Origin of the sequence: Isoptericola sp. NPDC057653 (genome assembly GCF_042799955.1) — a bacterium.
Taxonomy (GTDB): Bacteria; Actinomycetota; Actinomycetes; order Actinomycetales; family Cellulomonadaceae; genus Isoptericola.
In genome coordinates this window covers 228,900-340,896 of record NZ_JBHVHP010000002.1, presented here as the reverse complement: position 1 = coordinate 340,896, position 111,997 = coordinate 228,900, and the positions used below count along the sequence as shown (strand labels likewise).

Genomic DNA, 111,997 nt, shown 5'->3' with positions numbered 1-111,997 from the left:
CACGCCGGCCATGTTCAGGCCCACGAGGAACACGGGCGAGACGAACGCGATGCCGAACGCCAGCACCAGCCGCATGACGAAGCTGAGGTATCCCTGCGCGTCCGTGAAGTTGGTCGCCCCGTCGGGGACGAACCCCGCGAGGATGTCCACGGCGTGCGGCAGCACCCACCACGCGAGGGCGGCGCCGCCGAGGAACAGGGGGACGGCCGCGCCCAGGAAGCCGTACGCGTACCCCTTCTCCTTGCGGGTCAGCCCCGGGGTGATGAACGCCCACAGCTGGTAGAGCCACCACGGGCACGACACGATCACGCCGAGGAACAGCGCGACCTTGATCTTCATGTCGAGCGCGGACGCCATACCCGTGAAGTTGAGCGCGATCGTCTTGCCCTGCTCCTGCGCCGCGACGGCCAGCGGGGCCTGCAACGCGGACAGCAGCGGTTCGTACAGGACCCATCCGGCCGCGGCACCCACGACGAGCCCGCAGGCGGCGAGGAAGAGCCGCTTGCGCAGCTCCAGCAGGTGCTCGCGCAGGGGCATGCGCCCCTCGGGGTCCCGGGTGTCTCCGGGCACGGACTACCCCCGCGGGTGGTTCGGGTCGATGAGACCCGGGATCTGCTCCTGGCCGGCGCCCGTACCCGGGTTCGCCTGCGTCGGAGGGGTGGTGCTGCCGGCGACCGGCGACGACGGCGTCTGTGCCGTCGTGTCGGGCTTCGGCTCGTTCGAGTCGTTGAGCTTGCCGTCGTCCGTGAGGTCCTTGACCTCCGACTTGAAGATCTTCAGCGACTGCCCGACGCTGCGCGCCAGGTCAGGGAGCCTGCGCGCCCCGAACAGCAGCAGGATCACGATCACCAGCACGATGATGTGCCAGGGCTTGAGCATGCCCATGAGAATGGCTCCTCGTTCTCGTCCGCCCGTGGGCGGGGTCTGTCGGGATCAACCCTAGTGGGTCCTGGGAGTGCTGGGTGTCGCGCGTCACAGGTTCGCCGTCCGGCGGGGGCGTCCGCCGGCCCGGGCCGCCTTCTCCGCGGTGCGGCGGTCGAGCCAGCTCTGCGTGCCCCAGCCGCTCCACGTCGCCTCCTGCCGGGCGCGGCGCACGGTGGCCCGCTCGGCACGCAGACGGCGCTGGTCGGCCACGCGCTCGCGCAGCACGACCGGGTCGTCGAACATCGTGGGGGACGTGTCGGCCCGGTGCGCCTCGGCCTCCGCGACGGCGGCGGCCATCCGGTCCGACGCCGACCCGAGCGCCTCGCCGGCGCGCGAGGCCTCCCGCAGCGCGCGCATCCCCGCGCGCCACAGGTGACGGCCCACGAAGAACGCTCCGACGAGCGTGCCCACGACCAGCCCGGCCCAGATCCAGCCCCACATGGCGGTCAGCCTACGGGCCCGGGCGCGGTCCCCGTGGCAGGGACCCCGCCGGGCCGCGCGGCGGACCCGCCGCCCGGCCCCGTGGCGGGCCCCGTGGCCGCGTAGGCGTCGAGGGCGCCGCGGGCCGCCTGCGCGACGTCGCGGGCGACGTCCGGCGGGTCCACGGCCACGACGTCGGGGGCGTTGGCGAGCAGCAGGCGGCGTAGCCAGGCCGGGTTCGTCACCCGCAGCCGCACCTCGACGGTGCCGTCGGGCAGGTCGCGCACCGACTCCGCCGGCACCTCCTCCGCGACCCACCGGGCCGCGGACGCGAGCGTCAGGGTCGCCACCGGCGCGCCGCGGTGCGCGACGGACGCCCACACGTCGGCGCCCAGGTCGCCCGCGACCGTCACGTCGTGCTCCGCGACCGGCTCCTGGAGCACGTCGGCCGCGAGGATCCGGTCCACGCGGAACGTGCGCCGGCCCGACGCCCGCAGGCACCAGCCCACGAGGTACATCGCGCCGTCCTGGGTGAGCAGGCGCAGCGGGTCGACGTCGCGCTCGGTGGTCACGTCCGCCGCGTTCACGTACCGCAGGTGCAGCCGGCGGCCCTCGGCGAGCGCGCTCGTCACGGCGGCCACGACCTGCGGGTCGCCCTCGCCCTCGAGCTGCACGTCCACCGCGCCCGCCGCCTCGCCCGTCGCGGCCGTCAGCTTGTCCAGCGCGGACGCCACGACCGCGGCGCGCCGGCGGTCCGCCTGCACCGCCGGCGACGCGTGCATGGCCCGCAGCGCCGCCACCAGGGCCACGGCCTCCCGCGTGCCGAGCCGCAGCGGGCGCGTCATGCCGCGCGCCTGCGTCAGGGACACGACGCCGTCCTCCAGGGAGTAGGCGTCGAAGTCGATGAGGTCGTCCGGCATGTACCCGGGCGTGCCCGACACCCACAGGGCGTCCACGTCCTCGCGCACCTGCCGGGGCGTCACGCCGAACCGGTCCGCGAGCTCCTCCACCCGCACCGGCCCCGCGCCGTCGAGGAACGCCACCAGGCCCAGCAGCCGCACCAGCCGGTCGTCCGCCCGCTCAGCCATCCGCCCGCTCCTCGGTCCCCGTCGTCCCCGCCCCCGATGTCGTCCCCGCCGCGCTCGCGGGACCCGGCGGGTCGTCGAGCGTCGCCGCCGCCGTCAGCCGCCGCAGCACGTCCGCCCGCAGCTGCGCCGGCTCCAGCACCACGACCGCGGGCCCGTACCCGGCCACCTCGTCCGCCAGCGCCGACAGGCTCCGGAACTCCACCTCGACGACGTCCCGCCCGTCGGCCCGGGCGCCACCACCCGCGCCACCACCGGCGCCACCGTCCGTGGGGGCCGGCAGGGCGCGGGCCCGCAGCGCCTGCGCCCGCTCCGGCACGACCGCCAGCAGCGCGCGCTGCAGCACCCCGACCCGCTCCCCCAGCATCGCGTCCACGTCGACCTCGTCGGGCACGTCGAACGCGTCCGCCTGCGACCCGACGCGCACCCGCCCCGCGATCCGCGACAGCCGGAACACCCGGGCCGCGGCCCGCGCCCGGTCGAAGCCCACCAGGTACCAGCCGCTGCCCCGCGCCGCGATCCGCCACGGCTCGACGTGCCGCGTCAGCTCCTGCCCGGTGCTCGCCGCCCGGTACCGGAACGACACGTCGCGCCGCTCCGAGACCGCCTCCAGCAGCGGCACGTACGCGTCGCCCGCCGCCCGCACGCGCGGCGCCAGGCCGGCCACCGCGTCCGCGGCGACCTCCCCCGCGCCCGCCGCGCGCAGCTTCGTCATCGCGCGCGACATGTCCGTGCGCAGCGTCTTGTCCGACCACAGCTGCGCGGCCAGCGCGACCACGCCCAGCTCCGCCGGCGTGAGGTCCACCGCGCCCAGCGCGTACGCGTCGTTGTCGATCCGGTAGCCGACCTCGTCGCTGTGCCCGCCCGCGTCCACCGTGACGATCGGGATGCCCAGCGCCCGCAGCGTGTCCTTGTCCCGCTCGAACATCCGCTCGAACGCCTCCGTCGACGGCGCGTCGCCGTACCCCGCCACCCCCGCGCGCACCTGCTGCTTCGTCATCGACGCGCTCGTGTTCACGAGGGCGATGACGAGGTTCAGGAGGCGCTCGGCGGGCGGCGTGCCCCGCGACGACGACACAGGGGCGGAAGGCGCGGCAGGAGCCGGGTCCACGGGGTTCGCAGGCATCGGGACCAACCTAGTCGCCGGTAGCCTTCCACGGGTGACGACAGCGCCGAACCAGCCCCAGCCCGCCGCCCCCCGCGACACGCCCGCCGGGCACGTCACGTGGCGCACCGGCACCGTCACCGCCCGCGGCAACGCCTGGACCGGGGCCCGCGAGGTCACCGTCCGCCTCGACGCCCCGCTGCCCGCCCGCGACCTCACCACCGCGCCCGGCGAGGTCCGCGGCCTCGCGTACACCACCCTCGTCGGCGACCCCGACGTCGGCGACCGGCTCCTGCTCAACGTCTCCGCCCTCGCCCGCGGCCTCGGCACCGGCGGGTACGCCCTCGTCGTCGGCCCCGCCGGCAGCACCCCCGCAGCCCTGCCCGCCGACCCCCCGCCCGGCCCCGGCCACCTCGTCAAGGCCCGCTACACCCCCCTGCAGGCCATGGTGCTCGGCGTCGACGAGCAGGAGTCCGACCACCACGACACCCTCCGCGACGCCGACGACCTCGCCGGCCTCCCCGTCGTCGTCGCCGACCTCCACTCCGCCCTGCCCGCCGTCGTCGCCGGCGCCCGCCACGCCGCCGAGCTCGCCGGGCGCCCCCACCCGCGCGTCGCCTACGTCATGACCGACGGCGGCGCCCTGCCCGCCGCCTTCTCCCGCACCGTCGCCACCCTTCGCGACACCGGGTGGCTCGCCGCCACCGTCACCGTCGGCCAGGCCTTCGGCGGCGACCTCGAGGCCGTCACTGTGCACACCGGCCTCCTCGCCGCCCGCCACGTCGCCGGCGCCGACCTCGTCGTCGTCGCCCAAGGACCCGGCAACCTCGGCACCGGCACCCGGTGGGGCTTCTCCGGCGTCGCCGCCGGCGAAGCCGTCAACGCGGCCGCCACCCTCGCCGGCCGCCCCGTCGCCTCCCTGCGCGTCTCCGGCGCCGACCCCCGCGACCGGCACCGCGGCGTCTCCCACCACAGCCTCACCGCCTACGGCCGCGTGGCGCTCGCGGCCGCCGACGTCCCCGTGCCGACCCCCACCGACGACCTCGAGGCCCTGCCCGCCTGGGGCGCCGAGCTCACCGGGGAGGTGCGCGAGCAGGCCGCCGCCCTCGCGCCCCGCCACCACCTCGTCGACGTCCCCGCCGACGCCGCCCTCCTCGAGGCGCTCCGCGGCTCCCCCGCCCGCCTGTCCACCATGGGCCGCACCCTCGACGGCGACCCCGCCGCCTTCGTCACCGCCGCGGTCGCCGGGGTCCACGCCGCCCGCCTCGCCCAGGGCGACCCCGCGGCACCCTGACGGCCCCACGGCCGAACCACCCACCGGGGAGACACCCCTGCACCCGCTCCACGGCACCCGCTACGGTCGTCGCATGGCAGCCCCGCCGACGAGGCCACCCCGCCGACCCGCACGCGCGGCCGTCGCGCCGCTCGCGGCCGCGCTCCTCGCCACCCTCGTCGTCCTCGGCGCCGCCACCGCCACCCCCTGGCGCGTCCGCGTACCCGACCTCGTCCTGCCCGCGCCCACCGCCAGCGACCCCGTCAGCGACCGACGGCCCGGCGACCTCGTCCCCACCGACCGGCCCGACACCTCCTTCGACCTGATCACCTGGATCGTCGTCGCCCTCAGCATCGCCGGCGCCCTCTTCCTCCTCTACCTCGTCGTGCTCCTCGCCCGCCGGGTCCTGCGCGCCCTCGCCACCGCCGAGGACGACGACGAGCCCGACCCCCTCGCCCCCGGCGCCGCCACCACCGGCACCCCCGCCGCGCTCGCCCTGCCCCAGCTCCAGGACGCCGTCGACACCGCCCTCGCCCGCGTCGACGCCGCAGCCACCCCCCACGACGCCGTCGTGGCGGCCTGGGTCGCCCTCGAGGACGCCGCCGCCGAGCACGGCACCACCCGCGCACCAGCCCAGACCGCCACCGAGTTCACCGCGCTCCTCCTCACCGCCCAGCGCCATGACGGCCGCACCGTCCCCACCGCGGACGTCGACACCCTCCGCCGCCTCTACCAGCGCGCCCGCTTCACCGACCGGCCCGTCGGCGCCGACGCCGTGCGAGACGCCCGCAGCGCCCTGTCCCACATCGCGCGAGCCCTCGGCCCCACCCGCGGCACCGAGCCCGACGCATGACCCGCCCCCGGCTTCCCCGCGCCCTGCTCACCGTCGCCCTGCCGGCGCTCGCGGCCGTCGCGGTCCTCGCCCTCACGGGGGCGCTCGACCTGCTCCACGCGGCGCTGCTCGTCGTGGTCGCGGCCACGGCCGTGGTGCTGTGGCGGCGGCTCGACGACGGCGACGAGGTGCCGTGGCCCGACCCGCCCGTGGACCGGCGCGAGGGCGCCCGGAACGACGTGAGCGAGCTCGGCTGGGCCACGTTCACCCGCAGCGGCGCCGTCGGGGACCGCGTGCTGCGCCGAGTCCGGGAGCTCGCGGCGGCGCGGCTGGCCGCCGACGGCGTCGACCTCGCCACCCCCGCCGGCCGCGACGCCGCCGAGCGCCTGCTCGGGGCCGACGTCGTCGCCGGGCTCACCGCCCGCCGCCAGGTCGCGCGGGTCGAGGTGCACCGCTGGCTGGACGCGATCGAGGCGCTGGACGCGCCCGCGTCCGGGCCCGCCGCGCCTCGCCCGGCCACCACCCCAGCACCGTCCGTCAGCCCCGCAGGAAGGCCCCGCCCATGACCGTCGAGCCGCCCGTCACCCCCGCCGCCCACCCCCTGCCCGTCGCCGAGGTGGCCGCCCTCGGGCGCCGCGTCCTCGACGAGGTCGGCACCGCCGTCGTCGGGATGCGGGACACGCTCGAGCTCGCCCTCGCGACCGTGCTCGCCGGCGGGCACGTGCTCTTCGAGGACGTGCCCGGGCTCGGCAAGACCCTCGCCGCCCGATCGCTGGCCACGGCCCTCGGCCTCGACTTCGCCCGCCTGCAGTGCACCCCCGACCTGCTGCCCAGCGACATCACCGGGTCGTCGGTGTTCGACCCGTCCTCGCGGGAGTTCGTCTTCCGCCCCGGCCCCGTGTTCACCGGCCTGTTCCTCGCCGACGAGATCAACCGCACCCCGCCCAAGACGCAGTCGGCGCTCCTCGAGGCGATGGCCGAGCGACAGGTCTCCGTCGACGGCGCGAGCCGGCCCCTCCCGCAGCCGTTCCACGTCATGGCCACGTCCAACCCCGTCGAGTACGAGGGCACCTACCCGCTCCCCGAGGCGCAGCTCGACCGGTTCATGGTCCGCCTCGCGGTCGGCTACCCCGACCGCGACCAGGAGCAGGACGTGCTGCTGCGCCGCGTGGCCCGCCGCCAGGAGGCCGCGACCGTGCGCCCGGTCGTCGACGCCGCCACGGTCCTCGCCATGCAGGCCGGGGTCGAGACCACCGAGGTCGACGCCGACGTCGCCGGCTACTGCGTCGACCTCGCGGCGGCCACCCGCCGGCACGGCGCGCTCGAGGTGGGGGCGTCCCCGCGCGGGTCCCAGAACCTGCTCCTGCTCGCCCGAGCGGTCGCCGTCCTCGACGGCCGCGACTTCGTGCTGCCCGAGGACGTCAAGCGCGTCGCGGTCCCCGTGCTGGCCCACCGCCTCACCCTCACGCCCACCGCGTGGGCGTCCGCGGTGCGCGCCGAGGACGTCGTCGCCGAGATGCTGGCGTCGGTGCCGGGCCCCGCCACCGTCGGCCGGGAGCGGTGACACCCGCCGTGTGGAGGCGCAGCCCGCAGGCGGCGGCCGGGGTCGGTGCCGGGGTGCTCGTCCTCGGGCTGGGCCTGCTCGCCGGTCGCGCCGACGTGGCCCTCCTGGGCGTCGCCCCGCTGCTCGGCGCGCTCTGGGCGGGGCGGCCCGGCGCCTGGCGCGCCACCACCCCCCGGCGCGGCACCGCCCTGACGATCGAGCCCGACGGCGGCCCCGCCGCCCCGGGCGAGCTGCGCGCGACCCTCCGGATCGACCCGCCCGACGGCGCCGAGCTCGTGCACGCGCGCGTCTTCGCGCCCGGGCACCGCACCACCGGCGTGGTGGTCGCCGCGGACGCGCGCGAGCTCCCCCTCACCCTCAGCACCGTCCGGACCGGGCCCCAGCGCACGTTCCAGGTCGACGCGCGCGGCCACGGCGCGGGCGGGACCGCCGCCGAGGACCCCGTGGGCGCCACCGCGCCCGACCGCCTCGTACTGCCCACGGCCATGCCCCTCGGCCGGGTCCCCGTCCCCCGCCGGCTGCGCGGCCTCACCGGCCCGCACACCTCCCGCCGCCTCGGCGACGGGAACGAGCTGCGCGACGTGCACCCGTTCACGCCCGGCGACCGGCTGCGGCGGATCGACTGGCGCACCACCGCCCGACGGTCCCCGGACCTGGAGACCCTCTACGTGCGGCGCACGTACGCCGCCGCCGAGGCGACGGCCGTCCTCGTCGTCGACTCCCGCGACGACGTCGGCCCCGACCTGCGCACCTGGCGCGGCACCGGCCCCCAGCGCGTCGACGAGCCCACGTCCCTCGACCTCGCCCGGCACGCCGCAGCGTCCGTGGCCGCCGCCCTCGTCACCGCCGGCGACCGCGTCGGCGTCGACGACCTGGGCCGCCACCGGCGCCCCCTGCCGCCCGCCGCCGGCCGGCGACACCTGCGCCGGGTGCTGCACGCCCTCGCGCTCAGCAGCCCCAGCGGCACCCCCGAACGCCGGCTGCGCGCCCCGCAGGTCCCCGCCGACGCGATCGTCTACCTGTTCAGCACCGTCCTCGACGACGAGCCGGTCGAGCTGCTGCGCGCCTGGCGCGCCGTCGGGCATCCCGTCGTCCTCGTCGACACCCTGCCCGACGTCCGCGGCGCCCGGGAGGAGCACATGCGCCTCGCCTGGCGCGTGACCCGCGCCGAGCGCGACGACCGCCTGCGCCGCGCCGCCGCCGAGGGCGTCCCCGTCGTGCGCTGGGCCGGCGAGGCACGCCACGACGCACCGCTCCGGCTCGAGGCCCTGGTCCGCGCCGCCGAGCGCCACCACGCGGGGGCGGGCGCCCGATGACCGGCCTGCGCGCCCGCGTCCGCGCCTGGTGGCGGGCCCGCCGCGCCACGGGCCGCCCGCTGCCCGCGGTGGGCGTCGAGACCGGCCGCCGCCTCCCGGGCTGGACGCTGCGCGCCGCGTTCCCCGTCGCCGTCCTCGTGCTCGTCGCCGCCGCCGGTGCCCGCACCACCGTCCTCACCGAGCTCTACGCCGTCCTCGCCGTCGTGCTGGCCGTCTGGGCCGCCGTCCGCCCCGGCCCCGCGCCCGCTCACGTCGCCCTCGTCGCCGCCGCGCTCCTGCTCCTCGGGTCCGTCGAGGCACCCTTCGACCCCGCGACGCTGTGGCTCGCACCCCTCGGGTACGTCGTGACCCGGCTCGGCTGGTGGGCGCACCACCTGTCAGCGGTCGACCAGGTGGAGCTCGCCGCCCTGCGTCGCACCCTCGCGCGCGACGGCCTGCTGGTGGGAGCCGCGCTCGTCCTCGGCGCCGCCGCCTGGGCGCTCGCCGGCCACCCGGTCGCCTGGCTCGTGGCCCTCGGCGTGGTGGCCCTGGCAGCGCTCGCGTGGACCGTCGTCCGGGCCGAGGATGGCGGGGCGCGCTGACCGCACCCGCGCGCCGACGCACCGACACCGGAGGTCCCCGATGCCCGAGCTCCCCCGCTACACCGTCCCCTCGCTCACGCCGGAGGAGGGCGCCCGCGTCGCCGCGATCCTGCAGGAGCGGCTCGTCGCCCTCACCGACCTGCACCTCACGCTGAAGCACGTGCACTGGAACGTGGTGGGGCCGCACTTCATCGCCGTCCACGAGATGATCGATCCCCAGGTCGACGCCGTGCGCGCGATGACCGACGCGATCGCGGAGCGGATCGCCACCCTCGGCGTCGCGCCCGTCGGGACCCCCGGCGCGATCGTCGCCGCGCGCACGTGGGACGACTACGCGCTCGGCCGGGCCACGACCACCGAGCACCTGCACGCGCTGGACCACGTCTACCAGGGCGTGATCTCCTCGCACCGCAAGGCGGCCACCGAGACGGCCGGGCTCGACGACGTCACGAACGACCTGCTCATCGGGCACCTGCACGACCTGGAGCTGTTCCACTGGTTCGTGCGGGCCCACCTGGAGAGCGCCGGCGGCGCCGTCTCCGAGGGCTGACCGCGCGGAAGGTCGAGCAGGCACTGCGGGCGGGTCGTCGGCACCGGCCGACGGCCCCCCCGCAGCGTGCCCTCGAGGAACCCCGTGCCGCACCGCCCCCGGTCGCGGCATGATGTGCCCGTGATCCGCCGCTACCGCCCCACCGACCGGGCCGCCGTCGCCGAGGTGTGCGTCCGTACCGCCGCGGGCGGCGGCGACGCCCGCGGCCTGTACTCCGACGACCTCCTCATGCCCGAGGTCTTCGCCCTGCCCTACGTCGACCACTCGCCCGACCTCGCGTTCGTCGTCGTCCGCCCCGACGACGAGCTCGGCCGCGACCTCCACGGCGAGAGCCCCGCCGACCCGGCCGACGACGTGCTGCGCGTCGAGGACGGCCGCCTGACGGGCTACGTCATCGGCGTCGCCGACACGCGCGAGTTCGCCTCCTGGTGGGGGCAGGCCTGGGGACCCGGGTTCGCCGCGCGGCACCCGGAGCCGGGCACGTCGCCCACGGGCCGCGAGCCGGGCTTCCCCGAGGCCGCGCTCCTCGACGCCGGGAAGGACGGCGGCCGCATGGTGCGGGGCCTCACCGCCGGCGAGCTCGACGGGTACCCGGCGCACCTGCACATCGACCTGCTGCCCGAGAACCAGGGGCAGGGCCTGGGCCGCACGCTGCTGGACACGCTGCGCTCGGCGCTGGCCGCGCGCGGGGTGCCCGGCGTCCATCTCGGCATGGACCCCGCCAACACCCGCGCCCGCGCCTTCTACGACCGCTACGGCTTCCACGAGCTGCCGTCGCACTCCCCCGACGCCCCGCTGCTCGGCATCGCCACCGCCTGACGCCACGGCCCGAGGCGCCCGGGTCTCCCGTGCCGGGTGGTCAGGTGCCCGCCCGGGCCGCCCTGCTGTTTCAGAGCGCTTGGCACACTATTTTATCGAACGGAGTCCTCGTCGGAGGGCGTGAGCTCCCGACCGAGGTCGGGCACGCCCGCGTCGACCCACGCCCGACGCACCTGCTCGAACCGCGTGGGCAGCGGAGGCCGCACCGCCCCGTACCGCGCGTTCGTCCGGTGCACGAAGCGCCGCCACGACAGCACCAGCCCCTGCCGGGTGATCGGCAGCCCGCTCGCGACCGTGGTGCCGTGGTCGTGCGTGTGGTGCACGGTGAGCAGCAGCGCCCGCGGCACGGACCCCTCCAGCTCGGCGGCGAGCTCCGTCCGCACCACCATCCAGTGCCGCAGCAGCAGCACCACCTCCGGCGGCAGGCGATGCTCCCGGACGGTGCGGTGCTTGCCGTGCCGCAGGACGACCCTCCCCTCCCCCGGCTCGCGGGCGCCGCCCACGCGCCCACGCCGGCTCGCCGCCGCCGGGTCCGGCCCGAGGTCGAGATCCTCGGCGCGCACGCGCAGCAGGTCCCCGTACCGCGCACCGGTCGCCCGGGTCAGGCCCGCGATCACCGCCAGGCGCACGACCTCCGGCTTCCCCCCGGGACGCAGCGCCTCCACCGACAGCTCCCGCCACACCCAGTCCGCCTCGTCCAGCGAGACGGTGGGGCGCGGGTACCGGCCCGCGGCGGGCGCGGCCGCTCCCGCCGGGTCGGCTGCGGCGACGGAACCGTCGGTGGGCACGGGCGCGGGGGGCTCCCCCGGGTGCGGCGTCATGGGCCCATCCTGGCGCTTGGCACACTTTTTATCGGGAGGCCGTCGGCGTGTCGCCCGACGACGTAGCCTCGTCCGGGTGAGCAGCCCCGCCAGCCCCGCCCCCGCGCCGCTCCCCGGGACCCTCGCCGCCCCCGTCGACCACGAGCTCGTGATCAAGAGGTCGCGCTTCCTGGCGCACCTGGCCCCCGCCCGGAGCGTCGAGGAGGCCGATGCCGTCGTCGCGCGGGTGCGCAAGGAGCTCTGGGACGCGCGGCACCACTGCGTGGCCCTCGTCGTCGGCACCCGGGCCGACCAGCAGCGCTCCTCCGACGACGGTGAGCCGTCCGGCACCGCGGGCGTGCCCATGCTCGAGGTGCTGCGCCGCCGGCAGGTGACGGACGTCGTCGCGGTCGTGACCCGCTACTTCGGCGGGGTGCTGCTGGGCGCGGGCGGGCTGGTCCGCGCCTACTCCGGCGCGGTCGCCGAGGCCCTCGACGTCGCCGCGTCCGACGGGCTCCTGCGACGGCGGGAGGTGCTCACCGAGGTCACCGTCGACGTGCCGCACGCCGACGCCGGCCGGGTGGACCACCTGCTCCGCGACTGGGCGTCGACCCACGACGCCGTCCTCGAGGAGCCCACGTACGCCGCCGTCGCCCGCCTCGCGCTGCTCGTGCCGCCCGCAGCGCTCCCCCGGCTGCGCGACGACCTCGCCGCCGCGTCCGCCGGCGCCCTCGTGCCCGTCACGGGCGCCGACCGCGTGGTCGACCTGCCCGCGTAGCGTCGCGCGCGACGGTCAGGGGGCGACGCCGTCCGCGGTGACGGTGGCGCCGTCCGGCACGGTCGCGCGCCGGCCCTCGTCGGGCAGGGCGGCGTCGCCCTCGGCGCGGACGCCCGCGCCGAAGGTCCAGTCGCCCTCGACGGTGAGCGACGACGCGGCGCGCAGCGAGGGCGCGCCCGCGGCGAAGCGCTCGTCGAAGCGGGAGATCGTCTTGTACGTCTTGGACAGCTTCACCAGCGGCGCGGCGACCTGGGCGACGAGCCGGTAGCCGTCGGTGAGCTCGTAGACGTCCGAGCGCATCAGCAGGAGGTCGCTGGTGGTCTTCACCGGCAGGAACCGCTCCCGGCCCACCTCGATCGCCGTGGCGCCCTCGAAGACGGCCACGGCCGCGCCCATCGCGGACTCGATCTGCACGACCGCCGGGGACGACGCGTCCGTGGGGTCCACGGTCTTCTCGTTCCGGATCAGCGGCAGCTCGAGGACGCCGCCGGTGCGGTCGAGCTCGGCGGCCAGCGCCTCGAGGTCGAACCAGAGGTTGTTCGTGTGGAAGTACGGGTGCACGGACGGGTCCAGGGACACGTCGACGTCGTCCGGGTGGGTCTGCGCCGTCTCGCGCTGCACGATGCGCCCGTCGCTCTTGCGGACCACGAGCTGCCCGCCCTTGACGTCCGCCGGCGACTTCAGGCACATCTCGGCGGCGTACGGGGCGCCCGAGGCGGCGAACCAGGCGGCGATGGCGCCGTCGGGGGCCGCGCCGAGGTTGTCCGAGTTGGAGACGCTCGCGTAGCGGAAGCCCGCGTCCAGGAGCGTCCGCACGACGCCCGACGCGTGCAGCGCCGGGTACAGGTCGCCGTGCCCCGGCGGGCACCACTCGAGGGTCGGGTCGGCCGGCCAGTCGACGGGCTCCAGGTCGTCCGCGCGCAGCTTGGGCTCGCGGTTCTGCAGGAAGTCCAGCGGCAGCCCGTCGACGGCGAGGTCGGCGTACGGCGCGAGCGCGGCGAGCGTGTCGTCCCGGGTGCGGAAGGAGTTCATCAGCACCAGCGGCAGCCGGGCACCGGTGGCCTCCCGGGCCGCGCGCACCTGGCGGACGATGACGTCGAGGAAGGTGAGGGCGCCCCCGTCGGCGCCCGGCGCGTCGTCGCGCACCGTGAGCAGCGACTTGGCCTTGTCCATCCCCATCGACGTGCCGAGCCCGCCGTTGAGCTTGATGATCGCGGTCCGGGCCAGCGCGGCCTGGGCGTCGGCGGCCGGGACGTCGAGGTCCGCGTGCCGCGGCAGGTCGACCAGGGGGTCGACGTCGGCCTCGCGCACCAGGCCCGTCTCGCCGGACTCGAGGAGGCGGTAGAAGCGGGTGAAGGTCTCGATCGCGGCGGGGGCGACGCCCTCCGCCGACATCTTCTCTCGGGCCAGGGCAAGTCCGCGGTCGCTCATGAGCAGCACCCTAGCCGGGGCGGCGGCCCCGCCGGCCGGGCGTCCGCGGCCTGGCTGCCTACTCGAAGCGCGCCGGGTCCCCCGCGCCCACGCGCACGACCTCGGGGTACCCCTCCGACCAGTCGACGACGGTCGTGGGCTCGGCCACCACCTCGCCGCCGTCGACGACGGCGTCGACCACGTGGTCGAGCTCCTCCTTGACCTGCCAGCCGTCCGTGAGGGGCTGCTCCTGGCCGGGCAGGATCAGCGTCGAGGACAGCAGCGGCTCGCCGAGCTCGCGCAGCAGCGCCTGCACCACCCGGGACGCGGGGATGCGCACGCCGATGGTCTTCTTCTTGGGGTGCGCCAGGCGCCGCGGCACCTCCGCCGTGGCCGGGAGGATGAACGTGTAGGGCCCGGGCGTGGCCGCCTTGATTGCACGGAACGCGGTGTTGTCCAGGCGCACGAGCTGCCCCAGCTGCGCGAAGTCGGCGCACACGAGCGTGAAGTGGTGGCCCGCGTCGAGGTGCCGGATCTGGCGGATCCGCTCGGTGCCGTCGTGCTGGCCGACCCGGCAGCCCAGGGCGTAGCCGGAGTCCGTGGGATACGCGATGAGCGCCCCCTCGCCCAGCATCGCGACCACCTGCCCGATCGCCCGGGGCTGCGGGTCGACCGGGTGGACGTCGAAGTAGCGGGCCATGCCCGGCAGCGTATCCCCGGGCGCCCCTCCCCCACCCGAGATGGGGCGGCGAGCCCGCGCGCGGCGCGCGTCCGCGGCGCCGCCCGCTCGGACGCTCAGGCGCCCAGGGCCCGGCGGAGCTCGGTCTCGCTCGCGTTGCCGCCGGAACAGACGACGCCCACGCGGCGCCCGGCGAACTGCGCCGGATGCGTGAGGACCGCGGCCAGCGCGGCGGCGCCCGCGCCCTCCGCGACGGTGCGCGCGCCCGTGAGGTAGGCGCGCTGGGCGGCGGCGATCGCGTCGTCGTCCACCAGGAGGAAGTCGGCGAGCCGCTCGCGCAGCACGGCCTGGGTGAGCGCGAAGCCGCATCCGACGGCGAGCCCCTCGGCGCGGGTCGTGTTCGCCGCGGTGCGCAGCTCGCCGGCGCGCCACGAGTCGTGCGCGGCCGGGGAGGCGGCGGCCTGCACCGCGACCACCCGCAGCCCCGGCGCCAGCGCACCCGCGACGAGGCACGCGGCGGCGGCGCCGGAGCCGCCCCCGACGGGCACCACCAGGACGTCGAGGTCCGGCGCCTGCTCCAGCAGCTCCAGGGTGGCGGTCGCGACCCCGGCCACGAGGACGGGCTCGTTGGCGGCGCCGACGAGCCGCGCGCCGGTCGCCGCGGCGATCCGGCCGGCCTCCTCGCGGGCGTCGTCGAAGGTCTCGCCGTGCAGCACGACGTCGGCGCCGAGGTCGCGCACCGCGCGCTCCTTCAGCGGGTTCGGGTGGTGCGGCATGACGATCGTGCACCCGGTCCCGGTATGCCGGGCGGCGAACGCGAGGGCCTGGGCGTGGTTGCCCGTCGAGTAGGCGACGATGCCGCGGCGGCGCGCGTCGTCGTCGAACCCGAGCAGCAGGTTGAGGGCGCCGCGGACCTTGAACGCCCCGGTGTGCTGGAGGTTCTCGTGCTTGACGACGAGGTCCGCCCCCGCCGCGCCCGCGTCGGCGACCGCGCGGGCGAGCTCCGGGTGACGCAGCGCGGGCGTGCGGACGACGAGCCCGTCGATCCGGCGGGCAGCGGACAGCACGTCGCGCATCGTCGGGGGTGCCGGCACGTCGGCCGACGGGGCGGGCGTCGGGAGCGGGGTCGTCATCACAGCAGGATCGCCCGCGGCCGACTGATAGGTCCAATGCCTGTTCTGACTGCACGTCATAGACCCCGTCGATGGATCGTCGTAGGCTGGCCGCCGTGTCCGTCGAACCCGCTCCCCCGCCCCACCTCGACCTCACGCGGCTGCGCGTGCTCGCCGCCGTCGCGCGCACCGGGTCGGTGACCGCCGCGGCCCGTGAGCTGCACTACGCGCAGCCCTCCGTCAGCCACCACCTCGCGCGCCTCGAGGCCGAGGCCGGCCTCCCCCTGCTGCAGCGGGCGGGCCGAGGAGTCCGCCTCACCGAGGCGGGGCGGCTCCTCGCCGCGCGGGCCGAGGAGATCCTGGGCCGTGTCGAGGGCGCGCGCCGCGAGCTCGACGCCCTCGCCGGCCTCCGGGCCGGTCGTGCCCGCCTCGCCGCCTTCCCGTCCGCCCTGGCGACGCTCGTGCCCGCCGCGGTGGCCGGGCTCCGCGCGGAGCACCCGGGGCTCGGCGTCGGGCTGGTCGAGGCCGAGCCGCCCGAGGCCGTGGCCGCGCTGCAGGCCGGGGACGTCGACGTGGCCCTCGTCTTCCGGCACACGGACGTGGGGCACGCGCGCCCGGTGATGGACCTCTCACGGTTCGAGGCGACCGTGGTGCACGAGGAGCCCATCGCGCTGGTCCGCCGTGCCGACGACCCCCGCGCCGCGGCGGCCGGCGCCGCCGGCCCGCCCCCGCTCACCGAGCTGCGCGACGCCGCGTGGATCGCCGGCTGCGAGCGCTGCCGGGCCGACCTCGTGGCCCGCTGCGCGACGGCCGGGTTCGCGCCCCGCATCGCGTTCGAGACCGACGACTACGTGGCCGTGCAGGCTCTCGTCGCCTCCGGCGCGGGCGTGAGCCTGCTGCCCTCCCTGGCGCTGCGCGCGCACCGCAACCCCGACGTCGTCACGGAGCACCTGCCCGGCGCCACCCGGCAGGTCCTCGCCCTCACGGTGGGTGCCCCGACACCGGCGGCGCACGCGCTCGTCGAGCGCCTGGTCGAGGCGGGGGACGCCGCCCGCGACTAGCGTGGAGGCGTGCCTGCGCAGCCCCTGGCCGGGCTGCCCGCCGAGCTCCCCGCCGCGCTGCCGCCGGGGCTCGCGACATGGCTCGACGGGTGGTGGGCCGGCACGGACTACGACGTCGCCCGCGAGATCCTCCAGCGGGGCGTCGCGGCCCTGCTGTGCCTGGCCTTCGTCCAGGCGCTCGCGCAGTTCCGCCCCCTGCTCGGCGAGCGGGGGCTGCTGCCCGTGCGGGCGTTCACCGCGCGCGTCCGGTTCCGCGCCGCGCCCTCGCTCTTCCACGTGCGCTACTCCGACCGGCTGCTGGTGGTCGTCGCGGGGCTCGGCGCGGCCGGCGCCGCCGCGGTCGTGGTCGGGCTGCCGCAGACCGGCCCGTGGTGGGTCACGACGCTCGTGCTGCTGGCGCTCTGGGCCGCGTACCTGTCGATCGTCTCCGTGGGTCAGCGGTTCTACGCGTTCGGCTGGGAGACGCTCCTGTGCGAGCTCGCGTTCCTCGCGGCGTGGTTCGGGTCGCCGGCGGTGCCCGCCCCGTTCCTGCTGGTGCTGGCCGCGCGCTGGCTGCTGTTCCGGCTCGAGCTCGGGGCCGGGCTCATCAAGTGGCGCGGCGACCCGGCCTGGCGTGACCTCACGGCCCTGGACTACCACCACGAGACCCAGCCGATGCCCGGCCCGTTCAGCTGGCACGCCCACCACCTGCCGCGCTGGTGGCACCGCACGGAGGTGGTCGGCAACCACGTGACGCAGCTCCTGGTGCCGTGGCTGCTGTGGCTGCCGCAGCCGCTGCCGAGCGTCGCGGGCGGCGTCGTCGTCCTCACCCAGGGCTGGCTGGTGCTGACCGGGAACTTCGCCTGGCTGAACTGGGCGGCGATCGTGCTCGGCGCCGCCATGGTGTCCGACGGCGTCTGGCGCACCCTGCTCGGCGCCCTGCCCGGCGACGTCGGCGGCCCGGTCGGCACGACGGCCACCGACGTGCCCCTCGGCTACCTGGTCACGGCCTCCCTCGTCGCCCTGCTCCTCGCGGTCCTGTCGGTGCGGCCGGCGCTGAACCTCGCGTCGCGCCACCAGAAGATGAACGCGAGCTTCGAGCCGCTGCGCCTCGTCAACGCCTACGGCGCGTTCGGCAGCGTGACGCGGCGGCGCGACGAGGTGGTCGTCGAGGGCACCCTCGCGAGGCGCCCCGGCCCGGACGACTGGCGCGAGTACGCCTTCCGCGGCAAGCCCGGCGAGGTGGACCGGCGCCCTCCGCAGGTCGCGCCCTACCACCTGCGGCTGGACTGGGTGCTGTGGTTCGTGCCGCTCGGCGCCTCCGGCCCCTGGATCGGGCGGCTGTGCGTGCGCCTGCTGGAGGCGGACCCGGCCACGCTGCGCCTGCTGCGGCGCGACCCGTTCGACGGCGACCGCCCGCGCTGGGTGCGGATGCGGCTGTTCCGCTACCGGTACACGACGCGCGACGAGCACCGGCGCACGGGCGACTGGTGGGTGCGGTACGAGCTCGAGACGATCGTCGACCCGGTGGACCTGGACCTGCTGTCCAGCCTGCGGGGCCCTTGATGGCCCCGCCCCCGCGCACGACGACGCCCCGCCCCCGGGGACGGGGGCGGGGCGTCGTCGGCGGGCCGCCGGGCGAGGCGTCAGAGGCGAGGCGTCAGACGAGCGAGTCCTGCCAGGCCGCGTTGAGGGCGGCGTAGTGCCCGTCGCCCGCGGCCAGCTCGTCGGGCGTCCCGTCCTCGATCACGCGCCCGTGCTCCATGACGAGCACACGGTCGGCGATCGCGACGGTCGACAGCCGGTGGGCGATGATGATCGCCGTCCGGTCGGCCAGCAGCGTCTGCAGGCCGTGCTGCACCAGACGCTCGCCGGGGATGTCCAGCGAGGACGTGGCCTCGTCCAGGACCAGCACCGCCGGGTCCGCGAGGAACGCGCGCGCGAAGGAGAGCAGCTGTCGCTGCCCCGCGGACACGCGCCCGCCGCGCTTGTTCACGTCGGTGTCGTACCCGTCGGGCATGTCCATGATGAACTCGTGCGCCCCGACCGCACGGGCGGCGGCCTCGATGTCCGCCTGGGGCGCGCCGGGCCGCCCGAGGGCGATGTTCTCCCGCACGGACCCGCTGAACAGGTACGCCTCCTGCGTCACCATGACGACGGCGCGCCGCAGGTCGGTGGTCGACAGGTCGCGCACGTCGACGCCGTCCAGCAGCACGCGGCCCTCGCTGGCGTCGTAGAACCGCGTGACGAGCTTCGCCAGGGTGGACTTGCCGGCGCCGGTCGTGCCGACGAGCGCGACCGTCTGCCCCGCCGGGATGGCGAGGTCGAGGTCCGGCAGCACCACGGGCCCGTCGCCGTAGCGGAACGTGACGTCCTGCAGCCGCAGCCCGCCGCGCGCGTGCGGCAACGACACGGGCCGCCGCGGCTCCACGACGGTGGGCTCCTCGGCCAGCAGACCGGACACCTTCTCCAGCGCCGCCGTGGCGGACTGGAACGAGTTGTAGAACATGCCGAGCTGCTGGATCGGCTGGAAGAACCGCTTCACGTACAGCAGGGAGGCCACCAGGACGCCGACGTCGAGCGAGCCCTGCACCACCCGCCACCCGCCGACCGCGAGCGCCGCCGCGACCGCGACGTTGCCGATGAGGACGAGGCCGGGCTGGTAGCGGCCGTTGACGCTGAAGATCCGCAGGTTGGCGTCGCGGTACTCCTCGCCGATCCGGTCGTACTCCGCCTCGGTGGTGGACTCCCGGCGGAACGCCTGCACGGCCCGCATGCCCGTCATCGTCTCGACGAACTTCACGATGAGCCGCGCGGAGGCGGTGCGCTGCTCGCGGTAGAAGACCTGGGAGTGCTTCTGGAACCAGCGGGTCAGCAGCCAGGCGGGGACGAGGGCGACGGCGAGCACCAGTCCGGAGCGCCAGTCGAGCAGGAACAGGCCCAGCCCCGTGAAGATCATGAGCATGAGCGAGGACACGACGCCGGTGAGACCGCCGTCGAGCAGCTCGCGCAGGGCCTCGAGGTCGGACGTCTGGCGGCTGATGATCCGGCCCGACGTGTACGACTCGTGGAACTCCAGGCTCAGCAGCTGGGTGTGCCGGAAGACGCGCCGGCGCAGGTCCAGGAGCACCCCCTGGGCGATCCTGGCCGCCTGCCGCACGTAGGCGCCGGCGCAGAGTCCGCCGACGACGGCGGCGACCAGATAGGCCGAGCCCACGATGACAAGCGTGCTGACGTCCCCGCCCATGAGGTCGGGCACCGCCGAGTCGATGGAGAGGGACACGAGCCACGGGCCCGCGACCTGGCCGAGGGTCGAGAGCACGACCAGGACGCCGGCGAGGCCGAGGGCCCCGAGGCGCGGCCGGAGCATCTCGCCCAGCAGGCGCATCGAGCGGGACCGGACGGCGCGCGACGTCTCCTTGTCGAGACGGGTGGCGTCGTCCGCGCTCGCGTCGGTGGGGCGACGTCGCCCCTGGTCCCCGGCGGGGGCGGGGGTGCTGGGGCGGCTCACCGCTGGACCTCCTCGGTCTGGGCCTGCTCGGCATGGTCCTGCTCGGTGCGGTCCTGCTCGGCCCGGGCGCGGTCGGGCTCTTCCCGGCCCGAGTGCTCGGCGCTCTCCTCCCAGTCCTGCTCGAGGCTGGAGATGACGTGCCGGTAGTGGGCGTCCGTGGCGAGCAGCTCGCTGTGCGTGCCCACGGCCGTGATCCGCCCGTCCTGCAGCACGGCGACCCGGTCCGCGAGCGCCACGGTCGACGGGCGGTGCGCGATGACGAGGCTGGTGGTGCCGTCGAGCACGGACCGCAGGCGGGTGGTGACGGCCTCCTCGGTCGCGACGTCGAGCGCGGACAGGGGGTCGTCGAGGACGAGCACCGCCGGCCGGGCGGCGATGGCGCGGGCGAGGGCGAGGCGCTGGCGCTGCCCGCCGGACAGGGACAGCCCCTCCTCCCCGATCCGCGTCTCGACGCCCTGGGGCAGGTCGGCGACGAAGCCGGCCTGGGCCACCTCGATCGCCTCGTGCAGCCGGCGCTCCCGCTCGGCCTCGGGGACGGCGTCGGGGCCGGCCTCCGGGACGCCGAGGAGCACGTTGTCGCGCACGGACGCGGAGAACAGCGTGGGGTCCTCGAAGGCGACCGCCACGGCGCGCCGCACGTCGTGGCGCCGCATGCGGCGCACGTCCACGCCGTCGAGCAGCACCTCGCCGCCCGTGACGTCGAAGATGCGCGGGACGACCATGGCGAGGGTGGACTTGCCGGACCCGGTGAGGCCCACGAGCGCCGTGGTGGTGCCGACCGGCAGCTCGAGGTCGACGTGCTCGAGCACGGGGCGCGCGGAGTCCTCGTACCGGAAGGTCACGTCGCGCAGCTCGAGCTGCCCGCGGGAGGCTCCCACCTCGACCGGGTCCGCCGGGTCGGCGAGCGGGTTCGGGGTCTCCATGACCTCGAAGAAGCGGTCGACGGCGGTGCGGGCGTTGAGCGTCATCGAGAGCGTCATGCCGAGGTCGACCACGGGGCCGTTGATCACGGCGGCCGTGAGGAAGAACGCGACGAGGCTGCCGACGGTGATCTGCCCCTGGGCGGCCAGGACCGTGCCGAGCACGAGGCACACCGCGAGGGTGACCTCGGGGATGAGCTGCAGCGCGGTGGTGACGGTGGCCTGGTTGCCGGCCTTGCGGATCTCCGTCTGGCGCAGCTCCTCGGCCTGGTCGGTGAACGAGTCGAGGGCGTCGCGGCCGCGGCCGAAGGCCTTGAGCACGCGGATGCCGTGCACGGACTCCTCGACGGTGGTGGCGAGGTCGCCCGACTGGTCCTGCGAGAGGCGCGCGATGACGCGGTAGCGCCGCGAGAAGCGGAACGCGATGACCGTCACGGGGATCGCGCCCGCGAGGTAGACGAGGCCGAGCCAGCCGGCGGTGGCCAGGAGGATCCCGACGCCGACGACGATCGTCACGGCGCTGACCACGAGCTGCAGGAGGCCGAAGATCAGCCACCGGCGGAGCAGGCCGAGGTCGCCCATGATGCGGCTGAGCAGCTGGCCGCCGGGCCACCGGTCGTGGAACGCGACCGGGAGGTCCTGCAGGTGGCGGAACAGCGACATGCGCATCTCCGCCTCGATCCGCGTGCCGGGGTACATCACGAGGTTGCGCCGCAGCAGGACGAAGCCGGCCTCGGCGACGCCGAGCACGAGGACCAGGACGACCGGCACGACGAGCGCGCCCAGGTCGTGGGCGGCCGCCCCCTCGGCGAGCGGACCCTCGACCAGGGTCTGCAGCACGCGCGGGATCGCGAGGGCGGCGAGGCTGGCGCCCAGCGCGGAGAACAGGCCGCCGATGAGGCGGGGCACGGCCGGGCGCACGTACGGGTACAGCCGCCGCACCGACGCGATCGTGGAGAGCTCGGAGCCCGCGGGGGCGGCCGTGGCCTGCGGGCCGGCGGGACCGGGCGGCCCCGACGACCGGCCGGGCGGGGTGCCGGGCGCGGCGGGTCGGCGCGCGGCGGAGGAGGCGGAGCTCCTCCTCGGACTGTCGGAGGGATCGGCGCCTGCGGCGCCTCTGCTGCTGCTGCGCGGTGCGCGCGTTGTGTCGGGCATCACCACCATTCTGACACCCGCCACCGACACGCTTGCCCCGGTCACCCCTCCTTGGCAAGCGTTTGCCCGGCACGCGGTGAAGGCGCGGCGAAGGCATGGCGCCGGGCTGACCCGGCGGGTGACCCGAGGCGCCCCGGCGCGGCGGACCTCACCCCGCCGCGGCCCCGGCGAGCGCGACCGCACGGGGCTCGGCGGCCTGGTCGAAGAACGCGAGCTCGTGCTCGCACGCCCGCTGGAAGGCCGCCGCCATCCGCGCCCGCGTGGCGGGCCCGGCGTCCCCGGCGGCGCGGCGCAGGACGGCGACCGCCCGGCGGGTCGAGGCGGCGAACTCCTCGTCGGCGTAGGTGCCCAGCCAGGCGGAGTACGGGTGGTCGGGGCGGTTCAGCGCGGCCAGCCGCTCCCCCACGTCCTGGTAGATCCAGTAGCAGGGCAGGACGGCGGCGACGAGCGTCGCGTAGTCGTCGCCCGCGCCGCGCAGGTGCTCGAGGTACGCCGCCGTCGTCCGGCTGGCCGGCACGTCGGTCGGCTCGCCGCCGAGCCAGCTCGTGTGCAGGTCGAGCTCCGTGACGAGCGCGCCGTGCGCCCCGCCGGCCCAGAAGGTCTGCTCGGCGCGCGTGGGGGCGAGCTGGCTCGCGCGGGCCAGGCAGCGGGAGTACTCGCGCAGGTAGATCGCGTCCTGCTCGAGGTAGGTGCGGAACCGGTCGGCGGCGAGCGACCCGTCGCCGAGCGCGCGCACGAACGGCAGCCCGTCGATCGCGGCGCGCACCGGGGCGGCGGCGTCCCACCACCGGTCGACGGCGGCCCGGCCGGCCGCGGCGGCGGCACCGTCCTGCGCACCCGGCCGCTCCCGCTCCACCGCGCCCGACGGGGTGCTCCCCGCGAGATGGTCGACGGGCCCGTGCCCGCCGCCGACGCGCAGCGCCTCCCCCGCCCGGATCGCGGCCGCGAGCCACGCCTTCGTGTCGCGCAGCGCCTCGGCCCAGTCGCCGGTGCGGGCGTACCGGGCCGCCAGCCCGCTCGACAGGGAGCAGCCGGTGCCGTGCGTCGCCGTCGTACGCACCCGCTCGCCGGCCAGCTCCAGCAGCACGCCGTCGGCACCGACGAGGGCGTCCGGGGCGCCGGCGCCGTCGTCGCCGGTCAGGTGGCCGCCCTTGGCCACCACGAGCACGTCGTGGCGCGCGGCGAGCCGGCGCGCCTGGTCGAGCGCCGCGGCCCAGGAGGCGGCCGGCGGCTCCTCGACGAGCACCGCGAGCTCCGGCAGGTTGGGCGTGACCACGTCGACCCTCGCGAGCAGGTCCCGCACGGCGCGCTCGGCCGTCGGGTCGAGCAGGCGGTCGCCGCTGGTGGCCACCATCACCGGGTCGAGCACGACGGCCGGGCGGGGCGACGTCGCCCCGCGCGGCAGCCCGTCCAGCCACGCCCCGACGGCCCGCGCGACGGGCGCGGCCGCGAGCATCCCGATCTTCACCGCGTCGATCGCGACGTCGTCCGCGAGCGCGTCGAGCTGGGCCGTGAGGAACTCCGCGGGCGGCACGTGCACCCCCCGCACGCCGCGGGTGTTCTGCGCCGTCAGGGCGGTCAGCGCCGCCATCCCGTACCCGCCCGCGGCCACGACCGCCTTGAGGTCCGCCTGGACCCCGGCGCCGCCCGAGGGGTCGGAGCCCGCGATCGCGAGGACGCGGGGCCGGCTGGGCGGGGCCGCGCGGTCGGTGGTGCCGTGCTCGGTGGTGCCCTGGCCCGTGGTGCCACGGTCGGTGGTGCCCTGGTGGGCGGAGCTGTCGTGACGTGCGCGCACGCTCATGCCGACATCCCTTCGCTAGTGCGAGCTAGATCAGGTTCGACGGGTGTGATCTCAGCGTCCAGGCGCCGGCCGGGGCCGACGGCGGGAGGCACCCCGTGTCGTTCGGCGCCACCGTAGCCCACCGCCCGCGAGGGGCGTCCGCGCGTCCCACCAGGCGCGTCGCCCGCCGGGATAGGGTGCGGGGGTGTCCGTGGTCGTCCGTCGTGTGCGCGAGCTCCTCGTCGCCGGCACGACGCTCAGCATCGCGGCCGCCGCCCACCTCCTGGCCGGCGGCTCGCTGCCCGGTGCACCCCTCGCGTGGCTGGTCGTGCTGGCGCTCTCGGCGCCCGTCGCCGTCTGGACGGCGCGACGCCGCCTGACGCTCCGTCGCCTGCTTCCCGCGATGGTCGCGCTGCAGCTCGTGCAGCACTCCGCCCTGTCGGTGCTGGGCGCCGCCCCCGCCGGTGACGCCGGGACGACGGCCACCGCCCTCGCCGGGCACGCCGGCCACGACCTCGGGCCCGGCTCATTGCCTCCCGCGGCCGGCGTCGCCACGCACCTGGAGCACGCCGCGGACGGCGGCACCACCACGTGGATGCTCGCCGCGCACGCCGTCGCGGTCGTCCTGACGGCGCTGCTGCTCGCCGCCGGCGACCGGGCCGCGGCGAACGTCGCCTCGCACCTGGCGCACGTCGCCCTGCTGGTGCAGGGCCCCCCGGCGCTGCCCGTGGTGCGGCGCGGCCCGGTCGTCGCCGGGCCCGCCTGGCGCCCGCTGCCCTGGGACGCCCGCCGCCGCCCCGCGCCGCGCGGACCGCCGTCGTGGCGCGGCGCGCTCGTGCGCGCCGCCTGAGCCTGCCCCGGTCCGAGGTCGGACGGGGCGGGCCCCGCCGTCCCACGACCCCCTCGAACCACCGGAGCAGACAGCCATGTCCTCGACCACCCTTGCCCGCACCAGCCCCCGCCGCGCCGCCGTCGCCGTGCGCACCCGCCGGCTCGCCGGCGCGGCCGCCCTCGCCGTCCCGGCCCTCGTGCTCGGCGCCGCCGCCGCGTCCGCGCACGTGACGGTGACGCCGGACTCGGCCGAGTCCGGCGCCTACGCCACCCTGACCTTCAAGGTCCCCAACGAGTCCCCCGAGGCCTCGACGACCGCCGTGACGGTCGCCCTGCCGACCGACACCCCGTTCACCAGCGTGTCCGTCGAGCCCGTCCCCGGGTGGAGCGCGAAGGTGACCCGGGCCGCGCTGCCCGAGCCCGTCGACGTCCAGGGCACCACCCTCACCGAGGCGCCCGCGAGCGTCGAGTGGACCGCCGACGACCCGGACGCCGGCATCGCGCCCGGAGAGTTCCTCCGCTTCTCGGTCTCGGCCGGCGCCGTGCCCGACGGCGTCGACACGATCACGCTGCCGACCACGCAGACGTACTCCGACGGCGAGGTCGTCGAGTGGGACCAGCCCGCGACGGGCGACGACGAGCCCGAGCACCCCGCCCCCGTGCTGCAGGTCGTCCCCGCGACCGGGGGCGACGCGCACGGCGCCGCGTCCGACACGGCGGCGCAGGCGTCGGACGGGGCGGGCGCCGACGGCGGCTCCGGCGACACCCTGCCCCTCGCGCTCGGCGCGGCCGGCCTCGGGCTGGGCCTCGTGGGCGCGGTGACGGGCGTCGCCGCCCTCGCCCGCACGCGCGCCCGGACGGGGCAGCAGTGACCCGCCGCCGGCGCGGCACGGCCCGCCGCGCGCTCCTGGCCGGCGCGGGCGCCGTCGGGCTCGCCCTCGCGGGCGCGGTCGGGCTGGCCGGGCCGGCGAGCGCGCACAACGTCGTCGTCGGGACGACGCCGGCCACGGGCTCGACCGTGACCGAGGCGCCCGAGTCCGTCGAGGTGACCTTCGACGAGGCGGTCCTCAACCTCGCCGCGGACGGGTCGAGCACCGTGATCTCCGTGACCGACGCGGACGGCACCGAGCACGCGACCGGGTGCCCCACCACCCAGGACCGCACGGCGTCCGTGCCGGTGACGCTCGGCCCGGCGGGCGAGTACACCGTGGACTGGCGCATCGTGTCCGCCGACGGGCACCCGACCAGCGGGCAGTTCGCGTTCACCTACGACCCGCCCGCCGGGACCACCGCGGCCACCCCGGGCGCCGCCGCCACGCCGTGCGGCTCCCCCGCCGCCGGCGCCGACGAGGCCCGGCCCGCGAGCGGCACCGGCACCACGGACGCCGGCGGCTCCTCCGAGCTGGTCGTCGTGCTGGGCATCGCGGGGGGCGTCGTCGTGCTCGCGGGCGCGGCCGTCCTCGTGGCGCTCCGCGTCGCGCGGCGCCGCGACTGAGGCACGACACCCGCCCACGACCGGTCAGGGCCAGGACCACGCGTGCGTGGCCCTGGCCCTGACCGGTCTCGGGGAGGCGCCGCGGCCGGGCGTCCCCGCACCTGCCGCGCGCCGCCTACGATGCCGACCATGGATGCGGGGCAGATCGTCGGGATCGTGACGGGCCTGGTTGTGGTGGTCGTGCTGGTCACGGCGGTGGCCGTCTGGGCGGCGCGGCGCAGGAACGCCGCCCGGGCGCGCGCGGCCGAGCTCGAGGCGGAGCTGCAGCGGCTCGGCGTCGAGGCCGGCTCCGCGCTGGTGCGCACGGACGAGCGGGCCCGCCTCGCGGAGGACGAGCTGGCCTTCGCGGTGGCCGAGCTCGGCGAGCGGGAGACCCGCGAGCTCGCGCCCACGCTGCGACGCGCGCGCGAGCGCCTGGCCGAGGCGTTCCACCTCAACCAGCGGCTGCACGACGAGGTGCCGGACACGGACGCCGAGCGGCGCGAGTGGTCGGCGCGGATCGTCGACCTGTGCCGGTCCGCCGGCGGCTCCCTGGACGACATCGACCGCGGCCTCGCCGGGTTGCGGCAGACCGTCCGCGCGACCCCGGACGTCGTCGCCCGGGTGGACGGCGAGCTCGCCCGGGTGCGCGAGGCCGTGCCGGCCGCGCGTGCGGACCTCGAGCGGCTGCGCGGCCAGTACGCCGAGCGCGCCCTGCTGCCCGTCGCGGACAACCCCGACCAGGCGGAGCGCCTCCTCGAGTTCGCCGGGCGCAGCACCGCCGCCGCCCGCAAGCGTCTGACGACGCAGCAGGTGGCGGAGGCCGGCGCCGCCGCCCGCGCGGCGGAGGAGGCCGTGCGCCGCGCCGAGGGGCTGCTGCGCGCCGTCGACGACTACGAGGCGGAGGCCCTGCGCGCCGAGGCCGCGCTCGGCGCGATCGTCGCCGAGTCGCGCGCCGAGCTCGCCCAGGCCCGCGCCCTGCCGGCCGCCGTGCGCGCGGGCCGGATCGACGGCGCCGTCGACGCCCTCGAGGCCGCGCTCGCGTCGCTGCCCGCGCCGGGCGAGCCGGGCGACCCCCTCGACGCCCTCACGCGCGTGCGGGAGGCCAACACCGCGCTCGACGACGCCGTGGCCGAGCGGGCGGAGCGCGACGAGCGCAGCCGGAAGGCCGCGGCGCGCCTCGGGCCCGCGCTCGACGACGCCGAGCGGCAGCTCACGGCCGCGCGCTCCGTCGTGGACGACTACCGCGCCCCCGTGGGGCCGGACGCGCGGACGCGGCTCGCGGAGGCGGAGCGCGAGGTGGCGCAGGCGCGGACGGCGGCGGACCCGGAGCGGGCGTTCGCCGCGGCCCGCCGCGGCGCGGCCCTCGCGGCGGAGGCCGCCACGCTGGCGCACCGCGACATCGCGCGCGCCGGCAGCGGCCAGCGGTGGGACGGCGGCTACAACGGCGGCGACCGGGGGTACGGCGGCTGGGAGGGCGGCCGCCGCCCGGCGGGCCGCAGCGGCTCGGACGTCTTCGGCGCCGTGCTGGGCGGGATGGTGCTGGGCGGGATCCTCGACGACATCGGGGACATCGGGGACATGTTCGACTGACGGACGGAGGGCCGGATGACCACCACGGTGCGGCGGCGCGTGCGGGTGCACGGCCGCGTCCAGGGCGTCGGGTTCCGCTGGGCGACGCGCCGGGCCGCGGCCGACGCGGGCGTGGTCGGCCTCGTGCGCAACCTGCCCGACGGCACCGTCGAGGCCGAGGTCGAGGGCGCCCCCGACGCCGTGGCGGCGATGCTCGCCTTCCTGCGCGAGGGCCCGACCGCGGCCGTCGTCACCCGCGTCGAGGTCGAGGACGTGCCGCCGCGCGGCGACGGCGCGTTCGTCGTCAGCGGCTGACCGGTCCCGACCACCCCGCCGGGAGGCGCGCGGCCACGACCTCGATGACCCCCGCCCGGGTCCGCTCGTGCTCCTCCACGACGAGCCCCTGCTCCTGGACCCACCGCGCGGGGCGGCGGCCGAAGTGCTCGCCGGCCAGCGGCACGCTCACCAGGTCGGCGGCCGCCTGCAGCGCGCGCAGCGGCCAGACGCTCGAGGCGACGTGGTCCGCGAGCAGCAGCAGGCCACCGGGCCGCAGCACGCGCGTCATCTCCGCGAGGGCCGCCCGGTCGGAGCCGATGGCGCACAGCGAGAACGTGCACACGACGGTGTCGAACGCGGCGTCGGGCAGGTCGAGGGCCTGCGCGTCGCCGAGCCGCAGGTCGACGTCGTCCAGGCCCAGCCCCGCCGCACGGCGGCGGGCCAGCTCCAGCATCGCGGGGCTCCACTCGACCCCCGTGTACGCGCCCGCGGTCACGGCCCGGGGGTAGTGCGCCAGGTTGAGCCCCGTGCCCGCCGCCACCTCGAGGGTGCGGCCCTGGGCCCGCGCGCACAGCCGCCCGCGCACGTCGGGGAACATCCGCCGCTCAGCGGCCGCGAAGGCCCGGTCGTAGCCCGCCGCCTCGCGGTCCCACCGGCGCCGCAGCCGTGCCGCGCGCCGTCCCGTCGCGGTCTCGTCGTCGCTGGTCACCGGTCCAGGCTCCCATGCGCCGACCACGCGCGACAGGCCCCCCCGGGCCGGGCCGGCGCCCCGCCCCGGCGAGCCCGGCCGCCCGCCGTCCGCAGGTCACCGCCGCGCCGCGACAGGCCCCGCGACCACGTACGATCGCGCACGTGACGAGTCCCACCCACGCCCGACCTCCCCGCCGCCGCTCCGCCGGCAGCGCCGTGGTCGGCGGCGTCGGCGAGCTGCTCATCACGCTCGGCGTGATCCTCGGGCTCTTCGTCGTCTGGCAGCTGTGGTGGACGTCCGTCGAGGCGAACGCGCAGGCGCAGGAGGTGGTGCAGGAGTTCCGCGCCACCCTGCCGCCGGCCAACCCGGCGGTGGCCGAGCTGCGCACCGACGACCCGCCCGTGCCGGACCCCGTCGGGTACGGCGAGACGATCGGGACCCTCATCGTGCCGCGCTGGTACGGCCTGACCAACAACGCGATGCCGATCGCCGAGGGCACGGGCATGGACGTGCTGGACAAGGCGATGGCGGGCCACTACGAGGCGTCGCAGCAGGTGGGCGACATCGGCAACTTCGCCCTCGCCGGGCACCGGCGCACGCACGGCAACTCGTTCCGCCACGTCGACGAGCTGAAGAAGGGCGACCAGGTCATCGTCGAGACGGCGAAGACCTGGTACGTGTACGAGGTCACCGACCACGAGATCGTCACCCCCGACCAGGTGGACGTCGTGGCACCGGTGCCCCACCACCCGGACCAGAAGCCGACCGAGCGCCTGCTGACGCTCACCACCTGCCACTCGCTCACGCTCGGCGAGTACGGCAACGACCACCGCTGGATCACCTACGCGACCTTCGTCGGCTGGATGGACCGCGCCGACGGCACCCCCGACCAGGTCCGCTGAGGCAGGAGACGACATGTACGCGTGGATCTTCCGTCACCTGCCGGGCAACGTGTTCTGGCGGGTGCTGCAGTCGCTGGTGCTCGTGGCCGCCGCGGTGGCCGTCCTGTTCCTGTGGGTCTTCCCGGCGATCGCGCCGTACATGACGCTGCTCGAGGGCGACCCGGCCGTCGGCTGACGCGAGCCCACCCGCCCGGCCGCTCAGGCGCTCTGGCGCACCACGAGCTCCGGGTCGAGGAGGACCTCCTCGCGCGGCGCGGCGGCGTGGTCGATCTCGCGCAGCAGGATCTCCGCGGCGGCGGTGCCGATCGCGCGGGCCGGCTGGCGCACGGTGGTCAGCGGCACGGCGCCGGTCGTGGCGAACGGGATGTCGTCGTACCCGACGACGGCCACGTCCTCGGGCACCCGGACGCCGCCGTCGAGCAGCGCGCGCACGAGGCCCAGCGCGTGCGTGTCGTTGCCGGCGAGCACGGCGTCGGGCCGCGCGCCCGGGGCCGCGGCGGCGATGCGGCGACCCACCGCGGCGCCCTCCTCGAGCCCGAGGTCGTCCGCGTGGTCGACGCGCAGCGTGGCACCGGGCGTCGCCCCGACCACGTCCCGGACCCCCTGCAGCCGGCGGCGCGTCTGCTGGACGCGGGCGGTGCCGGTCGCGACGAGCAGCCGGCGCCGGCCGCCGTCGACCAGGTGCTGGGCCGCGAGCCGCCCGCCCTCGCGGTGCCGCAGCGACACGGTCGACAGCCGCCGCGCCGGGTCCTGCTGGTCCACGACCACCACCGGGTGGCCGCGCTCCTTGCGCGCGACCAGCGCCGCCATCTGCGCGTCGGACGGCGCCACGACCGTCCCGTCGAACCGCAGCTGCTCGAACAGCGCCACGAGCCGCTCCTGCTGGTCCGGGGACTCGTGGGTGCTGCCCGTGACGAGCGTCAGGCCGGCCCGCGCCACCACCCGCTCCACCGCGGTGACGACGTCGGCGAAGAACGGGTTGGACGCGTTGATCACGGACACCCCGACGATGCCGGACCGCTGCCAGCGCAGCTGGCGGGCGGACAGGCTCGGCACGAACCCGAGCTGCTCGACCGCGGCGCGGATGCGGGCCGTCGTCGCGGGCGCCACCTTCTCGGGCCGGTTGAGGTAGTTGGAGACGGTCGCCGCGGACACGCCCACGTGCCGGGCGACGTCGTGGATGGTCACCATGCGCGCCCCCGCGCCAGGATGGGCCCATGACGTCGGGACAGCCGCTCCGCTTCGGGATCAAGCTCACGCAGGACGCGCCGGTGGCCACCTTCCGGCAGGTCTGGCGCACCGCCGACGAGGCGGCCTTCGACCACGTGTGGGTGATGGACCACCTGGCCTCGCTCGGCGCGGACGACGACCGCCCCATCTTCGACGCGTGGGCCATGCAGGCGGCGATGGCCGTGGCCACCTCGCGCGTGCGGATCGGCTGCATGGTGTCCGGCAACTCCTACCGGCACCCGGTGATGCTGGCCAAGCTCGCCACCACGGTCGACCACCTCTCCGGCGGGCGCCTGGAGCTGGGCGTCGGCGCCGGCTGGAACGAGCACGAGCACACCATGTACGGGCTGGATCTCGGCACCGTGCGCGAGCGGATGGACCGGCTCGAGGAGTCGCTGCAGATCCTCACGTCGCTCTGGACGCGGCCGCGCACCACGTTCGACGGCGCGCACTACCGGCTCGCGGACGCGGTCGCGGAGCCCAAGCCCGTGCAGCGCCCGCACCCGCCCATCTGGGTGGGCGGCTCCGGGCCGCGGCGCACGCTGCGGCTCGTGGCGCGGTACGCCGACGCGTGGAACGACACGTCCAGCACGCCGGAGCAGGTGGCGGAGCTCGGCGAGGTGCTCGAGCGGCACTGCGCCGATGTCGGTCGCGACCCCGCGCAGATCCGCCGCACCGTGCAGCTGCGGCTGCGCGAGCACGGCCTCGGGGACCTCCCCGGCCTGGTCGGGCGGTACGCCGCGGCGGGGGTCTCGGAGTTCGTGGTGGTGCTGTCCTCCGGCGAGAGCGCGCTGCGCGAGCTCGACGACGTCGCCGCCGCGCTCCCCACCCTGCGCGCGGCCGCCTGAGCCCTCCGCGCCTCCGCCGGCGCCCGGCCCGCGCGACGCCGCCCCGAGCCTCACGCCGCCCCCGCCTGCGCGGCGTGCAGGGCGGCGTACCGGGCGCCGCGGCGCATCAGCTCGTCGTGGCTGCCGACCTCCACGACCCGGCCGCGCTCCAGCACGACGATGCGGTCGGCCGCGCGCACGGTGGACAGCCGGTGCGCGACCACGAGCGTCGTGCGGTCCCGCATCAGGCGGTCGAGGGCGTCGCGCACCGTGGCCTCGGCCTCCGGGTCGAGCGCGCTGGTCGCCTCGTCGAGGAACAGGATGCGGGGGTCGCGCACCAGGGCCCGCGCGATCGCGAGGCGCTGCCGCTGGCCGCCGGAGAGCCGCGCGCCCCGCTGCCCGACGACGGTGCCCCAGCCGTCGGGGAGCGCGTCGACGAACTCGAGCGCGTTGGCGTCGCGCAGGGCGGCGCGGACCCGCTCGTCGGTCGCGGCCTCCTCGTCCAGCCCGTAGGCGACGTTCTCGCGGATCGTGCCCTCGAAGAGCACCGACTCCTGCGGCACCACCGAGACCGAGCGCCGCACCGTGCGCAGGTCGAGGCCCGCCATGTCCGCGCCGTCGAGCAGCAGCCGCCCCGAGGTGGGGCGCACGAAGCCGAGGACGAGGTTGAGCAGCGTCGACTTGCCCGACCCCGACGGCCCGACGAACGCCACGGTCTCGCCCTCGCGGACCTCGAGGTCGACGTCGTGCAGGGCGTCGTCGGACGCGTCGGCGTAGCGGTGCGAGACGTGCTCGAGTCGCAGGCGCCCGCGCACCGCGTCCACGTGCCGGCGCCCCTCGTTCTGCTCGAGGTCGGGCTCCGCGAGGACCTCCGCGATCGAGCGCACCGACTCCACGCCCCGCGCGGTGACCGGCACGAGGTTGAGCACCTGCGTCAGCCCCTGCGTGAGGAGGCCGAAGTACGTGGACAGCAGCACCACCTCGCCGGGCGTCACGGCGATGAAGCCCGTGAGCGCCACGACCGCCGCGAGCACCAGGCAGCCGACGCCGAGCAGCTGCATCGCGACCCACGACACGGACGCCACCCGCCCGTTGAGCAGGTCGAGGCGCAGCGCCGCGCGGCGCACCTCGTCGGCGCCGTCGGCCACGCGGGACACGGCGGTGCGCTCCAGGCCGTGCGCGCGCGTCACCGGGATGAGGGACGCCATCTCGCCCACCTGGGCGGAGAAGCCCTCGATCTCGCGGCGGAACTCCTCGTTGCGGACCTGCGACCGCCGCGACATCGTGCGGCGGATGACCAGCGCCGTCGGGATGGCGAGGGCGTACACGGGCAGGAACTCGGGCACCTTGATCGCGGTCATCGTGACCGCGCCGATCATCACCATCGTCGCCGAGAGCAGCGGGTGGGTGACCTGCTGCAGCATGAGCTCGACGTTCTCGACGTCCCGGACCACCTTGCTCTGCACGACCGCGGAGCTGGCCCGGGAGTAGTAGCCGATCGACAGCGCCTGCAGCCGCTCCACGAGGGCGTTGCGCAGCGCGGCGCCCGTGCCGCGCACGACGGTCATGAAGTTGCGGGTGTAGACGATGTGGTTCGGGTAGTTCTGCGCGAGGAGCACCACCGCGAGCGCGAACCACAGCAGCACGGACCGCACGGACCCGTCGCCCGCGACGATGTCGATGATGGCGCCGGTGATCACCGGCAGGAACCACAGCGGCGTCTCCTTGACCGCGAAGGCCGCCAGGGCGACGGCCATCCGGCGCGGCTGCGTGCCGAGCAGGCGCAGCAGCGACCGCACCGGCCGCTGGCCGTCGAGGAGGGGTTGGTCGGACGAGCTGGCAAGGGCTTTCCGGCGCACGAATCGATTCTAGACAGAGGGACGGTGGACGGCCGTCCCGGGCGTGGGTCGCGGGTGCTTGAATCGCGGGATGGACGCACCCGGCATCACCGCAGCACCGCAGGCTCCCGCGTGGGTCCCCGACGCCGTCGAGGCGGCGGGCGCGCGGCTGGTCCCGCTCGGGGCCGAGACGGAAGGCCTGCTCTGGTTCGGCGGGTACGACGCCGCGGGCCTCCAGGACTCGGGGCTCGGCGGGGCCCTGGCCTCGGCGCCGGGGGTCCGCTGGGGCCAGCTGCCGTCGTCGGGCGTCGACGGCTTCGCGTCGGCCGGGCTGCTCCGCGAGACGGTCACCTGGACGTCCGCCAAGGGGGCGTTCGCGCGCCCCGTGGCCGAGCACGCGCTCGCCCTCACCCTCGCGTCGCTGCGACACCTGCCCGAGCGGGCGCGCGCCCGCTCGTGGGGCCGGCCCGCCGGCGCCACCCTCTTCGGAGCCCGCGTGCTCGTCCTCGGGGCCGGGGGCATCGCGCGGACCTACCTCGACCTGCTCACCCCGTTCGGGACCCACGACGTCGTGGTCCGCCGCCGCCCCGAGCCGGTCCCGGGCGCCGCGCGCACGGTGACCTCCGACCACCTGCTCGCCGAGCTCGCCGAGGCGGACGTCGTCATGGTCGCCGCGGCGCTCACCGCCGAGACCCGCGCGATCCTCGGCGCCGCCGAGCTGGCCGCGATGAAGCCCGGCGCCGTCCTCGTCAACATCGCGCGCGGCGGGCTGGTCGACACCGACGCCCTCCTGGACGCGCTGGCGTCCGGCCACCTGGGCGCCGCCGCCCTCGACGTGACCGACCCGGAACCGCTGCCCGACGGCCACCCGCTGTGGGACGCCCCGCGGGTGCTGATCACCCCCCACACGGCCGACACGGCCGAGATGATCGCGCCGCTCCTGCGCGGGCGCGTCGAGGAGAACCTGCGACGCTTCGTCTCCGGCCGGGAGCTGGTGGGCGTCGTCGACACCGCGGCGGGGTACTGACACCGACGACCCGTCGGCGGTGCGGTGCTCGCCACAGTCGCCCCCGGACGGTCCGATCGGCCCCGGGACGCGACTAACCTGATGCCGTGGCTACCTTCTCGAGCGTGACGCGCCAGCACATCCTCCGGGCGATCGAGGAGTACGACGACCGCGGCCGCGACGCCTTCGTCGGCGTCTACGGGTTCACGCCCACGCCGAGCCACACCTTCGTGCACGACGAGCGCACCTACGACTCCAAGGCCGTGCTCGGCGTCGCGCACAAGTACGCGACCGGCGTCCCCGCCCGCGCCGAGGACCTCGTCGACGCCAAGTGCGACGACGCGACCATCCTCCGCAAGCACGGCTTCGTGGCCTCCGCCCCCGCGTCGGCGGCCGCTGCCGCGGCTCCCGCCCGCAAGGCCGCCGCGCCGCGCCGCAAGGCCCCGGCCGCCCCGCGCAAGCCCGTGGTGCCGGAGCCGGAGCTCGCGATCTGCCCCACCTGCTTCACCGCGCTGCCCGCCACCGGCATCTGCGACGAGTGCGGATGAGCACCACCCTCGCCTGGTGACCCGCTCCCCCAGGGGCGCGTGCGCGGTGCCGCCGTGCTGGACTCGTGCTGGACTGGTCGCGTGACCAAGTACGCCCGCATGTACCGCCTCGGCATGACGCCCTGGGAGGGCTACGCCGAGGCAGCGGCACCGACCGTCGCCGCCGTGCTCGACCGCGAGGAGTCGTCCCGGACCCCTCCCCTGGGCCGCGCGCTCGACCTCGGCTGCGGGCGCGGGCAGTACACCCCCGAGCTCGCGCGGCGCGGCTGGGAGGCCGTCGGCATCGACCTCGTGCCGCGGGCCGTCGAGGAGGCCCGGCGCCGGGACCCGGGCGGCACCTACGTCGTCGGCGACGTCACCGACCTGCCGTCGGCCGGGCTCGGCACGTTCGACCTCTTCCTCGACGTCGGGTGCTTCCAGGGCCTCGACCCCGCGCGGCGAGCTGCCGAGGCGCGCGGCGTGACGTCCCTGGCGCGCCCCGGTGCGACGGTGCTCATGCTCCAGTTCGGCCCGTCGCGGTGGCAGCGCCTGACCGAGGGCGTCTCCGAGGCGGAGATCACCGGCGCGTTCGACGCCTGGGACCTGCTCGACGTCCGTGACGCCGACACCGCGGGGCTCGGGTTCCCGATGAACCGGACGAGGCCGCGCTGGTACCGCCTCGGCCTGCGGCCCGCCGCGTAGGGCTCAGCCGGCCTCCTGCCGCACCCGCGCCGCCTGCCGGGTGAGGTGGGCCCGCTCGGCGGTGCTGGTCGCGGCGTCGGCGGCGGCCGCGTACAGGCGGGCGGCGTCGTCGTGGTTCCCCGCCTGCTCGTGCAGGTACGCGGCGGCGGCGTCGCGGCGCGGCAGGTCGTCCGGCAGGCCCTCCACGAGCCGGAGGCCGGCGAGCGGCCCGTCGACGTGCCCGACGGCGACGGCGCGGTTGAGCGCCACCACCGGGTTGCGGGGCTCGAGACGGACCAGCTCGTCGTACCACTCGAGGATCTGCGTCCAGTCCGTCTCGTCGGCGGTCGCGGCGTCGTCGTGCAGGGCCGCGACCGCCGCCTGCACCTGGTAGGGCCCGAGCCGGTCGCGCGCGAGCGCGCCCTGCAGGAGGGCCACGCCCTCGGCGATCGTCGCGGTGTCCCACCGGGAACGGTCCTGCCGGTCGAGGGGCACCAGCTCCCCCGCGGCCGAGGTGCGGGCGGCGCGGCGCGCGTGGTGCAGCAGCAGGAGCGCGAGCAGCCCCGCGGCCTCCGCGTCGTCGGGCACGGCGGCCACCAGCTGGCGGGTCAGGCGGATCGCCTCGGCGGCGAGGTCGACGCCCTCGGCCGGGCTGCCCGTGAAGCCCTCGTTGAAGATCAGGTAGAGCACGCGCAGCACGGCTCGCACGTCGCCGGGCTCGGAGAACCGCTCGCCCGTCACCGTCTTCTTCGCGCGCGAGATGCGCTGCGCCATCGTGGCCTCCGGCACGAGGAACGCCCGGGCGATCTGCGCCGTCGTCAGCCCGCCCACGGCCCGCAGCGTGAGGGCGACCGACGACGCGGGCGTGAGCACCGGGTGGCAGCACCGGCTGAGCAGCAGCAGCGTGTCGTCGGCCTGCTCGGTGGGTCCGGCGGGCGGCTCGAGGGTCACACGGATCTCCCGCTGGGCGCGGGCGGACGCCGAACGGCGCGCGTCGACGAACTTGCGCCAGGCGACGGTGACGAGCCAGCCCTTGGGGTCCGACGGCGCGCCGTCCGGGGCGTCCCAGCGGCGCACCGCCTCCAGCAGCGCCTCCTGGACGGCGTCCTCGGCGGTCGCGAAGTCGGCGCCCCGCCGGACGAGCACGCCGAGGACCTGGGGTCCCAGGTCTCTCAGCGTCTCGTCCCGGTCGGTCGGCGTCATCCGGTGACCTCGGCGTTGTCGGTGAGGAAGGGCCGCACCTCGATCCACTCGTGCAGCGGACGACCCCCGGGGCCAGGGGCCGAGGACAGGTACGCCGCGGCCTCGTACGCCCGGTCCTGGGACTCGACGTCGATCGCCATCCACCCGGCGATGAGGTCCTTGGTCTCCGCGAACGGCCCGTCCGTGACCGGCGGCCGCCCCTCGCCGTCGTACCGCACGAAGTCCCCGCGCGGGGAGAGCGCCTGGGCGTCCACGAACTCGCCGCGCTCCTTGAGGTCCTCGATCATCCGGCCCATGAACTCCATGTGGGCGGTGACCTCGTCGGGCGTCCACCGGTCCATCGGCACGTCCGTGCCGGGCACCGGCTCCGGGATCCCGCGGTAGTGCTTGAGCAGCAGGTACTTGGCCATGGTTCCATCCTGTCGTCGTGGGCGGTGCCTGTCACCGCCGACACCCCAGGGACGGAGCCGGCACGACGTCCTCGACATCGGGCGGCGACCAGGCGGTCCGCCCGACGAGCGGCGGCGGGCGGTCGTAGCGTGACGGTCGTGACGACCGCGCCGAGGATCGAACCGTTCGCCCCTCCCGCCGACCCCGGGCAGCTCGCCGACCTGCGCGCCCGCCTGCGCGCGACGCGGTGGCCCGACGCCCCCGACGGCGCGGGCTGGTCGCTCGGGACGGACGCGGACTACCTGCGCGGGCTCGTGCGGTACTGGGCGGAGGAGTTCGACTGGGCGGCCGACCTCGCGGAGCAGGCGCGCCTGCCGCGCTTCACGGCGCGCGTCGGCGGCCGGGACGTGCGCTTCGTGCACGTGCGGGCGGCGGGGGGCTCCCGCGGGGCGCTGCCGCTGCTGCTGGCGCACGGCTGGCCCGACTCCTCCTGGCGCTACCGCAAGGTGGTGCCCCTGCTGACCGACCCGGGTGCGCACGGCGGCGACCCGGCGGACGCGTTCGACGTCGTCGTCCCCGACATGCCCGGCTTCGGGTGGTCGCCCGCGCCGCTCGACCGCCTCCTCAGCTCGATCGACGTCGCCGCGCTGTGGGCCGAGCTCATGGGCGCCCTGGGGTACGACCGGTTCGCCACGGCCGGCGGCGACATCGGCAGCCACGTGAGCCGCTACCTCGCCCTCGACCTCCCCGACCGCGTGGCCGCCGTGCACCGCACCGACGGCGGCGTCCCGGTGTGGTCCGGGGACCTGGCCGAGCTCACCCCCGAGGAGCGCGCATGGTTCGCCGAGGCCGCGGCGTGGGGCGCGACGGAGGGCGCGTACGGGGCGATGCACCGCACCCGCCCGCAGACGGCCGCGTTCGGGCTCGCGGACTCCCCCGTCGGCCTGGCCGCGTGGATCGTCGAGAAGCTGCGGGCGTGGAGCGACTGCGGCGGCGACGTCGAGCGGTCGTACACCCGGGACGAGATCCTCGCGCTGGTCACGGAGTACTGGGTCACCGGCACGATCGGCTCGTCGATGCGGATGTACCACGCCAACGGGTCGATCGACCCGGCGCAGCTCGCCCGCCGGGTCGAGGTGCCGTCGGGGTTCGCGCTGTTCCCCGGCGACCTGCTGCGACCGCCCCGCGCCTGGCTCGAGCGGACCACGAACCTCGTCCGCGTCAGCGAGCCGCCGCGGGGCGGGCACTTCGCCGCGTTCGAGGAGCCGGAGCTGTACGCGGCGGAGCTCCGCGAGTTCTTCCGGCCGTACCGGCAGGCGGTGTGAGCCCTATCGCAGGGACGACCTCGGGGTCGGCACCAGCCGCAACCGCTGCGGCGGCGGACCGCCGAGCGCCTCGAGGGGAGCCAGCACCTCCTCGCGCCAGCGCGCGGACTCCTCCACGGCCGAGAGCCGGTCCGCGCCCCCGTCCGCGTCCAGGCGCGCCAGCCACACGAGCACCTCCTCGCCCGTGCGCACCGGCAGGGCGGGGAACGTGTTGACGGCGTGCTCCGAGCGCAGCAGGGCCAGCGGCTCGACGCCGGACTCGGCGAGGAGCCGCGGCACGGCCTGCTGCACGCGCCCCGCCACGGCGCCGTCGAACGGCGTGCTGCCGCAGAACACGGTCGCCACCACGGTCGAGCGCGTCCGGGCGGGCGCGCCCGGCGCGGGACGCGGGGCCGGCGCCGGGAACCCGCCGGCGGGCGAGACCGGGCGCAGCAGGAGGACGTCGTCGGAGTCGACCATGGTGGCGTTGGCGCGGTCGCGGTGCGCCCGCCAGACCGGCCCGCCGTAGAAGGCCGCCAGGGCCTCGGCCCGACGGTCCATGTCGTCGAAGCCCCGCAGCCAGACGAACCGGTCCGGGTCGTCGAGGTCCAGGAACTGGCCCAGGAGGGTCATGCCCGCCGCCTCCTGGGGCTCGACGAGCTCGCGCTCGAACAGCTCCACGAGCTCGTCGCGCCGCCCGGGGCGCAGCGTGTACTGCCGAAGCTCGACGACGGGGCAGCGGAGGTCGGTCACCGGGCAGGCTCCTCGCGTCTCGCAGGGGTGACCGGCGGCGCGGTCGGCTGCCCGGCAGTCTTCCCGGCGCCCCGTCCCGGGGTCAAGGGACCCCGCGCCCCGCCGTCGACCGCGCGGCTCAGCGCCCGAAGAGGCGCGCCAGGAAGCCGCCGCCGGAGCTGCCCCCGGAGGCCGGCTCGTCGTCGTGCCCGGGGCACCACTGCCCGGCGGGGACGGCGCGACGCACGTCGTCGACGTGCTGGCCGCAGCCCTTCCAGGTCGTCTTGCCGCACTGCTTGCAGGTCACGGGGTAGCACACGGGGGGTTCTCCTGATCGACGGTGTGGGTCGTGGGTCGGTTCTGGCTCAGGCGAGCGTGAGGAAGAGCTTCTCCAGCTCCTCGGTGGTGAGGCCGTCCTCGCCGGGGGTGTCCGGGTCGGCGAGGCACTCCTTCATCGCCGTGGAGATCACGGCGAAGCCGGCGCGGTCGAGCGCCGCCGAGACGGCCGCGAGCTGCGTGACGACGTCGCGGCAGGAGCGGCCCTCCTCGACGGCGTCGATGACGGCGTTGAGCTGACCGCGCGCACGGCGCAGGCGGTTGAGGATGCGGCGCTGGGCGTCGCTGTCGGTGGTGAGCATCGGGGTCCCTCTCGTCGGGCCGGTGGTGTCGGGCGGGGTCGGGTGGGTGTCACGCGGGGACGGGCTCGGGCGTGACGAGCAGGTCGCCCGCCCGGTCGCCGAGGACGGCGCGCAGCGTGATCGTCCCGCCCGACAGCGACGCGGAGTCGAACCCGGCCTGGGTCAGGACGCGGTGGGCGATCGCCGAGCGCACCCCGGAGGCGCACATGACGCGCACGGGGCGGCCCGCGGCGGCCTCCCGCACCTCGTCGAGGCGGTCGCGCAGCTCGGTGTGCGGCACGTGGAGCGCGCCCGGCAGCAGGCCGGAGGCGATCTCGCCCGCGCTGCGGACGTCGAGCACGAGCGCGGTGTCGAGGACGTCGTCGACGTCCTGGGCGTACCAGAGCCGCAGGGTGCCGTCGAGCACGTTGGCGCCGACCATCCCCGCGAGGTTCACCGCGTCCTTCGCCTGGCCGTAGGGCGGCGCGTAGGCGAGGTCGAGGTCGATCAGGTCGGGCACGGTCATGCCGGCGCGCAGCGCCGTCGCGAGCACGTCGATCCGCTTGTCGACGCCGTCGTGACCGACGGCCTGGGCGCCGAGCAGCAGCCCGTCGTCGGCGCGCACGTGCAGCACGAGGTGCAGCTGGCTCGCGCCGGGGAAGTAGCCGGCGTGCTGGTTCGGGTGCAGGTGCAGGGTGCGGTGGGCGACCCCGGCGGCGTCGAGCGCGGCACGGTTCGCGCCCGTGGTGGCCGCGGTCAGCTCGCCGACGCGCACGACGGCGGTGCCGAGCGGCGCGGGCAGCGGGCGCGCGCTCCCGGGGCGCACGATGTCGTCGGCCACGAGGCGGCCGGCGCGGTTGGCCGGGCCGGCCAGCGCGACCGGGCGTCGGGCACCCGTGACGGCGTCGGCCTGGACGACGGCGTCGCCGACCGCCCACACTCCCGGGGCGGACGTGCGGCCGTGGGCGTCGACCACGATCGCGCCGCGCTCGCACTCGATCCCCGCGGCCTCGAAGACCTCGGTGTCGGGGCGCACGCCCACCGACAGGACCACCAGGTCCGCGGGGACCGACGTCCCGTCGTCCAGGACGACGAGGTCGTGCGTGCCGTCCTCGGCCGCGCGGAGGGCGCGGGCGCCGACGCCCGCGCGGACGGTCACGCCGAGGCGGCGCAGCTCCGCGGTCACCGGCTGGGCCACCTCGTCCTCGAGCGGCGGCAGCACGTGCGCGCCGAGCTCCACGAGGGTGACGTCCAGGCCCGCGAGCGCCAGGGCCTCGGCCGCCTCCACGCCGATGAACCCGGCGCCGAGCACGACGGCACGGCCGGCCCCGGCCTCCACCTGGGCGCGCAGGGCGCGCGCGTCGTCCACGGTGCGCAGCGTCCGCACCCGCGGCGAGCCGAGGCCCTCGACCGGCGGGCGGACGGCCCGCGCGCCCGGGGAGAGCACGAGCGCGTCGTAGGACAGCTCGACGTCGCCCTCGGCGGTGCGCGCCACCACGACGCGGCGGCCGGTGTCCACGGCGGTGACGTCGTGCCCGGTGCGCACGTCCAGGTCGAGCGACGCGCGCAGGGACGCGGGCGTCTGCACCAGGAGCTCGTCGGCGTCGGGGATCTCGCCGCCCACGTGGTAGGGCAGGCCGCAGTTGGCGAACGAGACGTGCGCGCCGCGCTCCAGCACGACGATCTCGGCCTGTTCGTCGAGGCGTCGCGCGCGGGCGGCACAGCTCATGCCGCCCGCCACTCCCCCGACGACGACGATGCGCCGCGCGCGGGTGGGCGAGGTCGAGGGGGCGGGTGCGCTGCTGTCGATCATGGCTCGACGATACCCCGGGGGGTATTCGCTCTCCCAATCCGCTGGTCAGCGAAGCGCGGCCGCGCGCGCCGGCCTGCTCAGCCCTCCCCGTCGCGCTCCGCGTCCTGCGCCGACAGCGGCGTCGCCACGTCCTCGAGGGACTTCTGCTCGGCGCCGACCCCCAGGAACATCGCCACGACCCCGCCGGCGACCATGAGGGCCGCGCCGATGTAGTACCCGACGGCGATCCCGGAGATGTCCTGGGCCTCGCCCGCCGACTCGATCAACCGCCCGAACAGCAGCGGCCCGGTGATCCCGCCGACGGCGGTGCCGACCGCGTAGAAGAACGCGATGCACAGCGCCCTGGTCTCCATCGGGAAGACCTCGCTCGCGGTGAGGTAGGCCGAGCTCGCCCCCGCCGACGCCACGAAGAAGATCCCCATCCCGAAGAGGGTCAGGGTCCAGGCCGTCAGCCCGCCGAGCATGAGCCCGGCGACCGCCAGCAGCACCCCGGAGACGATGTACGTCGCGGAGATCATCCGCACCCGGCCGACCTTGTCGAACAGCGGGCCGAGCATGAGCGCCCCGAGGAAGTTGCTCACGGCGAACAGGGCGATGTAGGCGCCGGTCTGCCCGACGCCCAGGAACGTCTGGAGCGTGTCGCCGAAGGTGAAGAAGAACGCGTTGTACAGGAACGCCTGCCCGACGAACAGCGCGAGGCACAGCACCGTGCGCCGCGGGTAGTCGGCGAACACCGTCCGCGCGATGCGCCCGAGGCCGACGGTGTGCCGCTGGCGCACGGTCAGGGTGCCCTCGGGCTCCGGGAGGTCGACGCCGTCCTGCTCGCGCACGCGCGCCTCGATGTCCGCGACGATCCGCTCGCTGTCCTTCTCCCGGCCGTGGATGAACAGCCACCGCGGGCTCTCGGGGACGTTGCGCCGCACGAACAGCACGCACAGGCCGAGCACCGCGCCCAGCGCGAAGCACAGCCGCCAGCCCAGCCACGCCGGGACCAGCTCGGGGTTCAGCAGCGGGATGGTGAGCAGCGCGCCACCCGCCGCTCCCACCCAGTACGAGCCGTTGATGGCGATGTCGATCCGGCCGCGGAACGTCGCGGGGATCAGCTCGTCGACGGCCGAGTTCACCGCCGCGTACTCGCCCCCGATGCCCAGGCCGGTGACGAACCGCATCGCGAAGTAGTACAGCGGGTTCATCGAGAACGCCGTCAGCACGGTGCCCACGAGGTACACGAGCAGCGTGAGGATGAAGAGCCGCTTGCGCCCGAACCGGTCGGTGAGCTGGCCGAAGACCAGCGCGCCCAGGCACGAGCCCGTGACGTACACCGCGCCCGCGAGACCGATGTCCGCGCTGGTCAGACCGAGGCCGGTGTCCCCCTTGAGCGCGTCGGACAGGTTGCCGACGATCGTCACCTCGAGCCCGTCGAGGATCCACACCGTCCCCAGCCCGATCACGATCATCCAGTGCCACCGCGCCCACGGCAGCCGGTCCAGGCGGGCCGGCACGTCCGTGGTGATCGTCCGCAGCGTCGTCGTGCCGCTCTCCGTCGAAGGCATCCTCCGTGGTACGCCCGCCCCGAGATGCACGCACGGCGGCGGCTTGTACGTTCGTTCACATGGTTGCTCACCCGAACGGTCCACAGGATCCCCGCGCCCGGCGCCGCCGTGCGCTCCGCACCGCGAGCGCCGCGGCCCTGGCCGCGCCCCTCGCGCTGACCGCCGCGGCCGCCGACGGGACGGAGGCACGCCCCGCCTCCGGGCTCGCTCCCCCGGCCGCCGTCGCCGCCGAAGGGACCTCCGACCCCGCCGGCGGCGTCGACGGCGACGCGATGCGCCACCGGCTCCAGCACGAGGCGTCGGAGGGCGGACGGACCTCCTCCCTCCGGGCCGACGACGCCACCCGGGTGCAGGAGGAGGACGCCGGCGACACCGTCGGCGACGGCGGCGCGACCGCGCAGCGCCTCCCCGGGAGGACCGCCGCACGGTCCGTCGCCGGCTGGGAGGTGCGGGTCGACGGCGGGCTGAGCACCGAGGCGGTCGAGCCCGAGGAGGTCGCGCCGAGCGCGGAGGACGACGGATCGCTCGGCCTGGCCCGCGACCTCGGCCTCGGCGCGGAGCGCCGCGGGATCACGACCGACGGGGTCGTCGGGGACGGGCCGCACGGCTCGGCGGGGTCCGCGACCGGCGACTTCGACTTCTACCGCGTGGACGCGGCGCGGGGCGAGACCCTCACGGTCGACCTCGCCCCGGAGGACGGGCTCGCCCCGAACGCGCTGCTGTACGACGCCGACGGGGAGCTCCTGGTCGGCGCGCAGGACATGACCGGCGACGGCGCCGTGCACCTGGCGCAGCGCCTGGAGACCGGCGGCACCTACTACGTGGCCGTCGGCGCCTACCTCCCGGGCGACCCCACCGACCCCGCCTCCGGGCCGGGCGCCATCTCCGAGGGGCCGTACTCGATCGACGTCACCCTGCACGCGCGCGGCGCGGCGGACACCGACGTGTACGCGGTGCCGTTGCGGCGCGGCGACGTCGTCGGCGCGTCCGTCTCGGGGGGAGCCCGCCAGGTGGCGATCCACGAGCTGGACGGCGACCTCGTGCAGTCCTCGGCGAGCGACCCCGGGCCGATCTACCCGGACTCGTCCCCGCTGCCCCGGGGCGGGAACGCCACCACCAACCACGTCGTCGACCGCACCGGGGTCTACCTCGTCGCGGTGTCCGACGGCTCCGGCGACTACGAGCTCACCGTGGGCGCGCACCGGGCACCGGCGGCGCGCGGCGCGCAGCCGCAGACCGTGCTGCTCGACTTCGGCGGGCCGTCGTTCGACAACCGCGTCTTCGGGGCCGCGGTCACCGATCCCGGGGTGCGCGACGTCAGCCCGATGCGCGACTTCCTGCCCCGCTGGGGGCTCACCGCGGCCGACGAGCGCGCCGTGGTGGACGCCACGACCGAGCTCGTGCGCCAGGTGCTGCGCGACGAGATCCCCGGCTCCCGGGTGCGGGTGACCAACGACCTCGAGGACCCGGACCTGTGGGGCGAGCCGGGCGTGAGCCGCGTGATCGTCGGCGGCACGGTCGCCGAGGCGGGCATCCTGCCGGCGTTCGGGCTCTCCGAGTCCGTGGACCCCGGGAACTTCGCGCGCGAGGAGACGGCGATCGTCATGCCGGAGCCGATGAGCGGCGACCACCCCGCCTCGCTCGACCAGTTCCTCACCGCGGACAGCGACCGCGTGCAGGCCGTCTCGCAGGCGCTCGGCTACACCGCCGCGCACGAGATCGGGCACTTCGTCGGCAGCTTCCACACCGACGACCACGACGTCGGCACGAGCGTGATGAACACCGGCAACCTGCTGCACATGTTCGCGGTCGGGCCCGACGGCGTCGCGGGCACCGCCGACGACGACCACGTCGCGATGCGCACCGCCCGCTACGACCGCCTGCAGGGCATCTCGGGCGTCGAGGACACGGCGAGCCGGACCGCCGTCGCCCTGCGCTGAGGCCCTCTCGCCTCGCCGACGTCGGCCTCGGCCTCCGGCACCCGGACGACCGCGGCGGCCGGCGCGACCCCGAGGGTCCCGCCGGCCGCCGCGCCCGTGCCCGGCGCCGCGTCGTCAGCCCTTGACGCAGAGCAGCGTGCGGAGCCGGGCGACCACCTCGACGAGGTCGGACTGCGCGGCGATCACCGCGTCGAGGTCCTTGTAGGCCCCGGGGATCTCGTCGAGCACCCCGGCGTCCTTGCGGCACTCGATGCCCGCCGTCTGGGCGGCCAGGTCGTCGAGGGTGAAGGTCTTCTTCGCCCTCGTCCGCGACATCCGCCGTCCGGCGCCGTGCGACGCCGACCAGTACGACTCCGGGTTGCCGAGCCCCCGCACGATGTACGAGCCGGTGCCCATCGAGCCCGGGATGAGGCCGAGGTCGCCCCGGCCCGCCCGGATCGCGCCCTTGCGGGTCACGACCAGCTCCTGGCCGTCGACCTGCTCGACCGCCACGTAGTTGTGGTGCACGTTCACGGCCTCGTCGAACCGGATCTCCCGGCCCGGGAACGACGCCCGCACGGCGTCGACGACGAGGGTCATCATCACCGCGCGCGACCGCGCCGCGTACTCCTGCGCCCACCACAGGTCGGCGAGGTAGGCGTCCATCTCGGGAGTGCCGCCGAGGAACACCGCGAGCTCGCGGTCCACCAGGCCCTGGTTGTGCTCCAGCCGCTTCGCGACGGCCACGTGCTGCTCGGCGAGCGTCTTGCCGATGTTCCGCGACCCCGAGTGGAGCTGGAGCCAGATCGAACCGGACATATCGGCACATAGCTCCACAAAATGGTTCCCGCCACCTAGCGTCCCGAGCTGCCGCCGCGCCCGACCCTCGATGTCCGACACCCTCCCGTGCAGCGCGCCGAACCGCTCCCAGAACGCGTCGGCGCCGCGAGCGGCCTCGGCCGGGCCGTTCCCGGCGATGGAGCGCAGCCGGTGCGGGTCGACGGGCTCGGCGTGGGCGTGGAACCCGACCGGGATGGCGGACTCGATGCGCGACCGGACCGGGCCGAGGTCGTCGGGCAGGTCCTCCAGGGTCAGCGAGGTCCGCACGCCGATCATGCCGCAGCCGATGTCGACGCCGACGGCGTTCGGCGAGACGGCGTCGCGCATGGCGATCACGGAGCCCACGGTCGCGCCCTTGCCGAGGTGGACGTCCGGCATGACGCGCACGCCCTCGACCCACGGGAGCGCGGCGATGTTGCGCAGCTGGGCGAGGGCCGCGGGCTCGACCTCGTGCTCGTGGGCCCACATCAGCGTGTCGGCACGCGCCCCGCTCAGCGGGACGGGGAAGGCGTGGGTCGTGGTCGTGGTCGTGTTCTCGGTCATGATGGGCACCCCCTCCAGGTGGGCGCGTGGTGCGGTTCTTCGCGACGGCGCGCAGGCGGCGCGCCGTGGTGGGAGCCCTGCCCGCAGGACGACGAGAGCCGCCCTCGGGACGTGGTCCCAGGGGCGGCTCGGGTGGCCTGAGTCAGGTGTCGCTCAGGTCGTGCTCCCGCCCTCGGGACGCTGCTTCTCGTATCGCGGCGCCTCGGGCCGCAGGGGCGCGGGCACGGCGAGACGCAGGCCGGCATCGGCCTGACGACGACTCGTCGAACGGGTCACGGTCCCCTCCGGGGTGGGCGGTGGTCGCAGGGCTGTCCTGCGGACGGCGCCGAACGTAGCACCGGCATCGGCCCTCGCCCCACGGAATATCGGTAGGTTGGCCCGGTGAGCGATGCGGGGGGTGTGACGGGCGACGACGCGGCACCCCGCCGCGGGTACGCGAAGGGCGCGGCCCGCCGCGCGCAGATCCTGGAGCAGGTGCTCCGGATGGTCGCGGAGCACGGGGTCGACGCGTCGTCGCTCCGGTCGGTCGCCGAGGCGGTCGGCGTCTCGCACGCCACGCTGCGGCACTACTTCCCGTCCCGCGACGACCTCCTGGTGGCGGTCTACCGCGCGCACGAGGGGCAGCGCGACGAGAGCGGCGCGCCCCCGCCGTCGGCCGTCGGACGGATGCGCGAGAGCGCCGTGCTCAACCGCGACGTGCCCGGGCTCGTGCAGCTCTACACGACCCTCGCGGGCGACGCCGCGGGCGAGGGGCACCCGGTGACGCGGGAGTTCTTCCGGGAGCGCTTCGCGCGCATCCGCGGCGAGCTCGCGGAGAGCGTGCGCGCGGACCAGGCGGCCGGGCGCATCGACCCCGCCGTCGACGCCGCGGACCTCGCCGCGCTCGCGATCGCCGCGTCCGACGGCATCCAGGTGCAGTGGCTCCTCGACCCCGACGCCGTCGACGGCGCCCGCGTGCTCGAGCTGCTCGAGCGGTTGGTGCCGCCTCCGGCGGACGCGCCGCGGCCGTCCGACGAGCGGCCCGCCACGACCGGCGGCTGACCCGGCCGGGCCCTGCGACACGTGATCCCTCGCGCCGTCGGTCTCGATGGCGCGAGGGATCGCGAGTCGCAGGGCGGGTGGCGACGGGTCAGAAGGTCGCCGACGCCGGGTCGAAGTCCTCCGGCAGGGGCGGGGGCGCGTCGACCGTGGAGGCGACCTCCACCGCCGTGCCCGACTCCGCGGCGTCCCGGACCGCCAGCAGCACGTCGAGCACGTGCAGCGCGACGGCGCCCGAGGCCCGCTCGGGCCGGCCCTCGCGGATCGCGCGCGCCAGCTCGACGACGCCGGTCCCCCGGCCCCAGGTGGAGCCGGTGGCCGGGATCGTCTCGGGCTCGTCCTGCCCGTACCGCCACAGCGTGGACTCGCCGTCGAAGTTGTTCGGGTCCGGCAGCGAGATCGTGCCGAGCGTGCCGTTGATCTCGACGAAGCCCGCGCGCGGCAGCGCGTGCTGGAACGAGAAGGTCGACTGCGCCGACTGCCCGCCGCGGAACTCGATGAGCGCCGCGTGGTGCGTGGGCACCTCGACGGGGAACGACTCCCCCGCCCGCGGGCCGGACGCGATCGTGCGCTTCTCGAGCGACTTCGACGACACCGCCTGCACCCGCGCGGCGGCGCCGAGCGCGTGCACCAGGGTCGTGACGTAGTACGGGCCCATGTCGAACAGCGGCCCCGCGCCCGTGGCGTAGAGGAAGTCGGGGTCCGGGTGCCAGGCCTCGGGGCCCGGCACGTGGAACATCGTCGTGGCGGTGAGCGGCTCGCCGATGTCCCCGCGGGCGATGGCGCGCAGGCCGGACTGGACGCCCGCGCCGAGCACCGTGTCCGGCGCGCACGCGACGCGCAGCCCCTTCGCCTCCGCCTCGGCCAGCAGCGCCGCGGCGGACGCGTGGTCGGTCGCGATCGGCTTCTCGCTCCACACGTGCTTGCCGGCCGCCACGATCTGGTGGTCCACCTCGGCGTGCACGGCGGGGGTCGTCAGGTTGAGGACGATCTCGATGTCGTCGCGCGCCAGCAGCTCGTCGTCGGTCCCCCACGCCGCGACGCCGTACGCCTCGGCCTGGGCCTGAGCCCGGTCGAGCCGCAGGTCGGCGACCATGCGGACCTCGACGTCGGCGAACTGCGTGAGGTTCTCGAGGTACTGCGTCGAGATGTTCCCGGCACCGATGATGCCGACGCCCACGCGGGTCACCGGTCGTTCTCCTGCAGCCACGCGAGCGAGGCGGCGATGCCCTCGAAGACGTCGCCGGCGTAGGAGTCGAACTCGACCACGCGGATGGCCTGCGGCGCGGCGGAGAGGATCGCCGCCACGTCGACGTCGCCCTGGCCCGCGGGCACCTGGTTCTCGTAGGCGGCCTTGAGCGCGGGCGGCACGTCGAGCGCGCTCTCGCTGGACGGCAGCACGGTGGCGATGTCGCCCGACACCTCGCCGTCCTTGACGTGGATCGCCACGACCTGGTCGCCGAGGGCCTTGAGGACGGCCGGGGCGTCGGCGCCGCCGACGGTGGCCCAGAACGTGTCCACCTCGAGGACGGCCGCGGGGTCGAGCTGCTCGGCGAAGACCTCGAAGACGGCGCGGCCGTCGACCTTGTTCGTGAACTCCCACTGGTGGTTGTGGTAGCCGAACCGCAGGCCGTGGCCGGCGGCGCGGACCGTCAGCTCGTTGACGCGCTCGGCGAGCCGCTTCGCGTCGTCGGCGGTCTGCCAGCGCTCGGTCGGGACGAACGGGTCGATGACGATGCCGATGCCGAGGCGCGCGGCGGCGTCGAACACGACGTCGGGGTCGGCGGCGTCGATGACCGCGGCGTGACCGGACGGCGCGGCGAGGCCCGTCGCGGCGAAGGCGCGCTCGAAGTCGGCGGCGCGCTCGACGAACGCGTACGGCTCGACCTGCTCGTACCCGATCTCGCGGACGCGGGCGACGGCGGCGTCGAGGTCGGCGGCGATGGCATCCCGCAGCGAGTACAGCTGCACGGACATGAGGGACATCTGGGTGCTCCTTTGGCGTGGTCGAAGGTCCATCTTCCGTCGGCATCCGCCAGAAGTGTGCGGTGAATCGCCGGAAAGCAGGAACGAGCCTAACCCCTCAAAACCTCACAGTGGAAGGTTTTGAGGCAAGACGTCGAGTTCTCGCGCCGCGCGTGTCTTCCGGGTCGCCCGTTGAGTCAACGATGTACCTTCGTCGCGCCAGCGACGGGCGCGGATGCCCGCCGCAGCATCGAACGAGAGGCGCAACGTTGCACCACATCTCGAGCACCCCGTCCTTCACCCGCCGTGCCCTGCTCGCGGCGGCCGGCGGCCTCGGCGCCGCCGTGGCGCTCAGCGCGACACCGGCCGCGGCGGCCTCGCCGCGCGGCTACCAGAACCCCGTCGTGCCGACCAACAACCCCGACCCCGCCGTCCTGGCGGCCGACGGGGCGTTCTACCTCTACGCGACCAACGGCGCGGCGGGCGCCATGCCCGTCCTGACCTCGCCCGACCTCGTGGAGTGGACCCCGGCCGGCAACGGCATGCCGCAGCTCGCGTCCTGGTGCCGGCCCGGTCGCCACTGGGCGCCCGAGGTGATCGCGGTGGGCGACCGCTACCTGTCGTACTACACGGCGTGGCGGGCCGACATCGACCAGCAGGCCGTGTCCGTCGCGGTCTCCGACTCGCCCGCCGGGCCGTTCGTCGACGAGCGCACCGCACCCCTGATCGACCAGTCCGACCAGGGCGGGAGCATCGACGCCTCCCCCTTCCGGGACGCCGACGGCGCGCTCTGGCTGCTGTGGAAGAACGACGGCAACCACGACGGGCTCCCGTCGTACATCTACCTGCAGCGGCTGTCGGACGACGGGCTCGAGCTGGTCGGCGAGGCGCAGCGGCTGTTCGGGATGGACCAGCCGTACGAGAAGTACACGATCGAGGGCGCCTCCGTGGTCGTCCACCAGGGCCGCTACTACTGCTTCTACTCGACCGGCGAGTTCTGGAACGACTCCTACGGCGTGTGCTGGGCGAGCGCCCCTGCCATCACCGGGCCCTGGACCAAGGAGGGCGACGGACCCATCCTGGCCAGCAACGACGTGGCGGCCGGCTCGGGGCACGGCATGCCGATCAAGGTCGGCCCCCACTGGTGGTACGTGTACCACGCGTGGCAGCCCGACCACGTCAACCAGGACCCGGGCCGGCTCGTGTGGCTCTCCCGGATCCGGTTCACCGGGCACGGCCCCGTGATCGACGGCCCCGCCGTCGACAACCCGCTCTCGCCCAAGGTCTGAGCCACGACGGGCCCACGATGAGTCCGGCGCCCCGGGGCGGTCTCTCCTGGGACCGCACCCACCCGCCAGGAGGAACCATGGGCCTCATCCATCTCGAGATCTTCGCCACCCTCGACCTCGTCGCCCAGGCCCCGGGCGGGCCCGACGAGGACCCGGAGAGCGGGTTCGCCTTCGGCGGCTGGCAGGCGCCCCTGCTGGACGACGTCGCCGGCGAGCAGATCGCGGCGGCGTACGCGGAGGGCACCGACGCGCTCCTCCTCGGCCGCAAGACGTACGACATCTTCGCGGCCTACTGGCCGCACCAGGACGACGAGTTCGGCACGCTCTTCAACAGCATCCCCAAGTACGTCGCGTCCCGTGGCACGCCCGACCTCACCTGGTCGGGCTCCACGCAGCTCGGGCCCGACCTGCCGGCCGCCGTGCGCGAGATCCGCGACCGGCACGAGCACGTCCGGGTCGTCGGGAGCCTCGACCTCGTGCAGACCCTGCTGCACGAGAAGCTCTTCGACCGCCTCGACCTGTGGCTGCACCCCGTCGTCCTCGGCACGGGCAAGAAGGTCTTCGACGGCGGCGCCGTACCGACGAACGTCACCCTGCTGGAGCCGCCCGCCGCCAGCCCGAAGGGCGTCGTGTTCCTGCACTACGGGCTCGCCGACGGCGTCCCGGCCACCGGGGACATGACGGCGCCCGACCGCGGCGTGACGGCGTAGCCCGACCGCGCCGCGAGACCGGCGCCCGGGTCCGGCCCACCCACGGGCCGGTCCCGGGCGCCGGCGTCGCCACGAGCACCGATGACGCCCCCGTGACAGGCCGGTGACGAGCGCGCGCGACGCTGGCCGCAGGCGCCGGCGGCGGACCCGTCCCGTCGGCCCGGCTCGAGGAGCGCGCCATGACGACGATGCGGTTCCGCGGCAGGTCCTACCGCAACGGCTGCGTGCCGTCGTCGGTCCTCGACGAGCTCCAGCCGTCCGGGCGGCACGGCACGGACGGGCGGTCGCGGGCGTTCCTGCGCAAGGACGCCGCGGCGTCCTGGAACCGCGCGATCGACGACGTGCGGGCGGGCACGGGCCTGCAGCTCACGGTGCGCGGGTGGAACCGCTCGCTGGCCGAGCAGCAGGGCTTCTTCCTCCAGCGCTACCGCCGCGGCGCCCGCAGCCCCTTCGGCGACTACCGCCGGTACGACGGGTCGACCTGGGGGCGGGTCGGCGGCGCGGCCGCCGCCGTGCCCGGGTACTCCAACCACGGCTGGGCGCTCGCCGTGGACGTGCAGGACTTCGGCGGCGTCGGCGAGTGGGGCAACACGCGCCGCGCGAAGGCCTTCCCGATCCTGCGCGAGCACGGCTGGACGGACGTCGAGGGCCGCCGCGTGAACGAGCCCTGGCACCTCGTCTACTGCCCCGGCGACGACCACGGGGCCCGTCGCGGCCGGGGTCGGGCCGCCGGCCGGTCCGGCGCGCGGGCCGCGCTCCGGGGGCCGCTCCGGCGGGCGACGACGCTGCGCCCGCACCGCCCGCCCACCCTGCGGCGCGGTACCCGGCGGCCCGCGGGGGTGCGGCTGTGGGCGAGCGTCCTGGCCGCCAAGGGGCTGTACGCGGGCGAGCTCGGCGGCCGCTTCGGCGAGGACCTGGACGCCGCGACGCGGGCGTTCCAGGAGCGGTCCCACCTCCTCGTGGACGGGATCGTGGGGCCGAAGACCTGGTACACGTCGGTCCTCGGCGTCGAGCCGGGCAGCAGGGGCGCCGCGGTCCGGGTGGCGCAGGTCGTCGCCGGGCTGCGCGGCGCAGCGGTCGACGGCGTCGCGGGCTCCGTCTTCGCCGCCCGGTGGAAGCGGGTGCAGCGGTGGCTGGGGGTCGCCGCCGACGCCCACCTCGGGCCCCGGACCGTCGCCGCGCTCGTGCGGAAGGGATGAGGACGATGCACCGCCGGACGACTCCCGCCGGACCCCCTGACGGGTCCCCCAGCGCCTCCGACGACGGCGCCCCGCGCCCCCGCGGGGGCCGCGCGCTCCTGCTGCTCGCGCTCGCGGTCGCCGTCGTGGCGTGCGCCCGCGCGGTCCGCGCCCGTGCCGCCGCGCGGGTGGAGGAGTCGGAGGACTACGAGGCGGAGAACGCGGCCCTGCTGTGGGCGGCGGAGCCCGAGGCGACGACCGGCACGCCGCGGGACACCGGGACCGCACGGGACCTCCGGCCCGGCGCCGAGGGCACCGCCGCGACCGGGGAGACCGGGACGACCGGCGACGGCTGAGCCGCAGCGCCGCCCCAGGGCCGCACGAGCCCCGCGGTCGACGGCGACGGCTCGATCCCGAGCTCGGCGTGCAGCGTGCGGCGGCACAGGTCGTAGGCGCGGCACGCCTCGGCGACGTTGCCCTCGGCGAGATGGATCGCGATGACGGCCCGGTGCGCGCTCTCGCGCAGGTCGTCGGCGCGCAGGGCCGCGAGCGCCGCCTCGAGGGCCAGCCCGTAGCGGCCACGCTCGGCGAGCCGGGTCGCGGTCGCCTCCAGGACGTGCAGCCGCAGCTGGTGCAGGCGTTCCCGCTCCGCCTCGAGCCACGGGTCCTCCCAGTCCGGGAGCAGCTCGCCCGTGGCGAGCTCGGGCGGGTCGTCGTCGTCCTCGACGCTCCCGCCGAGCACGGCCCGGGACGCCGCGATGAGGCGGTCGACGTCGCTGTCGGGGTCCAGGCCGAGCTCGACGACGCCGTGCGCCGCCCGCACCAGGCCGGCGGCCGCCTGGTTCACCCGCCAGATGCCGGTGCGGAGGCTCGCGAGCGCCCGCTGCTCCAGGGTGTCGGGCCACAGGAGGCCGGCGAGGCGGCTGCGCCCGGTGCGGCCGCGCAGGGCGAGCATCGCGACGAGCCGTTGCGCGCCGACGGGCAGGGACACGCCCGCGCCGTCGACCTCGATCTCGAAGGCCCCGAGGAGCCGGATCAGCACGACGGGCTGCCGGGCCGCGGGCCCGTGCGCGGGACTCGTCCGTTCCGACACCCTTCACCCCCTGTGGTGCGGGCGGCCGTGCGCCGCGGCCTCTCGACGCGTCGTCGTCGTCCGAGGGCGAGGCGGCGAGTCCTCACGCCCGGAAAGATCCCGTCGTACTCCTCCGTGATACGACGGCGCGGGTGAACCGGCTGCCCGAGGGGACGATTTCACCCCCCCGCCCCGGGTGGACGACGACGGGCGCCGGCCGGGCGACCGCCGGTGACGACCGGTGACGGCCGGTTGACAGGCCGGTGACGTGCCCGGGGCACGATCCGGGGCATGAGCAGCTTTCCCGGCAGCCCGCGCACGGTGCCCGGCGCGATCGTCGCCGTCGACCCGGTCAGCGCGCTGTCGCGCGTCGCGGTCTTCCAGTACAACCCGGACGAGGTGACGCGCACGCTGCGCCCGCGGGCCCCGTCCGGCGGCGGCGCCGCGGAGGTGGACCGCGTGTACGGGGCTCCCACGCAGACGATCGCGATGAAGGTGGAGCTCGACGCGACGGACGGGCTGGAGTCCGGGGACCCGGTCGCCGTCGCGACCGGGGTGTCCGCCGGCCTGGCCGTGCTGGAGATGCTGCTGTACCCGAGCGTGGCCCGGGTCGTCGCGAACACCGTGCTCCTGGCGGCCGGGACGATCGAGGTCCTGCCGCCGCGCGCGCCCCTGGCGGTGCTCGCCTGGGGCCCGGGCCTCGTCGTGCCCGTGCGGCTGGAGAGCGTCACCGTCACGGAGCAGGCGTTCGACGCCGCGACGCTCGTGCCCACGCGCGCGTCGGTGAACCTGTCGCTGCGGGTGCTGACCTACGACGACCTGGCGCCGACGGACCCGGCGCACGCCCTCTTCCTCGCCCACCAGACGGTCCGGGAACGCCTCGCCGCCGTGGCCGGCGTGCAGGGCGTGGCCCGGCTGGCGCAGGGGGCGTGAGATGTCCCGGTACGACGGCGTGCCCACCACGACGTTCGAGGTGACGACGGCCGCGGGCGAGCGCCGGTCGGTCGGGTACGTCCGGCGCCGGTTCCCGCCGCCGCCGTCGGACGCGACGACGCTCGCCCGCCGCACGGTGGCCCCCGGCGACCGGCTCGACCTGCTGAGCTTCACCCTCACGGGCGACCCGCTCGGGTTCTGGCGGATCTGCGACGCCAACGCCGCCCTCGACCCCGACGACCTCGTCGACGACGAGGCGGTGGGCACCGTCGTCGTGGTCCCGCTGCCCGGGGTGCCCGGTGCGTCCGGGGCGGGGGTGCCGCGGTGACCGCGGACCTGGGGGTGCACCTCACCGTGCTGGCCGGGCCGACGGTGCCCGTGCCGCTGCCGCCCGGCGTCGCGACCCGGCTGCGGTCGGTGACGGTGACGGAGTCGGACGCCGCGCGGTCCGCGTTCACGGTCACGCTCGACGCGGGCCGCTCCGGGCCCACCGCGGCGTTCGACTCCCCCGTCGTGGGGCCGACGGCGCCGCTGGGTGCGGGGTCGCGCGTCGTCCTCGTGCTGACCATCGGGGTGGTGCCGCACGTGCTCGCCGACGGGATCGTCACCGAGGCCGAGCTGACCCCCGGCGGCGCGGACGCGGCGGCCGAGCTGCGCCTCACGGGGCAGGACCTGTCCCTGCTGCTGGACCGCCAGGAGGTGTCCGCCGAGCACCCGGCGCTGGAGGACTCGCTGCAGGTGCTGGCGATCGCCGCCCGGTACGCGCCGCACGGCCTGGTGCCCGCGGTGGTGCCGCCGGCCGACCTCGACCCGCCCCTGCCGATCGAGCGCACCCCGACGCAGCAGGGCACCGACTGGGAGCACCTGCGGCTCCTCGCGGCCCGGCACGGGTACGTCACCTACGTCTCCCCCGGCCCGGTGCCGGGGACGTCGGTGCTCTACTGGGGCCCGCCCGTGCGCGAGGGCCTCCCGCAGCCGGCGCTCTCGACGGGCCTGGGACCGCAGACGACCGTCACGGGGGCGCTGCGGTTCCGCGAGGACATCCTCGCGCCGGAGCTGCAGGAGGGCCGGGTCACCGACGCGCGGCTGGGCACCACGCTGCCCGTGCGCACGGTGGGCGCGCTGCGGGTGCCGCTGTCCGCGGTCCCCACGTGGGCGGGGCACCAGGCGGACCTGCGGGTGCGGCAGTTCCGCGACTCGGGCGTGGGCGCGGCCACGGCGTTCGCGCGCGCCCAGGCGGCGACGGACCGCTCGGCCGACAGCGTCACCTGCGACGGCAGCCTCGACGGGTCCGTGTACGGGGACGTGCTGCGGCCGCGCGGGCTCGTCGGGGTGCGCGGCGCCGGCTGGTCGCACGACGGCCTCTGGTACGTGCGCCAGGTCGTGCACCGCGTGGACCGCGGCTCCTACGCCGCGGACTTCTCCCTGTCGCGGGACGGGCTCGGCGCGACGGTCCCGGTGGTGAGGGTCTGATGGACGAGCGCACGGGCGACGGCGCCCGCCGGTTCTACGGCAAGTACCGCGGCAAGGTCGAGAACACGCTCGACCCGCTGCAGCTCGGCCGCGTGCAGGTGTCGTGCCCGGCGGTGCTGGGCGAGGGCACGCTGAGCTGGGCACTGCCGTGCACCCCGTACGCCGGGAACCAGGTGGGCCTGTTCCTCGTGCCGCCGGTCGGGGCCAACGTCTGGGTCGAGTTCGAGGGCGGCGACCCGTACCAGCCGATCCTCGGCGGCTGCTTCTGGGGCACGGGCGAGGTCCCGGCGAGCCCCGCCGTCGAGCAGGTCAAGCTGCTGCGCACCGAGTCGATCACGCTCCAGCTCAGCGACGTGCCGGGCGGGGGCGGCCTCACCGTGCAGGTCGGCGCGCCGGCCGTCGCCGTCCCGGTCGACATCAAGGCGACGAGCACGGGCGTCGAGATCTCCATGGGCAAGAACACGATCGCCCTGACCGCCGCGTCGGTGTCGATCAACGACGGCGCCCTGGAGGTGACGTGATGCCCGGCTACCTGGTCTCGACGGCCGCCTCGGTCGCGTGCGCCCACCAGGGGCGGGCGACGCCGGGGGGCGTGGCGGCCCGCGTCGGCCTGGGCGGCAGCCCCGCGGTGCTCCTCGCCCCGCCGTGGTCGATCGCCGGCTGCACCTTCCCGCCCCCGACGGCCGGCAACGGCCCGTGCGTGACGGGCGTCCTCACCGTCGGCACGGTGCGCGTCACGTCCCTGGGGCAGCCGCTCGCGATCCAGGCGGCCCCCGGGCAGTGCGCCCCGACGGGGGTCCCGCTGGTGGTCTCGTCGACGCAGGTCCGGGTGCGTGCGACATGAGCGAGATCCCCCGCCGCGCGTGGGCCCCGCGGCACGTCGCGTTCCCGCTGTCGCTCGACGGCCGCGGCCGCACCGCGATGGTCGACGACGCCGACTACGTCCGCGGCCTGGTCGAGCAGGTGCTCTTCACCGCGCCGGGCGAGCGCGTCAACCGGCCGGACTTCGGCAGCGGCGTGGGCCGGCTGGTGTTCGCGCCCACCGACGACGCCCTGGCGCGGTCCACGCAGGCGCTGGTGCACGGCGCGCTCCAGCGCTGGCTCGGGGACCTGCTCCGGGTCGAGGACGTGCGGGTCACCGCCGTGGACGCACGGCTGGAGGTGGTCGTGGAGTACCTGCCCCTGGACGCGACGGCGGCCGAGGACCGCCGCACCGTGACCGTCACCGGGGGCGCGCCGTGACCGGCGACGGCGGGCTGCTGCTGGCCGGCGTCGACCAGGAGTCGCGCCGGGCGCTGCTGCGCGGGCGCGCCGGCGTCGACGGGATCGACCTCGTCGAGGTGCTCTCGAACCACCGCGGGTCGCCCGGGCGCGTCGCCGGCGCCCCCGAGCAGCGCACGCTGCTGGTCCGCCTCCTCAACGGACCGGTGCCGGACGGGTGGGGCGCGGCGCACGTGGGCGTGACGGGCGGGGTGCGCGTGGACCCGGCGCTCAACCCCGTCGGCGTCTCGTGGGCCTTCCCCGCCGCTCGGGTGGTGGGCACGAGCACGGAGCCGCCCGCCGGGGACGCCGGCGTCCCCGGCGTCACCGCCGCCGACCGCGCCCTCGTCGACCCGGCCCTGCGCGGACCGGACGGCCTGCCCGACGACGACGCCCGCCGCCGCACCCTGGTGGTGCGCACCACCTCCTCGGGCGACTGGTCCACCTACCGGGTGCGGCTCCTCGACCCCGGCGACCCGGACGGGTCGGCCGCGCCCGCCGGCATCGACGCCGCCCTGGCGGACGCGCCGTTCACGTTCACCGTGGACTGCCCGGCGGACCTCGACTGCGCGCCCGCGCCCGGCACCGCGCCGCCGCCGGAGGACCTGCTGCCCGCGGACTACCTCGCGCGCGACTACGAGGCCCTGCGCACCCGCCTGCTCGACCGCCTCGCCACCCTGCTGCCCGGTTGGCGGGACACCAGCCCGGCCGACCCGGCCGTCATGCTCGTCGAGCTGTTCGCGGCCGTCGGCGACCGCCTCGCGGCCTGGCAGGACGCCGTCGCCGTCGAGGCCTACCTCGGCACCGCGCGCCGCCGCACCTCGGTGCGCCGGCACGCCCGGCTGCTCGGCTACACCGTGCACGAGGGCTGCGCGGCCCGCGCGCTGCTGGCCGTCACCACACCCACCGCGGCCGACGTCCCGGTCCCGCGCGGGACGCCCGTGTGCGACCTGCCGGCCACCGTCCCGGCGGGCTCGCCGCTGGAGGCGGCCGACCTCGGCGCCACCGTGTTCGAGACCGCGCAGGACCTCGTCGCCACCCGGCTGCGCAACGCCCTGCCCCTGCACGCCTGGGGCGACGCCGACCACTGCCTGCCCGCCGGCACCACGGCCGCCTTCGTCGCCACGGCGGTCGGGGACGACCCCCGGCTCGTGGCCGGCGACCTGCTGGTGCTCGCCGAGCAGCCCGCGGGCGGGAGCCCCGCCGGCGGCCCGCCCGACCGCCGCTACGCGGTGCGCCTGGTGCGCGACGCGCGCCGCCACCTCGACGGCGTGGCGGGGCGGTGGGTGTGGGAGCTCGTATGGTCCCGCGCCGACGCCCTGCCGGGGCCGCTCACCGTCCGCGAGGGCGACCCCGACGCGGTGCGCGCGGTGGCCCTCGCCAACGTCGTCGTCGCGGACCACGGGGCGAGCGTGCGCGCCGACCCGCTCGTGCCGCCCGCGGCCCCCGCCGCGGGGCCGTACCGCCCGCGGCTGCGGCGCCCGGGGCTCGCGTTCGCCGACCCGCACCTGCCCGCTGCCGCGTCGGCCGCGGTGCTGGCGCGCCCGGACCCGACGCGCGCCACGGCCGCCCTCACGCTGTGGGACGGGCTGCGCGAGTGGACGCCGCGGCACGACCTGGTGGGCAGCGGCCGGCTCGACGCGCACGTCGTCGTCGAGCCGGAGCAGGGCGGGGTGGCGCGGCTGCGGTTCGGCGACGGCACGAACGGACGCCGGCCCGCCCCCGCCTCCGCGGTGCTCGCCTCCTACCGGGTGGGCGGGGGCGCCGCCGGCCGCGTCGCCGCCGGACGGCTCGTCCGGGTCCTGCCGCCGGCCGACCCCCGCCGCGCCGTCGCCGGCGACGCGCCGGCGGTGTGGAACCCCCTGCCGTCGGCGGGCGGAGCGGACCCGGAGGACCTGGAGCAGGTGCGCCAGCTCGCCCCGGCCGCGTTCCGGCGGCAGCTGCGCGCCGTGACCTCCCCGGACTACGCCGCGGTCGCGGAGCAGGACCCGGGCACCCAGCGGGCCGTGGCCCGGCGCCGCTGGACCGGGTCCTGGTACGCCCAGGAGGTCACGCTCGACCCGGTGGCCCGCGCGGACGACGACGCGCTGCGGGCGGCCGTCACCGCGGCGCTGGAGGCGCGCCGCATGGCCGGCGTCGACGTCGAGCTCGAGCGCCCGGTGGAGGTGCCGTTGGAGCTCGTGCTCACGGGCTGCACGGCGCCGGGCCACCTGCGCGAGGACGTCGAGCTGCGGCTGCGCGAGACGTTCGCCTCCGGCGTCCGGCCGGACGGCCGGCCGGGGTTCTTCCACCCCGACCGGTTCACGTTCGGGCAGGCGCTGCGGCTGTCCGACGTCGTGGCCACCGCCATGACGGTCGACGGACTGGCCTGGGTGGAGCTCGAGCGGTTCTCCCGGGCGGACGCCACCCCCGCGCAGGCCGCCGCCGACCTGGCCGCCGGCGTCGTCCGGGCCGCCCCGCGCGAGCTGCTGCGCTGCGACAGCGACCCCAACGCCCCCGAGGCCGGTCACCTCGTCGTGCGCCTGGGAGGTGGGTCATGAGCTGCGGCTGCGCGGACGACGGCGCCTGCACCTGCGGCGCGGCCGCGGTCGACAACCCGCCGGGCCAGCACGCGCTGCGCTGGCGGGTCGCCCCGCACGGGGCGGCGCTGACCCGCATGCGGGCGGCGCTGCCCGCGCTCGGCGCGGACGACCCGTCGAGCGCCCTGCTCGACGCGTGGGCGGTGGTCACCGACGTCGTCTCCTTCTACACCGAGCGGATCGCCCAGGAGGGGTTCCTGCGCACCGCGACCGAGCCGCTGTCGGTGCGCGAGCTCGCGCGCACGCTGGGCTACGAGCTGCGCCCCGGCGTCGCCGCGCGGGCCGAGCTCGCGTTCGACGTCGAGACCGCGGCGGGCGCGCCCGAGACCGTGCTCGTCCCCGCCGGGACGCCCGTGCAGACCGTCCCCGCGCCCGGCGCCCTCCCGCAGACCTTCGAGACCTCGGCGCCCCTGGAGGCGCACCGGGGCTGGAACGCCGTCCCGGCCGTCGCCACCGAGCCGCAGTCGTTCGGGTTCCGGACCACCGAGGTGTGGCTGCGCACGACCGCACCGACCGTCCGGGTGGACGACCAGCTCCTCGTCGTCGGCGACGAGCGGGCCGGCCTCGGTGCCGCCGACCCGCACGGCGACCCCACCGAGACGTGGGACTTCCGCCGGGTGGTCGCCGTCGACGTCTCCCCCGCGCTCCACGAGGGGTGGACCCGGCTGGTCCTCGACCGCCGCGTCGGGTACCGCGAGGGCCGGGAGCTCGCCGCGCGGGCGCACCCACGGGTCCACCTCCTGACGCGGCGCCTCAGCCTGTTCGGCCACCAGGCCCCCGACCCCCGGATGTTCAGCTCCCGGTTCCGGCCCCCCGGGGTCCCCGACGCCGCGGAGTGGAGCGACTTCGAGGTCACCTCCGCCGGGGAGCGCGTCGTGGAGCTCGACGGCGACCACCCCGAGGTCGTGGCGGGCTCCTGGGTCGTGCTGGAGCAGCTCGGCGCGGTGGAGGCCTACCAGGTCACCGACGTGACGCCCGACGGCGCGAAGCGCTACGGCCTGTCCGGGCGGCTCACGCGGCTGCGGCTCGACGTGCCCCACGGGCTCGACCGGTTCGACCGGCGGCGGGCCGCGGTGCACGCCGTCTCCGAGGACCTGCACGCCGACCTGCGCCCCCGCGCCGGGCTGGTCGGGGACGCACCGGGCGGGACGCCCACCGTGCTGGACGTCGCGGGCACGACCCCGCCGCTGACCGCGGGCCGGCTGGTCGCCGTCACCGGCCTGACCGAGGACGGCGCCCGGGCCGTCGAGCCCGTCACCGTCACCGCCGTCACGCCCCGGGCCGACGGCACGCAGCGCCTCGTCCTCGACCCGCCGCTCGCGCACGCGTACCACCCGGGCACCGTGGTGGTCCGGGCGAACCTCGCGCCCGCCACGCACGGCGAGACCGTGCAGCAGGTGCTGGGCAGCGGCGACGGACGGGTGCCGTTCGCCCGCTTCGCGCTGCGGCGCCCGCCGCTGACCTACGTGCGCTCCACCACCACCGCGACGGGGGCGGTCGCGGCGCTCGAGGTCCGCGTCGAGGGCGTGGCCTGGCGCGAGGTGCCGACGCTGGACGACGCCGGCCCGCACGACCAGGCCTACGTCGTGCGGCAGGACGCCGAGGGCGGCACCGAGGTCGTCTTCGGGGACGGCGTGCACGGCTCGCGGCTGCCCACCGGCGTCGAGAACGTGCGGGCCACGTACCGGGTCGGGATCGGCCCCGACGGGGCGGCCGCCCCCGGGCAGGTGTCGCTGCCGGTCCGCCGGCCGCGCGGGATCGCGCAGGTCGCCAACCTCGCCGACGCGCGCGACTGGGCCGGCCCGGAGGACCTGGAGCAGGCGCGGGTCAACGCGCCCCAGCGCATCCGCACGCTCGACCGGGCGGTGTCGGTGGCCGACCACGAGGACTTCGCGCGCGGCTACTCCGGCGTGGGGCGGGCGCGCGCCGACCTGGTCTGGGACGGGCGGGTCGAGACCGTGGTCGTGTCCGTGCTGGCGGCGGACGGCGGCCCCGCCTCGCCCGGCCTCCTCGCGGACCTGCGCGCCACCCTCGACGGCGCGCGCGAGACCCGGGCGCCGCGCCTCGTCCTCGCCGGCGCGGTGGTCGACGCCGCCGCGCGCGTCGAGGTCGACGTCGACCCCCGGTACGAGGTCGACGACGTCCGCGCCGCCGTCGACGCCGCGCTGCGCGCCCGCCTCGGCGCGCTCGACCTGGCCGCCCCGCTCGCGGCGTCGGCCGTGCTCGTGGTCGTCGCCGCCGTCCCCGGGGTGGCCGCGGCGACGATGCCGGAGCTCTCCGTGCCGTCGCCCGGGCCCGCGCTGCCGGGCTCCGACGACGCCCTGCTCGTGACCGCCGCCGCCCGCTGGGACGCCGCGTCGCGGACCGTGCTCCCCGCCCAGGCCCTGCGCCTGGTGCCCGACGTGCGGGTGCGGCCATGACCGTCGACGACGACCGGCGCGACGAGCGCACCGCCTACCTCGCCGCGCTCCTGCCCGCCCACGTCATGGAGCGCGACGCGGCCACGGGCGGGCTCGTGCGGCGGCTGCTCGGCGCGGCCGCCGGAGAGCTCGCCCTCGTCGAGGACGACCTCGAGCGGCTGTACGACTCGTGGTTCGTGGAGACCGCGCCGGAGTGGGCCGTGCCCTACCTGGCCGACCTCGTCGGCCTCGTGGGCCTGCCGGGCGACCTGGGCACCGGGTCGGGGGCGGGCGTCAGCCGCCGCGGCATCGTGGCGAACACGGTCGCCTACCGGCAGCGCAAGGGCACCGTCGCGGTGCTGGAGCAGGTGGTGCGCGACGTCACGGGGTGGCCCACCCGGGCGGTGGAGCACTACCGCCTGCTCGCCACGACGACCCACGTCGACCACCCGCGGCCCGAGCGCCCGGCCACCGCCTCGGTGCGGCACGCGGCCCTCGCGGAGCTGGAGTCCCCGGCCCTGGCCGGCGGGGCGCTGACCCGGTTCGCGCACACGGGCGAGGTGCGGCACGTCGACCCGGGCCCGACGGGCGGGCGCGGCCGCTACGGCATCCCGTCGGTGGGCGTGCACGGGTACGGGACCCAGGTGAGCGAGGTGCGTGGGGCGCCCGCGCGGCGGGTCGGCGACACGTGGCTGACGCACCCGCTGGACCGGCCCGCCCCGTGGTTCGCCCCGCCGGTCGCCGAGGACACGATCGAGCACCTGGCCGTCGAGGCGGACCTGCCCGTGCCGCTGCGCCCGCGCCGCCTGCTGGGGCTGCTCGCGGACGCGCGGGCCTCGTGGCCGGTGCCGGTGCCGCTGCCCGTGGCCGTGCGCGTCGACGACGACCCGGAGCCCCTCCCGCCGTACCGGGTGCGCGTGTGCGGGCTGGAGGACCTGGCCACCGTCGGCGCGGCCACGCCGGCCGATCCCGCCGACGACGACCCGGCGCGCGTCCTGGCCGGTTGGCAGGTCATGGTCGACCCGGTCGCGGGGGCCCTCCGGCCGTACCGGGACGGCGTCCCCTACGACCCGGCCGCGCACGGCGAGCACTCCTTCCACGTCGACCACGCCGCGGGCGCGGTGGCCGACCTCGGCGCGGGCACCTACGACCGGTCGGCCGCGCACGAGGCGGCCCGCGACGAGGACCCGTTCGCCGCGACGGGCGGGCGGCGCGACCGGTACGACGCCCAGGCCCGGGTGCCGGGCGGCCCGGGCGCCCCGGCGGTCGTGACGATCGCCGACGGCGTCGCCGCCGTCTCCGCCGGCTGGGCCGCGGACGCGACGCGGCGCCCGGGCGGCACCCGGGTGGTCTCCGTCGCGGACGGCGAGGACCACCCCGGTGACGTGGACCTCGACGTGCCGCCGGCCTCGCGGCTGGTCCTCGTCGCCGCCGAGTGGGCCGCGCGCCCGCTGCTGAACGGCGACGTCGCCGCGCCCGTCCCGGGCGTCTACACGGCCGAGGGCCTGCGCCCGCGCGTCGTGGGCGACGTCGTGGTCACCGGGGGCGCGGGCAGCGCGCTGCTCCTCGACGGGCTGGTCGTGGTCGGCGACGTCCGCGTCACGCCGGGCGGGCTCGCCTCCCTCACCCTCAGCCAGTGCACCGTGACGGGCCGCGTCGTCGTCGCCGGGGACGACGACGACGAGGACCGCGCGAACCGCGCCCTGCGGGTGACCGTGCGGCGCAGCGTCGTCGGCGGGATCGGGCTGGCGGGGACCGTGCCCGCGCTCGACGTCGCCGACAGCGTCGTCGACCCCCGGCTCACGACGGTCAGCGGCGGCACGCCCGGGCCCGCCGTCGCGGCCGAGGGCACGCACGCCCGGATCGCGGGCTCCACGCTGCTCGGCCCGGTCGGGTGCCGCGTCCTCGAGGTGACGTCGAGCCTGTGCGACGGCGTCGTGAGCGTGGTGGACCGCCAGCACGGGTGCGCGCGGTTCTCCTACCTCGGGCCGGGCTCGCGGGCGCCCCGCCGGTTCCGGTGCGTCCCCGCGTCCGACGCCGCCACCGCCGTCGGGCCGTCGTACGTGTCCCTCGACCCCGCCTCGCCCGGCTACCCCGCGCTCGCCCCGACGGCGCCCGCGGCGGTCCGCCGGGGCGGCGAGGGCGGCGCCGAGATGGGCGCCCACCACCACCTGCGCCGTCCCCTGCGGACGGACGCCGCGCGCCGCCTCGTCGCGCCGTACCTGCCGGCAGGCATGCAGATCGGGATGTTCGGGAGCTGACCATGCACGCAGACCTCACCCGCTGGACCTTCGACGCGACGCAGGGCTACCGCTCGGTGCTCATGCAGCAGGGCCGCGTGCTCCTGGACGCCGAGTGGAACGAGCAGGCGGCGATCGCCGCCCACCACGACGAGGTGCGCACCGCCGACGTCGTCGGGGCCTCCGGCGGGCCGGCCGCGCCGGACGGCGGCGCCGGCCCGTTCGGCATCGTCGACACCACGACCGGGCTGCCCCCGGTCGACGCCGCCTGGGCCGACCTGCTCGTGACCGCCGGGCGGTACACCGTCGGCGGCGCGCTCGTGGAGTCCGCGGCGCCGGCGCCGCTCGCGGACCAGCCGTTCCTGGAGGTGCCGGAGCCCGCCGCCGGGCGCTGGGCGGCGTACCTCGACGTGTCCGAGCGGCTCGTCACGCCCGACGAGCGGCCCGAGCTGCTCGAGTCGGCGCTCGGCGGCCCCGACACCGCCCTCCGGACGCAGACCGTGTGGCAGGTGCGGCTCGCGGCGGCCGCCGCGGACCAGGTCTGCTCGGACGTGGCGGACGCCGGCGCCCGCACGCCCCGCGCGATGCGGGTGCGCCTCCAGGAGGCCGCGGCCTCCGACGACCCCTGCTCGATCACCGCGGGCGGCGGGTACACGCGCCTGGAGAACCAGCTCTACCGCGTGCAGGTGCACGACGTCGTGGGGTCCGTCGCCCGGTTCCTGTGGTCGCGCGAGAACGGCTCGGTGGTCGCGGGCCTCGTGCGCCTCGAGGACTCCCCCGTCACCGGCACCCTCGGCCTGCTCACGATCGACCGCACCGGCCGGGACGACGAGCTGTCGATCGGCCAGGGCAGCTGGGTCGAGGTCACCGGCCCCGAGCGCCAGGTGCGGGGCCTGCCCGGGTGGGTCGGCCAGGTGACGCAGGCGGCCGACCGGGAGCTGCACGTCACCTGGCCCGAGGGGCACCCGGCCTCGCTCGCCGACGTCGGCGCGACTCCGCTGGTGCGGCGCTGGGAGGCCCCGCCACGGGCGCTGTCCACGGCGTTCGCGGCGCTCGAGGGCGGCATCGAGGTGGCGTTCCCCGCCGGTGGGGACCCCGCCGTCGGCGACCACTGGCTGGTGCCGGCGCGCACCTCCCGCCTCGCCTACGGCGTCGTGGCCGCCCGGGGCACGCTCGAGTGGCCCTGGTCGGCCGCCGGGGCGACGGCGCTGCCCCCGCTGGGGCCCGTGCACCGGACGGCGCCGCTCGCCGTGCTCGACCGCACGGCCGCCGGCTGGACCCTGGTCGGCGACTGCCGGCGCCTGTTCCCGCCCCTGACCGGCCTCGTGACGATCGACCTCGTCGGCGGCGACGGGCAGGAGGCGATGCCGGGCACGGAGCTGCCGCAGCCGGTGCGGGTGGTCGTGCGCAACGGCGGCCTGCCGGTCGCGGGGGCGCTGGTCTTCTTCTCCGCGCCCGACGGCGGCCTGCTGCGCAACCCCGACGACCCCGTCCCGAACGCGTCCAACGTCTCGGTGCGCACCGACGCCGACGGCGTCGCCGACGTGTTCTGGACCCTGTTCACGGCCGCCGGCGCGCCCACCACGCAGACCCTCGTCGCGCACCGGCTGGACGACCACGGCGCCGCGATCGACGTCGACGTGGTCACGACCGCGCGGCTGTCCGTCGCGAGCCAGGTGGCGTGGTCGCCCGCGTGCGCGGGGTTCGCCGACGCCCCGACCGTGCAGGACGCCCTCGCCCGGCTCGCCACGACGCCGTCGTTGGCGCTGCTCGGCGGCGACGGCCAGGAGGTCGCCGCGGCGGGCCGGACCGTGCCACGCCTCGTGCGGGTCGCCGCGGACAGCCCGTGCGGTCCCGGCGAGGGGGTGAAGGTCGTCGCGACCGCGACCGACGGCGGACTCGTCCTCCCGCTGCCCGACGGCTCCCCGGTCCCGGCGACCCTCGCCGGGGTGGCGGGAGCGGGCACGGAGGCGGTCGCGGGGGCCGACGCGGCGGGCGTCGCCGCCTTCGCCTGGCAGCCCGTGTTCGACGACTCCCGCAGCGACGTGCTCGCGGTCGCGCTCCCGGACTCCGACGAAGCGACGGTCCAGGTCACCGCCCAGCTCGACCCGCCCGGGACGCGGACGGCGGGGATCCACGTGAAGGCGATCCGGTTCTTCTCGGGCCGGGAGCTGGTCAACGACGAGGTGTACGGCTTCGACGAGCTCGGCGGGAACTTCCCCGGCATCGCCGTCGGCCTCGACGCCCCCGTGGACCAGTCGAGCGTGCAGGGCAAGCCGGTGGTGCGGCTGCTGCTGGAGCTGCCGTGGCCGGTGGGCCAGGAGTCCGCGCCGTTCGGGGGCGGCACCAGCGTGTGGGCGCGCCGCACCATCGAGATCGTCGGGGTGACCAACGCCGACGGGCCGCTGATCATCTGGTCCCCCGGCCGACCGGGCGACGACCTGCCGCTCGACGCCGTCCTCAAGAACGTGATCACCACCCTGCGCCGGCTCCCCGCGCACACGCTCTTCGAGCCCGCCATGCCGCTGCGGATGCGGTTCCAGATCGACGGCTGGGCCGTGGTCGGCGACCGGCGGGAGGGGCTCGAGACGCTGCACCTCAACGGCCACACGGAGACCGTCCTGGACGACGAGGGACGCACCCGCCTCGTGCTGCCCAGCACCGACGAGGTGACGGGCGGGCGGTTCGAGACGTGGTTCTGGTTCACCGACGACGCCGGCGGTCGCCCCGGCCGGCCGGACCTCGGAGGCCGCCTCGACCTCACGCGCTTCGACCCCGCCGTCGCGGACGTGCTGCGCCCGATGCTCGAGGTGCCCGTGATCACCCGGCCGCCCGTGCCTCCCGTCGGCCCGGTCCCGCCCGTCGGCCCGGTGACCCCGCTGCCCCTCGACGACCTGCCCGGCCGCACGCTCGGCTTCGTCGAGCGGCGCGCCGCCGACGCGGGCGTCAGGCTCGACGTCGTCGCCGAGGACGCCGACTCGCGTCGCAACACCGTGCTCGGCACCGAGCTGCTCGCCGACGGCGTGCTGCGCGTGCGCGTCTCGCGCGGCGCGGCCGGGCCCGCGGGGCCGGCGCCCGCGCGACCGGACGGGACGTAGGACCGTGAGCGGGCAGGCGCAGGTGCGAGCGGAGACCCCCGACCGCAGGGCACGGTCGGGGCGGCGCACGGACGGGCCGACCGCGGCCGCGCTCGACCCCCAGGCGTCCGCGCTCGCCGTGGCGCGGCACGACGTCGCAGCCGTGGCCCTCGTCGCGCCCGGTGCCGGCCCGCGGCGCGGCGGTGACGGGGACGAGGCGCCGGGAGCACCCGCCGACGCCCACCCCGCCGACGCCAAGGCCCCGGCTCCGGCCCCCGAGAAGCCGAAGCTGACCCAGAGCGCCGTGACGATCGCCGTCAAGCAGAAGGCGAAGGCGCTGTCGCAGCGCGGCTCCGCCGAGTACAAGGTGCAGTGGTCGGTCGGCGGGAAGAAGAACGGCTGGGTGATCCAGCACCTGAAGTTCGACCCGTCGGTCCAGGACAAGGACGGCAAGGCCGTCGTGGCGCGGAACACGCCGACCGAGTACTGGGAGGGCTGGCAGGTGCGCGACGGGAAGGTCTACATCGGCGACTCTGACCAGGCCCACCAGTCCGACACGTTCCGGACGATCAGCGAGGCGGCCGACACCCGCGGCACCATCCTGGAGACGGGCAAGGTCTCCTTCGTCGAGGACTACAAGCTCACGAAGCCGCCCTGGGGCAGCACCGTCCCCGAGGCCGGCTCGCTGCCGAACATGAAGGCAGCGCCCGACGGCTGGTCCGACGGCGCCGCCCAGGACCACACGATGACGGTCACCTACGACGACGTCGCCAAGACGCCCCAGGACCAGGTCGGCAACCCATGACCGCCCGCGACGCCCTGACCACGCTCGAGCGGATGCCCGCCTGGCCGGACCTCGACGACCCCGCCCAGGGTCCGGGTGCGGAGGCCGCCGTCGAGACCGCCTGCGCGCGCCTCGCCGAGCTCGACGACGACGCCCTGCGCGACGTCGTCGCGCGCTACGTGGAGGCAGAGCGCGCGGCGCACGGCGAGCTCGGGGTCGACGCGGCCGGTCGCCTGTACGTGCTGGCGCGCTACGTCTACGCCGCCCCCGTGCGCGTCGAGCCGCCCCCGCCGCGGTTCGGCGGGTTCGCGGGGGTGCCGCACGGCGACGGCTGGATCGACGAGGCATGGCCGTGGGCCGACGACGGTGGTCGGCTCCGTCTCGTGGGGTCGTTCGGCGGATACTTCGGCGACGAGTACCGGGCCCTCGACGAGCTGGACGCGCTCCGCGAGACGTACGGCCGCCGGGGTGCGCGATGAGCGGGCGGGCGGCCCCCGGGCAGGTCGACCGCGAGCGGTCGTCGACATCGACCGCTCGCGTCGGGGTGCGGGCGGCCGACACCGGCGAAGGCCTCGACGCGCCCACGCGCGCTGCGATGGAGGCAGCGTTCGGCCACGACTTCTCGGCGGTCCGCGTGCGCACCGACGACGGCGTGCGACGGCTCGGCGCGCGGGCGACGACGACGGGCCGCGACATCCGGTTCGCGCCGGGCGCCTACAGCCCGGGGACCGCGGGGGGACGCCGTCTCCTCGCGCACGAGCTGGCGCACGTCGTGCAGCAGGACGGCCGCGTCCCGCCGTCGACGGTCCCGGACCGTGCGGGCGAGCGCGACGCGCACGCCGCGGCCGACCGCGCCGTCGAAGGCCTGCCCGTGAGCGTGCCGCGCCGCGCAGCCTCGGGCCCCCAGCCGGACGACGGCGCGCCGCCGGCCGCGCCGTCGAAGGCGGACGACCCGGTCGACGTCGTCACCGGCGGGCTCAAGACCGTCGGCGACGAGCTGCTGAAGAGCGAGAAGGTGAAGAAGGAGCTCGTCGAGCCGGTGACCGAGGCCGCCCGGGCCCGCGCCGCGAAGGAGTGGGGATCGCTCGACCGCGGCGAGAAGGCCGGGCTCGTCGGGTTCGGCGCGGGCACCGTCGGGCTGGGCGCAGGCGCACTGCTCAGCGACCCCGGTGGGCGCCGGGTCCTCTCGGGCGTCAACCTGGCCGCGCCGCTCGGACTCCTCCCCTACGCCACGCTCACGACGTTCAGCTACACCATGCCCACCGGCACGGCCGGCGGCCCGCAGCTCTGGAAGTTCCGGACGGGCTTCGACCTCACGGACGTGCTGAGGCTCGGCGGCGACAGGCTCGGCTGGAAGGGCCTGAGCCTCAGCGCCGACCTGAGCTGGGACTACGACCCCGCGACCCGCACGCTGACGCTCGCCGGCGGCACGGGCAGGATCGGTCTGCTGCCCGGGCTCAGCGTGGCGGGAGGGACGTATCCGACCGTGCTCCCGGCGCCCCGGCTGTTCCCCACCGACACGGGCCTCGGCCAGCAGAAGCAGTCCCTGCCGGAGGGACCCAAGGCGGCGGGGACCCCGGACGTGCGGGTCATGGTGACGTTCGACCTCCTGGCGTTCGCGCGGTCCGGAACGGTCCCGGGGCTCGCCGAGGCGTTCGGTGTCGCGAAGCGGAAGAAGTAGACGTGGACGCGGTGCGGCGCGATCGGGAGCCCGCGGCCCCGCGTGCCGCCCGCACGCGTGCCGCCGGGACCGCGACCGGGGGCGAACCGCTCCCGGAGGCGACGGCTGCATGGTTCGGCGCGCGGTTCGGCCACGACTTCTCCGCCGTGCGGGTGCACACCGACGGCCCCGCCGCCGCCCGCGCCCAGGGGCTGGGCGCCGTCGCCGTGACCAGCGGCGACGACATCGACTTCGCGCCCGGCCGGTACGCCCCGGACACCGCCGCGGGGCAGCGGCTGCTCGCGCACGAGCTGGCGCACGTCGTGCAGCAGGGCGGCCGCCCGCCCGCGGGAGCCGTCCCCGACCGCTCCGGCGAGCACGCCGCCGACGAGGCCGCAGGGCTCGCCCTGTCCGGCGCGCCCGCGCGCGTCCCTGCGACGGGGGCGACCGGGCCCCAGCTCCAGGCCGGCGGGCCGGGCCCCGCGACGCAGGCTCCCCTGTCCCCCGACGAGCTCTGGAAGCTCGCCCAGGACCAGCGCGGCTTCGAGTCGACCTCCGGCGGCACGGGCGACGACTACCGCGCGAAGCCGGCGACGGTGCCCCCGAAGTCGCTCGCCGTGGACGCCTCCGGCACGCCGACCGCGACGGGGGCCGCCCTCGGCAAGGGATACGAGACCGTCGCCGCGGTGCAGCTGCTGGACGCCGACGGCCGGCAGGTCGACGTCGCGCGGGGCATCTTCCACTCCGGCGGCCCGGAGAACCACGCCGAGCGGGTGGCGCTGCGCGCCCTCGAGGCGCACGCGCCCGGTACGGTGCCGGGCGGCCGGCTCGTCGTCGTCGGGGACCAGGCGATCTGCCCCACCTGCCGCGCCGCCCTCCTGGAGTACGCGCGCAGCCGGGGCCTCACCGTCATCGAGCCGCACGAGCCGACCCGCGCGCGCGTCCGGGGCTCGGGCAGCGTCTCCCCGAAGACCGCGTCGCGGTCCTCGACCCAGGGCGGGAAGCCCGCGCTCACGGTCGCGCGCCGTGCCGACATCCCGGTGCCCGCCGACCCCGGGCACGGCACCACCGGGGGCGGGGGCGGCACCGCGCCCCGGAGCACGCCGCTCCCCCGGTCGGAGCCCGAGCCGGCCGTGCGACCGTCGCCCCGGACGGGGACCGCCACCCCGCAGGCGCAGTCGCCCTTCGTGGCGCCGGTGCCGCCACGGTCGACCGGCCGGAGCACGACCACCGAGCCCGCTCCGACGGCGGGGAGCCTGCGTCGCGGCACCGTGACGGTCGAGTACGACGCGACCCCGGGGGCCCGCGGCCGGCCGGCCCGGGTGACGGGGATCGACACGTCGGGGCTGTCCGCCGACCAGGGACTCACCCTGAAGGAGTCGTCCTCCGGCGAGGCGCTGGTCACCGCCTTCTCGGCGGTCCAGATGGGCCGGACCCTCCTCGACATCGCGTCGATGGCGACCTCCCCGGAGACCACGTCCACCATCCAGAAGGTCACGCACCCGCTGCAGTCGTACCTCCGCTCGAGGATCACCGACGCCCAGGCGGACTTCCTCGCCGCCCACCCGTCCACCGCGTCGTCCGGCCCCAGGGCCGACGCGCTCCGCCTGCGCGGGGACTACGAGTCGGCCTGGGGGCGGCTGTCCGCGGTGCAGGCGCGCCGGATCCTGGCCGCGATCTGGCTGTCGACCGTCCCCGAGGACCGGCGCGGGCCGGACTGGCAGGCCGCGGTTAAGAACCTCGGCGTCGCGGGCGTCGCCCCGCAGGACCTCGCCGCGTTCCGCGCCGCCGCGTCCGCGTACGAGTCGCGCATGATCGACGCCCTGCAGGAGGTCGCGCCCTACCGGGCGAGGCTGCCCCAGCTCGCGCAGGAGATCGAGCAGCGCGCCGGCGTGCTCCAGACGATCTCCGACGACCTCGACGAGACGTGGTGGTGGATCATCGCCCGGATGCCGCTCGCGTTCTACGTGATCCCCGACCTGCACGGGGAGAGCCAGTTCGTCGCCGAGCTCGCGGCCTCGATGCGCGGGTTCGCGCGCGTCGTCCGCGAACGGGACCAGGAGTACCAGCGGCTCGACGCCGAGTTCGACGCGCAGCTGCGCCAGGTCGGCCGGCACCTCGCCGACCCCGGCTCCGCGGTGAACGAGGCCATGACCCGACGGCGCGCATCTCAATGAGAAGATCCACCGGACTTCAGCACGTTCAACATCTCAATTGGCGGGCAAAGTGAACGGGCTCAACACATCCGGGTACCACCTGTGGAACGCGCAACTCTAACGGGCGCCCCACGCCGCACTCAGGCCCCACGCTCCGAGAACCACACAAAACATCGAGGACGCGATCACCGTCGCCCTCGGCCTGAGCCCTCCCGTAGCAGCTTCTACTCTGACCCGAGCATCCCGCGTGAATGGTTTGTCGACCATGCGATCGAGCCAGATGGCAACCCGTGCGCTGAAGACCAGGCCGGCGAGGCCCATGGCCAGCACCAGAATCAGGATCACAACAAGAAGAAGAACCATCTCCCGATTTCTACCTTCCGCATTCAACGCCGCCCAGGACCACAACAAACAACCAGCAGGCGCGACAAACCCGGCTCAACACACCGAAGGCACCGTCCCTGACATTCGACGGTGAACACCACAAACTGCGCTGGGAACTGGCGGAAAGTTACCGCAGCACCGATCGCGGGGGAAGCGCCGGGTGCGGGTGAAGGACGAGGGCGCTCGCATGGGAGTGCTCGCCGCAGCGCGCGGACGTCAGCCCACGGCCTCGCGGCGGCGAGCTCCTCCGAGCGGCGACGCTGTCACGCGCCCCGTCTTCGCCAGCTCCCACCGCACGGCGCGGTCGAGGTGGTCGGTGGTGAGCACGCCGCCGTCGTCGGCGGCGAGGTAGGCGGCCTGCAGGGCGGCGGCGGCGATCGCCCCGCCGGACAGGTCGGCGGCCGCGAGCGCCGTGGTCGACACGTCCGCGCGGGGCAGCGCGGGCGGCAGGCTCTGCTCCCACATGCGCTCCCGCGCGGCGCGGTCGGGATAGGGGAAGTCGACGACGACGGCGAGGCGCCGCGTGAAGGCGGGGTCCAGGGCGCTGCGCGCGTTGGTGGTGAGGATCGCGAGCCCGCCGAACGCCTCGAGCCGCTGCAGCAGGTAGCCGACCTCGACGTTCGCGTACCGGTCGTGGCTGTCCTTGACCTCCGAGCGGCGCCCGAACAGGGCGTCGGCCTCGTCGAACAGGAGCACCATCCCCCCGTCCTCGGCGGCGTCGAAGAGGCGGGCGAGGCGCTTCTCGGTCTCCCCCAGGTACTTGTCGACCACCTGGGAGAGGTCCACGTGCACGAGGTCCAGGTCGAGGTCGTGGGCGATCACCTCGGCGGCGAACGTCTTGCCCGTGCCGCTGTCGCCGGCGAACAGGGCGGTGGTACCTCGGCCGCGGTCGGAGCGGGCGCCGAACCCCCACGCGTCGAGCACGGTGGTGCGGTGGCGGACGGCGGCGGCGAGGGCGCGCAGCTGGTCGGTCTGCCGGGCGGGCAGCACCAGCTCGTCCCAGCCCGCCCGGGCGGTGCGCACGCGCGCGAGCGCACCGACGTCGGCGCGGGGCCGGCGGCGGCAGGCGGCCCACAGGTCGGCGCCGGCGGCCACCTCGGCGGCGGCGTCGTCGACGTCGGGCAGGGCGAGGTCGAACGCGCCGGCGGCGGCGTCGAGGGCGTCGTCCGGGGCGCTGGCCCCCACGTCCTCGAGCGCCCCGGCGAGGGCGGCCCGTCGCTCCCCCGCGCCGAGGCGCGGCACCTCGACGACGGCGAGGCCGAGCGCGTCCAGGGTCGCGCCGCCCGGCCGGGTCGAGGCCACGAGCAGGATCGGCGCCTCCGTCCCGGCGAGGGCCCGGCCGAGCTCGGCGACGGCCTGCGGGGGCGCGTCGTCGACGTCGAGCACCCACGCCACCCGGGCCAGCACGGTCTCGCGGACGAGGCGCTGGAGCGTGGTCGCGGGCCCGGCGGGGCCGGGGTCGACGGCGTCCGCGCCGAGGAGGCGCGGCCACAGGCCCGCCGCGGCGCAGGCGGCGGCGGCGAGGGCGCGCGTGGTGCGCGGCTGGGGCCCGCGCAGCACGACGGGTGCGCCGCCCGCCCAGCGGCCCACGACGTCGCCGACGAGCGCGGCGAACGTCTCGCCCAGCCTGGCGGGGACGTCCAGCGGCCGGCTGGCGAGCTCCAGCTGCTCGTCCGTCCCCTCCGCGCCCACCAGGTGGTGCACCACCCGCTCCGGGGGCACGAGCGGGCTGGTGAGCACGGCGTCCGGCTCGGCCAGTCGCAGCAGCTGCCAGCGACGCAGGGGGCGGCGGTGGGTCAGGGCGTCCCAGTGCGCTCCGGGCAGCCGCTCCAACGCGGTGGCGAACGTCAGCCGGGGGCCGCCGCCGTGCTCGGCGAGCTCGCGCGCGACGTCGCCCACGAGGTCCGGCCCGCAGGCGAGCAGCAGCACCGACCGCTCGAAGCCCGAAAGCCCCAGTCCGTCCTGCAGCACGTCCAGCGGCGCGGGGACCCCCGTCCGGGCACGGAGGGCGGCGAGCGCGGCCTCGGCGGGCACCGGGTCGGCGCCGACGAGGCGGGCCCGCACCACGGCGAGCTCGGCGACGGTGAGGTCGCGGCGTTCCTCGGTGCCGGCGTCCGAGGCGGTGCGGCCCGCGGAGGCGACGGCGCCGCCGGAGTCCCCCGCGGCCGCTGCGGCCTGGCTCGGTGCCAGCGTCATGGGACGGTCACCGCCGGGGCGTCGTACGTGCCGTCCGGTCCCAGGGTGGGCAGCGACTCCACGCCGTCGACCGCGACGCGCACCAGCCACGTGCCGGCGGTCAGGTCGTCGTCGGGGACGTCGAGCACCGCGACGGGCGGGCCGGCGGGCGCGGGCGGCACCGTGGCCGCGACGACCGGCTGCACCGCGCCCGGCGGGTCGCCCGCCTCCGCGAGGCGCCCCAGCGTGACGACCGCCCGCTGCCCCTCGCGCAGCGGGGGCGCGAGGGGCACGTGGACCTCGCCGCCCGCCAGGCTCACGGTGCCCACCGTCGGCACGACCACCAGCGGCACGGCGTCCGACCGCCCGACCACGCGCTCCGGCTCGCCGGTCAGCGCGTCGGCCGGGCGCACGTGCACCACCTGCAGCGCCTGCACGCCGGCCGGCACGGCGTCGGTCAGCACGACCGTGGCGCGCGCGGCCGTCGACCCCGGCTCGGGCGCCAGCCGCGTGCGCCCCACCACGACGAACGGGTGCGCGGACGCCAGCCCCGAGCCCTCGACCACGAGGGTGGAGCCGGTGGCCGCGGGCCCGCCGTCGAGGGTCGTGACGGCCGCGACGTCCGCGCGGGCGAACGTGCGCAGGTCGATCCGCCGGGTCCGCACGGGCAGGGCGCGGCGGGGCGGCGCGTCGGCCTCCACCAGCACGACCGTCGCCGTGTACGCCTGGGACAGCAGGTACGGGGTGCCGAGCACGCCCCACAGCTTGGACAGCTCCTCCAGCGACAGCGGCGCCGGGCTGAGCTTGACCGGCTCCGCCTGGCCGGCGAGGTCGGCGTGCTGCAGGAAGGCCGTGTCCGTCTCGGCGCCCAGGAGGTCGACCGCCTCCTCGACCACGTCCTTGGTGAGCACGGGCGTCGCGGCCAGCGCCAGCGCGGCGCGCGCGAGGAGCCGCTGCGGCTCCAGGGCGGGCTCGTCGCCGTACGCGGTGACCAGGTAGTGCAGGTCGAGGGCGGCGAGCGGTCGCGCCACCAGGGCGCCCGCGCCGCTGCGGGTCGGCAGGTCGGTGAGGTTCCAGGCGTGGTTCGGCGTCACCTGGTAGAGGAACACGTTGAGGCCGCGCGCGGGGGCGTCGTCCGAGCCGAGGGCGGCGAGCTGCGCCGGCCGCAGCGTCGTGACCTTGCGACCCGCGACGGGGTCGGGCTCCGCGTCGACCGCCCGCTGCAGCACGACCCGCAGGGTGGCGGTGACCGCCGCGATCGCGTGGGTGTTGCTCATCGCCACCTCCGCTGCTGGCGGGCGAGGTAGTCCGCGTGGTCCACCCGGGCGCCCTCGCGCGCCGCACGGGGCGGGTCGGGCGCCGGCCGGTGCACGTCGACGCGCTCCACGTGGACGTGCACGACGGCGCCCGCGGGCGCCTCGACCGGCCCCAGGCCGGGCGCGGCCAGGTCGTCGCCCGCCGCGAGGTCCAGGACGCCGCGGCCCGCGAGCGCGGGCGCGACGTGCTCCCGCAGCAGATCCTCCGGCGCGATGGCGGCGCTCGCCGGGTCCCGTGGCGTTCGCGCCGACCCGTCCCGCCGGGGCGCAGGCGCCGGCCCCTCGGGCGCACCGGTGTCCCGCACGCCCCCCGGCGGGGTCTCCGGGCCCGGGCCGCGCAGACGCAGGGCGGACGCCGCGCCGGCGAGGCCCGGCAGCAGGGCCCGCTGCGGGGCGGCGTCGGTCGGAGCGGCGTCGGTCGGAGCGGCGTCGCTCGCGCCGGCAACGGTCGGGGCGGCATCGGTCGGGGCGGCATCGGTCGGGGCGGCGTCGCGCTCGTCGCCCTCGGGCCGCGCTCCGAGGGCACCTGCGCCCGCCCGGCCGGGCGCCGGGCCACCCTGCTCGAGCCGGTCCTGGGTCGGCCCGGACGCGCCGGGCCGCACCGCACCGCGCCCGCCGCCGCCCCGGCCCGCGACCGCGCCGCCGTCGACGGCGCTGGCCCCCCGGCGCGGATCGCCGCGACGGGCCCGCGGGGCCGGGCCCGCGGACACGTCGTCGGGCACGGTCGCGCCGGACCAGCGGGACGGGGACGGCCCGGCGGCCCCGAGGTCGGAGGCGGACCCGTCGGGCCGCGCGCCCGGGCCGACCGCGCGGGTCGCGACGCCCTCCCCGCCCGGGCGCGACGCCCGGCGCCCGCCTGCGGCCGCCCGCCCCTCCGGGGTGGCCGGCGTCGGACCCTCCTCCCGCGCGGGCGCGGGCCACCGTCCTCCGCCCGGCACTCCCGCCCGCGGCGCGGCCCCACCGGGGACGCCGACCGCCGGCTCGGCCGACCAGACGTCCCGGCGCTCGGTGAGCCGGGCCGCCGGGGCGCCCGCGGCGCGCGCCGCGATGCGGTCGAACACGTCGCTCATGGCGCCCCGCCCCTCGCGCGCAGGAACCCGCCGTCCGTGCGAGCCCGGCCCGCGAGGGCCAGGTACTCCGCGCGGCGCGCGGGGCTGAGGCCGAGCACCTGCGGCTCGGTCCACCCGAACGCGGCGGCGAGGGTCGCGACCTCGGCGAGCTCGGCGCGCGCCTGCTGGTCGACGCGGTCGGTGAGGAGCCGCACCACGTCGACGTCGGCGCGCACGTCCGCGTCGCACCCCGGGCAGCGCAGGCGCACGGAGACCCCGGCCGCGCCCGCCAGCCGTTCGGCCGCGGCGGCGACCCGCGCGGCGAGCTCCGGGTCGGCCAGCCCCGGGTCGGCGGCGCCGTCGTCCCCGCCCGGCCATCGCACGCACCGGGCCCGCAGGGCCGCCCCGGGGTCGGGGTCGGCGAGGGCGGCGAGGAGGTCCGCCGTCGTCGGGGCCCGCACGTCGACCGGGCCGACCGTCTCGACCTCCGGGCAAGCCAACTCCCCGTCCGCGGCGACGCCCTCGAGCGGCAGCGGGACGTCGAGGAGCTCCCCGCACGACGGGCAGGCGACCACCGTCTCGAGCACGCCCCCGGCCCGCTCGCGCAGCTCCTCCAGCGCGGCGCCGGCCGCCGCGGCCAGGGGCTGCTCGCACGCGGCGCCCAGGTCCGGGGCCAGCCCCCGCGCCACCAGCACCGCCGCCCCGCGGGCGGGCGGCGCGGTGGCCGCGAGCGCCTCCCACAGGTCGAGGGTCGCCGCGGGCCGGCCCGGCACGGTCGGCCCGCCGTCAGGGCTCGACGAACGACGGCTCGGACGGCTCGGCGACGGCGACGTCGCGCTCCCAGCCCTCGTTCTCGAGCTTGATGGACTGGATCGCGACGCCGTTGGCGTTGGCGTCGAGGCCTGGCAGCGGCTGGTACTCCGACACCCACGCCCGGTACACCTTGTAGGCGAGGACGAGCTGCCCCGCCTCGTTGTACAGCTCGATGATGAGGTCCTTGCGGAAGCTCGCGAGCGACACCTCGGCACCGAGGCCCGCGCCGTAGTTCCACACGGAGCCCGCCCACCGCTCGAACTCGACGTCGTGCGTGACGCCGCGCTCGAGCGTGATCGCGTCGTACTCGGTGCGGCCGGGCGACTTGCGGCTCGACGACGGGTCGCCGCCGTGGCGGTGCTTGACCACCTCGGTGGTCTTCTTCAGCGCGCTCACCTTGGACACCCCGGCCACGTACTTCCCGTCCCACTTCACGCGGAACTTGAAGTTCTTGTACGGGTCGAACCGGGTGGCGTTGACCGAGAACTCAGCCATGTCGGGCTCCTGGTTGGGGGCGGCGCTACTGCGCCGCCGCGGCCGTCTTCTGCTGGACCGAGATGATGACGAACTCGGCCGGCTTCAGCGGCGCGAACCCGACCTGGATGTTCACGACGCCGCGGTCGACGTCGAGCTGCGTGGTGGTCTCGGCGTCGCACCGGACGAAGAACGCGTCGCGCGGGCTGGTGCCCTGGAAGGCGCCGCGGCGGAACAGGTCCTGCATGAACGCCCCGACGCTGAGCCGGACCTGCGCCCACAAGGGCTCGTCGTTGGGCTCGAAGACGACCCACTGGGTGCCGCGGTACAGGCTCTCCTCGAGGAAGTTCGCCAGCCGGCGCACGGGCACGTACTTGTAGTCGTCGCTGAGCACGTCCGACCCGCGCAGCGTCCGCGCCCCCCACACCACCGACCCGGCGTCGCGGAAGGTGCGCAGCGCGTTGACGCCGACGGGGTTGATGCGCCCGTTGGCGTCGTTGGTGAGGTCCTGCTCCAGCGCGACGACGCCGGTGAGGGCCGCCTCCAGACCCGCGGGCGCCTTCCAGACCCCTCGGCTGCCGTCCGTGCGGGCGAACACGCCGGCGACGGCGCCCGCGGGGGCGAACGTGTCGAGCTGGCCGCCGCGCAGCGGGTCGGCGTGCCGCACCCGCGGGTAGTAGAGCGCGGCGTAGCGGGCGTTCTCCCCGGTCACCCCGGCGGACGTCACGAAGGCGCCCACGTCGTCGAGCGCGAGGCCCGGGGGCGGGTCGACCACGAGGAAGGCGCGGCGCCGGCGGGCGAGGTCGGCCGCCACGGGCCAGACGGACGCGTCGAGCTGACCGGCGGGGGTCGGCGGCGGCACCACGAGGAGGTTGACGAGGTCCACGGTCTCCAGCGCCAGGAGCCCGCGCCCGCTGCCCGTGTAGTCGTCCGCCCCGACGGGCCCGCCGTCGGCCCCCTGGTCGGCCGTCGCGACGGTCACCGGCACGAGGGCACCGTCGGCGTCGACGCCGCTGGCCGCGGGCCGCGTCGCGGGCGCGGTGCCCGTGGCACGGACCAGCCGCGACGAGGAGAGCAGGTGGCCGATGCGCGCCGGGCCGTCCACCACGGTGACGTTGCGGTACACCTCGACCTCGTCGCCCAGGCTCAGGGTGAGGGTGAACAGGTCGTCCGGCTCGACGCCCTGCCCGGCCGCGATGTCCGTGGCGTCGGGGTCCGCGGGGTGCTCGACGGTCGCCTCCAGGTCGTTCGCCCACGCGCCGGGGCCGATCGCCTCCAGGGTGAGGTCGCCCACCGTGAGCCGCGCCGCCGTCGCCTGCAGGTCGGCGTCGGCGTCCTCCAGGTGCGCCACCCGCACGACCAGGGCGGGGCCGCCGCCGTTGAGGTAGAAGTCGCGCACCGCGTACCCGAGGCCGCTGGTGCGCACGAGGCCGCCGAAGGCGCGCTCGAACTCGGAGAAGTTGCTGACGGGGACCGGCACGTCGACCGGGCCGCGGCGCGCGACCCCGACGAACGCCGTGATCGACGTCGCCACGCCCGTGACGGTGCGGTTCCCGCTGGGCACCTCGGTGACGTACACGCCCGGGTAGCTGGTGGCGATGCTCATGACGGCTCCTTCGACGGTCCAGGCCACTGCGAGCATCGCCCGGGGCCGTCAACCCCCCGTCACGGGCCCGTCACGCGGAGGCGTCGGCACCCTCGCGGGCGCCGTGACGCCGTGGTGACCGCCCGGTGACGACCGCGCGCGACGCTGGGCGGGTCCGGTCGCCGACCGGCCGTGCGCCCTCCCGCACCCGCCCCGCTCCCGCCTCCTGGAGGTCACCATGGTGCAGATCTCGCTCAGCGCGAGCGTCAGCGTCGCCGGCGGTCCCGTGCTCCCGGTCAGCCTTCCCCTGACGCCCGACAGCTACGTGGTCTCCGACGCCGCGCTCGCGCCCCAGGGCCAGGCGGGCGACACCGCCGAGATCCCCCTCGTGCCCGACGACGTCGCCCTGACGCTGCTGGCGATCGCCGCGACGGAGACGACCGGCGGCAAGGGCGCGTCGGTCACCGTCGTCCCGGCGCACGACGCCACCGACGGCGAACCGATCGCCGTCGACGGCACCTTCGTCCTCGCCAACGCGGACGTGCTCGGCCGGCTCGTCGCCGACGGGCCGCAGGTGTTCAAGGTGACGAACGAGGGCACGGTCGCGGCGACGGTGCGGCTCCTCGCCGCGTTCGAGGAGGTGTGAGGTGCCATGCCCTCGAACGCGTCCTCGACCAGGACCGAGACCGTCCCGTGGCAGGTGCGCCCGACGCAGGCCGGCCCCGTACCCGTGTACATCCTCCAGTTCGACGCGGCCGGACGCCTGACCTCGCCGCGCTCGCTGGAGGCGCTCGTCGACGCCGCCGCCGACGCCACCGACGTCGTGCTCGTCTCGCACGGGTGGAACAACGACTGGGCGGCGGCCACCTCCCGCTACGACAGGTTCTTCGACCGGCTCGAGGACGTCGTGCGCTCCCAGGGGCCGCCGCCGGACCGCCCGTACCGCCCCGTCTACGCCGGCGTGCACTGGCCCAGCACCGCGCTGGTCATGCCGTGGGAGCGCGGCCCCGACATCGCCGGGGGCGGCGACGGCCTGGCGGGCGAGCTGGCGCCGGAGCTCGCGGCGCTCGAGGACGACCTCGGCCCCGAGCGGACCGCGGAGCTGCGCGCCGTCCTCGCCGACCCCGACGCGGGAGAGGCGGGCTGCGCGCGCGCCGCGGAGATCCTCGCCGGCCTGCCGCGGGCCGAGGACGCCGACGACGACGCGGACGGCGGTGCGGGCGGGGACGCGGGCGCTCGCGAGGAGCCGGCCGGCTCCGAGGAGCTCCTCGCGCTGTGGGCCGACGCCCGCCGCCGTCTCGCGCCGCCCGCGGTGAAGCCGGGCGGGATCATCGAGGAGGACCAGGCCGTCGGGGGCCCGGAGGCGGCGGGCTTCCTCAACCCGCTGGAGCTGCTGCGCGGCGGTGTCCGCCTCGCCACGGTCCGGCAGATGAAGGACCGCGCCGGGCGCGTCGGGAGCGCCGGGGTCGCCGACGCCGTGCGCCGGCTCACCGACCCCGCGGACGGCCGTCCCGGCGCCCGGCTCCACCTCGTGGGCCACTCCTACGGGTGCCGGGTGGTCCTCTCCGCCGTCGCCCACGGCGCCGCCCCGGCGACCGACGTCGACTCGGTGCTGCTGCTGCAGCCGGCGCTGTCCGCCTGGGCGTTCGCCCCGGACGTCGGCGGGCACCCCGGCGGCTACCGCGTCGCGTTCGACCGCGTGCGCCTGCCGATCCTCAGCACCTTCTCGGCCCACGACATGCCGCTGACCCGCGTGTTCCACCTCGCGATGCGGCGCGCGTCCGACCTGGGCGAGGCCGAGATCGCCGGCCGCCCGCCGTCGCGGTTCGCGGCGCTGGGCGGCTTCGGCCCGCAGGGGCTGGGCGCCGAGGCGGCGACCCTCGCGCCGATGCCCGACGTCGGCGGGGCGTACCCGTTCGGCGCGGGGTACGCCGGCGCCGCGCACGAGATCGTCGGCGTCGACGGCACCTGGTGCATCCCCGGCCACGGCGAGGTCGAGTCGGTCCAGACCGCCTGGGCGCTGCTGAGCCAGGTCCGGGCGCCGGAGACCGCGTGAGGAGGTCGTCATGGCGATGGCGCTGCGCTCGGAGATCGGGCTGCCGACGCTCCGGATCAGCCTCGACCACGGGTCGTCCGACGCCGTGTTCTCCGTCGTCCGCGGCCGGGAGCGCCCGCGGGAGGTCGCGCGCTGCACCCTGCGCGCGCTGGGCCTGCCCCGCTCCGTCTTCGGCCGGGTGGACGACGGCGCGCTCGCGGTGCCCGACGACGTCCTCGCGCGGCTGAGGGCCGAGGTGGCCGACCTCGGGGAGTCCCCGATCCCGCCGCGGGACGTGCTGTGGCTGGAGATCCCCGTCCCGCGCGGCGAGGTGCACGTGCTGCCGTGGGAGCGCCTGCTGGCTCCGCTGGACCGCCCGGTGTTCCGGCTGCCGTTCCACCCGGTGCGTGCCGAGCGGCCCGGCCCGCACCTCGACATCGCGATCTGCTGCAGCCTGCCGGCCGACGGTGGCGCCGACCCGCCCGACCTGGTGGCGCGGCTGACCGGCCAGTACGTGGCGTACACCCCGGGCGTCCGGGTCCACGTCTTCACCGACGCCGAGTGGGCGAGCGCGACGCGGGCCGTCGTCGAGCCGCTCCGTGCCCTGGGCGGCGACGTCGTCGTGCACGCCCCTCCGACGCCCGGGAGCGCCGGCCGCCGGGCGCGGCGCCACGGGCCCGCGGTCGCCACCCCGTGGCTCACCTGGCTCCTCGAGGAGCTGGACGGCCACCGCGTCGACGTCGTGCACCTGGTCGTGCAGGGCCACCTCGCCGACGGGCACGGGGCGTTCGTGCTGCGCCCCACGACCCCCGACGACATCCCCGCGTTCGTCGAGCCCACCGAGCTCGTCGAGGTCCTCACCCGCGTGGGCGCGGTGGCCGTGACCTTCTCGGCCCCGCCGGGCAACCCCAGCACCGCCGGGCTGCGGGAGCTCGCCGACGAGCTCGCCAGCGTCCGGCCCGGGCTGACCACGGTGCACGACCTGGTGGCCGACCCCTCGGCGGAACAGATCGGCGCGGCCCTGCGCACCATCTTCGTGCGACCCGAGCGGATCGGGCGCACGCTGCCCGCGCTGACGTCCTGGGTGCACCCCTTGTTCGTCGAGACCCCGGGCACGACGCCGCCCGACGCCGAGCCGGACCGGCAGAGGTGGACGGCGGAGATGCGGCTGCTGCGCGACGGCCGGTCGGCGTTCCTGCACGAGTCCACCCGGCGGGCCGCGACGCAGGTGGAGCAGGAGTCGTGGGTCGCGTCGGCGGCGCGCAGCATCGAGCAGCTCCAGATGAGCTGGCTCCCCGCCGCCGTCGACCGGCCCGTCGACCATGCCGCCGCCGAGGCGCTCGAGCGCGTCTCGCGGCTCCTCGAGCAGAGCGTGCAGCAGGCGTACCCGGGCGCCGAGGACGCCCCGCCACCGGACGCCGCGCCACCGGACGGAGGCCAGCCATGAGCCGCGTCGTCTTCCAGATCACCGCCGTGAACAGCGACGACCACCTCGTGCCGCACGTGCACCTCGTCGAGCCGATCGACGACACCGCCGTGGACGAACGGTTCACCTGGTCGTCCGTGGCGCCGAACGCCGCCGACGCGGAGATCAACGCCCACCTCGGCGAGGAGCTCTACCGGTCGCTCGCCGTGCACAAGGAGCTCGGCACGTCGCTCACCGTGGCGATGCGCAGCACCGACGCCCGCGTGCCGGTCTACGCCGACATCCTGCCCCTGAGCGGCGCCGAGGGCGTGCCGTGGGAGGCCCTGCGCTTCCCGGGCGAGGGCCCGTTCCTGGCGCTGGAGTCCAAGTACGCGCTCGCCCGCGTGGTCCGCACCGCGGAGCCGCGGGTGCCGCTCTACCAGCTCGAGCCCCCGCTGCGCGTCGTCGCCCTGCTGTCGTGCCTGGGGCTCACCGCGGCGGGCGAGCTGTCCGAGCTGCGCCGCGTCGCGCGGGACGCGGGGCCGGGGCGGGTCAGCCTCCTGGTGGTGCTGAGCGAGGCCGACCTCGCGGAGCGGCTCCAGGCGGAGGTCGACGCCGGCACCGCGCCCGAGGTCGCCGGGGTCAGGCTCGTCCCGCCCGACTTCCACGAGCTGCGGGGCGTCGTGCAGGGCTTCCGGCCGCACGTGCTGCACCTGTTCTGCCACGGGTCGACGGACGGCACCGTGCGCCTCGCCCTGAAGAACGATTGGGGCGCCGAGAGCCCCGGCATCGGGCTCGCGCTCGAGAAGGAGCAGCTCGCGCAGCTGACGCGGGCCAACGACGGCGGCTTCTGGCTGGTCGTGCTGAACTGCTGCGAGGGCGCGGCGGCCGGCGACGACGGGCTGACGTCGCTGGCCCGCGAGCTGGTGAGCAAGGGCCGGTCGCACGCCGTCATCGGGATGCGCGAGCCGATCCGCGGGGAGCTGGCGCGCCTGCTCACCGGCGGCCTGTACGGCGCGCTGGTCGACGAGCTCAGCCGGCGGATCGCGGCCGCCGACGACCAGCCGCGGCCGCTCGACTGGGCCGCGCTGACCGTGCTCGCGCGCAACCGGGTGGTCGACGGGCTGGCCGAGGGCACCACGGCGGCGCGGGTCCGCGACGGGCTGCGGGAGTGGACGCTCCCGGCGCTCTACCTGCGGTGGGACGAGTTCCAGCTCCAGGTGGTGGGGCCCGCGGGCGACGCCGCCGCCCCCGACTCCGCCGCCGCCCGGGCGAGCCGCCTCGAGGTCGCCGCCCTGCAGTTCGTGCTCGCCTCGCTGCCGCCCGACCAGGGGGAGAAGTTCCGTGCCGAGGCGGCCGCGCGCGTGGGCGAGATCGCCGCCCAGCTCGGCGTCGCGCCCGCCGCCCTCGGGGACACGCCGTGACCGCCGCGCCGCCGGTCGGGGGGGGCGCGGCGGTGTCCGTCGACGCGTGGACCGGCTCCGGCCCCGTCACGGGCGCGTTCGCCGCCGACGTGCGCCCCTGGCTCGGGGGCCCGTTCGCGTTCGCCGAGCGGACGGCGCGGCCCGCGCCCGCCGACCCGTGGGACTGGCGCCACCCCGACGTCGGGTGGGGGCTGGTGGCCCGCGAGCCGGACGGCCTGTCGCAGGCGGACCTCGTCGCCGCGACCGACCTGCCGGCCGACGTCCACCGCCTCGTGGCCGCGCGGGCCGGGCGGATCTTCCGCTACCGGCCCGGCGGCGCGTACGCGAGCTGGACCCTCGTCGACCACGCGGGCGGCGCGCAGCCCTTCCTGCCGGCCTCGCCCGCGGGCGCCGACGCCGGGGAGCTGCCCGCGTTCCTGCTCATCTACGGCTCCCCCGCCGACGTGCCGTGGAGCGTGCAGTACATCCTCAACCCAGTGCGCTACGTCGGGCGCCTCGACCTCGAGGGGCCGGCCCTCACCCGCTACGTCGACGCCGTCCTCGACGACTGGAGCGGCTCGGCGGCGCAGTGGTCCGCGCCCGTGGTGTGGGCGGTGGACCACCAGGCGGGCGAGATCACCACGCTCATGCGCGACGTCGTCGCGGAGCCGCTCGCGCGGGCCATGGGCGAGGATGCGGAGCTCGCGCCGACGTTCCTCGACGGTCGCGTCGCCCCGGCCACCGTGGCAGGCCTCACCGCGGCCCTCACCCAGCACCGGCCGGCCGTCGTCGTCACCAGCAGCCACGGCCAGACCGGGCCGCTCGGCGACCTGGCCGCCATGGGTGCCGACCTGGGCAAGCCCGTGGACCAGCAGCATGCGCTCCTCGACCCCGACGCCCTGCTGCGGTCCTGGGACCCCGACGGCGCGATCTGGTTCGCCCAGGCCTGCTGCTCCGCCGGCGCGGACAGCCCGTCGGCCTACGACCGGCTGTTCACCGGCGACCTCGCCGCCACGTTCGCCCGCGTCGCCGCGCTGGGCGCGGTGACCTCGCCCCTGCCGCGCGCCCTCCTCGGCGCCCCCAAGCCGCTGCGGGCCTTCGTCGGGCACGTCGAGCCCACCCTCGACTGGACCCTCGCGTTCCCGCCCAACGTCCAGCCGCTGACGTCGCAGCTGCGGGCCGCGCTGTACGAGCGGCTGTTCCTCGGCCGGCCGGTCGGGTACGCGATGGAGCCCTGGTACCGCCCCATCGGGGCGCTGCTCCAGGGCTACCAGGCCGCCGAGCGGGAGAACCAGACCACGTTCGGTGCGGCCGCCCGGGCCAGCCTCGACCTCATGGTCTACAGCCGGGTGACGGCGCACGACCGCGCCAGCACCGTCATCCTCGGCGACCCCGCCGTGGCCGTCCCGGCGCCGCCGCCGGGCGGCTGAGCTGCCCGGCCACGGGCCCGTCGGGTCGGTGCGAGGGTCAGCGCGACGCCCGCGACGCGAACCGCCATGCCAGCAGCCCGAGGCCGCCGATCACCGCGACGAACCCGAGCCCGATCGCGACCATGGCCGCCGTCGCGGAGGTGGTGAGGTCGACGGCACCGAGGTCCGCCGCGGCGACGAGCACCGCCTGCGAGGCCAGGAAGAGGACGCCGAGCAGGAGCAGCACCGCGCTCGTGCGGCGGGCGCCCACCGCCCGCGCGACGGCCCCCGGCGCGGCCACGACCGCGAAGAAGACGACGATCACCGCGGTCCCGCCGAGGCTCGCCTCCGGCTCCCCGCCCGCGGCCAGCACGGCCAGCCGCATGAGCCCGCGGGCCAGCAGGCCCGCGACGAGGCCCGCGAGCGCCGCCGCGAGCAGGCCCGCGAGCACCTGGACCGCGACGCGCGCCGCGGTGCGCCGCGGCACGGTCGTGCCGGGCTGCGCGGCGGACAGGTCGTGCGTGGACATCGTGGTTCTCCTCCGGTGCGGGTGCGACCCCAGGAGGGAGGGCGGGACGACCCCGCCGGGGCGCGCCGGGCGGGTGAAACCGGGCGGCTGGGACCGCCCCGCGTCAGGCGGCCTCGCCCGGAGCCCGCCGTCCGGCGGCGGCCCGCCACGCGACCGACACCCCGAGCATCGCGAGCACCAGTCCCTGCACCGCGGCCACCGCGGCCCCGACGGCGCGCACCTCGAGCCCGGAGCCCGCCGCGAACCCCCCGAGCCCGCACCCGACGGCGACCGCGGGCGCGGCCAGCGTCCAGGCCCACGGCCGCCCGACGCGGGGCGCCCTCCGTACCACCGGACGGCGCGCGAGCCACCACGCGACGTACACCCCGACCACCGCGAGCCCCACCGCGCCCGACGCGTACTGCGCCCACTGCGCGCCGAGCAGGCCCGCGTGCGGCGTGTGCAGCCACGGCACGCGCTCGACCGTCCACCCGCCGGGATGCGTCGCGGAGTCCCACACGACGTGCGTCAGCGCCCCGAGCCCCGCCGCGAGCGCCTCCGGCGCCCACCGGCGCGGGAGACCCGCCGTCGCCGGCACCCGGTCGCGCACCCCGGGCACCACGTCCGCGTACGGGTCGCGCACCACCGCGAACCAGCACCACACCACGGCCGCCGCGAGGACCACGTCCACCGTCACCACGCCCCACAGCGAGTGCGTGACGTCGTAGCCGTGCCGCCCGGGCAGGAACATCGGCACGTCGGGCACCGTCGACCCCGCGACCAGCGCGCTCAGGGGCAGGGCCGTCCGCCCGAGCGGCAGGACGGCGGCCGCGTGGGCGGGGGTGAACGGCATGGCGACACCGTAGCCGTGGCAGCCCCGTCCGGTCCGGGCCCGGGACCGTGGCGTCTACGGGTCGGTGATCTCGGCCTCGGGCCCATGGGTGACGACCTCCCCGTCGGACACGCGCACCAGCTCGACGTTGACCCGGTACGCGCCGGGCTCCTCGAGGTCCGGGACCCACAGCTCGACGCTCCCGTTGTCGTGGTCCTTGTCGGCCGTCAGGCGGAAGGCCACGGTGTCGGCCGCCCAGTTGGCCGACACGGTGGGGCCGCCGAGCGACCAGGTGAGGAGGAGCGGGACGCCCGCGTACCCGCTCGTCTCCAGGTCGACGGCGACGAGCCACCCGAGCCGGTCGTGCCCGCCGTCGCTCGGGCGGTCCTCGACCTGACGCAGCGAGTCGGCCAGGCGTCCCGCGACCTCCTCCGCCGGCAGCGTCGCCTCCTCCGGGTCGTCGCGGCCCTCGACGAAACCGTTGGAGGCGAGCAGCACCAGGGTGGCCGGGTCGAGGTTCTCGCCCGCCAGCACGGGGTCGCCCTCCACGCGCTCCAGCAGGCCCGCGTCCGGCGGGTCCCAGCCCTGGAGCGCCGCCACGACCGGAGCGGTCGTCGTGGTGGTCGGGCTCACCGTCCCGGTCGGTGTCGGGCTCACCGTCGGCGTCGGGCTCACGGTGGGCGTCGGGCTCACGGTCGGCGTCGGAGCGAGGGTGGGTGTCGGGCTCACGGTTCCGGTGGCGGCGCGGACCTCGACCCTCGTCGTGGACCACGCGGCGCGGGCCGCCGTCGACCCGCGCCCGTCCCGGGCGGCCGAGAGGCTCACGTCGTTGTCCGGCAGCTGTCGCCCGTACTCGCTGAGCGTCGCCTGCTGCAGCACCCGCACCTGGGTGATCTCCGCGAAGTCCTCCCGGTCGGGCGGCGCGACGCTCCGCCAGAGCCCGACCACGGCGGCCAGGGCCGTCGCGGCGGCCCCGACGCCGACGACTGCGGGGCGGACCCGCCGGAACCAGGGGAGCGTGTCGTCGCTCTCGCGCCCGGCCGACGACGATCCGCCACCCCCGTCCGTCACCTCGGGCCCGGCGAGCCGCGCGCCGCCGCTCACGATCGGCGCGGTGCGCAGGTGGGCCTCGGGTGTCGTGGTGGCCGGCGGACCGGTCGACCTGCGCTCCGGGTCGGGCGCACCGAGCCCCAGGAACTGCAGCCCGACGTCCCCGACGAGCAGCGTGTCCCCCGGCCGCAGGACGTGGTCCCCGGTCAGCCGGACCTCGCCGACGAAGGTCCCGTTCGACGACCCGAGGTCCCGGACCACCGGGGCGCCGTCGACCACGGTCACGAGGAGGTGGCGTCGGCTCACGCCGGGGCTGCTCAGCCGCACCTGGGCGTCGGCGCCCCTGCCGACGACGACAGCTCCTCCCCCGGGGACGGCGAACCGCTCCCCGGCCTGCGCGCCCGTCCGCACGACGAACACGGCGGCGTCGACGCTCACCACGACTCCTGCCCGGGTCGCGGGCGCCGTGCCTGAGGTCCGGCTCAGGCCCGTCCCGCGACCTTGACGCCTGCCCTGACCTGCATGGGCCTCCCGTTCCATCTTCGTCCCCGGACCGCGCCCCGAGCGGGCGGCCGGCCGCATTTCACCCGCTCCGCGTCGGCGACCGTGGCGCGGTCGTCAACGGGTGGTGACCGGGCCCGCGACCCAGCCCTGGGACCACGCCGCGCCGGTCGCGACCGCCGAGCACGACACCCGTTACGTTCTGGCCATGACCGACACCGTGACCGACGACGCCACCGCCGTCCGGGACCAGGCCCTGGCCACCCTCGGGCTGCCGGAGACCTGGGCCGAGCCCAGCGGCTACCCCCGCTCCCTCGCGCTGTCGGCGATCGACGCCGTCTACTCGCTGCGGGCGCGGTACGCGGGCGTCGTCAAGGTCCTCGACAAGTACCGGTCGTTGCGCCGGTCCCAGGGTGCCGACCCGTACCAGGACTCCGGGCGCGACCTCCTGTCCGCCGTCGACGGCGCCGGGGGCCCCGAGGCGGCCGCCGCCGTGCTGTTCAACAACGCCAAGGCGCCCGGCGTGCGGCCGCCGCTGCTGAGGTCGGTGGCCCTCGCCGACGCCGTCGCCGCGCTCGGGCGGGTCGGCGTCGACACGGCCGCCGACCTGCGCGACGCCTCGCCGAGCACGCTCGCCGCCGCCCGCACCACGTGGGTCTCGGCCCGCGGGAACGGCCCCCTGTCGTGGGAGTACCTGCAGATGAACGTCGGCGTCCGGGGCGCCGGCGACACGACGGTGCTGCGCTGGGTCACCCGCGCCGTGGGCGCCGCCCGGCCGGTGAGCACCGGACGGGCGGAGGCGGCGGTCCTGGGGGCGGCCGACCTCCTCGACGTGTCCCACCGGGCCCTGCACCACCGCATCTGGTGGGTGGAGTCCGGCCGCGACTGACGACGCGGCTCCGCGCGCCCACGCCGCGGGAGCCCGGTGGCCCGCCGGTCAGGCGAAGAGCGCCTCCCCGACGAAGGAGCCGCCGGTGCCGTCCACGAGCGCGGCCCCGTCCCGCACCCCCGGGGGGACGGCCCAGATACCCGAGCCGGTGTGCCGCAGGTACTCCATCATCGGGTCGTCGCGCGACAGCGTGGTCTGCATCGGCACGTACTGCGTGGCGGGGTCGCGCACGTACGCGAGGAAGAACAGCCCCGCGTCGAGGCGGCCCAGACCGTCCGAGCCGTCGGTGTAGTTGTATCCGCGGCGGAGCATCCGCACGCCGCCGTTGCGGGTCGGATGGGCCAGCGCGACGTGCGCCGACGGGTCGATGAGGGGCACTCCGCCGCGTCCCTCGACCTCGAAGTCCGGCTCCGTGAACTCCTCTCCCCCGGACAGCGGGGCGCCCGACCCCTTGGTCCGCCCGACGATGGCCTCCTGCTCGCGCAGCGGCGCCCGGTCCCAGGTCTCGATCGTCATGCGGATGCGCCGCGCGACGAGGTAGGAGCCACCGGCGAGCCAGCCGGCCGCGGGGTCGTCCTCGGTGTCGACCCACACGTGCTCGTCGAGCGCCGGGACCTCCTCGGCCTTGAGGTTGGCGGTGCCGTCCTTGAACCCGAAGAGGTTGCGCGGGGTCGCCTGGGACGTGGACGTCGACGAGGTGCGGCCGTAGCCGAGCTGGCTCCAGCGCACGCTCGCCGTCCCGAACGCGATGCGGGCGAGGTTGCGGATCGCGTGCACCGCCACCTGCGGGTCGTCGGCGCAGGCCTGGACCGCGAGGTCTCCCCCGCACCGTGCGTCCTCGAGCGCGTCGGCGGGGAAGTGCGGCAGGTCCTCCAGGAGGGCGGGGCGTCGCGCGGCGAGCCCGAACCGGTCGGTCCCGTCCGCCGTGGCGAACAGCGACGGTCCGAAGCCGAACGTCAGCGTGAGGTTCGACGCCGGGAGCTCCTGCGCCTCGCCCGTGTCGTCGGGGGGCGCGTCGTAGGGCCCGGACACGGGTCCGTACGTGCCCGCGGGCAGGCCCTGCGTCATGCGTGCGGCGGCAACGGTCCAGGCCTTGAGGAGCGCGACGACGTCGTCCCGGGAGGTCGTGGTCAGGTCCCACGTCGCGAAGTGCAGCCGGTCCTGGGCCGGTGTGACGATGCCGGCCTGGTGCGGCCCGGCGAAGGGGACGACGTCCTGCGGCGCGGTCGCCGGCGCGTCCTGGCCGCCGGCCCGGGCGACGGCGAACCCGCCCGCCGCGCCCGCGCCGAGCAGGCCGGCCCCCGCCGCGCCCAGCAGGGCGCGGCGCGAGAAGGTGCCGCGAGCGGCGGGCGAGTCGGTCATGGCGCTGCTCCCCCTCAGAGCACGACCGCGGCGGTGAGCCGGGACAGCGGCTCGCTCAGAGCGTCGACGTCGTCCGCGAGCCGCTTGACCTGCTCGTCCGTGAGGTCCGTGTAGAGCACGAACCCGTCCCCGTCGCGGTAGGCGTCGAGGTTCCCCTGCAGCGCGTCGAAGCGGGCGTCGAGGTCGTCGGCGAGGTCGGCGTCCTTGGCCACGACCACGTCGCGCAGCCCGTCGTAGGCGACCTTCGCCCCGTCCACGTTGGCCTGGAAGTCCCACAGGTCGGTGTGCGACCAGATCTCCTCCTCGCCCGTCACCTTGCCCGTGGCGACCTCGTCGAGCAGCCCCTTGGCGCCGTTGCCGATCGCCGCGGAGTCGATCTGCTCGGCGAACGTCGCCTCGTGGGTCCGGTCGTACAGCTCCTGGGTGTCGGCGAGGAGCTGGTCGGCGTACTTCGTGCGCTCGGCGGCGGTGAGCGCCGTGTACTCCGTGCCGCCGTTGTCCTTCGCCGCGGGCTGCCACAGGTCCTTCTCCAGCAGGTGCCAGCCGGTCCACTCCTGGCCGTCCTCGAGGTCGGCCTCGCGCAGGTCCATGCGCGGGTCGAGGTCGCCGAACGACTCCGCGACCGGCTCGATCCGCTCCCAGTGCACACGCACGTCGGCGTACAGGTCCTGGGCGCCGGCGTCGTCGCCGCCCGTGTACGCGTCGACGAACTCCTGCGTCCCGGTGAGCAGCTGCTCCGTCTGGTCCTTGACGTAGGCGACGTAGTTCGTGCTCGCCGCCTGCACCTGGTCGGCGAGCTCGCCGGTGGGCTCGACGTCGTTGCCCGAGTCCGTGACGGTGAATTCGGCGCGGATCCCGTCGCCCACCATGCCCGGCTTGCACGCCGTGACGTACGACCCGGGCTTGGCGGTGAGCACGAGGTCGCGGGTGATGCCCGGGCCGATGTTCTCCACCTCGGACACGATGCGCAGGCCGTCCTCGGCGAGCAGGTAGAACTCCGTCACCTGCGTGCCGTCGTTCGTCACGGAGAACACCAGGTGCCCGGACGGGGCCTCGGCCGCGGACACGTCGCACGCGTCGTCCGTCGAGCTGACGGTCAGGGCGGCCGGGCCCCCGGTGCCCTCCGCCGACGACGCGGCGGGCTCGTTCGGCGTGCACGCGGCGAGCGGGACGAGCAGGGACGCGGCGAGCAGCGGCGTGGTCGCGCGCGTGAGGCGGGGGCGGTTCATCGGTCTCCTCCGAGAGGTGCGGTGGTGGGCTCGGCAGCGGGCTGCACGGCCGCGGCGGGCCGCGCCGGCTGACGGAACCAGACGGTGCGGACGAACAGGAACAGCACCGGGACGACGTAGAGCCACCAGACGGCGAGCTCCAGCCACGTCGTCGCGGGCGAGAAGTTGAAGATGCCCTTGAGGACCGTGCCGTACCAGCTGGTCGGCGGGACGTAGGCGGACACGTCGAAGGCCAGGTGGTGCAGGCCGGGCAGGAGGCCCGCCTCCTGCAGGTCGTGCACGCCGTAGGACAGCACCCCCGCGGCCACGAACACGAGGAACAGCCCCGTCCAGGCGAAGAACGCCCGCAGGTTGAGCCGTACCGCGCCGCGGTAGACCAGGGTGGCCAGGACGATCGCGACCGCGATGCCCAGGACGGCGCCGGCGATCGGCTGGGTGCTGGTGCCGGTGGCCTTCGCCCCCGCCCACAGGAAGAGCGTGGTCTCGAGGCCCTCGCGGCCGACGGCGAGCATCGCCATCACCACGACGGCCCACCGACCCGCCGCGATCGCGTCGTCGAGCTTGTGCTGGAGGTCGGCGCGCAGGTGCTGGGCGGTCTTGCCCATCCACAGGATCATCCAGGTGATGAGGCCGACGGCCACGATCGACAGGGTCCCCCCGATCGCCTCCTGCGCCTCGAACGTCAGCCCCTGCGGGCCGAACGTCAGCGCGGCGCCGAAGCCGAGGGACACCACGACGGCGACACCGATCCCGGTCCACAGCGCGGGCAGCAGGTCGCGCCGCCCCGTCTTGACCAGGTAGGCGATGAGGATGGAGGCGACGAGCGACGCCTCGAGGCCCTCGCGCAGGCCGATGAGGAAGTTCGCGAACACGGGATCCGTGACCCTTCGATGAGATGCCGTGCCCGCGGACGGGGCCTGACGGGACACACCAAGCCTCGCCTAAGTTAGGCGAGGCTGCACTAACCCGCCAGAGCGTACTCCCTGCGCGACCGAACGCCCCACCCTGTGACCGAGGTCGCAGCGCGAGGGACCCCGGGAGCCCGTCAGGTGGTCGGGGTCGCAGCCGGCAGGAAACGGGGAGCGCCGAAGAACCACGCGAACATCAGGGTGGTCAGCGCGCCGCTGCAGAGCACCGCCACCAGCACCACGACCTGGAACTGCGCGGCGTCCACCACGTCTGCCCCGGCGAACACCGCGCCGACGAAAGCGCCCGGCAGGGTGACGAGGCCCGTCGTGCGGGTCTGGTCGGTCGCCGGGACCAGCGCCGTCGACGCCGCGCGGCGGGTCGGCTCCAGCGCCGCCTGTCGTGGGGTCGCGCCCAGCGCGAGCCACGCCTCGATCTCCCCGCGCGAGTCGGCCAGGGCCGCGAAGAGCGCCCGCCCCATCAGAGTGGCGGCCGTCATCGAGCCGCCCACGACGATCCCGCCCATGGCCAGGAGGTACCGCGGCACCAGGGGAAGCGCGCCGCTGACGAAGACGACGGACACGGGCACGGTCGCCGCCACGAGCACGGTCGCCGCGATCCGGGGCACGCTCGACGGCCCCAGGCGTCGCAACCTGCCGTGCGCGGTCGCGCAGGCGGTCCCGACCATCAGGAGGAGGAAGGCCGCCGTCCACCGCAGGTCCGTGACCACCCCGCCGAGCACCAGGCTGAGCACCCCGAGCTGGACGACGGCCCGCACCGCCGCCCACGGCTGCAGCCACGGGCGCTCCAGCCGCAGCCCCGCGACGACGGCGAAGGTGACCGCGACGAGCACGACGACCGCGACTGCCCCTCGGACCGGGTCCATGAGGAGGACGCTAACGGGGTCCGGAGCACGCCGCGGGCAGCACGCGACCGCGACGCGACCTCCGCGACGGCGGCTATGCGAGGACGAGGTCCGTGCCGTCGGTCGGGTGCTCGGCCAGCGCGACGCTGCGGACCGTGGGGTCGTCGTAGGTGTTCCAGTAGTAGGTCGCCGTGCGGGACGAGAAGAGCCCGGTGTAGACGGTGATCTCGAACTCCCCCGACCCCATCGCGGCGCACCCGTCGACCATCGCGACCTGCTGCAGCGTGTGGAAGGCGCGGCTGACGTTCTCCTCCTCCGTGTCCTTCGTGGGGTAGTGCGCGTTGACGTAGGCCGCGCGGACGAACCGGGACGGGGAGTAGTAGTCGCCGGGGATCCCACGCATGTGCGACCCCGAGCCGAACGGGCCGAGGAGCGCCCTGCCCAGGGCGACCTCCTGGGGGAACTCCGGCGAGGTGTTGAGGTAGTTGCGCAGGTTCTCGTGGTGCCAGGCGAACCCGGGCTGGTTCGTCAGGACGTCGACGTCGTCGTCGAAGACGTGCATGCCGTCGCCCGTGTGCTCCACCACGATCGCGCGCGTGCCGTCGGCGATGATCCAGTGGAGCAGCGAGCTGGGGTACTTGTCGTTGATCGGCCGGTCGACGATCACCACGTCCTGCAGCGCCGCCTCGACCTCCTCCACGCTCGCGAACTGCGAGCACACCCACAGCGGGAACTCGAACGCCGCCACGTTGACCGCGCCGTCGACCGGTCCGGTGGCGTACTGGGCGTACCCCGGGAAGTTGAGCCCGGCGACCGCCAGCCCGGCGTCGTTCCCGCAGTCGAAGTAGAGCGGCGTGGACTCCTCCACGATGCCCATGCCGATGGTCGCGTGCTTGATGTCGGGGACGGCACCGAACGGCGAGCTCGGCGCGAACCGGGTGGGTGTCATCACCACCTGCTGCCCGTAGCCGCTGGTCCAGTCGAGGTTCCGTGCCAGGTAGACGCTGCCGTGGCCGTCCGAGAACCGGATTCCCGTGCACATGGAGAAGCTCCCATCGTCGGTGTCGCCCGAGACGCGCGAGTGGTGTCCGCGCCCGGTCTCGGCGTGCCCTGTCCGTTGCCATCGTCACCCGTGGCGCGCGGGGCCGCCCGGGCAGCGGTGGCCGGCGACGGGAGCCCCTCCGACCGCCGCCCAGGTGCCGTAGGGTCGCGCGCATGACGGACCCGGGCCGCGCTGCCTCCACCATCGGACGACCACCGCACCTGGAACGGGTCCGGACGGTCGACTATCACACGGCGGGCGAGCCGTTCCGCATCGTGCCGGCGCCGACCGTGCCGATCCCCGGCGCGACCGTGGCCGAGCGCCGTCAGCGCGCGATCGGCGACACGGAGGCCGACGCCCTGCGCCGCCTGCTGTGCTTCGAGCCGCGCGGTCACGCGGACATGTACGGCGGCTTCGTCACGCCGCCCGACGACGACGGCGCGCACCTGGGCGTGCTGTTCTGGCACAAGGACGGGTTCTCGACCGCGTGCGGCCACGGCACCATCGCCCTCGGCGCGTGGGCGGTGCGCTCGGGGCTCGTGCCGGTGGACCCGTCCGGGATGACGGACGTGGTCATCGACGTGCCGTCCGGGCGGGTGACCGCCCGCGTGCGGACCACGGACGACGGCAGGGTGGGCACCGTCGACTTCGTGAACGTGCCGAGCTCGCTCGTGGCCGCCGACGTGCCCGTGGCGACGAGCCGCGGCGAGCTCCGTGCCGACCTCGCCTGGGGCGGCGCCCTGTACGCGTGCGTCGACGCCGCGAGCGCCGGCCTTCGCGTGACGCCGGAGGACCTCGTCGACCTGATCGCTCTCGGCCGCGAGGTCAAGGCCGCCCTCGCCGGCGACCCCCGTCTCGACCATCCGTCCGACCCGCGCCTGAGCGGCCTGTACGGGACGATCTTCGTCGACGACCTCGGCACGTCGGCGGACGGCGGCCCGCACCAGCGGAACGTGACGATCTTCGCCGACGGGCAGGTGGACCGGTCCCCCTGCGGGTCCGGCACGGCGGCGCGCGTCGCCGTCCTCGCCGCGACGGGCCGTCTGGGGGACGGCCAGGCGCTCGTCCACGACTCGATCGTCGGCACCAGGTTCCACGCCCGCGTCCAGGAGCACCTGACCGACGCGGGCCGGGACGCGGTCGTCCCGGTCATCACCGGGACTGCGCACGAGGTCGCCGAGTCCGCGTTCGTCGTCGACCCCGACGACACGCTCACGCCCGGGTTCGTGCTGCGATGAGCACGGGAGCACCGGACGCGGGCCCGCGCTATCTCCACGCCGCCACGGTCGCGGCCGCCCTCACCCCGGACGGTGCCGTGGACGCGATCACCGCGGCGCTGGCCGGCGGCTTCGACCCCGCCGACGACATCCCCCGGGTGGGCCCCGCCACCAGCCACGGGCAGCTCCTGCTGATGCCCTCCGAGGTCGGCGCGCACGCCGGCGTCAAGGTGGCGACCGTCGCGCCCGCCAACCCGGAGCGCGGCCTCCCCCGGATCCAGGCCGCGTACCTGCTGTTCGACGCCGCGACCCTCAGCCTCCGGGCGATCCTCGACGGCACCGCGCTGACGAGCCTGCGCACCCCCGCCGTGTCCGTCGCGGCCGTCCGGCACGCGCTGGTGCGGGTGGAGGCGCCGCTGGAGGTCGTCGTGTTCGGCGCGGGGCCGCAGGCCCTCGGCCACGTCGACACCCTCGCCGCCGTCGCGGCCCGGCCGCTCGGGTCCGTCACGTACGTCGTGCGCCACCCCGACCGGGTCCCGGCCTCGGTGCACGAGTCGGGCACCGTGCTCGGTGCGGACAGCGGCCAGCTCGCGGCCGCGCTGGCGTCCGCGCACGTCGTGGTGTGCGCCACGAGCGCCCGGTCGCCGTTGTTCACCGCCGACGCGGTCGGGCCCGAGGCGATCGTGATCGCCGTCGGGTCGCACGAGCCCGACGCGCGCGAGCTCGACCCGGACCTGCTCGCGGACGCCACCGTGATCGTGGAGGACGTGGCCGCCGCGCTGCGCGAGGCCGGCGACGTCATCCTCGCCATCGCCGACGGCGCTCTCTCGGCGGACGACCTGGTGCCGATGCGCGACGCCGTCCGCGCACCGGACGACCTGCCGGCACGCCGCCGCACCGTGTTCAAGAGCGTCGGCATGTCGTGGGAGGACCTCGCGGTCGCCCAGGCCGTGGTGGACCGCGCGCCCTGACGCCGGGCCGAGGCCACCCGCACCGACACACGGTGGGGGGATCTGCCGGAACGACGGGAGGCTCGGACCGTCTCCGGTCCGAGCCTCCCGTGCGTGTGCTGGTCGGGCTGACAGGATTTGAACCTGCGACCCCCTGACCCCCAGTCAGGTGCGCTACCAAGCTGCGCCACAGCCCGTCGGCCCAGCACGGTGACACTGCGTGTCACCCCGGAGGGCCGACCGAAATACTACCCCAGGTCGGAGGCTGCTCCTGCATCGACGCGGGCACCTGCGAGACGGGCGTCGCGGACCTCGCCGAGCACGCGGGCGGTGGCGAGCGCGGCGGCGGCGGCCTCGTACCCCTTGTCCTCGTGGGAGCCCTCCAACCCGGCGCGGTCGAGGGCCTGCTGCTCGTCGTCGCACGTCAGGAGGCCGAAGCCCACGGGGACCGAGTGGTCGAGGGCCACGCGGTTGAGCCCGTCGGTCGCGGCGGCGCACACGTAGTCGAAGTGCGGGGTGCCGCCGCGGATGACGACGCCCAGGGCGACGACGGCGTCGTACCCGGCTGCCGCGAGCGCCTGCGCGGCGACGGGCAGCTCGAACGACCCGGGCACGCGCACCACGCGGGGGTCGGCGACGCGGTGGTCGGCGCACGCGCGCAGGGCGCCGTCGAGCAGACCGTCCATGACGGTGGTGTGCCAGCTCGCGGCGACGACGGCGACGCGCAGGTCGGAGCAGTCGACGGGCGCGACGGCGGGGGCGCCGGCGCCGCTCATCGGGTGGCCCCGGCGGCGAGCGGGGCGGGGGTGGTGGTGCGGTGCATCGGGGTTCCTCCGGTGTCGTGCGTGGTGGCGGGAGCGTGCTCGGTCAGGTGGGGCAGGTCGTGGCCCATGCGGTCGCGCTTGGTGCGCAGGTAGCCGAGGGTGCGCGGGTGGGCGGGCAGCGCGAGCGGGAGGCGCTCGACGACGTCCGCTCCCCCGGCGACGAGGCCGTCGACCTTGGCCGGGTTGTTGGTGAGCAGCCGCACGCGGGGCACGCCGAGGTCGCGCAGCACGTGCGCGGCGGCGGTGTAGTCGCGGGCGTCGGCGGGCAGCCCCTGGTCGAGGTTGGCGTCCACGGTGTCCCGCCCGGCGTCCTGGAGGGCGTAGGCGGCGAGCTTGGCGGCGAGGCCGATCCCGCGTCCCTCGTGCCCGCGCAGGTAGACGACGACGCCGCGCCCGGCCGCGACGACCCGGCGCAGCGACTCGTCGAGCTGCGGCCCGCAGTCGCAGCGCAGGCTGCTGAACGCGTCGCCGGTGAGGCACTCGGAGTGCACCCGGGCCAGGACGGGCCCCGCGGCAGGGTCGGCGAGGGCGTCGAGCGGCCCGGCCACGAGCGCCACGTGCTCGTCCCCGGTGCGCGTGTCCCGGTAGGCGACGCCGGTGAGCTCGCCGTGCCGGGTGGGCAGCGTGGTGACGGCGACCCGCTCGACGAGCACCTCCGTCGCCCGCCGGTAGGCGACGAGGTCGGCCACGCTGATGAGGGTGAGCCCGTGCTCGGCGGCGAACTCGGTCAGCGCGGGCAGCCGCATCATCGTGCCGTCGTCGTGCACCAGCTCGGCGAGGACGCCGGCGTCGCCCCGGCCGGCGAGGCGGGCGAGGTCGACGGCGGCCTCGGTGTGCCCGCGCCGCTCCAGCACGCCACCGGGGCGGGCGCGCAGGGGCAGCACGTGCCCGGGCCGGGTGAGGTCGGCGGGCGCGGCCCCCGGGTCGGCGAGCAGGCGGGCGGTGCGGGCGCGGTCGGCGCCGGAGATCCCGGTGGTGACGCCGGCGGCGGCGTCGACGGTCACGGTGTACGCGGTGCGGAAGGCGTCCTGGTTCGCCTCGACCATGAGCGGCAGGCCGAGCCGGTCGAGCTGCTCCCCCGCCACGCCCACGCACACGAGCCCGCTGGTGTGCCGCACCAGGAAGCCCATGAGCTCGGGGGTGGCGGCGTCGGCGGCGAGGATGAGGTCGCCCTCGTTCTCGCGGTCGGCGTCGTCGGCCACGACGACGGGGCGGCCGGCGGCGACGTCGGCGATCGCCCGCGCGACGCGCTCGGTCGCCCCCTCGACCTCGCGGAGGGTCGCGGCGGTCATCGCGCCGCCCCCGCCGCGACGGCGCCGGACGGTCCGAGCGCCACGCCGGACGCCAGGTGTCGCTCGACGTACTTGCTCAGCACGTCGACCTCGAGGTTGACCTGCTCCCCGACACCACGGAGACCGAGGGTGGTGCGCGCCCGCGTCTCGGGGATGAGGCTCACCGTGAAGGACGCGTCGCCCGCGGCCACGACGGTGAGGCTGACGCCGTCGACGGCGATCGACCCCTGCGCCACGACGTACCGGGCCAGGTCGGCCGGCAGCGCGACCTCGACGACCTCCCACTGCGTGCCCGGCGTGCGGGCCAGCACGGTGCCGACGCCGTCGACGTGGCCCTGCACGACGTGCCCGCCGAACCGCCCGTCCGCCGCGAGCGCCCGCTCGAGGTTGACGCGGTCGCCGGGGCGGCGCGCGCCGAGGCCGGTGCGCCGCAGGGTCTCCGCCATGAGGTCGGCGGTCCAGGTGGCGCGGCCGTCGTGCGCACCGGTCTCCGCGACGGTCAGGCAGCAGCCGTCGACGGCGATCGAGTCGCCCAGCCGGACGCCGTCGAGCACCCTCTCGGCCACGACGGTGAGGCGGGCGCCGTCCGCGTGCTCGCGCACGGCGACGACGGTGCCGAGCTCCTCCACGATGCCGGTGAACATGGCTCAGCGCTCCTTCCGCGGCCGCATGACGAGCCGCACGGTGGGGGTGTCGGTGGGGTCGGCCGGGTCCTGGGGCAGGACGGCCACGTCGAGCAGGTCGAGGCGGGCGGCGTCGGCGATGGTGCCGATCCCGAGGTCGGCGACGGCGGGGGCGCCGACGCCGAGCAGCACCGGCGCGACGTACGCGACGACGTCGTCGACCAGGCCGGCGCGCCAGAACGCCGCCGCGAGGGCGGGGCCGCCCTCGAGGAGGACGTGCCGGTGCTCGCGGTACCAGAGCAGGTCCAGCACCTCGTGCGGGTCGTGGGTGCGCAGGTGCATCACGGGCTCCCCCGCGGCCGCGGCGCGCGCCAGGCGGGAGGTGGCCGGCAGCTCCCGCAGCCCGACGACGACACGCTCGGGCTGCGGGCCGGGCACGTGCCGCACCGTGAGGTCGGGGTCGTCGGCGAGGGCGGTGCCGGTTCCGACGACGACCGCGTCCGCGGAGGCCCGCAGGCGGTGCACGTCGTGGCGGGCCGCGCGGCCGGAGATCCAGCGGGACGTGCCGTCCGCGGCGGCGGCGCGCCCGTCGAGGGTCGTCGCCACCTTCCACGTGACGACGGGGCGGCCGAGCTCGAGCGCGTGGGTCCACGTGGCGTTGAGCGCGCGGGCCTCGTCGGCGAGCACGCCCCCGACGACGTCGACGCCCGCGGAGCGCAGCCGGGCGGCGCCGCCCGAGGCGGCCGGGTTCGGGTCGTGGTCGCCGTGCACGACGCGCGCGACGCCGGCGTCGAGCAGCGCGTCCACGCAGGGGCCGGTGCGGCCGTGGTGGTTGCAGGGCTCGAGCGTGACGACGGCGGTCGCTCCGCGGGCGGCGGTGGGTCCGAGGCGCTCCACGGCGGCGCGCAGGGCCTCGACCTCGGCGTGCGGCGTGCCCGCCCCGTGGTGGTAGCCCTCGGCGATCGCCGTGCCGTCGGCGGCCAGGAGCACGCACCCCACGCGAGGGTTGGGCCCCCGGGCGGGGATCTGCGCGGCGAGCTCCAGCGCCCGGCGCATCGCGGCACGCTCGGCGTCGGTGGCGTCGCCCCCGCCGGCGCCCGTCGCCGGGAACCGGCCGGGCTGCGGCTGCTCCATGTGTCCTGCCCCTGTCGTCCGGTCGCGGACCCCGGGGTGCAGGAAGGCGGGGTCGGACGTGCTCGAGCCGGCCGGTCGCGTGCCGCCACGACGGGTGGCGCGGGCCCTCGAGGGGCCTGGGACGGACCGGACGGGGAGCCGTCGCGTGCGCTTCCCATCCGGACTTTGACCGTCGGTCCAGGAGTTCCACCTGGTCAACCGGTCACAGGCTGTGACCGGGTCGCGGACTTTCACCGCCGGCTCGGAATTTCACCGACCCCAGAGCACGCGAGCAATTCGCTCGTCACCGCTGACCGTGCCACGCCGCGTCGGCTCCTGGCAAGCCCGGGTGGCGCACGTCTCACCCCGGCCCGGCGTCAGTCCCAGACGAGGGACAGCACGCGGTGCCCGGCCGGGACGTCGGGCACGTCGGTGAACCAGGGCGCGGGGTAGACGTACCCCTCGACGACGCCGTCGGCCTGGAGCTCGTCCGCCCCGACGAGGTCCTCGACCTCCTCGGTGACGAGCGTCGTGCAGACGGCGACGGCCTCGGCGACGATCCAGTCGCCGTCGTCCTCGACGGACTCCTCGTGCAGCTCGACGCGCACCCAGGCGACCCCCTCCCAGGCGGCGAGCCGCTCCAGGCGCCGCCGGATCTCGGCGAGCGGCGGGCGCCCGTCGCCCCACTGGTTCGGCGCGAGCGACTCCTCGTCGTCGTTGCCGTCGAAGAACTCGGCGAGCGTCAGCAGCGGGATCCGACGGTCGTCGCCGCCGTCGGCGGCCCCGGAGCGCCGGTCCAGCTCGTCGCGGGTGATCACGCCATCGACACTAGGCCCGGCGGCACCCGCACGCGACGGTCCCGGGCCCGTCAGGCCTGGCGGTCGGGCGCCGGCCGGCGGGCCGTGCGGCGGTCGTCGTCGCGGCCGAGGGCGACGCCGAGGGCGGCGAGGACCAGCAGGTCCACCACGAGCCCGGCGACCGCCGCCCACTGCACGGCACGGAACGCCAGCAGCTGCGTGACGAGGAGGCTGACGAGCACGCCGCGCCGCACCCACACGGCACCGGCGCGGTGGTCGCGCGGGCCCACCGTCATCCCCCGCACCACGCAGGCGACGGTCGCCGCGACGGCCACGAGGATGCCCGTGCCGACCCAGGCCGGCACGTCGACGCCGCCGACCAGGACGCGCAGCCCCACGACCAGCGACGCGGTCGCGGTGCCCAGCACGGCGACGACGACCACCGCCGCGGCCCACCGGTGCTCCATCGCCTCGGCGAACCACGCGGACGCGCGCCGCACGAGGGCGCGCACCGGGTCGGGGACGGCGACGTCGTCGGGGGGCACGGCCTCCACCAGCGCCGCGACCTCGTCGGCGCCGGGCTCCCCGCGGCCACGCGCCACGAGGGCGCGGGCCTCGTCGCGCTCGGCGTCGGTGAACCCGCCGGCCACCCCGGCGACGGCGCGGTCGGTCGCCACCGCGAGATACTCCGCGGGGTGGTGCGCGCGCCGGCCGTGCAGCGCCTCGACGAGGAGCACCAGCACCACGACGACCGCGTAGATGAGGGCCGCCGTCGGCGCGTAGAAGTAGTCGTTGTCGGAGGTGACGAACTTGCCGATCTCGTCGACGAACAGCCCGAAGCCGATCCCGCCGAGCACCGCGCCCACCGAACGCAGGGCCGGGCCCACCCACGAGAGCAGCACCACCACCGCGAGCGCCATGCCGAGCCCGCCCCACAGGACGTGCGCCACGTGCAGCCCGCCGCCGCCCACCTGCGGGTACCCGGAGGCGGCGAGCAGGAACCGGGTCACCAGCACGGTGGCCACGGTGACGACGAGGAACGTCACCAGGTGCCGCACGGCGGAGGTGTCGCGCGCCGCGCCGAGGCGCAGCAGGCGACCCCGGCGGGCGAGCGGGGCGGCGCTCATCGCAGGCTCATCGGCGGCTCATGGGCGGCTCGTCCGCGGCGTCAGCGACGCCGCTTCTCCCGCACCCGCACGCTGATCTCGATGGGCGAGCCCTCGAACCCGAACGTCTCGCGCAGGCGGCGCTCGATGAACCGGCGGTACCCGGCCTCGAGGAACCCGGTCGCGAAGATGACGAACCGCGGCGGCCGGGTCGAGGCCTGCGTGCCGAACAGGATGCGCGGCTGCCGGCCCCCGCGCAGCGGGTGCGGGTGGGCGGCGACGAGCTCGCCGAGGAAGGCGTTGAGGCGGCCGGTCGGGATGCGGGTGTCCCACGACTCCAGCGACGTCTCGAGCGCGCGCGTGAGCCGGTCCGTGTGCCAGCCGGTGCGGGCCGAGACGTTGACGCGCGGCGCCCACTGCACCTGCACCAGGTCCTTCTCGATCTCGCGCTCGAGGTACGGGCGACGGTCGTCGTCCATGAGGTCCCACTTGTTGTACGCGATGACGAGCGCGCGGCCGGCGTCGACGGCCTGCGAGATGACCCGCGTGTCCTGCTCCGTCATCGGCTCCGACGCGTCGACCAGCACCACGGCGACCTCGGCCTTCTCGATCGCCGCCTGCGTGCGCAGGGAGGCGTAGAAGTCCGCGCCGCGCGTCTGGTGCACGCGGCGGCGGATCCCGGCCGTGTCGACGAACCAGTACGGCACGCCCTTGATCTCGACGAGCTCGTCGACGGGGTCGCGGGTGGTGCCGGCGATCTCGTCGACGACCACGCGCTCGGCGCCCGCGATCTTGTTCAGCAGCGACGACTTGCCGACGTTCGGGCGGCCGACGAGCGCCACGCGGCGCGGCCCGGCCGGCCGCAGCTCGCCGTGCTCGGAGACCTCGGGCAGCACCTTCATGGCCGCGTCGAGCAGGTCGCCGGTGCCGCGCCCGTGCAGGGCGGAGACGGGGTGCGGCTCGCCCAGCCCGAGCGCCCACAGGTAGGTGGCGTCCGCCTCGCCGGAGGGGCCGTCCACCTTGTTCGCGCACAGGATCACGGGCTTGCCGGAGCGGCGCAGCAGCTCGACCACGCGCTCGTCGGTCGACGTCGCGCCCACGGTGGCGTCGACCACGAAGATCACGGCGTCCGCGAGCGCGACCGCCACCTCGGCCTGCTCGGCGACCTTGGACTCGATCCCGGCGACGTCGACCTCCCAGCCGCCGGTGTCCACCAGGGTGAACTCGCGCCCGGACCACTCGCCCGGGTAGCTGACGCGGTCGCGCGTGACGCCCGGCGTGTCCTCGACGACGGCCTCGCGGCGCCCGAGGATGCGGTTGACCAGGGTCGACTTGCCGACGTTCGGGCGGCCGACGACGGCGAGGACGGGCAGCGGGGCGTCTCCGGGGCCGAAGCCCTCCTCGTCCCAGTCGGCGTCCAGCAGGGCGCGGTCGGCCTCGTCGAGCTCGAAGTCCTCCAGGCCCGCGCGCAGGGCGCGCTCGCGCGCCTCGTCGTCACCCTCGGACTCGAGGACCTCGGCCACCGCGTCGCGCGCGGGCTCCGCCGCCTGGGCGGCGTCCGCGGGCGCGGTGGTGGGGTCGTCGGTGGGCTCGGCAGCGGGCACGGAGCCGTCGGCGGGAGTGGTCATGGGCACCATTCTCCCAGGCCCGGCGGCGTGTCACGAACGAGACCCCCGTCACCCGGCCGCGAGGCCGGGCGACGGGGGCCGCGACGGGCCCGCCGAGGGCGGGTCGAGGTCAGGCGGTGACCTGCGCGACGACCGCCAGGACCGCGTCGACCGTCTGGTCGAAGTCGAGGTCGGACGAGTCGACGGTGGCGACGCCGTCGGCCGCGACCTGGAACTGGCTGACCGTCGAGTCGTCGCGGTCGCGGCGCAGCACCTGGTCGCGCGTGGCCTCGACGGCGGAGGCGTCGGCCGCGCCGTGCACCTCGAGGGACCGGCGGCGCAGGCGCGCCTCCTCGCTCGCGGTGAGCAGCACGCGGGCGTCCGCGTCGGGCGCCACGACGGTGGTGATGTCGCGGCCCTCGGCGACGATGCCCTGCCCGCCCGAGAAGCCGCCGGGCGCGTTCTCCGCCTCGATGACGGCCCGCTGGCGCCGGCGCAGCTCGGCGCGGACCTCGAGGTTGGTCGCCACCTGCGACACGGCGGTGGAGACCTCGGTTGTGCGGATCGCCTCGGCGACGTCGCGCCCGCCCAGGTGCACGGTCGGCGCGGCGGGGTCGACGCCCATCTCAAGCGGCATGGCCCGCACCGCGTCGGCGACGGCGGCCTGGTCGGCCAGGTCCGTGCCGCCCTCGACGCACCACAGCGTCGCGGCGCGGTACATGGCGCCCGTGTCGAGGTAGGCGAGCCCGAGCCGGGCCGCCACCGCCTTCGAGACGCTGGACTTGCCGGACCCGGAGGGACCGTCGACGGCGATGACGACCACGTGAGAGCTCACCTTCTGTTGTCGCGCGGCGGTGCCGCGCGGAATCTGCTGGGCGGGGAGGACGAGGGTGCGGAGCCGCGACGTCACATGTCGACGTCGCGCATCAGGGTGCCGAGCTCCGTGCGGCCGAGCACCCGCGTGCGCCCGACGCGCAGGTCGCCCAGGGCGATCGGGCCGATGCGGGTACGCACGAGGCGCGTCACCGGGAAGCCGACGGCGTCGAGCATGCGGCGCACGATGCGGTTGCGGCCCTCGTGCAGCACGATCTCGAGCATCGTCTCGCCGGGCACGGAGTCCACCACGCGCACCTTGTCGGCGCGGGCCACGCCGTCCTCGAGCTCCACGCCCTCGGTCAGCTGCTTGGCGTGGCGCGGGTAGAACTCCCCGCCCGTCACCGTGACGAGGTAGGTCTTGCGGATCTCGTACCGCGGGTGGGCGAGGCGGTTCGCGAGCTCGCCGTCGTTGGTGAGCAGCAGCAGGCCCTCGCTGTCGGCGTCGAGCCGGCCGACGTGGAACAGGCGCTCGGGGCGGTCCCTGACCAGGTCGGCGAGCGTCGGGCGGCCGTCCGGGTCGCTCATCGTCGACACCACGCCGAGGGGCTTGTTGAGGGCGATCGTCACCTTGGACGCGTCCAGCTGGATGCGCATGCCGTCGACGTGCACCTGGGCCTTCGCGGGGTCCACGCGCACGCCGAGCTCGGTGACGAGCACGCCGTCCACCTCGACGTGCCCCTCGGCGATGAGCTCCTCGCACTTGCGGCGCGAGCCCAGGCCGGCCTGCGCGAGCACCTTCTGCAGGCGGACGCCGTCGGCGACGTGGACGTCGCGGTCCGGCTCGCCGGAGCGCGGCGCGGGGCGACGGGGGGCGGTCTTGCGCGGGCGCTGCGAGCGCTGCGCGGCGGGTCCCTGCGGGCGGTTGGTGCGGCGGCTCCCGCCGCGGCGTTCGGTGCTCATGGTGCCCGATTCTCTCAGGTCGGGCCGGTCCCGCTCGACGGCGCCACCCGGCGACCCGCGCCGGGCGGTCGCGGGGCACGACCGTCAGGCGCCGGCCGCGGCCCCGCGGTGGGCGGCCAGCACCGCCGCGAACGCGGACGCGAGGCGGGGCGCGACGGCGCGGGCGTCGTCCACGTCCCCGCACACCATGGCCCCGTCGCGCAGCATCATCAGCTCGGCGGCGGCCGCCCGCGGGTGGTCCGCGCCGTCCTCCCGCGCCACGTCGGCGAAGAAGTCGGCGTACCAGGCGCGGTGCCGCGCCACCGCCTGACGGACGGGATGGGCGGGGTCGGCGTACTCCGCGCCGGCGTTGACGAACGCGCAGCCCCGGAACTCCGGGGCGCGCGCCACGGTGCCCAGCACCCGGGCCAGGGCGGCGAGGGCGGCGGCGGGGTCGCCCGCGTGCTCGGCGCGCAGCCGTGCGAGCTGCGCCCGCTCCTCCTCCGCGATCGCGTCCAGGTAGGCGACGACGAGGTCGTCCTTGGTCCGGAAGTGCCGGTAGAACGTGACCTTGGACACCTCCGCCGCGGCGATCACCTTGTCGGCGCTCACGGCGCGGATGCCGTCCGCGTAGAACAGCCGGCTCCCCGCCTCGAGGATCCGCTCGCGCACCGGCCCGCGCGCAGGTGCCCGCTCGGGCGTCGCGCCCGCCGTCCTGGTTCCCATCCCACCAACCTCTCACGTCGGGGCACCTCCTCGGCGCGGGTCGCGCCCGAGGGTGCTTGCGGCAACGGACGCCGCGTGATCTAGTAGACGAACTAGTAACCCTACTAGCCGCCTACCCAGGAGGACCAGCATGAGCGTGCTCTACACCGCGGTCGCCACTGCCACCGGAGACGGACGGGACGGCCGTTCGCGGTCCGACGACGGCCTGCTCGACGTCGACCTCGCCATCCCGAAGGAGATGGGCGGCGCGGGCGGCGCCACCAACCCCGAGCAGCTCTTCGCCGCCGGGTACGCCGCGTGCTTCCACTCGGCGCTGAAGGTCGTCGCCCGGCGCGAGAAGGCCCCGATGACCGACTCCGCGGTCGTCGCGGAGGTGTCGCTCCTGCCGACGGACGAGGGCGGGTTCCGTCTCGCCGTCGCGCTGCACGCCGAGATGGGCGGCGTCGACCAGGCCACCGCCGACGCCCTCGTGGCCGGCGCCCACCAGGTGTGCCCCTACTCGAACGCCACGCGGGGCAACGTCGACGTCACGGTCGACGCCACCGTCGCCTGAGCGTCAGGCGCTCACGCGCCGAGCCCGTCCTCGGTCAGGCCCGCGAGGCCGGCCGAGGACGGGTCCAGGCCGATCGCCTCCCCCACGTCCGGCAGGTGCGGCGCCAGCGGGGGCAGCGCGTCGAGCGACGTCCAGCCCATCCGGTCCAGGAACTCCCCCGTGGTGCCGAACAGCACGGCGCCGGTCATCGGGTCCTGGCCGGTCTCGGCGATCAGCCCGCGCGCGAGCAGCGTGCGCACGACGCCGTCCACGCTGACGCCGCGCACCGCCGAGACCTGCCCGCGCGTGACCGGCTGGCGGTACGCGACGACCGCGAGGGTCTCCAACGCCGCCTGGCTGAGCCGCGACGACTGCCCCTCCAGCACGAACGCCCCCACCACGTCGGCCTGCGCCCGGGCGGAGTAGACCCGCCACCCGTCCGCACCCTGCCGCAGCTCGAAGCCGCGCGGGCGCCCGCCCGTCTCGCCGCGGTACTCCGCGGCGAGGTCCTCCAGCACCGCGGCGACCTCCGGCACCGGCCGCGCGACGCCGGCAGCCAGCCGCTCCACGGGCACGGGCGACTCCGTGACCATCAGCACGGCCTCCAGCGCGGCCGCCAGGCCCCCGGGCAGCTCGTCGACGTCGACGTCGAGCTCGGGCACCGGGCGACCGACGGCCTCGGCGGGTGCCCCGACGTCGGAGCCGGTCGCCTCCACGCCGCCCGCCCCCGCGCCGGTCGTGCCCGTCTGCTGCGTCATGCCACGACCTCCGTCACGTGCGGCCCGCCGTCCTGCGGCGCGGCCCCGTCGAACTCCTCGAACCCGGCCGCGAGCGCGCCGTCGTCGTCCACGTCCTGCTCGTCCCCGCCGGCGGTCCACCGCACCGTGAGCTCCCCCAGCGCGGTCGCCTGCTCGAAGGCGACCCGGCCGTTACGGAACAGCTCCAGCAGCGCGAGGAACCGCGCGACGGCCACGAGCCGCTCCTCCCCCGCGACGAGCGCCCGGAACGTCGCGACGTGCTCCCGCCGCAGCCGGCGCGCTACCACCCCCGCCTGCTCGCGCACGCTCACCGCGGGAGCGTGCAGGTGGTCGAGGCCGACGACGGGCGGCGGCTTCGGCTCGAGCGCCCGCGCCGCCAGCTCTGCCAGGCGGGCGCCGTCGAGCGTCCACACGAGCTCGGGCAGCAGGGCCGTCAGGTGCGGCTCGAGCGGCACCGAGCGCGGCACGCGGCGCCCCTCGGTCTCGAGCCGCTCGGCCAGGATCCCGGAGACCTCCTTGTAGGCGCGGTACTGCAGCAGCCGCGCGAACAGCAGGTCGCGGGCCTCGAGCAGCTCCAGGTCCTCCGCGTCCTCCTCGACGACGCCGGGCAGCAGCCGCGCCGCCTTGAGGTCGAGCAGGGTGGCGGCCACGACCAGGAACTCGCTCGCGGTGCCCAGGTCCCACGACGGGTGCTCCTCGCCGCGGGCGGTCGCCTCGCGCGCCGCCGTGTCGGCGGCGCGGATGTGCGCGACGAACTCGTCGGTCACGGCCGCGAGCGCCACCTCCGTGACGTCGAGCTCGTGCTTCGCGATCAGCGACAGCAGCAGGTCGAACGGGCCGGTGAAGTTCGCGAGGTGCACCTCGAAGCCGGCGGACGGGGCGTCGACCGACGCCTCGGGCTCCGCGGCGTCGGCGGCAGGCTCCGCGGCGACGTCAGGCGGCGTCACCACGGGCGACGAGCTCGCGCGCGAGCTGCCGGTACGCGGCGGCTCCGGCGTGCGTCGGGGCGTAGTTGGTGATCGGCTCCGCGGCGACGGAGGCGTCCGGGAACTTCACGGTGCGCCCGATGACGGTGTGCAGCAGCGTGTCGCCGAAGGCCTCGTGCACGCGGGCCACGACCTCGCGGGAGTGGAGCGTGCGCGAGTCGTACATGGTCGGCAGGATGCCGTCGATCTCGAGCGCGGGGTTGAGGCGGTCGCGCACCTTCTCGATGGTCTCCACGAGGAGCGCGACGCCGCGCAGCGCGAAGAACTCGCACTCCAGCGGGATGAGCACGCCGTGCGCGGCCGTCAACGCGTTGACGGTGAGCAGGCCGAGCGACGGCTGGCAGTCCACGAGGATGACGTCGTAGTCGTCCAGCGCCGGGCGCAGCGCGCGCGCCAGCACCGACTCGCGGGCCACCTCGCCGACGAGCTGCACCTCCGCCGCGGACAGGTCGATGTTGGCCGGGAGCACGTCCAGGCCCTCGATGTTCGTGGGCTGCAGCACGTCGGTGAAGCTGACGTCGCGCTCCATCAGCAGGTTGTAGACGCTGAGGTCGAGGTCGTGCGGGCTGACGCCCACGCCCACCGACGCGGCGCCCTGGGGGTCGAAGTCGACCAGCAGCACGCGGCGGCCGTACTCGGCCAGCGCGGCGCCCAGGTTGATCGTGGTGGTGGTCTTCCCGACGCCACCCTTCTGGTTGCACATGGCGACGATGCGCGCAGGCCCGTGCGACGACAGCGGCTCCGGGTCCCGGAAGTCGGGCAGCGGCCGCCCGACGACGTCGGTACGCGGCTCCTCGATCCCGGCGGCCGGACTGCCCGGGGTCGGGCTGGTCGCGGTGGCCGCGGCCGGTGAGGCGTCGCTCGTGGTCGTCTGCGTCATGGTGTCGCTCCCGAGTCCCTCGCTCACCTGCGTCACGCTACCCCAGCGCCTCCCGGGGCCCGGGCGGCACGCCGGGCGCGCCGCCCTTCGTCCGCGCCGGGTCGTGCGCCGGGTCGTGCGGCGGGTCAGCCGAGGGCGCGCGGGTGCGCCGCGGCGTAGACCTCGCGCAGGGCGTCGGGCGTCACCATCGTGTAGATCTGCGTGGTCGTCACCGACGCGTGGCCGAGCAGCTCCTGCACCACGCGGACGTCGGCGCCGCCGGCCAGCAGGTGGGTCGCGAACGAGTGCCGCAGCGTGTGGGGCGAGACGTGCTGGGTCAGCCCCGCCCGCTCGGCCGCGCCCTGCAGCACGGACCAGGCGCTCTGCCGCGACAGCCGCGCGCCGCGGGTGTTGAGGAACAGCGCCGGCGTGCCGCGGCCCGCGGACGCCAGCGGCGACCGGGCCCGGACCAGGTACGCGTCCAGGGCGGTGCGGGCGTAGGACCCGACCGGCACGACCCGCTCCTTGTCCCCCTTGCCCCGCAGCCGCACCGAGCCGGAGCCGGCCAGGCCGTCGTCGGGCCCGCCCGGGGCGCCGGCGGCGGGACGCAGCCCGTCGACGTCGTCGACGTCCAGGCCGACGACCTCGCTGATCCGCCCGCCGGTGGAGTACAGCAGCTCCAGCAGCGCGCGGTCGCGCAGGGGGACGGCCCCCTCGCCCGTCCCCGCCGCGTCGAGCAGTCGGGCCACCTCGTCCACGGACAGCGCGTGCGGCAGGCGGCGCAGGGAGCTCGGGGCGTGCACCTGCGACGCGGGGTCGGCGCGCGTGACGCCCTCGGCGTGCGCGAACCGGTGCCAGCCCCGCACGGCGGCCAGGGCCCGGGCCGTGGACGAGGGCGACAGCGGGGCGCCGCCGTCCGACCCCTGGCGCAGCACCACCACGTAGCCCTCGACGTCGCGCTCCCCCACGTCGTCCAGGCCGGAGCGGCCTGTGGCGTCGAGGTGGCGGGCGTAGCGGCCGAGGTCGCGCCGGTAGGCCGCCACGGTGTTGGCCGACAGCCCGCGCTCGACGCCGAGGTGCGCGAGGTAGTCCTGCAGCGCGGCCGTCAGTGCGGGCGGGAGGGTCGGGGCGGGCGACGTGTCGGGCACCGGGCCATCATGCCCCGCGGCGCGGGGTCAGAAGGGCAGGAAGACGTCCACCGCCACGGCGATGAACAGCACCGTGAGGTACGTGATCGAGCCGTGGAAGACCTTCATCGCGCCGAGCTTGCCCCGCTCTGGGTGGCCCGCGCGGCGCAGCATCGCGATCACGAGGTAGAGGAACCAGCCGCCCGAGACGACCGCGACGGCGGTGTAGAACCACGACATCCCGGCGAGCGGGACCA

The 111,997-nt window shown here is 76.5% G+C and carries 106 protein-coding genes, 1 tRNA gene and 2 riboswitches (2 of these 109 only partly in view); of the genes, 51 read left to right on the top strand and 56 right to left on the bottom strand.

Annotated features, from left to right (window positions below; translation table 11 throughout):
• From tatC to ACFU9A_RS12755, 5 genes are all read right to left on the bottom strand, one after another.
• On the bottom strand, positions 1-537 hold the 5' portion of the coding sequence (gene tatC / locus ACFU9A_RS12775) for a twin-arginine translocase subunit TatC (RefSeq protein WP_430576463.1). It extends 204 nt beyond the left edge of the window; the window shows 537 of its 741 coding nt (coding positions 1-537); the start codon lies at positions 535-537; its stop codon lies off the left edge, out of view.
• A 36-nt stretch (positions 538-573) separates the two neighbouring features.
• On the bottom strand, positions 574-879 hold the full coding sequence (gene tatA, locus ACFU9A_RS12770) for a Sec-independent protein translocase subunit TatA (protein ID WP_430575659.1): 306 nt from the start codon (positions 877-879) through the stop codon (positions 574-576).
• A gap of 93 nt (positions 880-972) precedes the next feature.
• Positions 973-1,365: a hypothetical protein gene (locus tag ACFU9A_RS12765; protein WP_430575658.1), complete on the bottom strand. Its 393-nt coding sequence runs from the start codon at positions 1,363-1,365 to the stop codon at positions 973-975.
• Between the two features lie 5 nt (positions 1,366-1,370).
• A complete protein-coding gene (locus tag ACFU9A_RS12760) occupies positions 1,371-2,432 on the bottom strand; it encodes a helix-turn-helix transcriptional regulator (protein WP_430575657.1) in 1,062 nt (353 codons plus the stop codon).
• Positions 2,425-3,555: a helix-turn-helix transcriptional regulator gene (locus ACFU9A_RS12755; protein ID WP_430575656.1), complete on the bottom strand. Its 1,131-nt coding sequence runs from the start codon at positions 3,553-3,555 to the stop codon at positions 2,425-2,427. Before ACFU9A_RS12755 ends, ACFU9A_RS12760 begins: the two co-directional genes overlap by 8 nt.
• Positions 3,556-3,589: 34 nt before the next feature.
• Between ACFU9A_RS12755 and ACFU9A_RS12750 the strand changes: the two genes are divergently transcribed.
• The 8 genes from ACFU9A_RS12750 to ACFU9A_RS12715 all read left to right on the top strand — a co-directional run bounded on the left by ACFU9A_RS12750 (position 3,590) and on the right by ACFU9A_RS12715 (position 10,469).
• Positions 3,590-4,828: a DUF3866 family protein gene (locus tag ACFU9A_RS12750; protein WP_430575655.1), complete on the top strand. Its 1,239-nt coding sequence runs from the start codon at positions 3,590-3,592 to the stop codon at positions 4,826-4,828.
• 73 nt (positions 4,829-4,901) lie between these two features.
• Entirely contained in the window at positions 4,902-5,660 is a 759-nt protein-coding gene (locus ACFU9A_RS12745; RefSeq protein WP_430575654.1) for a DUF4129 domain-containing protein, read from the top strand.
• A complete protein-coding gene (locus ACFU9A_RS12740; RefSeq protein ID WP_430575653.1) occupies positions 5,657-6,205 on the top strand; it encodes a hypothetical protein in 549 nt (182 codons plus the stop codon). The genes ACFU9A_RS12745 and ACFU9A_RS12740 overlap by 4 nt, the downstream gene beginning before the upstream one ends.
• Entirely contained in the window at positions 6,202-7,203 is a 1,002-nt protein-coding gene (locus tag ACFU9A_RS12735; protein WP_430575652.1) for an AAA family ATPase, read from the top strand. Before ACFU9A_RS12740 ends, ACFU9A_RS12735 begins: the two co-directional genes overlap by 4 nt.
• On the top strand, positions 7,200-8,519 hold the full coding sequence (locus ACFU9A_RS12730) for a DUF58 domain-containing protein (RefSeq protein WP_430575651.1): 1,320 nt from the start codon (positions 7,200-7,202) through the stop codon (positions 8,517-8,519). The genes ACFU9A_RS12735 and ACFU9A_RS12730 overlap by 4 nt, the downstream gene beginning before the upstream one ends.
• On the top strand, positions 8,516-9,100 hold the full coding sequence (locus tag ACFU9A_RS12725; protein ID WP_430575650.1) for a hypothetical protein: 585 nt from the start codon (positions 8,516-8,518) through the stop codon (positions 9,098-9,100). The genes ACFU9A_RS12730 and ACFU9A_RS12725 overlap by 4 nt, the downstream gene beginning before the upstream one ends.
• 40 nt (positions 9,101-9,140) lie before the next feature.
• Entirely contained in the window at positions 9,141-9,650 is a 510-nt protein-coding gene (locus tag ACFU9A_RS12720) for a Dps family protein (RefSeq protein ID WP_430575649.1), read from the top strand.
• Positions 9,651-9,770: 120 nt separating this feature from the next.
• Positions 9,771-10,469 (top strand): GNAT family N-acetyltransferase, encoded by a 699-nt coding sequence (locus ACFU9A_RS12715; protein WP_430575648.1) that lies wholly within the window; start codon positions 9,771-9,773, stop codon positions 10,467-10,469.
• A 92-nt stretch (positions 10,470-10,561) separates the two neighbouring features.
• On the opposite strand, the gene ACFU9A_RS12710 is transcribed toward ACFU9A_RS12715, so the two are convergent.
• Entirely contained in the window at positions 10,562-11,290 is a 729-nt protein-coding gene (locus tag ACFU9A_RS12710; RefSeq protein WP_430575647.1) for a hypothetical protein, read from the bottom strand.
• A gap of 76 nt (positions 11,291-11,366) precedes the next feature.
• Between ACFU9A_RS12710 and ACFU9A_RS12705 the strand changes: the two genes are divergently transcribed.
• Positions 11,367-12,047 carry an IMPACT family protein gene (locus ACFU9A_RS12705; protein WP_430575646.1) on the top strand — a complete coding sequence of 227 codons (681 nt, stop codon included), beginning with the start codon at positions 11,367-11,369 and terminating at the stop codon, positions 12,045-12,047.
• Between the two features lie 15 nt (positions 12,048-12,062).
• Here the strand turns inward: ACFU9A_RS12705 and ACFU9A_RS12700 are convergent, their stop codons facing one another.
• The 3 genes from ACFU9A_RS12700 to ACFU9A_RS12690 all read right to left on the bottom strand — a co-directional run bounded on the left by ACFU9A_RS12700 (position 12,063) and on the right by ACFU9A_RS12690 (position 15,269).
• Positions 12,063-13,478, bottom strand: coding sequence for a UTP--glucose-1-phosphate uridylyltransferase (locus ACFU9A_RS12700; protein WP_430575645.1), 1,416 nt, complete (start codon positions 13,476-13,478; stop codon positions 12,063-12,065).
• A gap of 58 nt (positions 13,479-13,536) precedes the next feature.
• Entirely contained in the window at positions 13,537-14,157 is a 621-nt protein-coding gene (locus ACFU9A_RS12695) for an L-threonylcarbamoyladenylate synthase (RefSeq protein WP_430575644.1), read from the bottom strand.
• 95 nt (positions 14,158-14,252) lie between these two features.
• Positions 14,253-15,269, bottom strand: a complete 1,017-nt coding sequence (locus ACFU9A_RS12690; protein WP_430575643.1) for a threonine/serine dehydratase — start codon at positions 15,267-15,269, stop codon at positions 14,253-14,255.
• A gap of 95 nt (positions 15,270-15,364) precedes the next feature.
• Between ACFU9A_RS12690 and ACFU9A_RS12685 the strand changes: the two genes are divergently transcribed.
• Complete coding sequence (locus ACFU9A_RS12685; RefSeq protein WP_430575642.1) at positions 15,365-16,309, top strand: LysR family transcriptional regulator; 945 nt, start codon at positions 15,365-15,367, stop codon at positions 16,307-16,309.
• Between the two features lie 57 nt (positions 16,310-16,366).
• Positions 16,367-17,854 carry a lipase maturation factor family protein gene (locus tag ACFU9A_RS12680; RefSeq protein WP_430576462.1) on the top strand — a complete coding sequence of 496 codons (1,488 nt, stop codon included), beginning with the start codon at positions 16,367-16,369 and terminating at the stop codon, positions 17,852-17,854.
• 94 nt (positions 17,855-17,948) lie between these two features.
• Here ACFU9A_RS12680 and ACFU9A_RS12675 read toward each other — a convergent pair whose 3' ends face one another.
• The 3 genes from ACFU9A_RS12675 to ACFU9A_RS12665 form a co-directional block, all read right to left on the bottom strand.
• On the bottom strand, positions 17,949-19,799 hold the full coding sequence (locus ACFU9A_RS12675; RefSeq protein WP_430575641.1) for an ABC transporter ATP-binding protein: 1,851 nt from the start codon (positions 19,797-19,799) through the stop codon (positions 17,949-17,951).
• Complete coding sequence (locus ACFU9A_RS12670; protein ID WP_430575640.1) at positions 19,796-21,661, bottom strand: ABC transporter ATP-binding protein; 1,866 nt, start codon at positions 21,659-21,661, stop codon at positions 19,796-19,798. Before ACFU9A_RS12670 ends, ACFU9A_RS12675 begins: the two co-directional genes overlap by 4 nt.
• Positions 21,662-22,022: 361 nt before the next feature.
• Complete coding sequence (locus ACFU9A_RS12665; protein WP_430575639.1) at positions 22,023-23,675, bottom strand: bifunctional hydroxymethylpyrimidine kinase/phosphomethylpyrimidine kinase; 1,653 nt, start codon at positions 23,673-23,675, stop codon at positions 22,023-22,025.
• Positions 23,666-23,781, bottom strand: a riboswitch (TPP riboswitch). (Overlaps the previous gene by 10 nt.)
• A gap of 78 nt (positions 23,782-23,859) precedes the next feature.
• Here ACFU9A_RS12665 and ACFU9A_RS12660 point away from each other — a divergent pair.
• The 5 genes from ACFU9A_RS12660 (at position 23,860) to ACFU9A_RS12640 (ending at position 27,846) form a co-directional block, all read left to right on the top strand.
• Entirely contained in the window at positions 23,860-24,504 is a 645-nt protein-coding gene (locus ACFU9A_RS12660) for a hypothetical protein (protein WP_430575638.1), read from the top strand.
• 76 nt (positions 24,505-24,580) lie between these two features.
• Positions 24,581-25,357: a YcnI family protein gene (locus ACFU9A_RS12655; protein ID WP_430575637.1), complete on the top strand. Its 777-nt coding sequence runs from the start codon at positions 24,581-24,583 to the stop codon at positions 25,355-25,357.
• Complete coding sequence (locus ACFU9A_RS12650) at positions 25,354-25,980, top strand: copper resistance protein CopC (RefSeq protein ID WP_430575636.1); 627 nt, start codon at positions 25,354-25,356, stop codon at positions 25,978-25,980. The genes ACFU9A_RS12655 and ACFU9A_RS12650 overlap by 4 nt, the downstream gene beginning before the upstream one ends.
• A gap of 129 nt (positions 25,981-26,109) precedes the next feature.
• Positions 26,110-27,552 (top strand): hypothetical protein, encoded by a 1,443-nt coding sequence (locus tag ACFU9A_RS12645; RefSeq protein WP_430575635.1) that lies wholly within the window; start codon positions 26,110-26,112, stop codon positions 27,550-27,552.
• Positions 27,553-27,567: 15 nt separating this feature from the next.
• Complete coding sequence (locus ACFU9A_RS12640) at positions 27,568-27,846, top strand: acylphosphatase (RefSeq protein WP_430575634.1); 279 nt, start codon at positions 27,568-27,570, stop codon at positions 27,844-27,846.
• Here ACFU9A_RS12640 and ACFU9A_RS12635 read toward each other — a convergent pair.
• Positions 27,836-28,516, bottom strand: a complete 681-nt coding sequence (locus ACFU9A_RS12635) for a class I SAM-dependent methyltransferase (RefSeq protein ID WP_430575633.1) — start codon at positions 28,514-28,516, stop codon at positions 27,836-27,838. The two genes, ACFU9A_RS12640 and ACFU9A_RS12635, sit on opposite strands and share 11 nt — an antisense overlap.
• A gap of 143 nt (positions 28,517-28,659) precedes the next feature.
• Here ACFU9A_RS12635 and ACFU9A_RS12630 point away from each other — a divergent pair, with 143 nt between their 5' ends.
• Both ACFU9A_RS12630 and ACFU9A_RS12625 read left to right on the top strand, forming a co-directional pair.
• Positions 28,660-29,400 (top strand): class E sortase, encoded by a 741-nt coding sequence (locus ACFU9A_RS12630; RefSeq protein ID WP_430575632.1) that lies wholly within the window; start codon positions 28,660-28,662, stop codon positions 29,398-29,400.
• A gap of 13 nt (positions 29,401-29,413) precedes the next feature.
• A complete protein-coding gene (locus ACFU9A_RS12625) occupies positions 29,414-29,575 on the top strand; it encodes a hypothetical protein (protein ID WP_430575631.1) in 162 nt (53 codons plus the stop codon).
• Between the two features lie 23 nt (positions 29,576-29,598).
• Here ACFU9A_RS12625 and ACFU9A_RS12620 read toward each other — a convergent pair whose 3' ends face one another.
• The gene (locus ACFU9A_RS12620; RefSeq protein WP_430575630.1) at positions 29,599-30,591 is read right to left on the bottom strand and encodes a LacI family DNA-binding transcriptional regulator; all 993 of its coding nucleotides are present in this window, start codon (positions 30,589-30,591) and stop codon (positions 29,599-29,601) included.
• A 26-nt stretch (positions 30,592-30,617) separates the two neighbouring features.
• On the opposite strand from ACFU9A_RS12620, the gene ACFU9A_RS12615 reads away from it, so the two are divergent.
• Positions 30,618-31,478 carry an LLM class F420-dependent oxidoreductase gene (locus ACFU9A_RS12615; RefSeq protein WP_430575629.1) on the top strand — a complete coding sequence of 287 codons (861 nt, stop codon included), beginning with the start codon at positions 30,618-30,620 and terminating at the stop codon, positions 31,476-31,478.
• A 50-nt stretch (positions 31,479-31,528) separates the two neighbouring features.
• Here the strand turns inward: ACFU9A_RS12615 and ACFU9A_RS12610 are convergent, their stop codons facing one another.
• Complete coding sequence (locus tag ACFU9A_RS12610; RefSeq protein ID WP_430575628.1) at positions 31,529-33,316, bottom strand: ABC transporter ATP-binding protein; 1,788 nt, start codon at positions 33,314-33,316, stop codon at positions 31,529-31,531.
• A 70-nt stretch (positions 33,317-33,386) separates the two neighbouring features.
• On the opposite strand from ACFU9A_RS12610, the gene ACFU9A_RS12605 reads away from it, so the two are divergent.
• From ACFU9A_RS12605 to ACFU9A_RS12595, 3 genes are all read left to right on the top strand, one after another.
• Positions 33,387-34,322, top strand: coding sequence for a D-isomer specific 2-hydroxyacid dehydrogenase family protein (locus ACFU9A_RS12605; protein WP_430575627.1), 936 nt, complete (start codon positions 33,387-33,389; stop codon positions 34,320-34,322).
• Between the two features lie 86 nt (positions 34,323-34,408).
• Positions 34,409-34,849 (top strand): hypothetical protein, encoded by a 441-nt coding sequence (locus tag ACFU9A_RS12600; RefSeq protein WP_430575626.1) that lies wholly within the window; start codon positions 34,409-34,411, stop codon positions 34,847-34,849.
• A gap of 81 nt (positions 34,850-34,930) precedes the next feature.
• A complete protein-coding gene (locus tag ACFU9A_RS12595; protein WP_430575625.1) occupies positions 34,931-35,530 on the top strand; it encodes a class I SAM-dependent methyltransferase in 600 nt (199 codons plus the stop codon).
• Positions 35,531-35,533: 3 nt separating this feature from the next.
• On the opposite strand, the gene ACFU9A_RS12590 is transcribed toward ACFU9A_RS12595, so the two are convergent.
• Both ACFU9A_RS12590 and ACFU9A_RS12585 read right to left on the bottom strand, forming a co-directional pair.
• A complete protein-coding gene (locus ACFU9A_RS12590) occupies positions 35,534-36,712 on the bottom strand; it encodes an RNA polymerase sigma factor (RefSeq protein WP_430575624.1) in 1,179 nt (392 codons plus the stop codon).
• Positions 36,709-37,122 (bottom strand): YciI family protein, encoded by a 414-nt coding sequence (locus tag ACFU9A_RS12585; RefSeq protein WP_430575623.1) that lies wholly within the window; start codon positions 37,120-37,122, stop codon positions 36,709-36,711. The genes ACFU9A_RS12590 and ACFU9A_RS12585 overlap by 4 nt, the downstream gene beginning before the upstream one ends.
• A gap of 138 nt (positions 37,123-37,260) precedes the next feature.
• On the opposite strand from ACFU9A_RS12585, the gene ACFU9A_RS12580 reads away from it, so the two are divergent.
• A complete protein-coding gene (locus ACFU9A_RS12580) occupies positions 37,261-38,427 on the top strand; it encodes an epoxide hydrolase family protein (RefSeq protein WP_430575622.1) in 1,167 nt (388 codons plus the stop codon).
• 3 nt (positions 38,428-38,430) lie between these two features.
• Here the strand turns inward: ACFU9A_RS12580 and ACFU9A_RS12575 are convergent, their stop codons facing one another.
• From ACFU9A_RS12575 to ACFU9A_RS12555, 5 genes are all read right to left on the bottom strand, one after another.
• Entirely contained in the window at positions 38,431-39,159 is a 729-nt protein-coding gene (locus ACFU9A_RS12575; protein WP_430575621.1) for an NIPSNAP family protein, read from the bottom strand.
• 118 nt (positions 39,160-39,277) lie between these two features.
• On the bottom strand, positions 39,278-39,457 hold the full coding sequence (locus ACFU9A_RS12570; protein ID WP_430575620.1) for a hypothetical protein: 180 nt from the start codon (positions 39,455-39,457) through the stop codon (positions 39,278-39,280).
• A gap of 46 nt (positions 39,458-39,503) precedes the next feature.
• The gene (locus ACFU9A_RS12565) at positions 39,504-39,776 is read right to left on the bottom strand and encodes a metal-sensitive transcriptional regulator (RefSeq protein ID WP_430575619.1); all 273 of its coding nucleotides are present in this window, start codon (positions 39,774-39,776) and stop codon (positions 39,504-39,506) included.
• A gap of 49 nt (positions 39,777-39,825) precedes the next feature.
• Positions 39,826-41,568: an FAD-dependent oxidoreductase gene (locus tag ACFU9A_RS12560; RefSeq protein ID WP_430575618.1), complete on the bottom strand. Its 1,743-nt coding sequence runs from the start codon at positions 41,566-41,568 to the stop codon at positions 39,826-39,828.
• A 77-nt stretch (positions 41,569-41,645) separates the two neighbouring features.
• Positions 41,646-43,121: an MFS transporter gene (locus ACFU9A_RS12555; protein WP_430575617.1), complete on the bottom strand. Its 1,476-nt coding sequence runs from the start codon at positions 43,119-43,121 to the stop codon at positions 41,646-41,648.
• 59 nt (positions 43,122-43,180) lie between these two features.
• On the opposite strand from ACFU9A_RS12555, the gene ACFU9A_RS12550 reads away from it, so the two are divergent.
• Complete coding sequence (locus ACFU9A_RS12550; protein WP_430575616.1) at positions 43,181-45,061, top strand: hypothetical protein; 1,881 nt, start codon at positions 43,181-43,183, stop codon at positions 45,059-45,061.
• Positions 45,062-45,175: 114 nt separating this feature from the next.
• On the opposite strand, the gene ACFU9A_RS12545 is transcribed toward ACFU9A_RS12550, so the two are convergent.
• Positions 45,176-46,423 (bottom strand): RtcB family protein, encoded by a 1,248-nt coding sequence (locus ACFU9A_RS12545; protein WP_430575615.1) that lies wholly within the window; start codon positions 46,421-46,423, stop codon positions 45,176-45,178.
• Positions 46,424-46,804: 381 nt separating this feature from the next.
• On the opposite strand from ACFU9A_RS12545, the gene ACFU9A_RS12540 reads away from it, so the two are divergent.
• Positions 46,805-47,464, top strand: a complete 660-nt coding sequence (locus ACFU9A_RS12540; RefSeq protein ID WP_430575614.1) for a TetR/AcrR family transcriptional regulator — start codon at positions 46,805-46,807, stop codon at positions 47,462-47,464.
• Positions 47,465-47,552: 88 nt separating this feature from the next.
• On the opposite strand, the gene ACFU9A_RS12535 is transcribed toward ACFU9A_RS12540, so the two are convergent.
• Both ACFU9A_RS12535 and ACFU9A_RS12530 read right to left on the bottom strand, forming a co-directional pair.
• Entirely contained in the window at positions 47,553-48,650 is a 1,098-nt protein-coding gene (locus ACFU9A_RS12535) for a Gfo/Idh/MocA family protein (RefSeq protein WP_430575613.1), read from the bottom strand.
• Positions 48,647-49,447: a sugar phosphate isomerase/epimerase family protein gene (locus tag ACFU9A_RS12530; RefSeq protein WP_430575612.1), complete on the bottom strand. Its 801-nt coding sequence runs from the start codon at positions 49,445-49,447 to the stop codon at positions 48,647-48,649. The genes ACFU9A_RS12535 and ACFU9A_RS12530 overlap by 4 nt, the downstream gene beginning before the upstream one ends.
• Before the next feature lie 248 nt (positions 49,448-49,695).
• On the opposite strand from ACFU9A_RS12530, the gene ACFU9A_RS12525 reads away from it, so the two are divergent.
• From ACFU9A_RS12525 to ACFU9A_RS12515, 3 genes are all read left to right on the top strand, one after another.
• The gene (locus ACFU9A_RS12525) at positions 49,696-50,715 is read left to right on the top strand and encodes a glycoside hydrolase family 43 protein (protein ID WP_430575611.1); all 1,020 of its coding nucleotides are present in this window, start codon (positions 49,696-49,698) and stop codon (positions 50,713-50,715) included.
• A 77-nt stretch (positions 50,716-50,792) separates the two neighbouring features.
• The gene (locus ACFU9A_RS12520) at positions 50,793-51,425 is read left to right on the top strand and encodes a dihydrofolate reductase family protein (protein ID WP_430575610.1); all 633 of its coding nucleotides are present in this window, start codon (positions 50,793-50,795) and stop codon (positions 51,423-51,425) included.
• Between the two features lie 179 nt (positions 51,426-51,604).
• Positions 51,605-52,624, top strand: a complete 1,020-nt coding sequence (locus ACFU9A_RS12515) for a peptidoglycan-binding protein (protein WP_430575609.1) — start codon at positions 51,605-51,607, stop codon at positions 52,622-52,624.
• 184 nt (positions 52,625-52,808) lie between these two features.
• Here the strand turns inward: ACFU9A_RS12515 and ACFU9A_RS12510 are convergent, their stop codons facing one another.
• Complete coding sequence (locus ACFU9A_RS12510; RefSeq protein ID WP_430575608.1) at positions 52,809-53,645, bottom strand: BTAD domain-containing putative transcriptional regulator; 837 nt, start codon at positions 53,643-53,645, stop codon at positions 52,809-52,811.
• 321 nt (positions 53,646-53,966) lie between these two features.
• Here ACFU9A_RS12510 and ACFU9A_RS12505 point away from each other — a divergent pair, with 321 nt between their 5' ends.
• The 14 genes from ACFU9A_RS12505 to ACFU9A_RS12440 are packed head-to-tail and all read left to right on the top strand — an operon-like array spanning position 53,967 to position 72,257.
• Positions 53,967-54,608, top strand: coding sequence for a hypothetical protein (locus ACFU9A_RS12505; RefSeq protein ID WP_430575607.1), 642 nt, complete (start codon positions 53,967-53,969; stop codon positions 54,606-54,608).
• 1 nt (position 54,609) lies between these two features.
• A complete protein-coding gene (locus tag ACFU9A_RS12500; protein WP_430575606.1) occupies positions 54,610-54,936 on the top strand; it encodes a LysM domain-containing protein in 327 nt (108 codons plus the stop codon).
• On the top strand, positions 54,933-56,081 hold the full coding sequence (locus ACFU9A_RS12495) for a hypothetical protein (protein WP_430575605.1): 1,149 nt from the start codon (positions 54,933-54,935) through the stop codon (positions 56,079-56,081). The genes ACFU9A_RS12500 and ACFU9A_RS12495 overlap by 4 nt, the downstream gene beginning before the upstream one ends.
• Positions 56,081-56,602, top strand: coding sequence for a phage baseplate assembly protein V (locus ACFU9A_RS12490; protein WP_430575604.1), 522 nt, complete (start codon positions 56,081-56,083; stop codon positions 56,600-56,602). Before ACFU9A_RS12495 ends, ACFU9A_RS12490 begins: the two co-directional genes overlap by 1 nt.
• On the top strand, positions 56,602-56,925 hold the full coding sequence (locus ACFU9A_RS12485) for a hypothetical protein (RefSeq protein ID WP_430575603.1): 324 nt from the start codon (positions 56,602-56,604) through the stop codon (positions 56,923-56,925). The genes ACFU9A_RS12490 and ACFU9A_RS12485 overlap by 1 nt, the downstream gene beginning before the upstream one ends.
• Entirely contained in the window at positions 56,922-57,323 is a 402-nt protein-coding gene (locus tag ACFU9A_RS12480; RefSeq protein ID WP_430575602.1) for a GPW/gp25 family protein, read from the top strand. Before ACFU9A_RS12485 ends, ACFU9A_RS12480 begins: the two co-directional genes overlap by 4 nt.
• Entirely contained in the window at positions 57,320-59,881 is a 2,562-nt protein-coding gene (locus ACFU9A_RS12475; protein ID WP_430575601.1) for a hypothetical protein, read from the top strand. Before ACFU9A_RS12480 ends, ACFU9A_RS12475 begins: the two co-directional genes overlap by 4 nt.
• Positions 59,878-62,340: a baseplate J/gp47 family protein gene (locus tag ACFU9A_RS12470; protein WP_430575600.1), complete on the top strand. Its 2,463-nt coding sequence runs from the start codon at positions 59,878-59,880 to the stop codon at positions 62,338-62,340. Before ACFU9A_RS12475 ends, ACFU9A_RS12470 begins: the two co-directional genes overlap by 4 nt.
• Complete coding sequence (locus tag ACFU9A_RS12465; RefSeq protein ID WP_430575599.1) at positions 62,337-64,580, top strand: hypothetical protein; 2,244 nt, start codon at positions 62,337-62,339, stop codon at positions 64,578-64,580. The genes ACFU9A_RS12470 and ACFU9A_RS12465 overlap by 4 nt, the downstream gene beginning before the upstream one ends.
• 2 nt (positions 64,581-64,582) lie before the next feature.
• On the top strand, positions 64,583-67,657 hold the full coding sequence (locus ACFU9A_RS12460) for a DUF6519 domain-containing protein (protein ID WP_430575598.1): 3,075 nt from the start codon (positions 64,583-64,585) through the stop codon (positions 67,655-67,657).
• Between the two features lie 22 nt (positions 67,658-67,679).
• Positions 67,680-68,441, top strand: coding sequence for a hypothetical protein (locus ACFU9A_RS12455; RefSeq protein WP_430575597.1), 762 nt, complete (start codon positions 67,680-67,682; stop codon positions 68,439-68,441).
• Positions 68,438-68,899, top strand: a complete 462-nt coding sequence (locus ACFU9A_RS12450; RefSeq protein ID WP_430575596.1) for a hypothetical protein — start codon at positions 68,438-68,440, stop codon at positions 68,897-68,899. Before ACFU9A_RS12455 ends, ACFU9A_RS12450 begins: the two co-directional genes overlap by 4 nt.
• Complete coding sequence (locus ACFU9A_RS12445; protein WP_430575595.1) at positions 68,896-70,101, top strand: DUF4157 domain-containing protein; 1,206 nt, start codon at positions 68,896-68,898, stop codon at positions 70,099-70,101. Before ACFU9A_RS12450 ends, ACFU9A_RS12445 begins: the two co-directional genes overlap by 4 nt.
• Before the next feature lie 2 nt (positions 70,102-70,103).
• Positions 70,104-72,257 (top strand): DUF4157 domain-containing protein, encoded by a 2,154-nt coding sequence (locus ACFU9A_RS12440; RefSeq protein ID WP_430575594.1) that lies wholly within the window; start codon positions 70,104-70,106, stop codon positions 72,255-72,257.
• Between the two features lie 579 nt (positions 72,258-72,836).
• Here ACFU9A_RS12440 and ACFU9A_RS12435 read toward each other — a convergent pair.
• From ACFU9A_RS12435 to ACFU9A_RS12410, 6 genes are read right to left on the bottom strand one after another with little or no spacing between them, the layout of a single operon-like run.
• Positions 72,837-74,816, bottom strand: a complete 1,980-nt coding sequence (locus ACFU9A_RS12435; RefSeq protein ID WP_430575593.1) for an AAA family ATPase — start codon at positions 74,814-74,816, stop codon at positions 72,837-72,839.
• Positions 74,813-76,072: a DUF4255 domain-containing protein gene (locus tag ACFU9A_RS12430; protein WP_430575592.1), complete on the bottom strand. Its 1,260-nt coding sequence runs from the start codon at positions 76,070-76,072 to the stop codon at positions 74,813-74,815. The genes ACFU9A_RS12435 and ACFU9A_RS12430 overlap by 4 nt, the downstream gene beginning before the upstream one ends.
• A complete protein-coding gene (locus ACFU9A_RS12425; RefSeq protein WP_430575591.1) occupies positions 76,069-77,181 on the bottom strand; it encodes a hypothetical protein in 1,113 nt (370 codons plus the stop codon). Before ACFU9A_RS12425 ends, ACFU9A_RS12430 begins: the two co-directional genes overlap by 4 nt.
• The gene (locus ACFU9A_RS12420) at positions 77,178-77,933 is read right to left on the bottom strand and encodes a hypothetical protein (protein WP_430575590.1); all 756 of its coding nucleotides are present in this window, start codon (positions 77,931-77,933) and stop codon (positions 77,178-77,180) included. Before ACFU9A_RS12420 ends, ACFU9A_RS12425 begins: the two co-directional genes overlap by 4 nt.
• Positions 77,934-77,946: 13 nt before the next feature.
• Positions 77,947-78,468, bottom strand: coding sequence for a phage tail protein (locus ACFU9A_RS12415; protein WP_430575589.1), 522 nt, complete (start codon positions 78,466-78,468; stop codon positions 77,947-77,949).
• A 25-nt stretch (positions 78,469-78,493) separates the two neighbouring features.
• Complete coding sequence (locus tag ACFU9A_RS12410; protein ID WP_430575588.1) at positions 78,494-80,053, bottom strand: phage tail sheath family protein; 1,560 nt, start codon at positions 80,051-80,053, stop codon at positions 78,494-78,496.
• 217 nt (positions 80,054-80,270) lie between these two features.
• On the opposite strand from ACFU9A_RS12410, the gene ACFU9A_RS12405 reads away from it, so the two are divergent.
• Genes ACFU9A_RS12405 through ACFU9A_RS12385 form a run of 5 tightly spaced genes read left to right on the top strand, consistent with a single transcriptional unit; the run spans position 80,271 to position 86,305 of the window.
• A complete protein-coding gene (locus ACFU9A_RS12405; RefSeq protein ID WP_430575587.1) occupies positions 80,271-80,678 on the top strand; it encodes a hypothetical protein in 408 nt (135 codons plus the stop codon).
• Between the two features lie 6 nt (positions 80,679-80,684).
• Entirely contained in the window at positions 80,685-82,088 is a 1,404-nt protein-coding gene (locus ACFU9A_RS12400) for a hypothetical protein (RefSeq protein WP_430575586.1), read from the top strand.
• Positions 82,089-82,098: 10 nt separating this feature from the next.
• Positions 82,099-83,514, top strand: coding sequence for a hypothetical protein (locus ACFU9A_RS12395; protein WP_430575585.1), 1,416 nt, complete (start codon positions 82,099-82,101; stop codon positions 83,512-83,514).
• A complete protein-coding gene (locus tag ACFU9A_RS12390; protein ID WP_430575584.1) occupies positions 83,511-84,896 on the top strand; it encodes a CHAT domain-containing protein in 1,386 nt (461 codons plus the stop codon). The genes ACFU9A_RS12395 and ACFU9A_RS12390 overlap by 4 nt, the downstream gene beginning before the upstream one ends.
• A complete protein-coding gene (locus ACFU9A_RS12385) occupies positions 84,893-86,305 on the top strand; it encodes a hypothetical protein (protein ID WP_430575583.1) in 1,413 nt (470 codons plus the stop codon). Before ACFU9A_RS12390 ends, ACFU9A_RS12385 begins: the two co-directional genes overlap by 4 nt.
• A gap of 37 nt (positions 86,306-86,342) precedes the next feature.
• Here the strand turns inward: ACFU9A_RS12385 and ACFU9A_RS12380 are convergent, their stop codons facing one another.
• From ACFU9A_RS12380 to ACFU9A_RS12370, 3 genes are all read right to left on the bottom strand, one after another.
• Positions 86,343-86,813, bottom strand: coding sequence for a hypothetical protein (locus ACFU9A_RS12380; RefSeq protein WP_430575582.1), 471 nt, complete (start codon positions 86,811-86,813; stop codon positions 86,343-86,345).
• Positions 86,814-86,916: 103 nt separating this feature from the next.
• Positions 86,917-87,645: a DUF4184 family protein gene (locus tag ACFU9A_RS12375; protein WP_430575581.1), complete on the bottom strand. Its 729-nt coding sequence runs from the start codon at positions 87,643-87,645 to the stop codon at positions 86,917-86,919.
• A gap of 54 nt (positions 87,646-87,699) precedes the next feature.
• Complete coding sequence (locus ACFU9A_RS12370; RefSeq protein ID WP_430575580.1) at positions 87,700-89,112, bottom strand: FHA domain-containing protein; 1,413 nt, start codon at positions 89,110-89,112, stop codon at positions 87,700-87,702.
• A gap of 271 nt (positions 89,113-89,383) precedes the next feature.
• Here ACFU9A_RS12370 and ACFU9A_RS12365 point away from each other — a divergent pair, with 271 nt between their 5' ends.
• A complete protein-coding gene (locus ACFU9A_RS12365) occupies positions 89,384-90,064 on the top strand; it encodes a hypothetical protein (RefSeq protein WP_430575579.1) in 681 nt (226 codons plus the stop codon).
• 48 nt (positions 90,065-90,112) lie between these two features.
• On the opposite strand, the gene efeB is transcribed toward ACFU9A_RS12365, so the two are convergent.
• From efeB to bsh, 5 genes are all read right to left on the bottom strand, one after another.
• Positions 90,113-91,426: an iron uptake transporter deferrochelatase/peroxidase subunit gene (gene efeB, locus ACFU9A_RS12360; protein WP_430575578.1), complete on the bottom strand. Its 1,314-nt coding sequence runs from the start codon at positions 91,424-91,426 to the stop codon at positions 90,113-90,115.
• A gap of 14 nt (positions 91,427-91,440) precedes the next feature.
• A complete protein-coding gene (gene efeO / locus ACFU9A_RS12355; RefSeq protein WP_430575577.1) occupies positions 91,441-92,655 on the bottom strand; it encodes an iron uptake system protein EfeO in 1,215 nt (404 codons plus the stop codon).
• On the bottom strand, positions 92,652-93,527 hold the full coding sequence (gene efeU, locus ACFU9A_RS12350) for an iron uptake transporter permease EfeU (protein ID WP_430575576.1): 876 nt from the start codon (positions 93,525-93,527) through the stop codon (positions 92,652-92,654). Before efeU ends, efeO begins: the two co-directional genes overlap by 4 nt.
• A 173-nt stretch (positions 93,528-93,700) precedes the next feature.
• A complete protein-coding gene (locus tag ACFU9A_RS12345; protein WP_430575575.1) occupies positions 93,701-94,447 on the bottom strand; it encodes an ABC transporter permease in 747 nt (248 codons plus the stop codon).
• A gap of 73 nt (positions 94,448-94,520) precedes the next feature.
• The gene (gene bsh / locus ACFU9A_RS12340; RefSeq protein WP_430575574.1) at positions 94,521-95,468 is read right to left on the bottom strand and encodes a choloylglycine hydrolase; all 948 of its coding nucleotides are present in this window, start codon (positions 95,466-95,468) and stop codon (positions 94,521-94,523) included.
• A gap of 173 nt (positions 95,469-95,641) precedes the next feature.
• Between bsh and ACFU9A_RS12335 the strand changes: the two genes are divergently transcribed.
• A complete protein-coding gene (locus tag ACFU9A_RS12335) occupies positions 95,642-96,706 on the top strand; it encodes a proline racemase family protein (RefSeq protein ID WP_430575573.1) in 1,065 nt (354 codons plus the stop codon).
• Positions 96,703-97,656, top strand: coding sequence for an ornithine cyclodeaminase family protein (locus tag ACFU9A_RS12330; RefSeq protein WP_430575572.1), 954 nt, complete (start codon positions 96,703-96,705; stop codon positions 97,654-97,656). Before ACFU9A_RS12335 ends, ACFU9A_RS12330 begins: the two co-directional genes overlap by 4 nt.
• Before the next feature lie 99 nt (positions 97,657-97,755).
• On the opposite strand, the gene ACFU9A_RS12325 is transcribed toward ACFU9A_RS12330, so the two are convergent.
• The 11 genes from ACFU9A_RS12325 to ACFU9A_RS12275 form a co-directional block, all read right to left on the bottom strand.
• Positions 97,756-97,832 (bottom strand) — tRNA-Pro (locus ACFU9A_RS12325).
• A 51-nt stretch (positions 97,833-97,883) separates the two neighbouring features.
• On the bottom strand, positions 97,884-98,411 hold the full coding sequence (gene ribH, locus ACFU9A_RS12320; RefSeq protein ID WP_430575571.1) for a 6,7-dimethyl-8-ribityllumazine synthase: 528 nt from the start codon (positions 98,409-98,411) through the stop codon (positions 97,884-97,886).
• Entirely contained in the window at positions 98,408-99,751 is a 1,344-nt protein-coding gene (locus ACFU9A_RS12315; RefSeq protein WP_430575570.1) for a bifunctional 3,4-dihydroxy-2-butanone-4-phosphate synthase/GTP cyclohydrolase II, read from the bottom strand. The genes ribH and ACFU9A_RS12315 overlap by 4 nt, the downstream gene beginning before the upstream one ends.
• Positions 99,748-100,395 (bottom strand): riboflavin synthase, encoded by a 648-nt coding sequence (locus ACFU9A_RS12310; protein ID WP_430575569.1) that lies wholly within the window; start codon positions 100,393-100,395, stop codon positions 99,748-99,750. Before ACFU9A_RS12310 ends, ACFU9A_RS12315 begins: the two co-directional genes overlap by 4 nt.
• Before the next feature lie 3 nt (positions 100,396-100,398).
• Positions 100,399-101,508, bottom strand: a complete 1,110-nt coding sequence (ribD, locus tag ACFU9A_RS12305) for a bifunctional diaminohydroxyphosphoribosylaminopyrimidine deaminase/5-amino-6-(5-phosphoribosylamino)uracil reductase RibD (protein ID WP_430575568.1) — start codon at positions 101,506-101,508, stop codon at positions 100,399-100,401.
• A 141-nt stretch (positions 101,509-101,649) separates the two neighbouring features.
• Positions 101,650-101,779, bottom strand: a riboswitch (FMN riboswitch).
• Positions 101,780-101,864: 85 nt separating this feature from the next.
• On the bottom strand, positions 101,865-102,305 hold the full coding sequence (locus ACFU9A_RS12300) for a hypothetical protein (RefSeq protein WP_430575567.1): 441 nt from the start codon (positions 102,303-102,305) through the stop codon (positions 101,865-101,867).
• A gap of 50 nt (positions 102,306-102,355) precedes the next feature.
• A complete protein-coding gene (locus ACFU9A_RS12295; protein ID WP_430575566.1) occupies positions 102,356-103,411 on the bottom strand; it encodes a hypothetical protein in 1,056 nt (351 codons plus the stop codon).
• Positions 103,412-103,452: 41 nt separating this feature from the next.
• On the bottom strand, positions 103,453-105,018 hold the full coding sequence (gene der, locus ACFU9A_RS12290; RefSeq protein WP_430575565.1) for a ribosome biogenesis GTPase Der: 1,566 nt from the start codon (positions 105,016-105,018) through the stop codon (positions 103,453-103,455).
• Positions 105,019-105,127: 109 nt separating this feature from the next.
• The gene (cmk, locus tag ACFU9A_RS12285) at positions 105,128-105,832 is read right to left on the bottom strand and encodes a (d)CMP kinase (protein ID WP_430575564.1); all 705 of its coding nucleotides are present in this window, start codon (positions 105,830-105,832) and stop codon (positions 105,128-105,130) included.
• Between the two features lie 71 nt (positions 105,833-105,903).
• A complete protein-coding gene (locus ACFU9A_RS12280; protein WP_430575563.1) occupies positions 105,904-106,773 on the bottom strand; it encodes a pseudouridine synthase in 870 nt (289 codons plus the stop codon).
• 84 nt (positions 106,774-106,857) lie between these two features.
• Entirely contained in the window at positions 106,858-107,478 is a 621-nt protein-coding gene (locus ACFU9A_RS12275; RefSeq protein WP_430575562.1) for a TetR/AcrR family transcriptional regulator, read from the bottom strand.
• A 130-nt stretch (positions 107,479-107,608) separates the two neighbouring features.
• Here ACFU9A_RS12275 and ACFU9A_RS12270 point away from each other — a divergent pair, with 130 nt between their 5' ends.
• On the top strand, positions 107,609-108,031 hold the full coding sequence (locus tag ACFU9A_RS12270; RefSeq protein WP_430575561.1) for an organic hydroperoxide resistance protein: 423 nt from the start codon (positions 107,609-107,611) through the stop codon (positions 108,029-108,031).
• A gap of 11 nt (positions 108,032-108,042) precedes the next feature.
• On the opposite strand, the gene ACFU9A_RS12265 is transcribed toward ACFU9A_RS12270, so the two are convergent.
• The 5 genes from ACFU9A_RS12265 to ACFU9A_RS12245 all read right to left on the bottom strand — a co-directional run.
• A complete protein-coding gene (locus ACFU9A_RS12265; RefSeq protein ID WP_430575560.1) occupies positions 108,043-108,768 on the bottom strand; it encodes an SMC-Scp complex subunit ScpB in 726 nt (241 codons plus the stop codon).
• Positions 108,765-109,718 carry a segregation and condensation protein A gene (locus ACFU9A_RS12260; RefSeq protein WP_430575559.1) on the bottom strand — a complete coding sequence of 318 codons (954 nt, stop codon included), beginning with the start codon at positions 109,716-109,718 and terminating at the stop codon, positions 108,765-108,767. Before ACFU9A_RS12260 ends, ACFU9A_RS12265 begins: the two co-directional genes overlap by 4 nt.
• Positions 109,702-110,634 (bottom strand): ParA family protein, encoded by a 933-nt coding sequence (locus ACFU9A_RS12255; RefSeq protein ID WP_430576461.1) that lies wholly within the window; start codon positions 110,632-110,634, stop codon positions 109,702-109,704. Before ACFU9A_RS12255 ends, ACFU9A_RS12260 begins: the two co-directional genes overlap by 17 nt.
• 125 nt (positions 110,635-110,759) lie before the next feature.
• A complete protein-coding gene (locus ACFU9A_RS12250) occupies positions 110,760-111,761 on the bottom strand; it encodes a site-specific tyrosine recombinase XerD (protein ID WP_430575558.1) in 1,002 nt (333 codons plus the stop codon).
• Positions 111,762-111,788: 27 nt separating this feature from the next.
• A protein-coding gene (locus tag ACFU9A_RS12245) for a heme o synthase (RefSeq protein WP_430575557.1) crosses the window boundary here: on the bottom strand, positions 111,789-111,997 show its 3' end. The gene runs 802 nt beyond the window's last position; only the last 209 of its 1,011 coding nucleotides appear in the window; its start codon lies beyond the right edge, outside the window; the stop codon is at positions 111,789-111,791.

What these genes read in the sequence shown, in the direction of transcription:
- ACFU9A_RS12435 (WP_430575593.1), bottom strand. Translation starts at nt 74,816, where the DNA reads ATGACGCTGGCACCGAGCCAGGCCGCAGCGGCCGCGGGGGACTCCGGC.
- ACFU9A_RS12550 (WP_430575616.1), top strand. Translation starts at nt 43,181, where the DNA reads ATGGTTGCTCACCCGAACGGTCCACAGGATCCCCGCGCCCGGCGCCGC.
- ACFU9A_RS12295 (WP_430575566.1), bottom strand. Translation starts at nt 103,411, where the DNA reads ATGAGCGCCGCCCCGCTCGCCCGCCGGGGTCGCCTGCTGCGCCTCGGC.
- efeO (WP_430575577.1), bottom strand. Translation starts at nt 92,655, where the DNA reads ATGAACCGCCCCCGCCTCACGCGCGCGACCACGCCGCTGCTCGCCGCG.
- ACFU9A_RS12565 (WP_430575619.1), bottom strand. Translation starts at nt 39,776, where the DNA reads ATGCTCACCACCGACAGCGACGCCCAGCGCCGCATCCTCAACCGCCTG.
- ACFU9A_RS12700 (WP_430575645.1), bottom strand. Translation starts at nt 13,478, where the DNA reads ATGAGCGACCGCGGACTTGCCCTGGCCCGAGAGAAGATGTCGGCGGAG.
- ACFU9A_RS12345 (WP_430575575.1), bottom strand. Translation starts at nt 94,447, where the DNA reads ATGGACCCGGTCCGAGGGGCAGTCGCGGTCGTCGTGCTCGTCGCGGTC.
- ACFU9A_RS12315 (WP_430575570.1), bottom strand. Translation starts at nt 99,751, where the DNA reads ATGACCGCCGCGACCCTCCGCGAGGTCGAGGGGGCGACCGAGCGCGTC.
- ACFU9A_RS12755 (WP_430575656.1), bottom strand. Translation starts at nt 3,555, where the DNA reads ATGCCTGCGAACCCCGTGGACCCGGCTCCTGCCGCGCCTTCCGCCCCT.
- ACFU9A_RS12335 (WP_430575573.1), top strand. Translation starts at nt 95,642, where the DNA reads ATGACGGACCCGGGCCGCGCTGCCTCCACCATCGGACGACCACCGCAC.
- ACFU9A_RS12380 (WP_430575582.1), bottom strand. Translation starts at nt 86,813, where the DNA reads ATGTCCACGCACGACCTGTCCGCCGCGCAGCCCGGCACGACCGTGCCG.
- ACFU9A_RS12450 (WP_430575596.1), top strand. Translation starts at nt 68,438, where the DNA reads ATGACCGCCCGCGACGCCCTGACCACGCTCGAGCGGATGCCCGCCTGG.
- ACFU9A_RS12310 (WP_430575569.1), bottom strand. Translation starts at nt 100,395, where the DNA reads ATGTTCACCGGCATCGTGGAGGAGCTCGGCACCGTCGTCGCCGTGCGC.
- ACFU9A_RS12530 (WP_430575612.1), bottom strand. Translation starts at nt 49,447, where the DNA reads ATGTCCCTCATGTCCGTGCAGCTGTACTCGCTGCGGGATGCCATCGCC.
- ACFU9A_RS12735 (WP_430575652.1), top strand. Translation starts at nt 6,202, where the DNA reads ATGACCGTCGAGCCGCCCGTCACCCCCGCCGCCCACCCCCTGCCCGTC.
- ACFU9A_RS12270 (WP_430575561.1), top strand. Translation starts at nt 107,609, where the DNA reads ATGAGCGTGCTCTACACCGCGGTCGCCACTGCCACCGGAGACGGACGG.
- ACFU9A_RS12265 (WP_430575560.1), bottom strand. Translation starts at nt 108,768, where the DNA reads ATGACGCAGCAGACGGGCACGACCGGCGCGGGGGCGGGCGGCGTGGAG.
- ACFU9A_RS12375 (WP_430575581.1), bottom strand. Translation starts at nt 87,645, where the DNA reads ATGCCGTTCACCCCCGCCCACGCGGCCGCCGTCCTGCCGCTCGGGCGG.
- ACFU9A_RS12330 (WP_430575572.1), top strand. Translation starts at nt 96,703, where the DNA reads ATGAGCACGGGAGCACCGGACGCGGGCCCGCGCTATCTCCACGCCGCC.
- ACFU9A_RS12390 (WP_430575584.1), top strand. Translation starts at nt 83,511, where the DNA reads ATGAGCCGCGTCGTCTTCCAGATCACCGCCGTGAACAGCGACGACCAC.
- ACFU9A_RS12640 (WP_430575634.1), top strand. Translation starts at nt 27,568, where the DNA reads ATGACCACCACGGTGCGGCGGCGCGTGCGGGTGCACGGCCGCGTCCAG.
- ACFU9A_RS12760 (WP_430575657.1), bottom strand. Translation starts at nt 2,432, where the DNA reads ATGGCTGAGCGGGCGGACGACCGGCTGGTGCGGCTGCTGGGCCTGGTG.
- ACFU9A_RS12470 (WP_430575600.1), top strand. Translation starts at nt 59,878, where the DNA reads ATGAGCTGCGGCTGCGCGGACGACGGCGCCTGCACCTGCGGCGCGGCC.
- ACFU9A_RS12280 (WP_430575563.1), bottom strand. Translation starts at nt 106,773, where the DNA reads ATGAGCACCGAACGCCGCGGCGGGAGCCGCCGCACCAACCGCCCGCAG.
- ACFU9A_RS12490 (WP_430575604.1), top strand. Translation starts at nt 56,081, where the DNA reads ATGGACGAGCGCACGGGCGACGGCGCCCGCCGGTTCTACGGCAAGTAC.
- ACFU9A_RS12460 (WP_430575598.1), top strand. Translation starts at nt 64,583, where the DNA reads ATGCACGCAGACCTCACCCGCTGGACCTTCGACGCGACGCAGGGCTAC.
- ACFU9A_RS12275 (WP_430575562.1), bottom strand. Translation starts at nt 107,478, where the DNA reads ATGGGAACCAGGACGGCGGGCGCGACGCCCGAGCGGGCACCTGCGCGC.
- ACFU9A_RS12255 (WP_430576461.1), bottom strand. Translation starts at nt 110,634, where the DNA reads ATGACGCAGACGACCACGAGCGACGCCTCACCGGCCGCGGCCACCGCG.
- ACFU9A_RS12465 (WP_430575599.1), top strand. Translation starts at nt 62,337, where the DNA reads ATGACCGTCGACGACGACCGGCGCGACGAGCGCACCGCCTACCTCGCC.
- ACFU9A_RS12405 (WP_430575587.1), top strand. Translation starts at nt 80,271, where the DNA reads ATGGTGCAGATCTCGCTCAGCGCGAGCGTCAGCGTCGCCGGCGGTCCC.
- ACFU9A_RS12645 (WP_430575635.1), top strand. Translation starts at nt 26,110, where the DNA reads ATGGATGCGGGGCAGATCGTCGGGATCGTGACGGGCCTGGTTGTGGTG.
- ACFU9A_RS12520 (WP_430575610.1), top strand. Translation starts at nt 50,793, where the DNA reads ATGGGCCTCATCCATCTCGAGATCTTCGCCACCCTCGACCTCGTCGCC.
- ACFU9A_RS12485 (WP_430575603.1), top strand. Translation starts at nt 56,602, where the DNA reads ATGCCCGGCTACCTGGTCTCGACGGCCGCCTCGGTCGCGTGCGCCCAC.
- ACFU9A_RS12725 (WP_430575650.1), top strand. Translation starts at nt 8,516, where the DNA reads ATGACCGGCCTGCGCGCCCGCGTCCGCGCCTGGTGGCGGGCCCGCCGC.
- ACFU9A_RS12430 (WP_430575592.1), bottom strand. Translation starts at nt 76,072, where the DNA reads ATGAGCAACACCCACGCGATCGCGGCGGTCACCGCCACCCTGCGGGTC.
- ribD (WP_430575568.1), bottom strand. Translation starts at nt 101,508, where the DNA reads ATGGAGCAGCCGCAGCCCGGCCGGTTCCCGGCGACGGGCGCCGGCGGG.
- ACFU9A_RS12720 (WP_430575649.1), top strand. Translation starts at nt 9,141, where the DNA reads ATGCCCGAGCTCCCCCGCTACACCGTCCCCTCGCTCACGCCGGAGGAG.
- ACFU9A_RS12400 (WP_430575586.1), top strand. Translation starts at nt 80,685, where the DNA reads ATGCCCTCGAACGCGTCCTCGACCAGGACCGAGACCGTCCCGTGGCAG.
- ACFU9A_RS12740 (WP_430575653.1), top strand. Translation starts at nt 5,657, where the DNA reads ATGACCCGCCCCCGGCTTCCCCGCGCCCTGCTCACCGTCGCCCTGCCG.
- ACFU9A_RS12665 (WP_430575639.1), bottom strand. Translation starts at nt 23,675, where the DNA reads ATGAGCGTGCGCGCACGTCACGACAGCTCCGCCCACCAGGGCACCACC.
- ACFU9A_RS12425 (WP_430575591.1), bottom strand. Translation starts at nt 77,181, where the DNA reads ATGAGCGACGTGTTCGACCGCATCGCGGCGCGCGCCGCGGGCGCCCCG.
- ACFU9A_RS12365 (WP_430575579.1), top strand. Translation starts at nt 89,384, where the DNA reads ATGACCGACACCGTGACCGACGACGCCACCGCCGTCCGGGACCAGGCC.
- ACFU9A_RS12480 (WP_430575602.1), top strand. Translation starts at nt 56,922, where the DNA reads ATGAGCGAGATCCCCCGCCGCGCGTGGGCCCCGCGGCACGTCGCGTTC.
- ACFU9A_RS12545 (WP_430575615.1), bottom strand. Translation starts at nt 46,423, where the DNA reads ATGACCGAGAACACGACCACGACCACGACCCACGCCTTCCCCGTCCCG.
- ACFU9A_RS12500 (WP_430575606.1), top strand. Translation starts at nt 54,610, where the DNA reads ATGTCCCGGTACGACGGCGTGCCCACCACGACGTTCGAGGTGACGACG.
- ACFU9A_RS12415 (WP_430575589.1), bottom strand. Translation starts at nt 78,468, where the DNA reads ATGGCTGAGTTCTCGGTCAACGCCACCCGGTTCGACCCGTACAAGAAC.
- ACFU9A_RS12625 (WP_430575631.1), top strand. Translation starts at nt 29,414, where the DNA reads ATGTACGCGTGGATCTTCCGTCACCTGCCGGGCAACGTGTTCTGGCGG.
- ACFU9A_RS12765 (WP_430575658.1), bottom strand. Translation starts at nt 1,365, where the DNA reads ATGTGGGGCTGGATCTGGGCCGGGCTGGTCGTGGGCACGCTCGTCGGA.
- ACFU9A_RS12505 (WP_430575607.1), top strand. Translation starts at nt 53,967, where the DNA reads ATGAGCAGCTTTCCCGGCAGCCCGCGCACGGTGCCCGGCGCGATCGTC.
- ACFU9A_RS12710 (WP_430575647.1), bottom strand. Translation starts at nt 11,290, where the DNA reads ATGACGCCGCACCCGGGGGAGCCCCCCGCGCCCGTGCCCACCGACGGT.
- ACFU9A_RS12585 (WP_430575623.1), bottom strand. Translation starts at nt 37,122, where the DNA reads ATGGCCAAGTACCTGCTGCTCAAGCACTACCGCGGGATCCCGGAGCCG.
- ACFU9A_RS12410 (WP_430575588.1), bottom strand. Translation starts at nt 80,053, where the DNA reads ATGAGCATCGCCACCAGCTACCCGGGCGTGTACGTCACCGAGGTGCCC.
- ACFU9A_RS12395 (WP_430575585.1), top strand. Translation starts at nt 82,099, where the DNA reads ATGGCGATGGCGCTGCGCTCGGAGATCGGGCTGCCGACGCTCCGGATC.
- ACFU9A_RS12620 (WP_430575630.1), bottom strand. Translation starts at nt 30,591, where the DNA reads ATGGTGACCATCCACGACGTCGCCCGGCACGTGGGCGTGTCCGCGGCG.
- ACFU9A_RS12655 (WP_430575637.1), top strand. Translation starts at nt 24,581, where the DNA reads ATGTCCTCGACCACCCTTGCCCGCACCAGCCCCCGCCGCGCCGCCGTC.
- tatA (WP_430575659.1), bottom strand. Translation starts at nt 879, where the DNA reads ATGCTCAAGCCCTGGCACATCATCGTGCTGGTGATCGTGATCCTGCTG.
- ACFU9A_RS12695 (WP_430575644.1), bottom strand. Translation starts at nt 14,157, where the DNA reads ATGGCCCGCTACTTCGACGTCCACCCGGTCGACCCGCAGCCCCGGGCG.
- ACFU9A_RS12605 (WP_430575627.1), top strand. Translation starts at nt 33,387, where the DNA reads ATGGACGCACCCGGCATCACCGCAGCACCGCAGGCTCCCGCGTGGGTC.
- ACFU9A_RS12445 (WP_430575595.1), top strand. Translation starts at nt 68,896, where the DNA reads ATGAGCGGGCGGGCGGCCCCCGGGCAGGTCGACCGCGAGCGGTCGTCG.
- bsh (WP_430575574.1), bottom strand. Translation starts at nt 95,468, where the DNA reads ATGTGCACGGGAATCCGGTTCTCGGACGGCCACGGCAGCGTCTACCTG.
- ACFU9A_RS12590 (WP_430575624.1), bottom strand. Translation starts at nt 36,712, where the DNA reads ATGACGCCGACCGACCGGGACGAGACGCTGAGAGACCTGGGACCCCAG.
- ACFU9A_RS12690 (WP_430575643.1), bottom strand. Translation starts at nt 15,269, where the DNA reads ATGACGACCCCGCTCCCGACGCCCGCCCCGTCGGCCGACGTGCCGGCA.
- der (WP_430575565.1), bottom strand. Translation starts at nt 105,018, where the DNA reads ATGACCACTCCCGCCGACGGCTCCGTGCCCGCTGCCGAGCCCACCGAC.
- ACFU9A_RS12560 (WP_430575618.1), bottom strand. Translation starts at nt 41,568, where the DNA reads ATGATCGACAGCAGCGCACCCGCCCCCTCGACCTCGCCCACCCGCGCG.
- ACFU9A_RS12555 (WP_430575617.1), bottom strand. Translation starts at nt 43,121, where the DNA reads ATGCCTTCGACGGAGAGCGGCACGACGACGCTGCGGACGATCACCACG.
- ribH (WP_430575571.1), bottom strand. Translation starts at nt 98,411, where the DNA reads ATGAGCGGCGCCGGCGCCCCCGCCGTCGCGCCCGTCGACTGCTCCGAC.
- ACFU9A_RS12515 (WP_430575609.1), top strand. Translation starts at nt 51,605, where the DNA reads ATGACGACGATGCGGTTCCGCGGCAGGTCCTACCGCAACGGCTGCGTG.
- ACFU9A_RS12745 (WP_430575654.1), top strand. Translation starts at nt 4,902, where the DNA reads ATGGCAGCCCCGCCGACGAGGCCACCCCGCCGACCCGCACGCGCGGCC.
- ACFU9A_RS12615 (WP_430575629.1), top strand. Translation starts at nt 30,618, where the DNA reads ATGACGTCGGGACAGCCGCTCCGCTTCGGGATCAAGCTCACGCAGGAC.
- efeB (WP_430575578.1), bottom strand. Translation starts at nt 91,426, where the DNA reads ATGACCGACTCGCCCGCCGCTCGCGGCACCTTCTCGCGCCGCGCCCTG.